Below are 115,343 nucleotides of genomic sequence, written 5' to 3' on the forward strand. Positions count from 1 at the left end.
GGGCGCCGACGGAGCCTCGAACGGCTTCGGGTTCGAGTCACGGGGCAGCTCTGCGCCGCATCCGAGGCAGAACTTGTAGTGGTCTTGATTGTCCTTCGTGCACTTGGGACAGGTGATCAAGAGACACGTCCTTTTGCGGCGGTGGAGCCCGGTTCGGCGATCATGTCCGAGCGGGGAGTATCTTGCACCCGGTCAACGTGGGTCAAGCTCGTCAAATTCGCAGCAGTTCCAAGCGGGTCCAGCTCACGGAGATACTTGGCCACACGCTTGGTCCGGAGCGCACGGAGGGAGGAGAGGGCCTCCTCGCGGGCAGCGAGGGAGAGCCCCCGCGCCTTCGTGACGACCTCGGTCGCGACGTCGACGTCGTGGAGCTCGCCGAGGCGCTTCTGGAACACGGTCGCGGGCTGGAGTTGCGCGCGCATGTCGATCGGGAGCGCCTCGGAGAGGAGCTCGATCGAGTAGCGGAGCTCCTTGTACGCGATGCGGAGGTCGTGCATTCCCGTCACGTCCGTCACCTCGACGTCGCGCTTGTCCTCGACCTTGCGCCGCGCGCGCTCGACCGTGCGCCGCGCGAAGCGTGAGAGCTCGACGTTCCGCTTCGGCTCCACCGGGAACACGAGGAGCGCCTTCAGCATGAGGCGCGCGCGCTCGAGGTCGCCGCGCTCGATGCGGGCGATCACGCTCCGCCGCAGCTTCTCCGCGCGGGGCTTGCGCCCCGTGAGCCAGGTGTCGAAGCCGTCCGCCTTCGCCGCGCCGGCGAGCGTCTCCTCGAGGACCTCTTCGTCGCGGAGCTCGCCCGTCGCGTCCATCACCTGCTTGAACGCGAGCCGGACGACGTCGGTGTGCCATCGCCCGAAGAGCTCGCGCGACATCTTCAAGAGCGTGCGGAGGCGCCGGATCGCGACGCGGAGGTCGTGCACCGCCTCGTCGTCGTCGAGCTCCGTGACGACGCGCGGCGCCGCTTCGCTCAGCGCGGCGTCGAGGTCGCGGAGCTTCATCACGACGTAGGGGGCGGCGAGCGGGGCGCCGTTCTCCGTGCGCGCCGTCATCGCCGCACCACCTTCACGATCGTCATCGGCTTGATCCCGCGGCGCTGCTTGAGCACGCGGCGCACGGCCTGCCGGACGACCTCGGCGCGCTCGTCGTCGGTGGCGTGCTCGAACGCGTTCGCGAGCGACGTCTTCACCTCCTCGAGCGCGGCGGCGTGGTCGGCCGGCGCGGCCTCGTCGTCCATCACGCCGCGCATCTCGAGGAGCACGTCGACCGCGCCGTCGCGATCGAAGGTGACGACGCAGAACGCGACCCCGGCCTCCGCGAGCCAGCCGCGGATCTTCAGCACCGAGGGCGCGACCTCGCGGCCCGCCCACTCGTAGACGCGCCCCGCCCCGATCGTCTCCCCGAGCATCACGCGCTCGGCGGTGACCTCGACGACGCGGCCGTTCTCCGCGACCGCGACGCTCGGCACGCCCATCTCGCGTGCGAGCTCGGCGTGGCGGGAGAGGTGATGGATCGTGCCGTGGACCGGGACGAAGCACCGCGGGCGCACGAGCTCGATCATCTTCCGCTGATCGGGCCGGTGCGCGTGCCCGCTCACGTGCACGCCGCGATCGAGCCGCGGCGTGATCACCTCGACGCCGCGCCGAATGAGCTGCCCGAGGATCGCGTAGACCTCGGGCTCGTTGCCTGGGATCGTCCGCGCCGACATGATCACGCGGTCGCCGGGCGCGACCTCGAACACGGGGTGATCGCCGCGCGCGAGCCGCGCGAGGGCGGCGCGCTCCTCTCCCTGCGTGCCGGTCGCGATCGCGAGGATCTCGCGCCGCGGCCGCTCGCGCACGAGCTCTTCGCGGAGGACGATGTCGTCGGGCCAGGGGAGGTACCCGGTCGATCGCGCGACGCGGGCGTGGGTGCCGACGCCGCGACCGAGGAGCGCGATCTTGCGCCCGGTGCTCGCCGCGATCTCGCCGAGCAGGCGGAGGCGGTGCACGTTCGACGCGAACATCGCGACGACGACGGCGCCGGGCGCGCTCCGGGCGAGGCGCTCGAGCGCGTGCCCGACGTCGGTCTCGCTCCCGGTGTCGCCCTCGACGTCCACGTTGGTGGAGTCGGACATGAGGAGCGTCACGCCCTCGTCCCCGAGCGCGGCGAAGCGCGCGGCGTCGAAGTGCTCTCCGTCGGGCGGCGTCGGATCGAGCTTGAAGTCTCCGGTGTGGATGACGGTCCCGACGTCGGTCCGGATCGCGAGCGCGGTCGCGTCCGCGATCGAGTGCGTGACGCGGATCGGCTCGACGTTGAACGATCCGACGTCGAACGCGCGCCCGGGTGCGGTCTCGATGAGCCGCGCGTGCTCCAGCACCTCGTGCTCGGCGAGCCGCTCCCGCACGAGGCCGAGCGCGTAGGGGGGGCCGTAGACCGGCACGTCGTGGCGTTTGAGGAGGTAGGGGAGGGCGCCGATATGGTCCTCGTGGCCGTGCGTGACGACGACGCCGGTGAGCGCGGCGCCGAGTCGATCGAGCGGCGCGAAGTCGGGGTGCACGACGTCGACCCCGAGCCCGCGGTCGTCGAACGTGACGCCGCAGTCGACGACGAGCGCCTGCCCGCGCTGCTCGAGCGCCATGCAGTTCATCCCGACCTCACCGAGGCCGCCGAGCGGGAGCACGCGCAGCACGCCCGCGATCCTACGCCGAAAACACGAAGCCCCGCGGCTCATGTGGCCGCGGGGCTCCGGGGATCCCTACGCGAGGGCGTTCAGGTCACTTCGGGCCGTCGTCGATGCACGTGTTGTTCTGGCCGCAGACAGAGCCTGGCGGGCACTGGCCGCAGTCGAGCGCGCCGCCGCAGCCGTCGCCGACGAAGCCGCACTGCGCGGCCGCCTCGGTGCACGTGCGCGGGGTGCAGGTCTGGACGCACGCGCCGTTCACGCACGACGACGTGCCGGGGCACGAGCCGCAGTTGGTGGTGAGCCCGCCGCAGCCGTTCGCGACCTGCCCGCAGACCGCGCCGAGCGAGGTGCAGGTGGAGGGCGCGCACGGGATCGTCCCGCACTTACCCGGCTGACCGCCAGCGCCGCACGCGGTGCCGGGCGGGCAGTCGCCGCAGTCGAGCAGCGCGCCGCAGGTGTTCGACGCCGGACCGCACTCGACGCCGAGCTGCTGGCACGTCCTCGGCGAGCACGTGTTGCCGACGCAGAGGTTCTCGCCGTTGCAGAAGTCGGTGCCGACGCAGTTCGGGCAGTCCGTGAAGCCGCCGCAGCCGTCGCCGACGCGACCGCACTGGGCGCCCATCTCGGCGCAGCCACGCGCCACGCAGCTGCCGCTGCCGCAGACGTTGGCCTGACCGCCGCCGCCGCAGTTCTGGCCGGTGGTGCAGTCGCCGCAGTGCCAGAAGCCGCTGCAGCCGTCGGGGACATCGCCGCAGTTCATGCCTGCGCAAGCGGTGGCCTGCGGGATGCGCGTGCAGACGCCGCACTGGTTCGGCTGGCCTGCGCCGCCGCAGAGCTGACCCGCGGGGCAGTCGCAGTCGAGGATACCGCCGCAGCCGTCACCCGTCTGGCCGCAGAAGCCGGCCGGACAGACGCGCGGGGTGCAGGACGGAGTACCGCAGACGTTGGCCTGGCCGCCACCACCGCAGGTGCCGGTGCCCGCCGGACAGGTGCAGTTGAGCGTGCCGCCACAGCCGTTCGGGATGCTGCCGCACTGGCCGGGCTGGCACGTGTTGGGCGTGCAGTTGATGGTCTGGCAGTAGCCGTTCACGCAGGACTGGCCGGTCGGGCAGGTACCGCAGCTCTGCGGCTGGCCAGCGCCGTTCTTGATGACGTCGCTGCAGCCGTCGGAGTACTGACCGCAGATCGCGCCGTTGTTCGGGCCGCCGTTCTGCGGGTAGCTCGCGCACGTGCGCGGGGTGCAGGTCTCCGGGGGCGGCGTGGTGTCGACGCACGACGTGAGGTCGAACAGCATGTACGCGAGGAGCTTCTCCTGGTCGGAGAGGGTCATCGTGTCGCTGCAATTGTTCGGGAAGCCGCTGTTGCCACCACCACTTCCGTTGCCGACCGAGTCGTCGCTGCCGCCCGTCACGTGGAGGTCGGACATGACGAAGCGACCACACTTCGCGTTGGCGGCGGCGTTGGTCGGCATGAGGAAGTCGGCGTATTGGACCGAGCCGGTGTTGTTCGGATTCCTCGTGACCAGGGAGGTGCCTGATACGAGGGGGAAGCCGATCGTGCTCGCGATGCCCGTGATGCTGAACTGACCCAAGGTGCCCGTGTTGTTACGTGCGGACTGGAGCCAGGCCGCGAGGTCGACACCCTTCGGGATCGTGGTGTTGACGTACACGGTGGCGGTGCCACTGGCGCCTACGTCGGTGAAGCTCGCGACCGTGGGCCACGGAGCCGGCCCGCTATGGAGCCAGCCGTGGTGCCAGTGCGACGCGAACACCTTTCCGCCGTGATCGACGTAGTCCTGCATGTCATCGGCATAGCCGGGGTACCGATGGCCGCTCTGGTCACCTTGTCCCGTGCAGGTCAGGATGACGCCGTCGTAGCCAGCCATGATCGCGGGGTTGGAGACCGTCGTGCTGCTGTTGCCGTAGAGGGTGGTCTCGTTGGCGAAGTTGCGCGTCGCGTCGTTGTTCGCGGTTCCGGTCACGTTGACGAAGCCATTTCGGAATCGGGACGTGCCGCCGTTCGCGCCGGCGAAGAGATGGATGCGGCCCGCCCCCGAGCTGAGCGTGAACTGGGTGTCGGAGATGCCGAGACGGCGGAGGAGGCACTGCATCGCGTCGGCGCCGCCGGTCGTGACCGCGAGCCTCGGGATGTTGTTGGACGGAACCCACGGGGCGCTGCCCGACTGCGTCGAGTTGAAGCTGGCTTGCGCCAGGCTGAGCGTGAGGTCGCCGCAGCGGTTCGGCGTTACGGTCTGGACCTTACGCCAGCGGCCCTTCTGGATGACGATGGTGATCGGCTGAGCAACGCCTGCGCCGTTCGTCGGGACGGGGACGTTGTTGAGGACGAAGTTGCCGGTCGTGCTCGTGTTCGTACGAATGAACGGATTGCCCGACGGGGGAGCGCACGTGTCGCACGAGCTGGTGCCGACGGGCACCGCAGCGAGTGTCCCGTTCGGGACGTAGACGAGCGCGTCGTGGATGGGGAGCGTCTGGTTCGGAGCGAACACACGGCCGAGGATGCGCGTCGTGTTCGGCGTGTTCGGGCCGCTGCAGTTCGTCGGTTGCGTACCGCAGTAGGTGCCGGTGCAGGGGATGCCGCCGCCGCACACGTTCGCGGTGCCGCCGCCGCCGCAGCTATCGCCGATGCGTCCGTCGTACGGGCAGGTGCCGCTGCCGACACCGCACTGGTGGCTGCCGCCGCAGCCGTCCGGAACGAAGCCGCACGTCTTGCCCGTGCATGCCGCTGCCTGAGTCAGCGGCGTGCACTGCGGCGTGCCGCACTTGCTGGGGGTGATCGCGCCGCAGCTCTCGCCCGCACCGCAGCCGAAGGTCGGCGCGGTGCCGCACGTGTACGTGCCGCCGCAGCCGTTCGCGAACACACCGCAGTCGCGGTTGCCCGCCGTGGTGACGCACGAGGACGCAGTGCGAGGAACGCACGGGCCGCCGCCGGGGCCGCCGTCGGCCGTCGGCACGCCGCCGCCGCAGACGTTCGGGACGCCGCCGCCGCCGCAGATCGCATCTCCGTCGCAGGCCGTGGCCGCGTCGTTCGGGTTGCAGTTGTACGTGCCGCCGCAACCGTCGCTGACCGGGCCGCAGTTCTTGTTCAAGCAGGCCTGCGCGCGCGACTGGCGCGTGCACGCCGGCGTCCCGCAGATGTTCGGCGTACCGCCGCCGCCGCAGATGTTGCCGTCGACGCAGCGCGAGAGACCGCAGTCGAAGACGCCGCCGCAGCCGTCCGCCACCTGTCCGCACTCGAGCGGGCCGCACGTCGACTTCGGGGTGCAGGCGTTGCCCGCATCATCGGTGAGGACGCCGCCGCCGCACTCGTTCGGGACGCCGCCGCCGCCGCAGACCTGCGGTGCGGTGCAGCTCCCGCAAGGTCCGATCACGCCACCGCAACCGTCCGGTTGCATACCGCAGGCGGTCGGCGGGTAGAACGCGCACGTCCGCGGGGTGCACTCGCCGCCACCCGGCGGTCCGCAGCGGCTCGGACCGCGGCCGCCGCAGAAGTGCGTCGGATCGGCGCACGTGCTCGGGAACGAAACGACGCCGCCGCAGCCGTCCGACTGATCGCCGCACCACGGATACCGCGCGTCGTCGAGGGGGAAGTCCGCCGCCGTCTTCCGAATGCACGTGCCGCCGTCGGGGCTCGTCGCGGTGATCGTCACGCACTGCGAGGGACGACCGGGGCCACCACACTGCTCGTCGGGCCCGCAGCCACCGCAGTTGAGCAGACCACCGCAACCATCGCCCGCCTGACCGCACGTGATGTTCTGGTCGGCGCACGACTGTGGCGTGCACGTGTTCGGGATGTTCACGATCGCGACGCACTTCGACGGCAGACCGTCGGCGCCGCAGCGCTTCGTCGGATCGTCGGAGCAGCCACCTTGCGCCGTCGTCTTGTTGCAGTCGATCTGACGCCCGCATCCGTCGCCGGCGAGACCGCACTCGAGGCCCTGCGCTTCACACGTGAGCGGCACGCACGACGGATCGACGTTGCCCGAGCTCGTCGTTGTTCCGCCATCGCCGCTGCTGGTTGTGCTGCTGCCGATACCGCCGCTGGCGATGCCGTTGCTGCCGCCGCTGGTACCATCCGAGGAGGTCCCGCCGCCGTCGCCGTCGGGGAAAGAAGAGCCGCTCTCCGAGCCGCATGCTGCGACGACAGCTACGACCGTGAGCGAGACAGCGAGCGCTCGTGCAATACGTGAAGAGAGCTGACTCATGCTCTCAGGGGAGCCGTGCGACGAGGCGAAGTCAACATTGCCGCTGCAGTCCGGGAATATTTTTTCGTGAGTGCTGGAGCGCACTTACGCGCCGTCGTCGGTCTGTATCGTGATAAGGTCGACAGCCGCGCATGTCTCCGCCGACTGCCTCGTCGCCGCCTCCGCGCGCGCCGGGCCTAGAAAATAAGCGTTTTCTCATTGTAACGGGGAAAGGGGGGGTCGGTAAGACGACGGTGTGCGCAGCGGAGGCGCTCGCGCTCGCAGCGAAGGGCAAACGGGTCCTCGTCTGCATGTGCAACGCGAAGGAACGGCTCTCGACGATGCTCGGATCCGAGCTCATCGGCTCGGACGTGGTGCCCGCAGCACAAAACGTCTGGGCTGTCAATATGGATCCGACGAAGGCGCTCGAGGAGTACGGCGCGATGATGTTGAAATCGCGTGCGCTCTACAAGCTTCTCTTCGACAACAAGTACGTTCGCACGTTTTTCAGGGCCGTTCCGGGGATGCAGGAGTGGACCATGCTCGGCAAGGCGTGGTGGCACACGACCGAGGTGCGTGAGGACGGGTCGCCTCGCTTCGACGTCGTGATCCTCGATGCGCCGGCGACGGGACACGGCCTCGACATGCTGCGCGTGCCGAAGGTGATCCTCGACGTCGTGCCGCCGGGGCTCCTTCGTCGCGACGCGGAGCGCGCGTGGCAGCTCTTTCAAGACCCCGCGAACTGCGCGGTCGTCCTCGTGACGTTGCCCGAAGAGATGCCGACGACGGAGACGATCGAGCTCGCGCGCGCGCTCGATCGCGAGCTCAATCTCCCGATCGGAAAGATCGTCGTGAACTGCGTGCTGCCGCCGCTCTTCTCGAAGGAGGAGCGAAGGGCGCTCGAAGCCGCCGACGCGAGCAGCAACGTCGCGATCGCCGCGGGCCGCAGCCGCGCGCTCCGCGAGGCGGTGCAGGCTCAAGCTCTCGCGCGCCTCGCGAAGGAGCTCCCGGTCTCACCGTCGTTCCTCCCGCAGCTCTTCACCGACGCCGCCCAACCCACCGCCATCCGCGACCTCGCCAAGCGCGTGGGCTAGGAGCAATGCCGTTCGTTGCGAGCGATCGGCGCGCGCCAAGCGGAGCACGCCCAAGCTCGTCGAACTGCGCGCCAAGCGATCCATCGGACGGCTAAGAGCTGCGCGGATGAACCGAGCGAGGAGCCGCGGCGCGATCACGCGAGGACTCGGAGAGCGTCTCGGAGCACAGACTCGATCGGCTGCGACCACACCGCGAACGGAAGCGCGGCGAGAGCGCGGTCGACGTCACGCGCGCGAAAGCCCAGCCCGACGAGCGCAGCATGCACGATCTGCCGCGGCGCGCGCGGCTCATCCACCGCGCCGTCTTGCGATCGCGGGTCTCGTACCTGCGCTCCCGCCTGCATCTGCGTCAGCGCTCCCGCCTGCATCTGCGTCAGCGCTCCCGCCTGCGTCTGCGTCTGCGCTTCCGTCTGCGTCTGCGTCTGCTCCTGCGCCGCCTGCTCCGCGGGGCAAGCGGTGATGCTCTGCGCCTGCGATGCGGCGTTCTCCGGCGCGGCGTACCCGCGCTGGTGCGGGTGAATCTTGTCTTCGATGTGCGCGCGGCCGAAGGTCTCTTCCGCCAAGAGGCGATTGTGGAGGCGGCACATGAGGCGCACGTTCTCCGCGTCGCCCCTCCCGCCGAGCGCGCGAGGGCGGCGATGATCGAGCTCGAGCCACTCGTGCGCCGGACACCGTTCGCCGTCGTCGCTCACGTAGGTGCACTGCCCGCCGTCGCGCTCGTGGACCTCGCGCAGCGTCTCACGGGTGACGTCGGCTGGATCGGCCGTGCCCTTGCTCGCGCGTGGACGCGCCACCTTTCCGAGCTTCTGCTTCTCGAGGTCCTCGAGCAGCGCGTCGAGCCCGCGCTCGATCACGACGGCGAGGTCGCCGTTCGGGTTCACGGGCCGCAGGAGGCCGCGGGCGCGTTCGAGCTTCGCGTGCTGCTCTGCGCTCACCGTGAGCATCACCTTGAACCGCGCCGGCGACAGCGGCGTGAGCTGCGCGCCGATCGGTGTCGATGGGCTCGAGCACGCGACGTTCGGAGCGCGCGTCGCGTCGCTCGCGCTCTGGAGCGACGTCTGCGCGGGGACCAGCGCGATGGAGTCCGGGACGTCGGGCTTCGGGGCCAGCGTCGCGATCAGGTGGTCGATCTGCGCGCGGGTCTTGCCGCTCGCGAAGGCGATGAGCTCGTCGACGTTCTGCGCGGTGAAGCATCCGCGGAGCTGATGCACGTTCGAGAGGTGCATGCGTCCTTCGGCGATCGCGTCGAGGAGCTGCGGGAACCTCCGCCCGAGCCGCGCGACGACGATGCGACGGCAAGCTTGATCGTCGCTCAGCCCGAGCTTCCGGATGCAGAAGTCGTGCAAGGAAGAGCACGCCATCCGCAAGTCGAGCCGGCGCTCCTCGACCTCGGCGAGGTACGCGAGCATCCGCGCGACGCACCGCCGCTCGTCGCCAAGGACGTTCTGCAGGAGGGAGAGGAGCTCTTCATCCGAGACGTTCGTCGTTCGCATGACGTGGTGTAGCACGCGGTTTTTCGGCCTCGTCAGCGCCTCACCAGCGAGCGATCGCGGAGCAAGCCACGATCGAAGTCGTCCGCGCGCCGTGAGCCTCATCACGCGCGCCCAGCACGCGGCGATCGACGAGAACGAGGGTGGATCGCTCGATCGACATCGCGTCCATCCGAAAACCGTCCAGGAGAATCCGCACGGCCTCCGCTCTTTTCTCCCACACCACACGTTGCTCAACGGTTCTGCACATCGCCTCGCCGTCGCCATCCCAACCCACCTCCTCGCCAAGGGTTCGCCTCGACCGAGCGAAGCCGACACTCAACCGCGGAATACGAGACAACGGCAGATTGACCGAATGGCCCCGGAGCGTCCCCACTGCCCGAGCATCGCGGGAGTCGCCAGCACGAGGAGGAGCGGGACCACCTCGATCGTCTCGCTCCGCTCGTGATCGCACGTGTTCGAGACGACGAGCCAGTGGTCATACTCGTCCTCGTACGCGACGGCTTCGCCGTGCTCGTCGAGCATCGGCAGCGGAGCGTGATGACATCACCTTGGCAGACGAGAGGATCCTCGTGCTTGCCGTGGAGGTAGGTTCCAAGCCACGGTGCCAGCACGGACCGCGCGCCGCCCACCAGCTCGATTCTGCGCACGAGCCGCCCCCTCATCCGTTGATGCATCGGTCGTGAGGATGCCTCCTCGATAGCTCGTCAGGACTTCATGCTGCGTCGGCCTGGAGCTGCTTGCGGTTCTTGATCAGGCGCAGTAGCTCGCGCACGTCGCTGGGGCGGACCACGCGGGTGGCGAGCGCGAGGGTGGCGTAGAGGACGGCGTCGATCGCGAGGCGGGCGGGGCCGAGGGGCGCGAGCGCGACGTGGGCGGCGACGACCGCGCAGCAGATGCCCAGGGACTTCGCGATCGCCGCGAGCGCGCGGCCGTCGACGGCGCGCTTGCCCATGATGGCCAGGAAGACCACCGCGTTCACGAGCTCGCGCGCCGAGAGCGCCATCGCGACGCCCATGCCTGTCTTGCCGTCGCCGAGGTCTCGGGTCAGCGGCACCGCGACGAGGATGAAGATCGGGAGGAGCGCGGTGCCGACGATCGAGACGATCGTGATCGTCCAGGAGCGCTTCATGATCATGAGCGCGAGCCAGAGCAAGCTGTTCACGTACGAGAGGACGAAGGTCGGCGCGAGCCACTCGAGGCTGTCGCTCGCGGGCAGGAAGCGCTCGCGGAGCACGAGGCCGATCGCGAAGCGCGCGCCGAGCGCGAGCAGCAGCGTGAACGGGATCGACACGACGCAGACGCCCTCCATCCCGCGCCGCACGAGGTCGTAGAAGCGTCGCTCGTCGTGGTGCATCGCGCGGCTCATCATCGGGACGAGCACGCCGGTGAGCACCGGCATCATCAGCGCCGAGAGCCGCGCGATCTCGCGCGCGGCGCTGTACCAGCCGACCTCCTCCGACGTGTCCGGGACCAGCTCGCGCAGCAGCACCACGTCGAAGCTCGCCCCGATGTACACCGCCGCGATCGCGAGGAAGAACGGGAGCGAGGCGCGCAGCACCTTCTTCGTCTCCCCGAGATCGACGCGGAGCTCGAGGCCGATCGCCGCGCGCGTCGCGGCGTAGAGGAAGGCCGCCTTCAGCGCCTCCGCGAGGAGCATCGGCACCGGCAGCACCCAGAACGGCGCGCCGAGGAGCACCGCGCCGAGGATGCCGCCGCCCCAGACGAGCTTCGCGACGACGTTCGCGACCGCGAGGCGGCCCACCGTCGAGGCCGCCTGCAGCATCTGCTGGAACGTCAGGTTCATCACGATGAAGACCTGCGTGAAGCCGAACAGGACCGCCGCCACCTTCTCCTCGTGGAGGCGGTGCCCGAGGTGCCACCAGCCGAACGCGAAGAGCGGCACCATCAGGAGCACGCGCGCGAGGGCGACGCCGCCGAAGAAGTCGCTCGCGTGCTTCGGCCGCACCGGGATCTCGCGCGAGATGTAGGTGTCGACGCCGAAATGCAGGAACACCGCGAGCGTCGCGGCGTATTCGAAGCCGTAGCGGTACCAGCCGAGCGCGAGCGGGCCGAGGTAGCGGGGCAGCTTGAACGTGATGACCAGCGCGATGCCCCACGTCAGCGCGAGCGAAGTCGCGAGCTTCAGCGCGTTCCGGAAGGCCGTCGCGCCTTCCTTGCGGAGAGAGAATCCCGCCGGCGCCGAATCAGCCATGGCCGATCCTAACCCGAGTCGCGTACCATTCCGTCGCGCGAGAGCTCGCGCGAGAGCACGCGAGAGCGCGGGAGATGGAAATGAAGGAGAAGATTCGCGAGATCCTCCGCCAGCACGGCAAGCTGAGCGCCGACGTCGCGTCGCTGCCGGACACGGGCGATCTCTACGAAGCGGGCATGACCTCGCACGCGAGCGTCAACGTGATGCTCGCCCTCGAAGGCGAGTTCGACATCGAGTTCCCGGACCGCATGCTCAAGCGCTCCGTCTTCCAGAGCATCGCGAACATCAGCGCCGCGCTCGAGGAGCTCACGGCGGGCTGACTCACGTGGGGAGGGCAGCGCTCGAGGAGTGGGCCCTGGCGTCGGGGGAGACGCCGGGCGCTTATCAGCCGATCCCTGGTCCGATGACCGTCGCCGCCGCGCTCCGCGCGAGCGGCGAGTGGACCCTCGAGCACCGGCGCTCGTTCGACGACGAGACCTGGTGGTACCGCGCCCGGCTGCCCGACGTCGCGGAGGGCGATCGCCTCCACCTCGAGGGCCTCGCCACCCTCGCCGAGGTCTTCGTCGACGGGCGGTCGGTGCTGCTCTCCGACAACATGTATCATGCACACGTCGTCGATCTCCCCGCCGGCGCGCGCGTCCTCACGATCCGGTTCGCCCCGCTCGCGGCCGCGCTCGCGCAGAAGCGCCCGCGCCCGCGCTGGAAGACGCGGCTCACGTCGCACCAGCAGCTCCGCTGGATCCGCACGTCGCTCGTCGGTCGCATGCCGGGGTGGTCGCCGCCGGTGGCGCCGGTCGGCCCGTGGCGCGACGTCTGGGTCGAGCGCCGCTCGCGCCGCGCCCCCGAGCCGCTCCGGCTCGATCGCGACACCGAGCACGACTTCGCGGAGGCGTCCCTCACCGAGCCGGACCTCTCCTCGGGGAGCATCTCGCTCACCACCGGCGAGCTCCCCGCCGTGCGCGAGGCCGCGAGCGACGCGCTCACGCGGCGCCTCGCGCCCGGCGAGCTCACGAGCGCGCTCGCGCAGCCGGCGAGCCCGCACCGCGTCCAGCTCCGCGTGCGCCTCGCGAGCACCTCGGAGCTCGAGCTCGCGAACGCGGCGGTGCAGACCGGCTTCGTCGACGTCGACGCCGACCTCTCCGCGCGCTTGCCCTTCGAGCGCGCGACGCTCGTCGTCGGCGACGTGCGCGCGCGGCTCCAGGTGGAAGACGGGCACGTGCGCGGCCGCGTCGAGCTGCCCGACGTCGACTGCTGGTGGCCCCACACCCACGGCCGCCCCGCGCGCTACGCGGCGCGCCTCGAGATCGACGACGAGGTCATCGACCTCGGCAAGGTCGCGTTCCGCACCGTCGCGCTCGACGTCGCCGACAAGCGCTTCACGCTCTCCGTGAACGGCGTCCCCGTCTTCTGCCGCGGCGCGTGCTGGACCACGCTCGACGTCGCGACGCTCCGGAGCGCGCCGGAGGAGTACCGCCGCGTCCTCGCCACCGTGCGCGACGCGGGGATGAACATGCTCCGCGTCTGTGGCCCGCTCTTCTACGAAGACGACGCGTTCTACGAGACCTGCGACGAGCTCGGCATCCTCGTGTGGCAGGACTTCATGTTCGCGAACATGGACTACCCCGACGACGAGGCGTTTCGCGCGAGCGTGGAGCGGGAGGCGCGGCAGCTCGTGCAGCGCCTCCGCGCGCGGGCGTGCGTCGCGCTCTTCTGCGGCGGGAGCGAGGTCGAGCAGCAGGCGGCGATGTTCGGCGCGCCGCGCGAGATCTGGCGGAGCACGCTGTTCTCCGAGCTCCTCCCGCGCGTCGTGAGCGAGGAGCGCCCCGACGTCCCGTACTGGCCGTCGTCGCCCGCCGGCGGCGCGCTCCCGTTCCACGTCGACGAAGGCGCGGCGCACTACTACGGCGTCGGCGCGTACCTCCGTCCCTTCGACGACGCGCGGCGCTCCGGCGTGAAGTTCGCGTCGGAGTGCCTCGCGTTCGCGAACGTCCCCGAGGACGACCTCCTCGCGTCGCTCCTGCGCGACGGCGAGGCGCCGATCGTGAGCCAGCGCTGGCGCGAGCGCACGTGCAAGGACAACGGCGCGGGCTGGGACTTCGACGACGTCCGCGATCACTACGTCGCGCGGCTCTTCGGCGTCGACCCCGCGCGCGTCCGCTACGAGGACATGGAGCGCTACCTCGCCCTCTCGCGCGTCGCGAGCGGCGAGTCGATGGCGCGCGCGCTCGCCGAGTGGCGCCGCCCGGGATCGACGTGCATGGGCGCGCTCGTCTGGTTCCTCCAGGACCTCTGGCCCGGCGCGGGGTGGGGCGTGCTCGACGCGCGCGGCGAGCCGAAGTCGGTCTACTGGTACCTGAAGCGCGCCTTCGCTCCGCGCGCGCTGTTCGTCACCGACGAAGGGCTGAACGGGCTCCACCTCCACGTCGTCAACGACGGAGAGGCGGAGCTCCGCGCGCGCCTCTCCCTCGCGCTCTACCGCGACGGCGAGACGCGCACCGCCGACGGCGCGCAGGAGATCGTCGTCGCGCCGCGATCGAGCGTCACCGTCCTCGGCGACGCGCTCCTCCCGACCTTCCACGACACGACCCATGCATACCGCTTCGGTCCGCCGGGGCACGACGTCGCGATCGCGACGCTCGCGGACGACACGGCCGTGCTCGCGGAGGTCGCCTCGCTCGTCGACTTCGCAAAGCCTCCGCCGTGCGCCGGCCTCGAAGGTACGCTGAGCGAGACGCACGTGACGGTGACGACCCGCCGCTTCGCCCAGGCCGTGAAGATCGCCGTGCCCGGGCACGTCGCGGAGGACAGCTACTTCGATCTCGCGCCCGGCCGCACGCGCACGATCGCGCTCCGTCCGATCCCCGGCGCGAAGAAGCGCGCTACCCTCACCGGCGAGCTCTCCGCCCTGAACCTGCGCGGGACCGTCAGCCTCAAATGAGCCGGTTCGAGAAGCGCACGAGCGGGCCGATCATCTTCGGGGACCCGGACGCGCAGCTCTTCGGCTGGTACCACGCCCCCGCGAAGCCGGCGAAGGTCGCGGGCGTCGTCCTCTGCAACCCGTTCGGCTACGAGGCGATGTGCCTCCACCGCGTGTACCGCACGCTCGCGGAGCGCCTCGCCGCGTCGGGCATCGCCGCGCTCCGCTTCGACTACCACGGCACCGGCGACTCGGCGGGGAGCGATCACGATCCCGATCGCGTCGCCTCGTGGCGTCGCAGCGCGGGCGCCGCGATCGACGAGCTCCGCCGCCGCGCGGGCGTCCGCGACGTCAGTCTCTTCGGCATCCGCTGGGGCGCGACGATGGCGTACCTCACCGCGCTCGATCGCGGCGACGTCGCGAGCCTCGTCTTGTGGAGCCCGTACCTCACCGGGCGCGCCTTCTTGCGCGAGATGCGGATGATGCAGACGGCGGGCGCGGAGCAAGCGTTCGCGTCGGGCGAGGACCGCGGGGTGTCGCCGCTCGTGAAGGAGTCGCCGCGGAACCTGCGCGCGCTGCCCGACGAGCCGCCGGACGAAGAGGCGGTCGGTTACCTCCTCTCGACCGGCACGGTGACCGAGCTCGGCAAAATAGACCTCCGCGCGAAGAAGGAGTCGCCCGCGGCGCGCGTGCTCCTCCTCGGCCGCGACGACTTCCCCGACGACGGGCGTCTCACGAAGCACCTCCACGCGATGGGCAGCGACGTGACCGATCTCACCTCCGTCCCCGGCTACGCCGCGATGATGCAGGACGCCTACCTCTCGAAGGTGCCGCGCGAGGCCTTCGATCAGGTCGTCGCGTGGCTCGGCCGCGTCGTCCACACCGAATACGAGGAAGAAGAAGAGGAGGAGCGCGCGACGCTCCTCGACCTCACGCGCGAAGGCCCGCACCTCGTCGCCGACAGCGTCGCGCGCGAGGAGGCGATCATGTTCGGCCCGACCGGCAAGCTGATCGGCGTCCTCTGCGAGCCCGCCGCGCGCGGGCCGGCGCGCACGCGCGACGCGGTGCTCTTCCTCAACGTCGGGTCGAACCACCGCGTCGGCTCGAACCGGATGTACGTGAAGATGGCGCGCACCTTCGCCGCGCGCGGCGTGACGACGTTCCGCTTCGACGTCTCCGGCATCGGCGACAGCGCCGCGAGCGCCGACTTCGAGAACCGCCTCTACGCGCCGGAGGCGGTCGCCGACACGCAGGAGGCGATGACGAAGCTCACCTCCCTCCGCGAGGTCGAGCGCTTCTACCTCGTCGGCCTCTGCTCCGGCTCGTACCTCGCGTACAAGACCGCGGTCGTCGATCCGCGCGTCGCGGGGCAGATCCTCGTCAACACGCAGACCTTCGACTGGAAGCCGGGCGACACGCTCGAGGTCTCGATCCGCAAGAACTACCGCTCGACGCGCTTCTACACGCAGGAGATGTGGAACCCCCAGACGTGGAAGCGCGTCATCCGCGGCGAGGTCAACGCGCGCGGCATCGCGAGCACGCTCGCGGAGCGCGCGGTCGCGCGGGCGGTGAAGGGCGCGAAGGGGACGATCGCGCGCGTGCGGACCGGGCGGCTCGAGGTCGACGACGTCGTCGCCGACTTCAAGACGATCCTGAAGCGCGGGACCGAGACGTTGATGATCTTCGGCGCGAACGACGGCGGGCTCGATCTCATGGAGTCCCACTTCGGATCGGGCGCGAAGAAGCTCGCGAGCTACCGCGGCTTCCACCTCGAGATCATCGAGGGCTCCGATCACACCTTCACGCCGCTCTGGTCGCAGACGTGGCTCGAGAAGCTCGTCGTCTCGTCGATCGAGCGCTGGCGCGGACAGCCGTCGTGAAGCGTCGCGCCGTCGTCGTCGCCGCCGCGCTCCTCGGCGCGTGCTCCGTGCTCACGGACCTCGACGGCTTCACCGGCGGCGGGAGCGCGTCGCCGGACGGCGCACCTCCTTCGACCGACGTCGACGCCGGCGCGCCGGTCGGCGACGCGGGCGCGCCGCTCGAGGCGAGCGTGATCCCGGGCGTCGACGCCGGCTTCGACGCGGCGACGTTCACGTGCCCCACCGCCGCGATCGCGATCTGCGAGACGTTCGATCGCGACGCGGAGGAAGGCGGCTGGTCCGTCACCGCGCAAGGCGGCGCGGCGATCGGGCGCAAGGACTTCCTCGGTCAACCCGCGCTCGTCACGAGCGTCCCCGCCAAGGAGTCAGGCAACCCACCGGTTGCCTTTTGGCACCGGAGCTTCGAGCGCACCGTCTCCAAGCTCTCGTTCGACGCCGACATGGCCTACGACAACCGAACGGCGGCCTCGCCCGAGTACCACGTTTTGTTTCAGGTGCGTCTCCAGCACGGCGAGAGCTTCAACCTGCTCTACGTCACCGTCCCGAGCGATGGGAATGGATTTGCGCTTCAAGAGTTCAAACCGACGCCAGGCCAGCTCGACTACCGCGTGATCGACATCCCGCCCGGAGGCGTTCGTCACGTCCACTGGGACGTCGAGATCGGGGGTCGAACGCACTTCGACATCGACGGCAAGCAGGTCGTCGACATCGCGACGCCGCCCTACGTTTCTGCGGGTCAGCCGACGGTCCTCCTCGGCGTCGTCCTCTCCGAGGTGCCCACGACGCCGATCGAGCTCGCGCTCGACAACGTCGTCTTCCTCGCGGACTGAGCTCCCGAGTGGGGCGGGATCCAGTAGGTAAACATGCTACTTGTATTCGGGATCCACCCTTGTCGGAGAGTCTCCTCATGCCACGCTAGCGGCATGCGCTCCTTCGTGGCTTCGCTCGGATTGGTCCTTCTTTCCGTGGCTTGCCTGCCCACTCGGGACGGCACCGTCATCGACGACTCGGACCTGAACGAAGACCCCACGACCGACGCGCCGCCCGGCACCGGCCCCGCCGCTCCGTCGTCGATCGAGCCCACCGGCGCCGTCACGCTGACGCTCACCGCCGACCAAGGCGCCGCGAACGGCGACGTCGTGTCGTTCGGGCTCCCGTTCCCGCAAGGCGTCTTCACGAACGAGAAGAACGTCACGGTCCTCGACGAGAACGGCGCCCCGGTCGCGATCGCGACGAAGACGCTCGCGAAGTGGCCGGGCGACGGATCGATCCGGAGCGTGCTCGTCGCGTTCAAGGCGACGCTCGCGCGAGGCAAGACCAAAAAATGGAAGGTCGAGTACGGCGCGGCGCCGAGGGGCGGCGACGCGGGCGCGCTCGCGGCGAACCCGGACGGCCCCGTCATCGCGACGCTCACCGCCGATCACTACGCCGCGTCGCACGTCGGCGGCGTCCTCGGCACCGCGGCGAAGAACGAGCGCTTCGCGCAGTACGAGACCGACCTCAATCGCGGCTGGGACTCCTTCGACATCGGCGACTACGGCGTCGACTGCGGCTCGACCTCGAAGCACCGCACCTACTACGACGGGCCGCACGCGCAGTACCAACGCGCGCTCCGCACCGGCGACCCGACCCAGCTCCGCGGCGCGCACGCCGAGTCGATCTGGTTCCGCGAGAACGAGCTCGAGCTCTCGAACAACCGGAAGCTCGCGATCAGCAAGTGCCAGCGCGAGTACGCGCCCGGCAGCTGGACGCCGGCGAAGGCGCTCGACTGGGGGACGCTCCGGATGATGCTCTCGCAGGGAAGCCTCGAGGACTACCTCGTCACGGGCGATCCCGCCGCGCGCGAGGCCGTCCTCGCGATGGGCGAGGCGTACCGCCAGAACCTCGGCGCGCTCACCGCGGGCAGCCCGCCCGTTCTCGAGATCACGGAGCGGAACCTCGGCTGGACGCTGATGGGCCTCACGAGCTACTACGCGCTCGATCCGCGGAACGAGGTCCGCGACGCGATGAGGTCGCTCGTCGATCGCGCGATCGCGTGGCAGGGCCGCGGCGGCTCCGGCGCGCTCGAGCACGACATCAACCGTCCCGATCCCGACGAGTGCGGAGACGGACCCGCGGGCGCGTCGCCGTTCATGACCTCGCTCGTGGTCGACGGGATGATGGACTACTGGCTCTTGACCGCGGACAAGGAAAAGCTCTCGCCCTTCATGACCAAGCTCGCGCGCTGGTACGAGGACGACGCGCGCACGTCGGACGGCGCCGCCTTCAGGTACCTCTGGAACTGCAGCACGAACGACTACGACACCGGCGATCCCGACGGCTACACCTCCGCCGAGCTCAACCTCCTCATCGCCCACGTCTTCGGTGCGACCTACGCCCTCACGAAAGACGCCCACTGGCTCGAATTCGGCGACGAGATGGTCGACCACGGCATCGAGGAGATGTTCGCGAAGCGCCCGAAGCAGTGGAACCAGGCGTCGCGGGCGTTCGGGAAGTACCTCGGCTACCGCGAGCTCGCGCGCTGACGGTGGTGATCATCCTACCTTTTCTCACTTACATTTCGGATCCACCGTTCTTGACCACTGGTGGCAGCTTTTATGGATGACAGCATAAGGGCATGCTGCGTGGTGCTCTCCTCTCGGCGCTTGCCACTGTCATCTTCGTTGCTGCTTGTGCTCCCCCCGAGGCCACCGGGAAAAAGAAGCGTGGCAGAGGCGGAGACGACGACGACGACAACGATCCGACCGAGCAGCGGGGCGACGACGACGACGACGGGCCCATCCTCGGCACCAAGCCGCCGATCCCCACCAGCATTCCGGAGACCGGCTCGCTCAAGGTGACGCTCACCGCCGACAAGGGCGCCGCGAACGACGCGGTCGTCTCTCTCGGCGTCCCGTTCCCGCAGGGCGTCTTCAAGGACGTCAAGAACATCACGGTCAAGGATCCGGGCGGCGAGGCGGTCCCGGTCCACACCGCGTCGCTCGCGACGTGGCCGGGCGACGGCTCCATTCGCAGCGTGCTCGTCGCGTTCAAGGCGACGGTGGGCCAGGGCCAGTCGCAAGAGTGGACGATCGACTACGGCAAGGCCGGCACCGGCGGTGACGCGGGCAAGCTCGCGGCGAACCCGGACGGTCCCGTCATCGCGACGCTGACGCCCGATCACTACGCCGCCTCGCTCGTGAGCGGCGTCATCCTCCCGGCCGCGAAGAACACCGACTTCAAGTCGTACGAAGACCGGATGAAGACGGCGTTCGCGTCGGTCAACTACACGTCCGTCACGAGCGACTGCGGGAACGGCAACCAGGACCGCACCTACTACGACGGACCGCACTCGCTCTATCAGTGGGCGCTCCGCCTCGGTGAGCCGGCGCGCCACCGCTTCGCCCACGACACGGCCGCCTGGTACCGCGCGAACCAGCTGAAGTGGATCGAGGGCTCGCCGCGGATGGCGATCAACAAGTGCTGGGACAACACCGGCGCCGGTTATCCCGGCGGGCCGTGGACGCCGGACGAGCTCCTCGACCAGGGCATCCTCCGCCGCATGCTCGGGCAGGGCATGCTCGACGACTACCTCCTCACCGGCGACCCGAAGGCGAAGGAGGCGCTCGCCGCGCTCGGCGAAGCGTACATCGCGTCCCTCCCGACGATCGCCCCCGAGGGTGAGAACGCGTACATCGAGCGCACGGAGCGTAACCTCGGCTGGACGCTGATGGGCGTGGTGTCGTACTACGCGGTCGACCACCGTGAGGAGGTCAAGGCCGCGGTCGACGCGCTCGTCGAGCGGACGTACGCCTGGCAGGCGCGTGGAACGAGTGGCGGGTTCGAGCATGACATCTCCCGCTCCGACCCCGACGAGTGCTCGGAGGGGCAAGGTCCGAGGGGCGGCTCGCCCTTCATGAGCTCGCTCATCGTCGACGGGATGATGGATTGGTGGATCCTCTCGGGCGATCCGAAGATGAAGCCGTTCATGGAGAAGATCGGCGCTTACTTCGAGAGCGCCCTCACCTCGAGCAAGCTCGCGTTCCGCTACCTGACGGGTTGCAACGAGAAGGCGTACGACGACGACGACCCGGACGAGATGACGACGAAGGGGTTGAGCCTCCTGACGGTGCAGTCCTTCGGCGCGGCCTACGCCGTGACGAAGAACAAGAAGTGGCTCACGCTCGGCGACGCGATGATCGAGCCGGCGGTGGACGACGTCTACATCGGCGCGCCCAAGCAGTTCAACCAGTCCGTGCGCGGAATGGGCCGCTACCTCGGCTACCGCGCCATGCCCTGACGTCGACGAGACTCGCCGGCACCTGAGCCGTGCGGGAGGTCGAGCTCGAGATCGCGGGTCTCCGCGTCGTCGGCGTGGGCGATCCGGAGTCGGCGGCGATGGTCGTCGTCCTGCTCCACGGCTTCGCGATGAAGCCGGCGGACCTCTCGCCGTTCGCTCATTCGCTCCGCTTGCCGGCGTGGTTCCTCTTCCCGGAGGGACCGCTCGAAGGCGGCGGCGCGCGGGCGTGGTGGCACATTGACGAGGTCGCGCGCGAGGCGGCGATCGCGCGTGGCCCGCGCGACTTCGCGGAGCAGCACCCGCCCGATCTGCCGGCGGCGCGCGCGCGGCTCGAGGCGCTCGTGGGTGAGCTCACGCCGCGCGTCGCCGGTCGCCCGTTCTACCTCGGCGGGTTCTCGCAGGGCGCGATGCTCTCGTTCGACGCCGTGCTCCGCTCGTCCTTCGAGCTCGCGGGCTTGCTCCTCTTCTCCGGCTCGCGCATCGCGTGGGACGAGCAAGAGCCGCTCCTCGCGCGCGCGCGGCTCCGCGGTCGTCCTGCGCTCGTCGCGCATGGCCGCACCGACGCGGACCTCGCCTTCGCGGCGGGTGTGGCGCTCCGCGACGCTGCGACGGCGGCGGGCGCGGACGTCACGTGGCTCCCGTTCGAGCAGGGGCACGAGATCCCGCTCGTCGTTTGGCGTACGCTGCGGAAGATGCTGAGCGAGAGGGCCTGAGCATGTGGAGCGTCCGGCGCATCGTGAGGACGGTGGATCGCTCGGTGAAGCGGCACGGCGTCGTCGGCTCCCTCGTGCACGTCGCGACGTCGGTGGCGGAGCGCGTGCGGAGCCGCGGTCATCATCGCGACGACGGTCACGACGGCGCGGCGAACACGGACGCGGTCGAGGACGAGGACTTCGACACGAAGTACGGCGTCTCCACCGGCGGCGAGATCCCGCAGACCGAGCTCGACGTGAAGGACGAGAACTGGATCCACGGCTCGGCCTACGTGCCGACGTCGCCGGTCGACTTCGCGGAGGTGCTCGGCGACCTCGGCCTCGACTACGAAGAGACCTCCTTCGTCGACCTCGGCTCCGGCAAGGGCCGCGTGCTCCTCATGGCGGCCGGGCTCCCCTGGAAGCGCGTCGTCGGCGTGGAGTTCTCTCCGCAGCTCTCCGAGATCTGTCGCGACAACCTGCGGCGCTTCACCGGCCCGAAGAGGTGCGCCGACCTCAGCGTCGAGACGACGGACGCGACGAAGTACCCGCTGCCGGCGGGGCCGCTCGTCGTGTTCATGTACCACCCGTTCGACGAGAAGGTGATGGCGCCCGTCGCGGACAACGTCGTCGCGTCGCTCCGCGCCGATCCGCGCCGCGTGCTCGTCGTCTACTTCAAGCCGGTGCACCGCGACGTCTGGGACGAGAACCCGGCGTTCTCGCTCCGCAAGGAGACGCCGCTCTACGCGATCTACGAGTCGAAGGCTCGCTAGTCGCTGACGCCGCCGTAGGCCCCGAGCTCCTTGCCGTCGTCGCCCTTGCCGCGGGCGGGGCTGTTCGGCTTGAGGTGGAAGTCGCCCTGCGCCGGGTCGACGAAGAGCGGGTCGGCGGGGGCGACGTTGCCGGAGCCGAAGTTCGCGCGGAGGCCGGCCTGCACGTAGTTGGTGTCGACCATCGAGTACGAGATGTTGAGCTTCACCGAGCCGCAGCTCGAGCTGCAGCCCGCGACGATGTCCTGACCGTCCGCGTTGCCGAAGAAGATCGAGTTCTTGATCTCGTAGGCGTCGGGCGAGGTGTTGTCGCGATCGCTCTTCCAGCCGTAGCCTTCGCCGCTGCAGCCGACCTCGAGCCCGTTCACGTTGGTCATGTGATCGAACTTGCCGATCGTCGCGGTGCCGCCGTTGTACGCGGAGTCGACGTACACGTTGCCGCCGCAGTTCTTGTCGAAGATCTCGTGGTCGCTGTTGCAGGTGGCGCCGTCGTCGCAGAAGAGGCCGCCGCCGTTGGTGCCCGCTTTGTTCGAGCGGTACACGTTCCAGGTCAGGGTCGCGACCGTCTTCTGCCCGATCGTGGGATCGGAGCCGACGAAGAGGCCGCCGCCCCAACCCGTCACGCTGTTGTTGGTGAAGAGGTTGTTGGTGACGGTCACCGCGCTGCCGAAGAGGTAAATCGCGCCGCCGTGCGAGCTCTCCGGCTCGTCGCCCGTGTTCTTGTCGATGAGGTTGTTGGCGAGCGTGAAGTCGCTCTGCTTCGACGAGTCGGTGAGGGCGCCGGCGCCGCCGCGGCCGCAGGTGTTGTTGCGGAACACGTTGCCCTTGACGGTGGCCTTCACGTTGGCGAGAGAGAACCCGGCCCCGACGAGGACGCGGCCTCCGCCGGACGGGCACTCGTTGTCGTGGATGACGTTGTTGGTGATCTCGACCTGTCCGACGCTGTTGACCTGGCGGACGATCGCCTGCCCGTAGCCGCTGACGTCGAAGCCGTCGATCGCGACGAGCCCGGTTCCCTCGATGTTGACGAAGGTGCCGGATCCGCCGCCTTCCGCTTTCGACACGTACTGCGCCGAGTCGCGGACCTTGAAGTCTTTGCCCGACTCGAAGCCGCCGGCGAGCGTGAACGCCTTCGCGCCGGCGTTGATCTTCTCGCTGTAGGTGCCTTCGGCGACGCAGATGATCTCGCCGTTCGACGACGCGGCGACGGCCTCGGCGATGCTGCCGTACGGCGACTCGGCGCTCCCGTTGCCGCTCTTCGCGGCGTCGACGTACGAGCTGCAATCGGGGATCTCGGTGGTCCCGGGCCCGTCGGGGCCGGGGCCGGGGGTGTCCGGGACGTCGCCGGAGCTCGAGCCGGAGCTGGAGCCGGGCTTCGCGGTGGCGTCTTCTTCGTCGCGGTTGGTGCGGCTCCGGCCGTTGGTCGCGGTCACTTCGGTGCAGGCGAGGAGGCTGCCGGCGAGCATGACGGAGAGGAGCGCGACGTTCACGAGCGATGCATGCTTCATCAAAAAGAGGCCTTTCCGGCGGAGTGAAGAGAGACGACCACGGCGGTGGCGTATTCGGCTTCGTGGCTGAGGCTAACAGAGAGGGTCGGAGTCCCGCGTTCCTGCAAGGCAGCAGCAGCGTTCCCATGCAAGGCAAGCGCCGGCGCTCCGGTAGGTGTGCGTACGACCTCGATGTCGCGCCAACCGACCCCGCGCTCGCCCAGGTCGAGCGCCTTCATGGCCGCCTCCTTCGCCGCGAACCGCGCCGCGAGCCGCGCGCTCGCGACGGCGGGCGCGGGCGCGCTCATCGCGTAGGCGACCTCGGCGTCCGTAAACACGCGCCGGAGATACCGATCTCCGAACTCTGCGATCGCCTCCTCGACGCTGCGCGTCCGCACGAGGTCGATCCCGACCGAGAGCCCCGCCATCCCGAAATTATGCCGCCCCCGACCACCCGCCTGAAGCTTTTCATCCATACCCGACAACGAGGCCTACATCTCGCCTTTGCGCAACGGATGTGCGCCGATCCACCCACGCGCGTCCGCGTCGACGTACCATCGCGCTGTGGCGCTGCCTGCTCGTTCGGCCGTCGATTGGTTCTCGACCGGGACCGAGCACCTCGTCGCGGGCCGCCTTCGCGAGGCGATCCGCTGCCTCGAACGCGCGGTGGACGAAGCGCCGTCGCCCGGCGCGCATCACAACCTCGCCGTCGCGTTGCGCGCGCACGGGGATCTCGATCGCGCGCGGCAGCACGCGACCGCCGCTGCTCGGCTCGGCGGGAGCGCACCGAGCCTCGCGCTCGTCGGATCGTTGCACAGCCTCGCGGGCGATCATGACGCGGCGCTCGAGACGTTTCGTCGTGCGGTCGCGGTCGCGCCCGCGCATCAGGTGTCGCGCTACTACCTCGGCATCGCGCTGGCCGCGTCGGGCGATCGGGACGGCGCGATCGAGGAGCTCTCCTCGTTGCTCGAGGGCTCGCAGCTGCCCGTCCTCGTGCGCGAGCGCATTCGCGCCCAGCTCGTCGAGCTCGCCGACGGCAGCGGTCCGATCGCGCGCGATCTGTGCTCGACGCCGCTCGTCACCGAGATCGTGGACGCACGGCGCCGCGCGATCGCGCCACCTCCGGCGTCGCGTCCAACCGCCGGCGGCGCCACGATCGACGTCGCCGAGGCGGCGTCGCTCGTCGATGGAGCGCGCCGCATCGTCGCGCTCACCGGCGCCGGCGTCTCGTCGGCGAGCGGTCTCGCGACGCGCAAGGAGCTGTGGCAGCGTCACGATCGCGACGACGCCGTCTCGATCTGGCGCTTTCGTCGCGACCCGTCGCCGTTGTGGACCGTCGTTCGCGAGCTCCTCGATGGCGTCGATCCCGCGCCGAACGCCGCGCATCGCGCGCTCGCGGCGATGCCGCGGCTCGGCGCGGTCGTCACGCAGAACGTCGAGGGGTTGCATCAGGCCGCCGGGACGCCGTGCCCCGTCCTCGAGCTGCACGGCACGTTGCTCGCGACGCGATGCGACTCGTGTGGCGCGCGGCCGGGGCGCACGTGCGCCGAGCTCCTCGGCGGGCCGCTGCCGCCCGCGTGCGCGTGCGGTGGCGTGTTGCGTCCCGACGTCGTCCTGTTCGGCGAGTGGGTCGATCGCGAGCTGCTCGCGCGCGCGGCGGAGCTGTGCGCCGCGTGCGATCTGCTGCTCGTAGTCGGGACCGCGGCCGACGTCGCGCCGGCGGCGGACCTCCCGCTCTTGGCGGCGGCGCGCGGGACGACCGTCGTCGAGATCAAGCGCAACCCCTCGCGGCTGCAGCGCACGATCGGCGCGAAGCACCTCCCCGGACGGGCCGAGGACGTCTTGCCGGCGCTGGTCGAGGCCATGCGATGAGCGGCGGCGACGACGGCAGCGACGACGACGGCGTCGCGATCGTCATCCCCGAGCTCGGAGAGTCGGTCGCCGAGGGCACGCTGGAGCGCTGGATCGCGCGCAGCGGCGATCGGGTCGCGCGCGATCAGCCGGTCGTCAGCCTGTCGCTCGACAAGGTCGACGTCGAGCTCGAAGCCCCCGCCGACGGCGTGCTCGTCGTTCGCGCGCTCGAGCGGGAGGTCGTCAAGCCGGGCGACGTCATCGCGCGCATCGTGCCACCGGCGCCGCGCGATGATGCGCGGGAGCGCCGGCACGACGCGCTGCTCGCCGCGATCGCGGCGGCGCCCGACGACGACGGGCCGCGCCAGGTCTACGCCGACTTCCTCCTCGAGACGGCGGCGCCGCTTCGCGCCTGGGGCGCCGAGACCACCGCGTCGCGCGGCGAGTACCTCCGCCTCGTGGCGCGGTTGAAGGCCGGTCCCGGCGACGCCGCCCTGATCGCGCGGCGGGACGCGCTCGAGCCGCTCGCGCGCGCGACGGCGAGCTCGCTCGTGCCGGTCCGCGGGACCCCGACCGTCGAGGACGGCTTCGTCGTCGGGTTCGAGGCGGAGCTGGAGACGCTCGTCGAGGCGGGCGAGCGCCTGTTCGCGAGCGCGCCGATCCGCGCGCTCGGCGTGCGCGGGATCGATCGCAGCGGAGCGGCGGCGGCGCTCCTCGGTCTGCCACGGCTCGAGCAGCTCCGCGCGCTCACGCTCGCCGGAGCGCCCGGCGGCGTCGTCGATGACCTCGCGCGTATCGTGACCTCGCCGCGGCTCGCGAACGTTCGGCGCATGACGCTGCGCGGGCTCACGCTCGATGCGGGCGTGGGCGACGCGCTCGCGCGCGCGCGGCTCGTTCATCTCGAGCTCACGCGCTGCGCGGTCCCTGGAGCGCCGGAGCTGATCGCGGCGGTCGCGGCGCTGCCGCCGTCGCTCGAGACCCTCGTCTTGCGCGGCGTGCGCGCCGGCGCCGCGGACGCGAAGACCGTCGCCGACGAGCTACGCGCCGCGACGCGCGCGAAGGTGCTCTTCTGAGGCGCATCGCATCGCGTCGGTCAGCGCTACGGTTCGCGCGACTCGTCAGTGAGACGACCGCGACGTAGCAGGCGGAGGTCAGCCCGCCGCGAGGCGTTGCATCGCGCGGTCGTAGGCGGCGCTCATGTCGGTGAAGAGCGCGGTGGCGTCGAGGGGCTTCTTCGAGTTTACCGCGCGGGCGCCCTTGAGGATGAGGGTCTTCGCGCCCGCGCTCACGGCGTGGAGGTCCTCCGCCGCCGCGACCGCGACGTCGTCGCCGCGCCAGCGGAGGTGCTGGGCGAGGAGCTCCGTCGCCGCGCCGAGCTGGCGGAGCGTCGCGAAGGCCCATGCATGATACACGGGTAGGCCCTCCGCCTGGAGGCGCGCGAGATCGCCCGCGAGCGCCTCGCCGAAGCGCGTGACCGGGTTCGTCGCGGGGCGGCGCGCGAGGTGCTTCGCGAGGTGCACCTTCGCGAGCGCGACGAGCTCCTCCTTCGGCCGCTTCACCAGGCGGTCCATGCGCGCGACCTCGGCGTAGAACGGCATGAAGGCCGGATCCGTCGGCACGCCGACGCGGAACGTCTTGTCGAAGTCCTCGCCCTCGAGCGCGTGGTAGCTCGCGTTGTGGAAGTAGCCGAGCCGTTTGTCCTCGAGATCGAAGTCGTTGATGATGATCGTCGTCTTCGTGTGCTGCGCGCGGTAGTCCGTGCCCGCGGTGTCGGGCAGCCACCACGCGTCCGCCTCGACCGCGACCAGCTTCCCCGCGCCGACGTGGACCGCGACGTGATCGGCGAGCGGCCGCCACAGGTTCAGCTCCTGCACGTCGATGCCGTACAGCTCGAACAGCTCCTCGTGCTTCGGCTTGAAGAACGTCCACTGATCGACCTCGAAGTCGATCGCCGCGCAGAAGGGGAGCATCGCGTACGGGTCGCAGCCGGCCGCGTGCACGAGCTCGATCCAGACGTCGATGTAACAGTTCTTCTCGACCCACACGACGTCGTCGGCGTGCAGCGCATGGCGCTGGTACGTCTTCGCGTCGATCGGGAGCGAGCGGACGCGCGGCATCTCGGGTCCTAGGGCCAGAGTCGCTTGCGAACGGCGGCGGGCCACTTCGAGGGCTCGAAGCCGTGCGTGCGGAAGAGCGCCATCACGCAGCGCTCGAGGCCGAAGCCGAGGCAGGCCGTGTGCGCGACGGAGCCGTCCGGGTTCGTGATCCCGAACACGCTGCCGAACTTGTCCTGGTGGTAGTTGAAGGAGCAGCACGCGGTCGGCTTCTCCTGCGAGACGACCGGGATCAGGACCTCGAACTTGAGCTTCTGATCGATCTGCGCGTGCGCCAGCATCTTGCCGGTGCGCCCGAAGAAGGGGTCCGCCGCGACGTCCGGCTTCGCGGGGAGCTCGAGCGACTCGAGGAGCGCGGTCCCGCGCTTCAGCCACATGTCGCGCCACTCCACCACCGCGTCGGGATCGCCCGCCTTCACGAACTCGCGCACGCGGAACGACTGCATGCGCGTCGGCTCGAGCGAGGGCTCGTGGCGGTACACCCACTGGAACATCGTGATGAGGCGGCCCTTGTCCGGGAGCGCGCCGGTCATCGTCGGGTAGATCGGGTAGCACGCGGCGGGGTTCAAGCAGACCTCGGTCATCCCTTGCGTGTCCGCCCAGGGCTGGCCCTCCGTCACCTTCGCCGAGAGCGCCTTCGCCTCGCGCTCGTTGCCGAAGAAGCTGAAGACCGTGCCGGCGAGGTTGGGGAACGAGTCGAGGTAGGAGGTCTTCTCGATGATCGTGCGATCGATCGTCGGCGGGAAGACGAACAGCTCCGCTCCGTCGTCCTTGGCGAGCGCGCCGATGAGGCCGTCGAAGCGCGCGAGGACGTCCTCGAAGACCGCGTTGCGCCCGAACGTGCCGGGCACGCGCGTCGGCACGATGAGCCCGTGCTCGACCAGACCCTTGTAGAAAGACTCGGCGCTGTATTCCACGGGAGTCCCTACTCGTCCTTGTAAACGAGCAGCATCGACGCGGTCTTCTGGAAGATGCGGTCGTTCGAGATCATCAGCGCGGCCGAGAGCGCGTCGCGGTAGTGGCGCGCGACCGAGACCTTCGAGTCGTTCTTGTAGGCGTTGATGCCGATGATCTGGAGCGCCTCGTGCACGATGTCCTGCACCGCCTCGGAGGCCCCGACCTTCAGGTTGTTCATCTTGAGCGCCCACCCCACCGTCAGGAGCTCCTCCATGCCGTTCGGCATCGCCGTGATGCGGTCGAACTCCGTCGCGAGCGCCTGCACGTCGTTGCGCATCGTCTGCAGCTTCACCGAGAGGCGCGCGAGGTGGTTCGCCTTCATCGGGACCTGCCCCGGCGTCTTGCGCGCCTCCGCCCGCACGTGCGCCGAGGCGCGCGCCACCGCGTCGAACGCGATGCCGAGCCAGAGCGCCGCCCAGAGGATGTGCGAGTACGAGACCATCGTCTGCGCCGACGCGTCGGCGAAGGAGCCGGGGAGCACCTGCTCCTCCGGTCCCGACGACTCGAGCTTGAAGCCCGGGCTGCACGTGCCGCGCATGCCCATCGTGTCCCAGGTCGTCGTCTGGGTGAGGTTCCGGTCCTTCTTGCGGACGAGGACGAGCACCTGATCGCTCGGCGGCGCGTCGGGATCGCGGCGCGCGGTGACGAGCAGGTCGTCGGCCTGCGCCGCGTACGACGCCGTCGACGCGTCCTTGTCGAGCTTGAACTTGCCGTCCTTGCGCGCGACGGCGCAGATCGAGGAGCGCGTGTCGCCCCAGACGCCGACCTCGGAGGTGACCGAGCCCATGAGGAGCTGCTTCTCGACGAGCTCCTTCATGTAGCCCTTGAAGTACTCGGACTCGTGGCCGTGGCGCGCGACGCACGCGACCTGGATGATGTGCATCGCGAAGACCATCCCGCTCGAGGCGCAGCCCTGCGAGAGGTGGAAGCACATCGCGGCGAGCTCCTCCATGTTGGAGCCGGCGCCGCCGAGGTCCTTCGGCACCGCGGCGGAGAGGAGCTTCGCCTGCTTCATCGCGTTGACGGCCTCCTCTGGGAAGCGCGCCTTCTGGTCGACGTCGGCGGCGTGTTTCGCCGCCACCTCCACCGCGACGTTGTGGGCCTTCGCGACGAGCTCGCTGGTCTTGGTTGTCGGCGTGTACATGCTCTACAGGCTCCAGTAGCGAACGCTATCGCCGAGCTTCGCAGGCTCGAACGCGCTCTTCACGTCCATGAAGATCCCACCCTCGCGCAAGCAGGCGCGGAGCTTGTCCGCGCCCATCTCGAGGTACGCCTTGTGGCTCACCGCGAACACGATCCCGTCGAGCGCGCGGAACTCCTCGAGCTGGTTCAGATCGAGGCCGTACTCGTGCTTCGTCTCCGCCGCGTTCGCGTACGGGTCGTGGAGGAGGACCTGGACCCCGAACTCGCGCAGCTCCTCCACGATCGTGGGGACCTTGCTGTTGCGGATGTCGTTCACGTCCTCCTTGAACGTGAGGCCGAGCACGCCGACGCGCGCGCCCTTCACCGGGATGTTCGCGTTGACGAGCATCTTCACGGTGCGCTGCGCGACGTAGCGGCCCATGTTGTCGTTGATGCGCCGGCCCGCGAGGATGACCTCGGAGTGGTAGCCGGCGCGCTGCGCCATCGTCGTCAGGTAGTAGGGGTCGACGCCGATGCAGTGGCCGCCGACGAGGCCCGGCTTGAACTTGAGGAAGTTCCACTTCGTGCCCGCCGCGGCGAGGACGTCGGCGGTGCGGATGCCGATCCGATCGAAGATGAGCGCGAGCTCGTTCATCAGCGCGATGTTGATGTCGCGCTGCGTGTTCTCGATCACCTTCGCCGCCTCCGCGACCTTGATCGTCGGCGCGCGGTGCACGCCCGCGTCGATGATCGCGCCGTAGGTGGAGGCGACGCGCTCGAGCGTCGCCGCGTCTTCGCCCGACACGACCTTCGTGATGCGCTCGAGGGTGTGCTCCTTGTCGCCGGGGTTGATGCGCTCCGGCGAGTAACCGAGCTTGAAGTCGGAGCGCGCGAGCCCCGACACCTTGCAGAGCACCGGCCCGCACACGTCCTCCGTGACGCCGGGGTAGACGGTGGACTCGTAGACGACGACGTCGCCCTTCTTCAGGTGCTTGCCGACCGTCTCGGAGGCCTTCACCACCGGCGTGAGGTCGGGCACGTTGTTCACGTCGACGGGGGTCGGCACCGCGACGACCCAGAACGTGACGCTCTTCAGGTCGGCGGGGTCGGCCGTCATCTTGAGCTTGGTACCCTTGAGGACGGCCTCTGGCACCTCGTGGTTGCGGTCGTAGCCGCTCACGAGCTCCTTCACCTTGGGCGCGTCGACGTCGAAGCCGACCGTGTCGAATTTCTTCGCGAAGGCGAGCGCGACCGGAAGGCCGACATACCCGAGGCCGATGACGGCGATGGTTTCGCTCATGCCCATCGGAATATCAGAAGGGGCTCTCTTGTTCGAGAGGGCTCTCTTGCTTGTTCGAGAGGGCTCTGCCCTCTCGAGCTCTCCCGCCGGGGGCCGTCGCGCGGGGACGCGCTCCGCGCCCCCGGGCCCCCCGAGAGGGGGCCGAGGGGGCGCCGTTGGGTAGTGCTCAGGTGGGTTTGGTGTCGATGAGGGCGACGCCGAGGGCTTTGCCGTGCGGGAGCTGATCGTGGGCGCGGCGGAGGGCGCGGCCGGTCGTGACGCCGGCGCGTACGCAGAGGAGCGTGCCGTCGGCGGTGGAGACGAGCTGCATCACGGTCGGGTCGGCGGTGACGGCCGCGGAGTCGATCACGATGTAGTCCCAGTGCGAGCGGCGGAGCGAGCCGAGGAGCTGCTCGAACCAGCGGCGATCGAAGAGCGGGCGCGTGCCCGGCGCGAGGACGAGCGCCGCGATCGCGAACGTGTTCGAGTAGTCCGCGACGGTGTACGGCGCCGCCCAGGGGCCGTGCGCGGTGGAGGGCCGGGTGTTCTCGTTGATGCCGAACACGGTGTGGAGGTGCGGCTCGATGAGGTTGCCGTCGAGGAGGAGGACGCGCGCCTCCTCCGACAGCGCGAGCGCGAGGTTCAGCGCGCACGTCGTCTTGCCGTCTCCCTTGAGCGGGCTCGACACCGCGATGATGCGGGGCAGGTTCTTCGCGATCAGGTTGTCGCGCAGCGTGCGGAACGCGGTCGAGCGCGAGGAGTTCGGCTCGATGAGGAGCGTGAGGCGCGGGTCGACGCTGCCGCGGAGGACGATGCCCGGCGGTCCCGGCGGAGGCGGCGCCGCGCGGAAGCTCGGGTCCGAGCCGTGGCGCGGCATCGGCGGCGCGCTCATCGGCGGGAGCGACTGCGTCCCGCCGAACGACGGCGTCCCGTACGACTGCGTCCCGTACGACATCGGCGGGGGCGGCCCCGTCATCTGCGCCTCGCGCGGGACGCGATGGTTGTGCCCCGTGTAGGCCCCCGAGTACGACATCGGCGGGGGCGGCCCCGTCATGTGGTGCGCGCGCGGCGCGGTCGAGGGCATCGGCGGGGGCGGGCCCGTCAGCGAAGACGTGCGCGGGACGAGGTGCCCCTGGAGGTACGGCTGCTGATCGACGTCCTGGTACTGGATGGAGAGGCCGGTGCTCGTGTGCCCGCCCCGCCGCTGCGGCTGCCCCGCCATGGACGCACCCCGAGCCTGCTGAGGGTGCTCGCCCGGGTGCCCGCGATGGTTCGGGGGGGGCTTGGGGTGACGGTTCGACATCGACTCGGCTCGGACGGCCTATCATAGGCACGGCGAGCCCCCCGCGGCTAGCTACGCGCGGGGCTTCGGGATGACCCCGACGACGGCGCAGATCCTCAACGCGTCGAGGTCGTTCCGCGCGTAGATGCGATCGTCGAGCCGTGCCGACACCATCGCGACGAAGAGCGCGGCCATGAGCGCGCCCGCGAGGTACATCGCGAGCATCGTCGAGCGCGGCTTCGAGCTCGGGTGCACCGGGAGGTACGCCGGGTCGAGGATCTTGACCTGGATGTTGCGGTTCGAGGTGCTCGCGCCCTCGGTCAGGCCGGCCTTGAAGAGCTTGTCGTCGAGCTGCTTCTGCGCGTCCTTCAGGTACTCGCTCTCGCGCTGGAGGCGGCGGAACTCGACGTCGAGCGCGACCGAGGTCGTCCCCGCCGACGAGATCGGCGTCGGCGCCGATTTGTCGCCCGCCTTGCGCGCCGCGATGCTGCGCCGGAGCTGGCTGAGGCGGCTCTGGAGCGCCTCGCGCTCGCCGGCGGAGAGGCCGCCCGCGCCCGTCGACGAGCGCTTCGCGTCCGCTTCCTGCGCCGCCTGGAGCCGGCGCTTCGCCGCGATGAGGTCGGGGTGCTGCTCGGTGAGCTGGCCCTTCTTCTCCTGGTAGTCCTTGCGCGCGGCCTTCGTCTCCTCGCTCTCCTCGGCGTGCGCTCTCGGCGCGCCGGCGTTGAGCTGAGCCTGGATCTGACGGGCCTCCGCCTCCATCTGGTAGAGCACCGGATCTTTCGTGCCGGGAGGCGCGGTCGGGATCGGGGCGACGACGGCGCTGGGGCCGCCGACGCCGGGGGCGCCGGGGAGCGTGAACTTCACGTACTCGGGGTGGAGCGTGAGGAAGCTCGCCAGCGCGGCGTTGGCCTCGTCGAGCTTGACCTTGTTCGCCTTGCTCTGCGCGTCGAGGTACTCCTTCGTCGCCTTGCTCTGCTCGTTGCGCGCGACCTGCGCCTCCTTGACGATGTGCTCGCCGAGGCGGCGCGTGACCTCCTGCGCCTCCTCCGGGACCGGCGCTTCGTAGCCGATCTCGAAGGTGTCGCCCTCCTTCGCCTTGAAGCTGATCGTCTTGCGCAGCTCCTCGACCGCGTCGGGCAGGCCGCGCTTGTCGGCGATCACCGCGTAGCGCGGGGTGTCGTTGACGATCGGCTCGAGGCTCGCGCGCGAGTACAGCATCTCCTTCAGGCGCGCGCCGACGCGACGCGAGTCCGAGCCGCTGCCTTCGCCCGCGCCGATCGCGTCCGCGCGGATGTTCTCCTGATAGAGGATGACGGTCTCGGACTTGTAGATGCGCGCCTTCATGAACACGCCGGGGATCGACGCGAGCGAGGCGATCATGAAGACGAGGAACGCGCGCTTCCAGTACAGCAGGCCGCGTTTCGCGAAGACCATCGCATTTTCGACGGCTTCAGCGGCTGTTTGCGGCGGCGGCTCTTCGGTGCTCATCGACCGCAGATGTTAGCACTCGCAGGAGCGCCGCCGCGCTTTCCTCCCAGGAACCGCCGCTAGATGCGCGGATTTCCGCGGGATCGAAGGTGCGGCTGGCGACGGCGAGGAGCGCCTCTCCGAGCGCGCGCGGGTCCTTCGCCGGCACGAGCGCGCCGTTGGCGGGCGTGACGAGCTCGGGGATCCCGCCGACGTTCGTGCCCACCACCGGCCGCCCGCACGCGAGCGCCTCGCGGACGACGTTGGGCGATCCCTCCGCGTGGGAGGGGAGCGTCACGAGCGTGCTCGCCGACATCCACTGCGTGACCTCCGCGAGCGGGCGCGCGCCGAGGAACCGGACGCGATCGCCGAGCGGCGCCGCCGCCGCGCGCGCCTCCGCCATCGCGCCGCCGTCGCCGAGGAGCGCGAGCGAGAGGCCGCGATCGCGATCGGCGATCGTCGCGAACGCGGCGAGGAGATCGAGCACGCCCTTCGCGCGCTCGATGCGCCCGACGTACAAGACGAGCCGCTCCGGCCAGCCGCCCGGCCACGTGAGCGCGCGGCGGACCTCGTCGCGATCGCGCAGGAGGAAGAGCTTCGCGTCGGTCCCGTTCGCGACGACCTCGACGCTCTCGGGGCGCGCGCCGAGGCGCACCGCCTGCTCGCCGAGCGCCTTGCTCACCGGCACGACGCGGTGCGCGCGCGGGAGGGCGAACGCGAGGTTCGTGCGCGGGCCGAGCATGTCGCCTTGCACGTTGAGGTCGGAGCCGTGGGCCTTCACGACCGCGGGGACGCGCGCGAGACGCGCGAGCGCGATCGACGCCGCGCCCTCCGGGTACGCCCACGATCCGAGCACGACGTCGACCCCGCGCTTCACCTCCGCCATGAACGAAGGCAGGAGCGAGGCGACCTCGAGCGCGCCCGACAGGCCGGCGAGCCCGGGCACGTAGACGACGCGGGGATGGCGGACGTCGAGCCCGGCGATGACGTCCCGCGCCGGGACCTCGCGCAGGCTCGAGGTCTTCGAGCTCTTCACGAGGCCGGAGGCGGGGAACCACGGGATCGTGGCCATCACGCGGAGATCGCAGAGCTGTCCGAGCGCGGCGAACTGCTGCCGGTTGAACGCCGCCGCGAGCGGCTCGACCGCGTTCGGGAAGATCCGGGTGATCGCGAGGACGCGAAGTGGTGAGCCCACGCGCCGAGGTTACTTGATGGTATGTTCACGGCGCCATGGGTCGCCTTCGTTCGTTGCTCCTCGCCCTCGCCGTCTTCTCGTCGGTCGCGTGCGGCGCCACCGTTCCGCCGTACGACTACGCGAAGGAGCCGGACCCGAGGAAGTCCGAGTACGAGATCGGCGCGCTCGATCAGATCCGCGTGACGGTCTGGAAGAACCCCGATCTCTCCGCCGAGACGACGGTGCGCCCCGACGGCATCATCACCCTCCCGCTCATCGGCGACGTGAAGGCCGCCGGTCGCACGCCGACCGCGCTCCAGAAGGAGATCACGAAGCGCTACGGCGAGTTCGTCCGCCTCGAGGGCACGACCGTCAACGTCGGCGTCGCGCAGGTCAACAGCTACTCCTTCACCGTGAGCGGCAACGTCGAGAAGGCCGGCGTCTACAAGGAGCGCAACTACGTCACCGTGCTCGAGGCGATCGCGCTCGCGGGCGGGGCGAACAAGTACGCCGGCAACACGGCGTTCATCGTGCGGAGCCACCCGTCGCGGAAGGTCCCGATCGACCTGAAGCGCGCGGCGGCGGGCGAGATCCCGGAGGAGAACGTCGTCGTCATCAAGGGCGACATCATCGTCGTGCAGTGACCATCCGCGGCGTGACCGGCGGCGGATCCGAGATCCGGCGGAAGCGCTCGGTCGGGAACCCGGTCGTGCGGTGGCACACGAAGATCGTCATGTCGTCGTTCGCGGGCGCGGTGCGCGTGAAGAGCCCGACGTCGCGCACGATCCCGTCCGAGATGTCCTGCGGCATCGAGCCGGTCGTGCGCAGGCACTGCGCGAGCCGGTCGTCGCCGTAGAGCGAGCCGTCGGTCGCGGCCGCCTCGACGACGCCGTCGGTGTAGAGCACGAGCGAGTCGCCCTCGCGCAGGTAGAAGCGCGTCGCGCTGAACTGCGTGTCCTCGAGCATGCCGACCGCGGGCGACGCGCCGTCGGTGATGACCTCCACCGTGCCGTCGGCGTGACAGATGTACGGCGGCGGCTGCCCCGCGGCGGCGAGGCGGACCTCGCCCGTGCGCACGTCGAGCGTGAAGTAGATCGCGGTGAAGAAGACCTCGGGCTGACCGCGGTCGATGACGGAGCGGTTCATGACCGTGAACACCGGCACCGGCTCCACGTGCGCGAGCGCGGCGACGCGGAGCTCGCCGGTGATGCGCGCCATGAGGAGCGCGGCGGCGATGCCCTTGCCCGCGATGTCGCCGATGAACACGGCGAGGTGATGCGGCCCGACCCAGAACACGTCGTAGAAGTCGCCGCCGACGGTGTAGGCCGCCTTGTACGTCGCGAGGAACTCGATGCCCTGGACGGAGGGGACCTCGCGCGGGAGGAAGCTCTTCTGCATCTGCGCCGCGAGCTCGAGGTCGCGGTTGAGGCGCTCTCGCTGCAGCGACTCCTCGTGCATGCGCGAGTTCTGGAGCGTGATGCCGACCGGGACCGCGATGCCGTCGAGCATCTCGAGATCGCCGAGCGTGAACTGCGCGCGCGAGCCGGCGCCGGTGCCGACGAAGATGATGCCGAACACGTCGTCGCGGTCGAACATCGGCGCGAACATCGTCGAGCCGGCGGTGGTGCCGTCCTGGTGGTGCGCGTCGAAGAGCGCGCGGCCGGCGTGGAGGATCGCGCGCGTGGTGTCGTTCGTGAGGGCGGCGGCGGCGCGCGTGCCGGTCGCGCTCGCGAAGTGGAGCAGCGCGAAGCGGCCGGAGGGGTCCTTGACGTAGAGGCCGACGTCCTTCGCCGCGGGATAAAGATCGAGGATCTGGCGCGCGATGAGGTCGACGAGCTCGCTCCGGTTGATCGTGCGGCTGATCGACTGCATGAAGCCGTACAGCGTGGTGAGCTTGTTGTACGCGTCCTCGAGCTGGAAGAGGTCGACCTTGACCTCCTCCGCGCGGTAGCGGGACGACTCGCGCATCGAGCCGTCGTCCTCGACCGAGATCGCCTCGACCGCGTTCGACGACGACGGCGGGCGCTGCGCGCGGAGCGAGGCGACCTCGCCGGTGCGGAGGAGCTCGGCCTCGCCCGGCGGCATGATGGTCTCCATCTGCGGGTTCGGCTGCGGCCGCGTGTTGACCTGGTAGAAGCTCGTCATGCTCTCGGCGATCTGCCAGTCTTGCTTGCGGGGCAGCTCGGCCGAAGGACCGGCGACGTCGCCGACGTACTCGACGCGGAAGGCGTGCGGACCGAACGAGATCTCGTCGTTCGGGTGGATCTCCTGGCGCCGCACCGCGACGCCGTTCACGAAGGTGCCGTTCGAGCTGTTCAGGTCGTAGACGACGAACCCGTCACGTTCTCGTGTCACGCGCGAGTGCTGGCGCGAGATCCGGTAGTCGTTGAGGATGAGGTGGTTGTGCGCTCCGCGACCGACGAGGAGCGGGCTATCGGCGGAAAGGCGCACTCGACGGGTGTTCCCGTTGATGCCCACGAGCCAGTAGCCAGCGTCGGGTCTGATCGGGTCCACGTTTGGAGCGGGATTCTATCTCCATCCGCCCGCGCTGGCGTAGTCTTCCGAAGGCATGACCCCCGGCGTTCGCTTCATGAAGCGCCTCCTCGACGTCGCCGGCGCGACGGCCGGCATCGCCATGACCTGGCCGCTCGCGATCCCGATCGCGATCGCGATCCGACTCGATTCCCCGGGTCCGATCATCTTCAAGCAGGTCCGCTCGGGCCCGCTCCTCGACGACGAGCCGACCCCCGCCGGCCACAAATGGACGAGCTTTCACATCTACAAGTTCCGCACGATGCGGGTCGACGCGGAGAAGGGGACCGGCGCCGTCCTCGCGACGAAGGGGGACCCGCGCGTCACGCGCGTCGGCGGTTTCCTCCGCAAGACGCGCCTCGACGAGCTGCCCCAGTTCCTCAACGTGCTGAAGGGGGACATGTCGCTCGTCGGCCCGCGCCCCGAGCGCCCCGAGCTCCTCGAGGCGCTCGCGCAGGCGATCCCGTATTTCGAGGAGCGCACGCGCGGCGTGAAGCCGGGGCTCACCGGGCTCGCGCAGGTGTCGCTCGGCTACAGCGGCAACGCGGACCCGGACAGCGAGGCGGGCAAGGTGTTCGCGTCGCTCGCGAACCCGTTCGGGATCGAGGAGGCGGAGGGCGCGGTCGCGGACGACATGCGCAACAAGCTGATGTTCGATCTCGCGTACGCGGCGTCGCTCGAGGACTTCTGGTCGTACGTGCGGATGGAGCTTCACATCCTCGTGAAGACGCCGCTCATCATGGTGCTCTCGCGTGGGCACTAGCGTCCGCTTCCGGGTCGAGGCGCGCCTCGAGCAGCGGCTGCTCGCGATTGACCTGATCGCGGCCCTCGTGAAGCATGTGAAGACGGCGGACGATGACTTCCGGGATGCGATCACGACGGCGTTCGGGGAAGCGTTTAACAACGTCGTCATTCACGGCTACAAGGACCGAACGGATGGGATGCTCGACGTGGAAGCCGACCTCGGCGCTTCGCACATGACGTTGCGCCTGCTCGATACCGGTCGCTCCGCGGACCTCACGCGGGTGCCGACGTTGGATCTCGACGAGATGGTCGAGGGGGGAATGGGCGTCTTCATGATTCATAGGCTCGTGGACGAAGTCAGGTACAGTCCTGGCTCACCCAACGTGCTCTCCCTCACCAAGCGGACGGGTCGATGAACTGCACGCGTACGGATCGAGAAGGCGAATCGCGCATCCAGCTCGAGGGATCCCTCGACGCTCTCACGGCGCCGGAGATCCGCCCCATCTTCGACAAGCTGGTGGCGGAGAAGCGCCCCCGCGTCGTCCTCGACCTCCAGAACGTCACGATGATCGACAGCTCCGGCGTCGGCGCGATGGTCTCGCTCTTCAAGCGCATCAAGGCGGAGGGCGGCGTGGTCACCGTCGCCAACGCGCACAGCCAGCCGCTGAGCGTCCTGAAGCTCCTGAAGCTCGACAAAGTCTTCGGCTTGTAACTTCACCGAGACATTTTTTAGGCGTGCACGACACGCCAGTCCACTGCAACGCCTTCGGTATGCGGCGTCGCGAGGATCAGCCTTTCCGCTACGCCTCGCGCCTGCATCCCCGCCACGGTCCCATCCCCGAGCCCACAACCCAGCCCCCAGCGCAGCTGAGCGCCGCGCCGCGCCGACGCCCGTTCACTACGCGCCGCCGTCGCGAGCCCACCAAGCGATCCGCACCGTCGCGGATCAACCTCACGGCCGCCCGGCTCGCGAGCGCGTCGTTCCTCACGGCCGCCCGCGAGCCGACCTGGTTCGGTTGGGCGCGCGGCTGGTCGATGGCAAGTCGCCGCGGAGCGCGCTCGACGACGACGCGAAGGTAGCGACGGCTGGTGTCTGGTCACGAGCTCGTGCTGGGTGGCGGTTGTTGCTCCTTCTGCTTTGCGGAAGGCTCGTTCTGGGCTCACGATGAGCGGCTGCTTTCCTCTTCCTCTGCTGTGCGTTGGTCGGTTTTCTTTGCGGCGATCTGTCTGACGCTCTCGGGGGATGGGCGGAGGGGGATGGCGCGCGGGGCGACGCGGCTCGATGGGATGGCGGTGCGGGAGGAGCGGCCGCGGATTTGGGTCGAGCCGGGGCGGCTCGGGTGGCTCCGGGAGAAGGTGAAGGACAAGCACGCGATCGAGATCGCGGCGATGGCGGGGGAGAGCGGGCCGGGGCTCGCGCTCGCCGGGCTCATCACCGGCGATCCGGTGCTGTGCCGGCGGGCGGCGGCGGTGAGCATGCCGGTCGCTTACCACCCGGCGCTCGTCTACGACTGGTGTCACGAGCACCTCGGGCGGGAGGACAAGGCGCGGCTGCGAGGGCGTATCGCGGCGCACATGCGGGAGGCGATGGGGAACGGGCGCATCTGGCGGTCGTTCCACAACGACGGGCACGCGCACGCGCTGTCGGTGACGCTCGGGATGCTGGCGCTCTGGGGCGACGACCCGATCGCCGAGCGCGCGTTCGACTTCCTCCGCCCCGAGCTCGAGGACATGCTCCTCACCCTCGACGAGCTGTTCCCCGACGGCGAGTGGGCCGAGGGCGCGGACTACGCGCGGCACGCGTCGCACGAGTCGTTCCGGACGTTCCTCGCGCTGAAGAGCGCGACCGGCGTCGATCTGCTCGCGACGTCGCCGCACTTCCAGCACGTCGCGCAGTTCATCTTCTACGCGGTCAAGCCGGACGGCCGCATGTTCCCCGGCGACGACAACGACTACCCGTTCCTCAGCGGGTGGGAGCACCAAGCCCTCCTCATGAGCGCGCACGAATATCGCGATCCGTACGCGCAGTGGTTCTTGAGCCACAACGCGGTCCCGCAGTTCGAGCTCGCGGCGAGGGACCGCTACATGGACCTCCTCTGGGCGGACGCGACGATCCCGGAGCGCCCGCTCGAAGAGCTGCCGCTCGCGCGCATCTTCCGCGGCAAGGGGATCGTCTTCGCGCGCACCGGCTGGGACAAACGCGACTCCAGCCGCACGTGGCTCGCGTTCACGAACGGGGACTACTTCGGCGATCACAATCACCTCGACGTGAACGCGTTCCAGATCTGGAGCGGCGGCAACCTCGCGATCGACTCCGGCCGCTACGACGACGACTGGGAGTGGTCGCGCTCCCCGGCGAAGGTCGCGCGCTCGCAGTTCTTCAACTACTACCAGCGGACGATCGCGCACAACACGATGCTCGTCCGCGATCCCGACGAGGACTTCGGGCGCGGCCTCTACAACGACGGCGGGCAGCGCTCGATGCTGCACACGGGGCCGATCCGCACCGTGCCGGAGGACTACGCGCAGGGCGTCTACCCCTCCGACGACGGCGCCGGCCGCTACGACTGGACCACGAACCCGGGGCGCTGGGAGCGCGGCGACATCACCGCCTACGTGGCGACGCCGGACCTCGTGTTCGTCCGCGGCGACGGCACGCGCGCCTACGCGGCGAAGAAGCTCTCCTCCTTCGTCCGCGAGCTCCTCTTCGTCCGCCCCAACCTCGTGTTCGTCTTCGACCACGTCGTCGCGACGAGGCCGGACTACGCGAAGACGTGGCTCCTCCACACCGTCGACGAGCCGGAGATCGCGCCCGACGGCTCGTGGTTCGAGGTGAAGGAAGGCGACGGGCGGCTCTTCGGCGTCGCGCTCCTGCCCGCCGATCGCCGCCTCCGCAAGGTCGGCGGGCCCGGCGACGAGTTCGTCGTCGACGGCGTGAAGCTCTCGGCAGGCCCCCACTCCGAGCTCAACCCGAGCGCGCTCCACTTCGGCGAGCAGCCGGGCGCCTGGCGCATCGAGGAGCAGCCCGGCGCCGCGCGGAGCGAAGACTGGTTCGCGCACGCGCTGCTCCTGACCGATCGCGCCTCGGCCGCGCGCCCCCACGTCGAGATCCTCCGCAACGACGCGACCGCCCTCGCGGTGCGCGTGCGCGTGGAGTCCGCCAAATATGATGATCACGCCAAACGTGAAAAATTCGCCAAACACGAAGAGGACATGGACGTCGCGCTCCGCTTCGCGAAGGACGGATCGAAGCCGGGCACCTCGATGACGGCGACCGTGCGCGGCCGCGTCGTGTTCGACGGCGCGCTCCCGGATCGCGTCGTCCTCGAGGAGGGCCGGCGCTGACGTCTCCGCGCGTATAGTGCGTCCGTGTTCTACGCGCTCTCGAAGGTGCTCGACGTCTTCTTGTGTCCGTACACCTGGGGCGTGCTGTTGCTCGCCGCCGCGACGCCGTGGACCGTGCGCGGCGCGAAGCGCTTCCGCCGCCGCCGCGCGTACGGCGTCGCGGGGCTCCTCGTGCTCGTCGTCTCCGGCATGGCGCCGGTGCCGAACGCGATCATGTGGCGCCTCGAGCGCTCCGCGCCTTCGACTTACCGCGCCTACGCGACGTACGACGCGGTCATCCTGCTCGGCGGCCTCGTCGACGAGGTGTCGACCGCCGAGAACGGCGTGCCCGCGTACAACGACAGCGTCGAGCGCCTCACCACGACATATCGCCTGCTGCGCGAGGACAAGGCGCGGTTCGTCGTCGTCTCCGCCGGTACCAACCCGGAGCTCCCCGCCTACGGCGAGGCCGCCGTCGTCGCGCGCCAGCTCGCGGAGTGGGGGATCGCGAAGGAGCGCATCATCGTCGAGGACAAGGCGCGCAACACGCGCGAGAACGCGCTGAACACGCAGGCGATCGCGAAGGAGCGCGGCTTCGCGGACGTGCTCGTGGTGACGAGCGCCTTCCACATGGCGCGCGCGGCGGAGTGCTTCGCCGCGATCGGCATGGCCGTCGACACGCTCGCGGTCGACTACCGCGCCCACGCCCGCTCCGGCCGCGACGCCCGCGACTGGATCCCGCGCGTCGACGGCCTCTCCGACACCTCGGGCACGCTCCACGAAGTGTTCGGCCGCTTGGTTTATCGGCTTCGTGGTTATGGCAAGGTCTAGAGTACTGACTCAACGTCGGGGGCTTCGCCCCCGACACCCCCACCCCAGACACGGCCCTCGCGCTTTGCGCTCGGGGCGCTTCGCGCCCGCTTTCGCGGCCGCTTCTGGGGCCCCGTGACCGCGCGCTTCTGCGCTGCGCTGCGGGCATGCGGGCATGCGGCGCGGTTCTGTGGGTTACTCCGGCCATGCGCGGGCGTGTTTTAGTGTGATGCGGAGGGTCTCGAGGTCGGCGGCGCTCATGGCGTCGATGCGATGAGCGCGGGGGGCATCGAGCGGGATGCCGTAGGCCTCGCAGAGGTCGCGGACGGCGATGCGGAGACCGCGCGCGAGGCCTGCTTCGCGGCCCTCTTCGCGGACCTCGTCGAGGACGGGGTGGCCCTTGGCTCGGAGCGCGCGCAGCACCGCCTCGTCGGCGTCGATCGCCGAGATGACGGCCTTCATCGAGAGCGGGCGCACGAAGCAAGGGTCGTCGATCGTGTCGAGCGGCGTCGCCGACCACGCGTCGGTGTCGCGTGACCACTCCAGCGCCTTGCTGCGCTTGACCTGGACGACGAAGATCCGGCGCACGCCGCGGCCGGCGAGCTCGCGCGCCTTCGTCGTCTGCGTCGCGAGCGCTTGCTCGTTCACGATCTCGAACGCGAGCTCCTCGAGCTGGCGGCCCCCCGTCACCTCGTCGCGCGCGGCGGGGTACACGCTCGCGTCGGGCGCGAAGTCCTGCTCCAGGCCGGCGCGCGTGAGCATGTCCACCGCGACGAGGTAGCCGGGCTTCACGTGCGCGCGAAGGAGGTAGGTGAGGTCCGCGTGCGGGACCGCGTGCGGCTCGTCCGAGGGCGGCGCGAAGACGAGCCTCCCTTCGACGATCTCGGCGCGCGACTCGGGCTTGACGATGCGCTCGTCGACGGGGATCCCTCCCTTGCCCGGGAAGCGCTGCATCCGTGGAGCGTAGCACCGGCTATGGGAGCTTGCCGATCACGAGGACGCCGCCACGGTCGGCCTTCGTCGCGCCGCCGGTCGCTACCGTGGTCGTCACCACGTCGCCGCTCTTCCTTTGCGTCACGGTGTAGCCGCCGTTCGGCGTCAGGCCCGTGACGAGGTGCGCCTTCGTCCGCGCCGGCGCGTCGTACGTCGTCGACTTGAACGCGACGAGATCGACCGGGAACATCACGACCGTGTCGTTGAAGCTCGCGCCCTGGTAGCTCGTGCCGCTGGTCGAGTCGATGAGCGCCGCGTCGTCGGGCTTCTGCTTGCCGTCGGCGCCCTGGAGCACCTGGAGCCAGCGGACCGACTGCGGCTGCTTCTTGTCCTCGACCCGGAGGCGATACTTGATCGGATCGAGGAGCGCCGGCTGCTTGCCGTTGTCGTCGTCGAGCTTCTCCGCCGCCTCGACCGTGATCGACGCCTTCGCCGGGAGGAGCGTGCGGACGTAGAAGCTCTGGCCGCCGTCGGTCCGCATCGTCATGAGGTCGCCGCTCACGGTGCCGCGGTTCGGGAGCTGCACCCAGAGGCGCTTCGCGCGCCGCGCCTTCTTCGAGGCCGCGCGGTCGTAGGTGACGATGCGATCCGGCACGAGGTAGACGAGCGAGCGGCTCGCGTGGGCGACGTCCTCGGCGTTCTCGTCCTTCGAGTTGTACTGCTGCGTCATGTCGCCGAGGAAATAGGTGAAGTCCTGGCCCGCGCGCGCGGCGAGGATCTTCGGGTCGCCGTTGTTCACGTACGTCCACTGCGAGCCGCGCTTCCACTCCGCGAGGCGATAGCCCTCCTCGCCCTCCGCGACGTGGCGCGGCTTGTCGTTCTGGATCGTGAACATGTTCTTGTAGTCGGTGCACGCCATGTCGTCGCCGTAGCCGGTGCGCTCCTTCGTGAGCCACTCGCCCTTGCGCCACAGCTCGAACATGCCGGCGTCGGCCGACTGGTGATCGACCGTGATCCAGCCGTTCTTGTACGTGAACCACGTCGCGTTCTCGTTCCAGCTCGTGCGCTGCATGTGGCGCCCGATGCCCTCCGCGAAGTGGATCAGCGGGTAGCTCGGCCGCGGATCCGGGGCCTTCGGCGCCTTCGGATCGAACAGCATGAAGTAGAAGATCGACGCGAGGAGGTCGTTGTTGTCGGCCGCGCGCTCGGTGAGCTTCTCCTCGACGCCGGGGGCGTGGTGGGTCTGGATCCAGCGGATCGCGGAGAGGCGCTTCGCGTTCTGGGTGAGGTGGTCGTAGACGCCCATCGGCCCGAACACGCCCATGAAGTCCGGCCCCCAGTACTTCTCGCCGTCGCCGTACCACGCGACGTCGTAGACCTTGCCCATGTACGCGACGTCCTGGTCCTTCGGGACCTTCGCGACGGGGCTGAGCGAGTGCGCGAAGCCGACGAGCACGTCGTCCCAGAACGGGTTCTTGTCGAACGTGACCTGCTTGCCGAAGGTCGCGACGTCGCTCCGGCCGGCGGTGTAGAGGCCGAGGAGGAGCTGCGCGATGTAGCCGAGCGAGAGCGGGCTGTACTCGAAGCCCTCCGCCGCCATTCCGCCCCGCATCTCGCCGCGCATCAGCGCGTCGGACATGTAGAGCCACGCGCCGGTGACGGGCGTGAGGTACGAGCGCAGCTTCTCGTCGGGATCGTCGGCGACGTCGAGGGACATCGCCATGAAGCCGAGGTTGCGCGCGTGCGCGCAGAAGTAGTTGTTGCTGGCCCACCGCACGCGCTTCACGTCGGAGAGGAGCTTGGGATCGTTGACGAGGCCGACCGGCTCGGGGTGGTTGTAGGTCGTCTTCTCCGCGTGCTGGAGCTCGTTCGCCCAGCGGAGGAACACGGTCCGGATCGTCTTCTTCTCCGCCGCGGAGAGCGTCGGGTAGATCCAGTCGACCGTGAGCGGGAACGCGTGCCCGAACCAGCGCGAGCGGTCGCCGATGCTGAACCACGGATCGCGGTACGGCTGCCCCTCCGCCGCGCCCTTCGCCGCCTTGTCGATCACGTGCATGAGGAGCTTCTTCGCGCGCTGGGCGAACGCGGCGCGCTCCTTCTCCGGGCCGACGAGCGAGTAGAACGCGAAGAGCATCGCGAACGCCTCCGGCGGCGACGCGGTGTAGCCGTCGTTCGAGCCTGGGTCGTCCTTGAAGACGGAGCCGTCGTCCATCGCCGTGACGCACTGGTCCACCAGCGCCTTGAGCCCGCTCTCGAAGATCGGGTTGTCGCTGTTCGCCCACGATCGGAGGCGCGGCAGATCGACGTCGCGCACGAGGAGGCGAGGATGCCCCGTCGCGGCGCCGGGCGGCGGCTTGGCGACCGGCACCTCGGGCTGGCGCGAGATCTCCGACGGGTTGTCGCCGCCGCCGCCGCGCGAGCGGAACGGGCACGCGGGCAGGACCGCCGACGCGAAGACCAGGAGCCCGGCATAGCGACGCATCATCGATCGACGATGGTATCGCGATTCAGCTCGAATCGCGCCGCCGCCGCATCGCCTCGCGCATCACGTCGGCGAAGCGACCGGCCGTGTTCTTGCGATCGAAGGTCTCGATGTCGACCGGGCTCGAGGCAGGCACGCCGCGATCGCCGTCGCGCCACGCGCGGAGCTTCTGCGCGAGGTACGCGCAGATCGCCTCCTCGTCGCGCGGCGGGAGGAGGTCGCCGACCTCGTGCTTGCGAACGAGGTGCGCGAGCGCGCTGTCCGCCGGCGCGAGGACGAGGGTGGGGCGGCCGATCGCCATCGCCTCGAACGTCTTCGCCGGGTACATGCGCTCGACGCCGTCGGTGTCGTCGAGGACGACGAGGACGAGGTGGCTCGTCGCGAGGCTCCGCACCGCCTCCTCGTGCGCGACGTAGCCGACGCGCTCGACGCCGTACCGCTCCATCCCTTCGAAGAGCGCGGCCTCGCTGTCGACGATGCGGCCGATGAAGCGGACGTGGAGGAGCTTCGCGAGCTCGGGCTCGCGCTCGTGGAGCTTCTGCACCGCGGCGAGGAGCCCCTTCGGGCTCATCAGCTTGAACACGGTGCCGACGTACGAGATGACGAACTCGTCGCGCGGCGGCGCGGGGAGGTCGGCGGGGAAGTCGTCCCGGTCGTAGCCGTTCGGGATCGCGACGACGGACGACGGATCGAGGAACGGGAAGCGCTCGAGCATGTCGCGCCGGAACTCCTCCGTCGCGGTCGTCACCATCTCGGCGCGCTTCAAGAGGAGCGCCTCGAGCGGGTCGCCGATGAGGTTGCCGATCGCCGCGCCGGTCATCTCGTAGTTCTTGCGGATGACGCTCCACTCGTCGCGGTAGTCGAGGATGACGGCGGAGCGCGCGTGCGCGAGCGGCGCGAGGAGGAAGGGCGAGAACGGAGGGCCGCTGATGAGGACGACGTCGGGCGGGCTCGTCACGAGCGTCTTCGCGAGCGCGGCGGTGGCGCCCGGCAGCCAGAGCAGCTGCACGTCGGGGTACATGAGCTGCCGCACGAAGCCGCTCGCCGTCTTCACCGCCTGCTTGCGCAGCGACGGCGACGCGTCGGCGGCCGCCTCCCACGCCGCCTTCTTCGCGCCGTAGCCCGGCTCGAACGTGCGCGCGCGGATGACGTCGAGGTCCGGCGGGAGGTCACGCGTGAGCGACGCGTCGGTGACGGGCACGGAGGGGTTCGAGACCGTGAGGACCGACGGCGTGACGCCGTGCGCCGGCAGGTACTTCACCATCTTCGAGATGCGCTGGACGCCGGCGCCGCCGGTGGGCGGAAATGCGTACGCGACGATGAGCGCTCGCGACATGGGGTGCCGAGCTTACAACGAGCGCACGCGCGCGTGATACGTTGACGGAATGGCGCAGGTCCCCTTCGTCACCCTCGCGGTCCCGTGCTTCAACGAGGAGCGGCACATCGAGGCCTTCCTCGCCGACGTGTTCGCGCAGGACTACCCGTCGTCGTCGATCGAGGTCCTCATCGGCGACGGCATGAGCACCGATCGCACGCGGGAGATCCTCGCGCGCATCGCCGAGACGAACCCGAAGCTACGCGTCATCGACAACCCGAAGCGCCTCCAGGCCGCGGCGATGAACCAGATGATCGCGGCGGCGAAGGGCGACGTCATCGTGCGGCTCGACGTGCACGCGCGCTACGCGAAGGACTTCGTGAGCAAGTGCGTCGAGGTCCTGCGCGAGACGGGCGCGCAGAACGTCGGCGGCCCCGCGCGTCCGGCGGCGGAGGCGAGCTGGTTCCAGCGCGCGCTGTGCGCGGCGCTCGAGAGCAAGCTCGCGGTCGGCAACTCGTCGTACCGCGACCTCGGCGCGGAGGGCTGGGTCGAGAGCGTCTTCCCGGGCGCGTTCCCGCGCGGCGTCTTCGACGTCGTCGGCGGCTTCGATCCCAACGCGATCACGAACGAGGACGCGGAGCTCAACCAGCGCATCCACGCCGCGGGCGGGCGCGTGTACCTCTCGCAGAAGATCGTCGTCCACTACTACCCGCGCGACTCGTACAAGGGCCTCGCGAAGCAGTACTTCAAGTACGGCCAGGGCCGCGCGCGCACGATGCTCAAGCACGGCGGCCTGCCCTCCATCCGTCCGATGCTGCCGTTCTTCCTCGTCGTCGGCGGGACGACGCTCGCGGTCACGTCGCCGTTCCACCCGCTGCTGTTGCCCGCGCTCGGTCTCTACGCGGCGGGCTCCGCGGTCGAGGCCGTCCGCGTCGCGAAGAAGACGGGCCAGCTCCACCTCGCGCCGGTGGTCGCGACGATCTTCCCCGTCATCCACGTGTCGCACGGCCTCGGCTTCGGCGCGGGCCTCCTCAAGTACCTGCTGAGCCCGGACTGGCAGAAAGACGACGCCGCCGCCCCGGCGAAGACGTTCGCCGACGCGCGCGAGGTCCGGGCCGTGATGCGGCAAGCCCTCGCGACGCCGGGCGCGCCCGAGCCTGCGATGGCGTGATCGTCAGGGCGCCGCGGGCGCGAGCTTGGCGATTGCCCAGCCCATGCGCTCGTGGCCGTGGCGGTTCCACTCCGGGTTCTTGCCGCCGACGATCTGCGCGGCGGTGAAGTCGGGGACGCTGCGGCCGGTGCCGGGGGAGATCGTGTTGCCGTAGTAGGTCGGGTGCGTGTCGTCGCTGAAGAGGTAGTCCGCGGTCGTGGTCGGCGTGAGGCCGTGGCGGTTCGAGTCCTTCACCGTGGAGCGGAGGGTGACGGTGATGCGCTGCACGTACGCCGCCTCCGACTCGTTCGGATCGAAGCGGAGCGCCTCGGAGTCGACCTTGCCGTCGCCGTTCGAGTCGTAGTCGGCGCCCATGTACTCGGCGAACGCGTCGACGCAGTCGAAGCCGTGGCGCTTCGCGAGCGAGCACGCGCGCCAGTTCGAGCGCGCCATGTAGGGGAGCAGCGTGGCGAGGACGTTCGCGCGCTGGCCGCTCGCGTTCGTGCAGCGCGCGAGGACGTCGTCGGCGTCGAAGCCCGGGTAGTAGAGGTTCACGATCGCCTTGTGCTTCGCGGTCGGGGCGTTCGCGACGATCTTCGTCATCGCGCTCTCCATGTTGCGCGTGCAGCCGGCGAGGGCGTTGTCGAGGTCGGTCGTCGAGCACGCGCCGCTCGCGCTCGCGAACCGCTTCCGCGCCTGGAGGTAGTCGTTCCCGCACATCTCGAAGTAGACCGCGCGTGTCGACGGGTCGGCCATGTAGCTCCGGTCCGTCTGGATGTCGTCGACGATCTCGCCGGAGAGCGCCCCGCTCACGGTGCGCCGCACGACCTCGACGTTCGCGCCCCAGCGATGCGCGAGGTACTCGCCGGCCGCGTACGGCGCCGCCCGCCGCGCGACCTTGAAGATCGAGCGCTGGTAGCCGGCGAAGATCGAGTCGCCGTACGCGACGACGCGGTACGTGCGCGCGGCGCCGAGGTCGATCTTCCACGACGAGTGCTGCGCGAGCGAGATCTCCTGCCCGCTCCCGAGCGGATCCGAGTCGGGGACCTCGGGCTCCGTGGTCTCCGGCTGGGTCTCCGTCTCCGTCTCCGTCTCCGCCGCGAGCGTCGCGCCCGCGGGGACCTCCTCTTGCGCGACCGCGCAGCCGGCCACGAGCGAGACCGCGAGCGCACCACCGAGAGCCACGAGCCGCGTCGATTCGAAGGTCATGACGGCGCACTCTAGGAAAGGCACCGCCGGCGACGCGATAGCTGGCAGAACGGAGACGCAGTCCGGACGCTACGGCTGCATGTACGTCCGGAAGACGAAGAGACCCAGAAGACGCCGTGCGGTGCGGCGGGGGCGCGGTAGGCGAGCGTCGTGGAGGTGCGGTTTCGCAGCGTGGACGATGAGGTCGCCGTAGCGGTCGAGCACCGCGCCCGTCTCCGCGATGAGCCTGCGATCCGAGCGCGAGTACGGGTTGTGCGCGCCGAAGACGTTGTCCCAGAGCAAGAGCCCCGCGCCGCCCCAGAAGCTCGCGCCGACGTCGCGGCGGCGCGATCGGTCCCAGCGGCGGATCGTGAGCTGGCGATGCCGCGGCTCGAGCCAGGTCTGCCGCAGGATCGCGGGGCGGGAGTCGTCGCCGGTCTCGAACCACTGCGCCCACGACTGGCGGTAGCGCCCGAGATCGGCGTCGTCGATCCGGAGCTCCGGCGCGAAGACGACGCCGCGGCGCCGTGCGTTCACCGCCGCGATCAGCGCGTCGGGCGCGGCGGCCATCGTGTCGAGCATCACGCCGTCGGCGTCGATCGCGGCGACGTGCCAGGGGCCGAGCGAGCGCTGCGTCACCGCGGCGGCAGCTTATCGTCTACGCTCGAGGTGTGTCCGCGCGTCGATGGTTTGCCGTCGCGTCGTCGTCGGCGCTCGTGGGGTGCACGCTCCTCGTGGCGATCGATGAAGACGCGCTGACCGGCGGCGGCCCGCGCAGCGACGGCGGCGCGGAGCGCGACGTCGTCGGACCGACGAGCCCGCCGAGCGACGCGACGGACACGAGCGCGCCCCCGCCGGAGGTGCATCCGTACGTCCGCGCGGTGCTCGAGGACGCTCCGGTCTTCTACCTCCGGTTCGGAGAGCCGCCGCCCGCCGACGCGACCGCGCCGCAGGTGAAGGAAGAGATCAGCGGCGAGACGATCGGCACGCGCTCCGACACGATCCGCTCCGCGGCGGGCCCCCTCCCCGACGACCCCGCGATCGAGCTCGCCGGAGGACGGCTCGTGCTCGGCGACCGGCTCGGCTTCTCCGCGCGCGCGGCGCTCTCGATCGAGATGTGGCTCCGCGCGACCGAGGCCGCCACCTTCGGTCACGTCGTGACGAAGCAGCGACGGCCCCAGGCGAACAAGACGGGCTACGCGGTCTACTTCGACGACGACGTCGTCGCGTTCGAGCGGTACGCGGCCGGCGACGGCATCGGCGTCGTCGGTCCGTTCTCGGTCGGCGCGCCGTTCCGTCACGTCGTCGCGACGTACGACGGCTCGCGCATGCGCCTCTACCTCGACGGCGTCGTCACCGAGGACAAGCTCGACACGCGGCCGATGGAGGTCGTGCCCGAGCCGTTCGTCATCGGCGCCGCGAGCCCGACCGCCAACGGGAACGTCTTCCGCGGCGTCCTCGACGAGCTCGCGCTCTACGACAAGGCGCTGACGGCCGAGCGCATCAGCGCGCACGTCACCGCCGCGAAGTAGCTACCGCCGCGCTTCGCCGGCTTCGCCCGAACCACGATACCGAGGCGCGTTCGATGCGAGCAACAACGTGGTGTGTCGAGAGGCCGAACGTCGCCGCCGTGAAGCAGCGAGCCAGACGAGGCCCACCAGCAGCGCCGATCCTCCGCCTTGATGGCAGCCGCGGCAGCCGCAGCGCGGCGGCGGCTCGCTCGTCGCGGGCTTCGCCGGCTCGGCGCCGCGACCGGGGCCGCCGTCGGTGCCGGGCGGGATCAACGCCCTGAGCTTCGCGCGCGCGTCGAACCACGGCTTGCTCGCGTCGGGCCACGCGGCGGGCTTCCCCTCCTTCGCCGTCTCGAACGCGGCCGGCACGAGCTCCCGCGCGATCCGCTCCGCGCGCGCCGGATCGGCCGCGTGCGCGAGGTGGTAGTAGCCCGCGTCCTCGATCCCGCGGCGCCAGTTCTTCAGGCGGATCGATGCGACGACGCCGGCGAAGCCGAGCGAATGCGAGAACGGCGCGACCTGCGTGCCGGGGTACACGAGGACGCCGTCGCCCATCGACCAGTCGCCGGACGCGTTGTGGAACGTCTCCGCCTTCACGAACGGATCGAAGGGCCCGTGGCCACCTTTGTTCTCGTCGAACCACGCGGTGGTCTCCCAGAGGAACCAGCGCTCGACGTCCCAGAGCGCGGCGATCCATCCGTCGGCGCGCAAGCTCGTCGCCGGCGCGTCCGTCACGACCGTGCCGGTCCACGGCAGCCGCCCGTTGTACGTCCACACCGCCTTGCCGCGCGCGCGACCGAGGCGCGCCTCCTGCATCACGATGTCGACCGGCTGCTTCGCGGGATCCTCGTTGCACGTCCACCCGACGCGGATCCCCTGCACACCCGCTTCGCCGAGGCGCTTCTTCCACGCCGCCGCGCGCGGGCTCGCGCAGTCCTCGTCCTCGGCGTACACGAACGCGTCCGTCGTCGCGAGCGTCTGCGTCGCCGCGAGCAACGCCGCCGCCTCCGCGACGAAGCGGACCTGCTCGGGACCCGGATCGCCGAGCTCGCCGAACGCGCCGAGCGCGAGGACCCCGACGCCGCGCGCGGGCGCGGGTCCTTCGTAGCCCTGCGCCGCGGTGTAGAGCGAGCCGTCGAGGGCAGGGAGCTGCCGCTTCACCTCGGGGAGCTCGGTCGCGCGGAGCATCGGCGCGACGCGATGACGATGGAAGAGCTGGAGGAGGTGCTTCTCCGCCGCGTCGCCGTTCTCCTTCCCGAGGCGTCGATCGAGCTCGCTGCGATCCCAGCCGAGCATCGTGCGGAGCGGACGATCGGGGAGCGTCGCGTCGGCGACGTCGAGCTCGATCGGCAACGTCCCGAGCGCCTCGCCCTGCGCCCGCACGACGACGTCGCCGCGGTAGACGCCGGCGGGCTGGCGCGCGCCGATCGTCACGTCGATCCAGACGATGCCGTTCTTCCGCGGCGCGATCGCGAGCGGGTAGGGGCGCCACGCCGGCGCGATCTCCACCGGGATCAACGCGTCGGGGATCCGTCCGGTCCAGCGCCCCGGCGGCGGGCCGGAGCCCGGCGCCCAGCCGAGCGACTCGCCCGCGTACGCGCCGCCCGACGCGCGCGGCACGTCGAGGAAGTGCTCGACGAACCGCTCGATCGGGCGGCCGACGAAGCGCGCGGGATCCGTCGCGCCGGGCGCGTTCGCGATCGCGCCGGCGCCGGCGCGGAGCGCCTCGAGATCGACCGTGACGCCCGAGAGCGCCTCGTCGCCCGCCGCGACGACGACCTGGAAGCTCACCGTCTCGTTCTTGAGCGCGATGAGCCGGATCGGCTTGCCCGGCGCCCAGACCGGGTTCTCCTCGCCGCGCGCGAGCGCGCCCGGCGCCTCGTCTTCCTTGATCTTGTCGCCGTCGTCGACCGCGTAGAGCGCGGCGGCGACGGCGAGGCTACGCGCCAGGCTCGCGGACGCGAACATACGAAGGAATGACGAGCGACGTGCGCGCGAGGTCGTAGCGGTAACGCGTGAGGTCGCCGTCGACGCGGTCCTTCTCGAAGCCGAGGCGCGGGTAGAGCTCGATGACGGGCGTGTTCTTCTTCGTGGGGATGAATTCGCCGACGAGGTGCTTGCACCCCGCCGCGCGCGCCTTGCCGGCGAGGTAGGCGACCATCGTCTGCTCGACGCCGCGGTTCGCGACGCGGCACGAGAGCACGAGGCTGTGCACGATCGCGTCGTCGCCCTCCTTCGTCAGGATGAAGACGCCGACGAGCCCGAGGTCGCCGTAGCGATCGGTGAGGCGCAGCCAGTAGACGCCGAGGCCTTCCTCGTGGAGCTTGGCGAGCTCGGGCTCGGTGAGGCGCCGCGTCGTCGTGTTGAACTGGTTCGTCTTGCCGACGAGCTGCGTGATGCGCTGCGCCTGCACCGCGTTCCAGGCGCCGATCTCGGCTTCCATGTTCAGCGTCGGCAGGAACTCGTCGAGCGAGCCCGCGGTCGCCTCCGCCTCGCGCCGCTCGATCTGCGCCTGGTAGCTCTGCGCGCGGAGGCGGTCCTCCTTCGTGAGGCGCGGCACGTCGAACACGTCGAGCTCGGTCAGCGCGCGGACGTAGTGCGCGGGGTCGACCGGCACGTCGACGACGATCACCTCGGGGAGGTTCTCCTTCACCTCCGCGCGCTCGACCGGGTTGTCGTCGAAGAAGACGAGGCTGTCGGCGCCGATGTTGAGGTCGCTCGCGATCGCCTTCAGGTTCTTGCTCTTCCGCTCCCAGTTGATCTCGACCGCGGCGAAGTCGGTCATCTTGATCAGCATCTCGGGGTGCGACGTGAGCGCCTCCTGCACCGTGGCGAGGTCGTTCTTGCTCGCGAGCGCGAGGACGATGCCGCGATCGCGCAGCCCCAGCACCGCGCGCTGCAGCTCCTTGAACGCGCGGCCGGGGTGCTCGTCGCCGAGGTGGATGCCGGCGACGCCGTCGTCGCCGATGACGCCGCCCCACAGCGTGTTGTCGAGATCGAGCACGAGGCACTTCGCGGCCGGCTTCAGCGTCCCGCGCAGCGTGCGCGTGAGGTGCTGCGCGAACGCAGGCTGGTTCGCGGCGGCGATCGGGTTCCGCGCGAGCGCCCACAAACGCGGATCGGTCCAGCGCGACGTGCCGACCGACGACACGAGCCCCGCGTAGTCCCAGACGTGGCAGCCGGCGCGCGCGGAGACCTTCTCGAGCAGCGCGCGGTTCAGGTCCATCACCTTGTACGTGAGCGAGCCGGTCTGGTTCGCGTCGAACAGCTTCGCGAGGCGCGCCTCGGGGGCGAGGAAGTTGGCGACGAGCGCGGGGCCGCGCGCGCCCTTGTCGCGGAACAGCCCGAGCGTCGCCTCGATCCGGCCGAGCACGTTGGCGGAGAGCGCGTCGAACGCGTCGCCCTCCTCGTTCGAGTACACGCGGAACCCGACGTCGGGCTGGAGGTCCTCGAGCCGCATCATCACGACGAGCGCCTCGACCTCGCCGTTCTTCGCGCGCCACGCGTCGCCGAGGAGCTCCTGCTCGAACTGGTTGAAGCCGCCGTGATGGATGTCGGCGTAAAAGCCCTGCTTCGCGGCCTCGACCTTCAAGTACGCGTCGAGCAGCGCCGTCGTGAAGCTCGAGAGCACGACGAGCCGCAGCGGCGTGAGGCGCTCTTTCGCGGTCGCGTCGTCCTTCAAAGCACGCGCCGCCTTCATGTACTCTGCGGGCGAGAGCTCAGCTGCCATCGAGCTTTTCCAGAGAGGCGCGGATCTTCTTGAGGGACTTTAGCTCGGGTATCTCCGCGGTCGGGAACGCGACGCCGAACTCGGCCTCGATCGCCATGATGAGGTTCAGGTGCGCGACGGAGTCCCACAGCGGGGTCGTCCCCGGCCCGTCGTCGTCCTTCAGCGAGAGCCCCTCCGATCCGAACACGGACTCGAGCGCGGAGCGCAGTCTCTCTTCTCGATTCACGATGAACCCTCCAGCGACGCACGGGTACCTGGATGGCCCGCGGCCCGTCTTCGCAAGCTATCACGCCCCGCGCGGCATCGTCCGCGACATCCGCTGGATCCTCTGCGCGCCGCACGGCTGGGAGGGCATCCAGTCGTACGAGACGGTGAAGCTCCTCGCGGACGAGCTCGCCGCCTCCGGCTTCCACGCCGTGCGCGTGCACTACGACGGGACCGGCGAGTCGTTCGGCACGGACGAGGATCCCGATCGCGTCGCGGCGTGGACGGAGAGCATCCGCCGCGCCGTCGCCGCGCTCGGAGCCGGGCCGGTCGGGCTCGTCGGGCTCCGCATCGGCGCGACGCTCGCGGGCGCGGTCGCGGCGACGCACGCGCTCGAGGCGCTCGTGCTGTGGGAGCCGTGCGTGAGCGGCGCGCACTACACGCGCGAGATGGAGATCCTCGCCTCGGCATCTCCGCGCGCGGTGAAGGACGGCCAGGCCGCGCAGGCGCTCGGGATCGAAGCCGGCGGCTACCTCCTCACGCCGGAGACCGTCGCGAGCCTGAACGCGATCGACCTCATGAAGACGGCGTTCGCCGGCGCGCCGAAGGTGCTCGTCCTCGGTCGCGACGATCGGCCGCCGCTCTTCGCCAAGAAGCTCGCCGATCGCCTCGAGGGCGCGGCGTTCGCGCAGGTGCCCGGCTACAAGGAGCTCATGACGTACCCGGAGAAGGCGAAGCCGGGCGTCGCGATGGTCGAGCGCATCCGCGACTGGGCGCTCGGCGTGTCGTCGACGGGCGACTACGGCGGCCTCACCCTCGCCGCGGAGGCGACCTGGAACGAGACGCGCCGTCGACCGATCCGCTTCGGCCCCGAGTCGCGCCTCCTCGGCGTGCTCACCGAGCCGGCGCTGCCCGCGACGAAGACGAAGCGGCCGGTCTTGCTCCTCACCGGCGGCGTCGTCCCGCGCACCTCCGTGAACCGGATGTACGTCGTCCTCGCGACGCGCCTCGCGGAGATGGGCCACCGCGTGCTGCGGATGGACGTCTCCGGCATCTGCGAGAGCCCGCCCGCGCCGGGCGCGGCGCCGAACGATCCGCACGCCGCGAGCCTCCTCGATGACGCGCGCGCGGCGGTCTCGCTCCTGCTCGAGGACGGCGGCGGCGAGATCGCGATGCTCGGCCTGTGCTCCGGCGCGTACGCGTCGTTCCAGACCGCGCTCGCGGACGAGCGCGTGCGCAGCATCACGCTCCTCAACCCGGAGGTCTTCCACCTCGCCGACGGCTCGCCGAAGTTCTCGCAGACGGAGCAGAGCCACGCCGCGAGCCACTACAAGAAATCGCTCCTCAGCCCCGCGGCGTGGAAGAAGCTCCTCACCGGGAAGGCCAACGTCGGCTACATCGCGGGCTTCGCCCTCGCGAAGGCGAAGACCACGATCGAGACCGCGCGCGAGCGGATCGAGGCGCGCGTGAAGAAGACGCCGCAAGGGCTCGCCGGCGATCTCCACCGCCTGCTCGCGCGCGGCGTCGCGGTCGCGATCGTCATGGCCGAGAACGACAGCGGCTACGATGCGCTCATGGCGCAGCTCTCCGCCGACCTCGAGCGCCTGAAGAGCGAGGGGCTCCGCTTCAAGCTGACGCCGGGGCCCGATCACACCTTCAACGATTTCTCGACGCGCCTCCCGCTCGTCGAGTGGCTGGTGGAGGTGCTCGCGTCGTGAACCGCCGTGCGTTCTTGTCGGCAGGGGCCGCGCTCGCGCTCGGCGCGTGCAAGAAGAAGGAGCCCGCCGTGAAGCGCACGGTGGAGCACTCGAGCCACGCCACGGTGGACTTCCTCGAGCTCGTGCACCCCGAGCCCGATCCGAGCCTCCCGCTCGTCGTCGCGATCCACGCGAACGGCGGCGCGCCCGAGCACTGGGTGGAGGGGTTCTCGAAGTTCCCGGGCCGCGCGCGCATCCTCTTGCCGCGCGGCTATCGCCGGAAGAACGAGGGCTACGAGTGGTTCGAGTGGCCGCTCACGAACGACCTCGCGAGCACGAAGCTCGCGATGGACGTCTCCCTCGCGGAGGAGCGCCTCGCGAAGGCGATCGCCGCGCGCGTGGGCCAGGGCGGTCGCGTCGCGGTGACGGGCTACACCGAGGGCGCGATCCTCGCGTTCGTCCTCGCGAAGCGGAAGGAGCTCGTCCTCGGCGCCTTCGGCATCGCCGGCGCCTGCCCGGTCCCGCTCTACCCGAAGTCGAACGCCGCTCCGATCGTCGCGTACCACGGGACGAAGGACGACGTGTTCGCGATCAACGCGGCGCGCGCGACGGTCGCCGCGTACAAGACGGCCGGCGGCGAGGCGACGCTCCGCGAATACGCGGAGGGCCACAGCCCGTCGGACAAGATGCACGAGGACCTCGACGCCGACATCGTGAAGGCGCTCGAGGCGGCGCGCTCGCCGAGCCGATAGAGGCGCGGTAGCATTGCCGTCGTTCGCATGCGCTTCGTGAACCTCCTCGCCATCGTCTGCATGCTCTTCTGGGTCGGGTGCCCGTACACCGAAGGTTGCGAGACCGGCAGCGCGCCGGAGGAGCTCGAGGGCGGCGTGGGCGGCGACGACGACGACAACGGCGGACCGCCGCCGGAGGGCCCGCGCGAGCCGAACTGCAGGGACCTCGACGCCAGGTGCAACGGGGAGAGCTGCTGCACCGCATCGAACCTCCCCGCCGGGACCTTCGATCGCCTGAACGATCCGAAGTACCCCGCGACCGTGAGCGCCTTCCGCCTCGACGTCTACGAGGTCACGCTCGGCCGCTTCCGCGCGTTCGTGCACGCGGGCTTCGGGACGCAGGAGAAGCCGCCCGCTCCCGGTTCGGGCAAGACGAACGATCCCGACGACAAGGGCTGGCAGGAGTCCTGGAACAAGGACCTCGTCGAGACCATGGCCGACCTCGAATCGGCGCTCGGCTGCAGCCCCGACCTCTACAACGTGTGGGACCGGAACCCGGGCAAGAACGACTCCCTCCCGATGAACTGCGAGACGTGGCTCGAGGCGCAGGCCTTCTGCATCTGGGACGGCGGGCGCCTGCCGACCGAGGCCGAGTGGATGTACGCCGCGAGCGGCGGGAGCGAGCAGCGCCTCTATCCGTACGGCGGCAACGTCGCGGACACGGAGCGCATCCGCTTCGGCTGCCAGTCCGGCAGCTCCGAGGCCGACGATCCGGGGCCCGATGGCAAGCCGATGCGCGAGTGCACCTTCGAGGACTGGAAGCCGGCCGGCTCGGTCCCGAAGGGCCGCGGCCGCTGGGGCCAGCAGGACATGGCCGGCAGCGCGTGGGAGCGCGTCTTCGACTGGTTCCAGATCGAGCTCCCCACCCCGTGCGACGACTGCGCGCGGCCGCAGCGGCCCGCCGACAACGACGGCAACCCCGTCGGCCGCGCGTTCCGCGGCGGCGCGGTGAACTGGGGCAAGGCGTTTCACCAGACCACGAACCGCACCGTCATCAACTCCGAGACCATGACCGAGCGCACGGACTCGGTCGGCTTCCGCTGCGCGCGCCCCGTCAAGAACAACTAGATGCAGGTCGCACACGGCTACCTCGCGGGCGATCTCTTCGCGAGCTACCACGCGCCGGCGGGCCCGCCGCGCAACGTCGGCTGGGTCGTCTGCCTCCCGCTCCACCTCGACCTGATCCAGTCGCATCGCAGCATGCGGCTCGTCGCGGAGGTGCTCGCCGCGGCGGGCCTGCACGTGCTTCGCGTGCACTATGCAGGGACGACGGAGTCGGTGGGATCGACCGACCACGATCCCGATCGCGTCGAGCGCTGGCTCGCGAGCGTCCGCGCGGCGATCGGCGCGCTCGCCGCGGTCCCCGGCGTCGAGAGCGTCGGCCTCCTCGGCGTCCGCATCGGCGGCGCGTTCGCGCTCGAGACCGCCACGCGCCTCGACGTCTCGCACCTCGTCTTGTGGGAGCCCTCCGCCGGCAACATGTACGGCCGCGAGATGGAGATCCTCGCCTCGTCCGCGCCGCAGCCGGACCCGCCGGTCGGCGAGGGCGTCGTCGCGGGCGGCTACTGGCTCTCGAAGGGCACGCTCGCCGATCTCGCGCGCCTCGAGCTCGAGAAGATGACGCCGCGCGGGAAGCCCGACGTCCTCCTCGTCTATCGCGACGACCGCAAGGCGCCGCCGCGCCTCGCGCAGCACCTCGAGCGCCACGGCTCCGCGGTCACGGTCCTCCAGCCGCCGGGGCACAAAGAGATGATGGTGATGCCGCAGAAGTCGGCGGTGCCTCACGCGCTCATCGACGCGATCCGCGACTGGGCGGTGGCGCGTTCACGCACGATCGAATCGACCGGCGCGCTCGCGCTCGCGCCCGAGATCGTGGTCGACGGCCTCCGCTGGAGGACGCTCCGCTTCGGCACGAACGGCCACCTCTTCGGCGTGCGCACGGAGCCGGCGGGCGGCGCGACGAGGCCCGGCGTCCTGCTCCTCACCGGCGGCGTGACCCCGCGCACGGCGGGCAACAACAGCTACGTCACGCTCGCGGAGCGCCTCGCGAAGCGCGGGCACGCGGTGGTGCGGATGGACGTGTCGTTCATCGGCGAGAGCGGGACGCCCGACGGCGAGGACGGGCGCGAGAACGATCCGTTCCCGCCGAGCATCCTCGACGACGCGCGCGCGGGTCGCGCCGAGCTCCCACCCGGACCGTTCTGGGTCTACGGCCTCTGCTCCGGCGCGTTCGCCGCGTTCCAGGTCGCGCTCGGCGACGATCGCGCGCGCGGCGCGTTCATCGTGAACCCCGAGCGCTTCACGCCGCCCGCGCCCGAGGCGGCGGAGCCGGCGTTGAGCACGGCCGATCAGCTCGAGCAGATGAACCGCTACCTCCAGGTCATCCGCGATCCGGCGGCGTGGAAGAAGCTCCTCTCCGGCAAGGCGGACGTCCGCTACCTCGCGAAGGTGCTCTCCGCCCGCGCGGCGTCGAAGGTCGGTGCGCTCCGCGAACGGGTGGAGACGCGCCTCGGCCGCGCGCCGGCGAAGGGCCTCGCCGCCGACGTCGATCGCATGCTCGCGCGCGGCACCGACGTGCACTTCGTCTTCTCCGAAGGCGATCCCGGCCACGCCGCCACCCTCGCCGAGCTCGGCGCGCGCGCCTCCGAGCTCGAGGCGAAGGGCATGCGCATCACGACGTTCGCGCGCGCGGACCACAACTTCCACGAGCTGTCCTCGCGCGCGAAGATGCTCGACTGGGTCGTCTCGACTATTTGCACGGCGCGGGGATGACGCGCGCGAGCTCGGTCGCCCACTCTTCGTAGGCGTCGTCGGTCGGGTGGATGCCGTCCTCGACCCAGGCGTTCGCGTCGGCCTGGCGCTTGTAGACGGCGCGCATGTCGACGAACTCGGCGTCCCTCGCCTCGACCTCTTCGATCAGCGCGGCGTCGAACGTCGCGCGCTGCTCGCCGAGGCCGCTGCCGTAGGTCTTGCCCTCCGGTGAGCGGAACCACTCGTTCTGCGCGAGGACGATCACGCGCGCGCCGGTCGCCTTCGTGTCGGTGAGCACCTTCTTCACCGCGGTCCGGTACGCGCTCAGCGTGACGCTGTGCGCGATGTCGTTGGCGCCCGCCTGGAAGGTCACGATCGTCGGCTTGAAGTCCGCCATCTGCGGGAGCTGATCGTCGACGACCTGCTGCGCGGTGTAGCCGCTCACGCCGACGTTCAGCAGCTCGACCTCGCAGCCCTCGTCGCGCCACTTCTTCGCGAGCCGCGCCGGGAACGAGCCGGTCGACTCGTCGGAGGCGCCGACGCCCTGCGTGAGCGAGTCGCCCAGCGCGAGGTAGCGGATCTCCCCCGTCTCGGGATCCGTCCCGCCCTTGATCGGAGAGACGGGCGGCCCGTTGTCGTCGTCGTCGTCGTCGCCGGACGATCCGGACGAGCCGGACGACGACCCTCGCTTGTTGGCGGTCGGCGAGCTGCAAGCGACCGCCATGGCGAGGAACAAGAAGAAGGCTCGCATCACCCCGTCGAGGATAGCGCTTGGTCTTCCAAGCGCGTCCAGAATCAGGCTGACTCGTGATACGCCGGAAGTCGTGTCATCCGTCGCTGAAGGCGCCGTCCGCGGCGCGCTGTGGAATGTTGCAACGACGGTCGTGACGCGGTTCGCCGGTCTCGCCGGCACGCTGCTCCTCACGCACTTCATCGCGCCGCACGATCTCGGCGAGGTCGCGGCCGCGTCGGTCACCGTGCTGACCGCGAACATGATGACGCAGGTCCGGTACGGGAACTACCTCATCGCGAAGAAGGGCACCCCGGAGGAGGCGTTCAACGCGACCGTCGTCCACATGGGCCTCGGCGTGTTGACCGCGGCGGTGGTCATCGCGCTGCGGGAGCCGATCGCGCAGTACGTGAACTCGCCGAACATGGGCAAGTACGTCCCCGGCTTCGCGATCGCGGGGTTCATCGAGCGCCTCGGCTACATCCCGGAGCGCACGCTCACGCGCGATCTCAAGTTCCGTCCGATGGCGCTCGCGCGCTCGGCCGGCGAGATCACCTACACCGTGTCGTCGGTCGGCCTCGCGCCCTTCATCGGCGCGATGGCGGTCGTCGTCGCGAACATCGTCCGCGCGGTGATCCTCGTCGGCATGACGCTGCGCGCCGCAAACTTCAGCGATTGGGCCAAGCGCTCGCCGCTCAAGTGGTCGACGATCCGCGCGATGACGAGCTACACCGCGCCGGGCTGGCTCGCCGGCGTCGCCGAGCTCGCGGCCGCGAAGTGGGACAACATGCTCGTGTCGAAGTACTTCGGCCCGCACCAGCACGGCCTCTACAACCTCGCCTACAACCTGGCCGACACGCCGACCGGCGCGGTCGGCGAGCAGGTCGCGGACGTCCTCTTCCCGTCGTTCGCGAAGCTCGATCCCGAGCGCCGCGAGCCCGCGCTGCGGCGCGCGATGGCGCTCCTCGGCCTCGTGATCTTCCCGCTCTCGGTCGGCCTCGGCGCGGTCGCGCCCACCGTCACCGCCACCTTCTTCGACGAGCGATGGCAGGAGGTCGCGCCGATGCTCGCGATCCTGAGCGTCCTGTCGATCGCGAAGACGATGGCCTCGCCGCTCGTCGGCTTCCTCCAGGCGCAGCACCGGCAGCGCGGGATCATGGTCCTCTCGGTGTTGAAGGTCATCGTCCTCCTCGTCGCGATCCGCATCTTCGCGCCGCACGGCCCGCTCTGGACCTGCGTCGGCGTCGGCGCGACGTTCGTGCTCGACACGTACCTGTGCCTCCTCTTCGTCCGCGTGCTCGACGGCGTGAAGATCCTCCCGATCCTCGTCGGGCTGATCCCGGTCGTGATCACGTCCGTGATCATGTTCGCCGGCGTCTACGGCGCGCAGCTCGGCCTCCGCCAGCTCGGCCTCCGCCCCGGCTTGCTGTCGCTCCTGCTCGAGGTGGTCGCCGGCGGCGCGGTCTACGTCGGCGCCGCGTTCGTGGTCGCGCGGCCGCTCGCGATGGACATCGTGGAGCAGCTGATGAAGATCATCCGGCGGCGACGCGCTTCACCATCGTGAGCGTGCGCCCGCCGTCGCTGTGCTCGACGTCGTCCATGAACGTGCGGATGAGGAAGAGCCCGCGCCCCGACGCGCGCTCGAGGTTCGCGGGATCCATCGGGTCGGGGAGCGACGCGACGTCGAAGCCCGGCCCCTCGTCCGACACGACGTAGGTCACCTCGCCGGGGACCTCCGTCGCCGTGACGCGGACCTTGCGCTCGCGGTACGGCGAGATCTTCCGCCGCTCCTCGACGAGGCGATCGTGCGCGGCGGGATCGGTCTCCTTCTCGGCGGAGGAGACCTCGAGGTTGCCGTGCAGCATCGCGTTCACGATCGCCTCGCGGAGCGCGACGGAGATCTGGAGGAGCGCGGTCTCGTCCGAGAGGCCGAGCCGCTGGAGGCGCCCTTCGAGCACCGCGATGACGGGCGTGATCTCGGCGAGGTCGCTCGGGAGCTCCCAGTGCATCGCCGGCTGCCGCACCGACGGCGGCGCCGCGTCGAGGACGTCGGTGAGGGAGAGCACGGACGCGACCGTCTCCACGAGCGAGCGGCCGAGATCGCGCTTCGGCACGTACGACGCCGCGCCGCGCTGGAGCGCGCGCACGGCGAGGTCCTCGCTCCCGTGCGCGGTCATGAGGATGATCGGGATGTCGGTGTACTGCGAGCAGATCGCGTCGACGAGGGTGAGCCCGTCCATCCCCGGCATCTGGAGGTCGGTGAGGATGAGGTCGGCGCGCTCCTTCTCGAGCGACTTCAGCGCGAGCTCGCCGTTCTCGGCGAGGCGGGTCTCGTACCCCGCGCGCGTGAGGAGCCCCGCCGCGAGCCGCCGATCGATCGGAGAGTCGTCGACGACGAGCACGACCGTCATGACGGGGCTCCGAGGGCGCGCATCGCGGGGAGCGCGGCGTCGATCGCCTCGCGGAGCGCGGCGACGCTCTCGTCGACGCGGGCGGGGTCGAGCGTCGTGTCCTTGCCGAGCTTCTCGAGCGCGGCGGCGGCGGCGAAGCCTCCGCGCACGCCGCACGTGTCGGCGGCGCTCTTCACCTTGTGCGCCACGTTGCTGAGCGCCGCACCGTCCTTCGCCTTCGCCGCGGCCGCGAGCTCGGCGAGCCACCCCGGCGCCTCGGCCACGAACACGGAGACGAGCTCGCGCACGAGCTCCGCGTCGCCGCCCACGCGCGCGAGCGCGGCGCGCTCGTCGAACCCGGTGTCTTCGCCTCGTTCACGCACGGTGCGAGGCGGCGGCGCCACCGTCTTGACCGGCGGCGCCGCGGGCTTCTCGAGCAGGCGCATGGAGTCGGGGAGCACTGCGGCCAACGTACCAAGGAGCTCGGTGAACGACACCGGCTTCGTGATGTAGCCATCGTAGCCCGCCGCGAGGCAGCGGTCGCGATCGCCCTTCATCGCGTGCGCGGTGACGGCGATGAGGGGAGTCCGCGTCCCCGTCTTCTTCTCCCGCTCGCGGATCGCCGTCGCCGCCGCAAAGCCATCCATCTCGGGCATTTGGATGTCCATGAGGACGGCGTCGAAGCTCCGCGTCTCGAGCGCGTCCAGCGCTTGCCGGCCGTTGCCGACGAGGACGGTGCGGTGCCCTTCGCCTTCGAGGAAGCGCGTCATCAGCGTGCGGTTGACCGGGTTGTCCTCCGCGACGAGGAGCTCGAGCGGACGGAGCGTCGCGGCGGGGAGCGGCAGCGGCGTGACCGCGAACGTCTCCGTGCTCACCATCTTGCGGAAGCGCGCGGTGAACGAGAACGTCGCGCCGCGCCCGGTCTCGCTCTCGACCCCGAGCGATCCATCCATCATCTCGACGAGGCGCTTCGAGATCGCGAGGCCGAGCCCGGTGCCGCCGAACTTCCGCGTCGTCGATCCGTCGGCCTGCGAGAACGCGTCGAAGATGAGGTCTTGCTTGTCCTTCGGGATCCCCATCCCGGTGTCGCGCACGGAGACGCGGAGGACGATCGTCTCGCCGTCGTCGCTCGCGACCGTCACCTTCAGGTCGACGCTGCCCTCCTTCGTGAACTTGATCGCGTTCCCGAGCAGGTTGACGAGCACCTGCCGGATCCGCAGCCGATCGCCGACGATGCGGACCGGCACGTCGTCGGCGACGTCCCACGTGATCGCGAGGCCCGCCTCCTCCGCGCGGTGCTCGAACGACCGCACGCACGTCTCCACCACCTCGCGCACGTCGAAGGGGAGCGGCTCGAAGTCGAGCCGGCCCGCCTCGATCTTCGAGAAGTCGAGGAGGTCGTTGATGAGCGCGAGGAGCGCCTCGGCCGAGGTCCGCACCGTCTCGAGGTACTCGCGCTGCCCCGGCGTGAGGTCGGTCCGGAGCGCGAGGGCGGTCATGCCGATGACGCCGTTCATCGGGGTGCGGATCTCGTGGCTCACGTTCGCGAGGAACTCGCTCTTCGCGCGGCTCGCCGCCTCGGCCGCGTCCTTGGCGCGCGAGAGGTCGGCCTCGACGCGGCGCTGCTCCTCGAGCATCTGCCGCAGCGACGCCGAGTGCTCGCGCTCCTTCTCGAGCGAGCGCGCGGTGATGCGGTCCGCGCGCCGCTTCGCGAGCCCCGCCATCGCCGCCATCGCCGGCGTCGTGATCGCGAACACGATCCCGCGCGTCAGGTTGTCGTCGAGGATGTTCAGCGGCCACGTCGGCGGGGCGAGGATGAACGTGAACCACGCGCACGCGATCGCGGCGCTCACGAGGCCGGGGCGGAGCCCGCCCATGAAGGCGGCGGCGACGACGAGGGTGAGGACGATCGCGGGCGGGTTCGGCACGCGCACGCCGAGCTGGGTGACGATCTCGATGAGGACACAGAGGCCGAGGACGGACGCCGGACCGGCGACGGTGAAGAACGGAAGCGGCGCCTTCCGTTCCGCCATCACGGTCCCGGCGATTGCGACGGCGGCGGCGTCACGATCGGGGCGGGGACGCGCTCGCCGCTGCTGAACGCGCCGGTCGCGGGCTGGGTGGGATCGTTGCCGTCGGCGCGCTGCGAGAAGCGCGACGGCACGCGGCGCGGCCGTCCGCCGGGGCGCGACGCGAACAGCTCGATCCCGAAGATGAGCCCGTGCCGGACGATCGCGGGGGTCGGGATCGGCCCGCGGCCCGAGGTCTGACCGATGAACTGGTAGCGGAGCGACAGCGTGAGGAAGTCGACCGGCTCCCACGTCAGCTCGGCGTCGTGGAGGACCGCGTCGAACGAGCTGTCGAGGTCGCCGCTCTCGGCGAGGTCGAGCGTCTCCGCGTGGAGGTACCCGCCGGAGGCGCCGATGATGACCTTGTTCTTCTCCGAGAGCGGCGTGAACGCGCGGAGCGTGGCCTGCTGGGACTGGAGGAGCGTCCCGATGAGGAGGTTCGGCTCGATGCCGCCGGCGTACTCGAGCCCGATCCCGGTCACCGCGGTGCCGTAGAACAGCGTGGCGCGCGCGGCGGGGCCGAACCGCGCGCCGAGGTTCGCGTCGGTGCTGGCGGCGACCTGGCCCGAGGCCGCGAGCGACATGTTGAAGTTCGTCGAGAAGTCGTGGTCCCACGTCGGGCCCGCCGCGACGGTGTAGACCGTCGAGTTGATCGGCGGGAACTTCGTGCGCGCGTACTGCAGATCGAGCTGCGCGCCGATCGCGTTGAAGTCGAAGGCGCGCTCGAGCCCGAGCGACGCGGTCGCGAGGGTGTTGTCGAGCTCGAGGTCGTCGTCGAGGGAGGTGATGTGGCTCGCGCCGGCGAGCTGGGTGAGGCGGAGCCGCGGCGAGAGCTCGTGCTGCAACCCCTCGTTGGCGGAGATCGTGAGGAGGTTCGAGTTGAGGCTGTTGATGTTCCCGAGCGTCGTGTTGGTGGCGCGCCGCACGAGGATGTAGTTGCCGAGCAGCGCCTGGAGGCCCTCGACGCCGAACAAGAGCCGCGTCGTCGGCGTGACCTCCGCCGCGGTCGTGATCGCGAGGCGGTTCGAGACGCCGTTGGGGAGCACGGTGTCGATCGAGCCCGTGAACGCGTAGGTGAGCTGAATGAGCTTCCGGTCGCCCTCGATGAAGTAGCTGAGCTGCGGCGTCGCGGCGGCGAAGTAGCCGTCGGTGTTGATCCCCGGACCGCGCGTGACGGTGGCGCCCGTCTGCAGCGTCACCGACGGCACGAAGTCGTTCGCGGCCGCAGGGGTCGCCCAGGCGATACACGCGAGGAGCACGAGCCACGCCGGCCTCAACGCAGCTTGATCCTCACGTAGACGAGGATGAGGAACAGGAGCGTGAGGTTGGCGAACACGATCCCGAACATCTCGTTTTGCCGGAACCTCACCTTGAAGTCCGGGAAATCTCGCTTCACGCACCCACACAACGCACCCGAGAACCCAACGTAGATCCAGAGGATGGGGTGGAACGAGAACGAAAGGAAGAACGACCCGACGACGAGGCCGGCGACCGACGCGAGCATCGCCGACGACCACGCGCGCGCGCGCTCGGCGGCGGCCCCCTTCTGCGTCTTCAGGTACTTGAGCGCGGAGAGCGGGATCTTCACCGCGAGGTAGAGCACGAAGCTCCAGATCGCGAACCCGACGAGCCCCGTCTCCGCCGCCGCGAGCACGTACGAGTTGTGCGCGGTGAGGAAGTGATACTCCCCGAACTGGCCCTTCCCGACGCCGATGATCGGCGAGCCCTTGATCAGATCGATGCCGACCTGAAGGCACTCGACGCGCTCGAGCGCGGACTCGTCGGCTTCTTGTCCGGAGCGCCCGCCGAGCGCGGCGAGCGCGGCCATGCCTGGGACGCCGACGACACCTCCGGCGATGGCGCCTGCTTTCCAGCCGAATTTCAGACAGAAGAAGACGCCGAGCACGACGACGAGCACGAGCTGACCGCCGCGCGACTGACTGTAGAGGACACACGACGTGACGAGGGCGAACGACGCCAGCATCAACAAGAGCCGCACGACCGACCGCTTCCGCATGAAGAAGCCGGCCATGAAGGGGAACCCGATGCCCACCGTGAGAGACAGCTCGTTGGGGTCCTCGAGGTTGCCGCGGAAGCGAATACGCCCCGACACCGACGCGGTGTTCATGAGGCCGGCGTGCTCGCAGACGTAGTTGCGGCCGTGGTCGTTCTCCTCGTCGCCGTCGTAGCACTCGATCTCGCCCTCGGGCCCGCTGCACGGCTTGCCGTCGTAGTGCAGGATCGTGCGGTCGATCGGATCGATCCAGTGGCATTTGAAGGGCGCGCTCGCCTGGTGCGTGCCGACGAAGCTGAGGAACAGCGAGAGCGCCAACATGAACGCGCCGAGCATCTCGAAGGCGCGCCACGTCTTGATGCTGTGCGCGATCGCGAACGACATGATCATCGGCGTGCTGAACATCACCGCCTGGGTGACGACGTCGCTCGGCTGCTTGATGAGGATCGTCAGCATCGACCACGCGAAGAAGAAGCCCGCGAACTTCGCGAAGGGCGCCGCGCCCATCCTCCCGACGCGGCGGCTGGTGTCCTGCATCAGCGCGTCGAACATGAAGCCGACGCCGATCAGCGCGGGGAGCGTGTAGAGGGGCTTGAAGGCCAGCAGCTCCTCGTAGAGCTCCTGAGGCTTCAGGAGCACGAAAAGCACCTCCAGCAGGATCGGCGCGAACGAGAACATCGACGCGGGGGTAGTATCGCACGTGATGGCTGGCCCGCTGCAAAAGCTCCTCGACTACAACCTCGACCGGTGGCTCCCAGGCTACGCGCGCGAGATCGCCCGGCGCACGGTGCGCCGCGAGCGCGTCGCGGGCCCGCGTCACCTGCTCGTCGCGGTGTGCGATCACTACGAGCCGCTCTGGCCCGGCACGACCGACGAGGCGAAGGGCAACGAGCGCGTGAAGGCGTGGCACGAGGGCTACCCGAAGCTCGCCGACGAGTACCGCGACGCCGACGGCAAGCGGCCGCGTCACAGCTTCTTCTTCCCGGGCGAGGAGTACCGCCCCTACTTCCTCGACGCCCTCGCCGACCTCGCGAAGCGCGGCTACGGCGAGGTGGAGGTGCACCTCCATCACGACGGCGACACCGCCGCGACGCTCACCGAGAAGCTGGAGAAGACGCTCGCCGACTTCAAGCAGCACGGCCACTTCTCGCGCGACGCGAACGACGCCCCGCGCTGGGCCTTCATCCACGGCAACTGGGCGCTCGCGAACCCGCGCCGCGACGGCAAGTGGTGCGGCGTCGACGAGGAGCTCCCGCTCCTCCATCGCCTCGGCTGCTACGCGGACTTCACGTTCCCCTCCGCGCCGGACGAGTGCCAGCCGAACAAGGTGAACCAGATCTACTGGCCGACCGGCGACCTCACGAAGAAGCGCTGCTACGAGCACGGTACGCGCGCGCGCGTCGGCGAGGTGATGACCGATCGCCTCTTGATGGTGACGGGCCCGGTCGCGCTCGCGAAGCGACCGGGTCGTTTGTCGGGGCGGATCGAGGGCTCGGCGCTCACCGCGACGGACCCCGCGTCGGAGGCGCGCGCGCGCACGTGGACGCGCCAGAACATCCACATCGAGGGGCGTCCGGAGTGGGTCTTCGCGAAGCTCCACACCCACGGCGCCCCGGACCGCGAAGCGAAGTCCCTCCTCGGCGACGGCGGCCACGCGCTCCACCGCGTCCTCACCACGCGCTACAACGATGGCCGGAAGTGGATCCTCCACTACGTGACCGCGCGCGAGATGTTCAACGTCGCGATCGCGGCGATGGAGGGCAAGACGGGCGACCCGAACGACTACCGCGACCACGTGCTCTCGCCGCCGCCGATCGCCTCCTGAGCGGCGCGCCGGTCGCGCCGGCTCAGTCGAGCTCCATGATGAAGTCGTTCGGGTTCTGCGGGTGCACCCGCACCGCGATCGACGCGCCGATGTCGGCGCGGCGGCCGAGGGCGGTCGTCGAGGCATTGTAGGGCGCGCGCGTCGGGATGCGGATCTCGAGCGTGTAGCGGAGCTGCGGGACGTGGTTGATCGACACGCCCGTCGGCGAGACGTCGCGCACGACGCCGGTGCCCGCGACGCCGTGCATGCGAAGCCACGCCGCCTTCTCCGCGCTCTTCTTCATCGCGTAGCCGATGCCGCCGAAGATGAGCCCCATGAAGAGGAAGGTGCCGCCGGTGATGCCGAAGCCCATGAAGCCTTCGATGCCCATGTCGAGGGCGAGGAAGCCGAGCGGCACGGCGGCGAGGCACAGCGCGCCGACGACGGCCATGAGGACGCCGAGCGGGAAGAACACCTTGTGGATGCCGCCGCTCACGTGCTGCGCCGCCTTCTCGCTCGCGATGTGGGCGTAGCCCGCCGCCGCCTGCGGGTAGCTCATCGCGCAGAGGTGCCACTGCGCGTAGCGGTGCACGACGCGCTCGATCGTCTGCCGGCCGGAGCCGCCGCCGGCGCCCATGCGCTCGCGGAGGAGGTGGACCGCGAGATCGGCGCGCCCCATCTTCTCCCACGCGTTCGCGCGAAAGACGGCGCAGACGTCGTCGGAGGCGTCTTCGATCGGGACCTCCTGCGCGTTCTGGCCGAGGACCTGCAAGACGCGCTGGAAGTTGCCGGTGGCGGTGTCGATGAAGGCGCGCGTGAAGCGGTACGCGCTGTCGGACTGGAGGTCGTCGGAGGCGGGGTCGCACGGCGCGAGCCAGGCCTCGGCGGCTTGGATGTCGTTCTCCCGCACCGCGGCGCGCGCGAGGAAGCCGCGAACGATCTGGCGATGGCGCGGCAGCTTCACGACGTCGAGCGCGCCTTCGAGGAGCGCGCGCTGGCGAAGCTTGTCCTCCTTCCCTTCGGAGAAGTGCTGCACGAGGACCATCGACAGGAAGACGATGCGCTCGGCGGCGTCGTAGCTCCCAGGCTGCGCGCGGAGCTCCTGGCGCGCGCTGTTCCAGACCGCGATCGCCTCTTCGACCTTCCACTCCTCGAGCCGCCCCGCCGGCATGAGGTGCGTGATGCTCGGCGGGGGGAGGAGCGGCCGTCCGTCCTGCATCCGGAGGCGCGCGACGCGCTCGTGCTCGGGGACGGGCTGGCGCGGCGGCGCGAGGAGCCCTTCGTCGCGCAGCGCGATCTGGTTCTGCGCGTGGCAGTACCGGCACTCGAAGCTCCCGCCCGCGACGTTGACCTCGAGCGGCGCCCCGCACCGATCGCAGGCGGCGACCCGCAGCTGATAGCTAAACGACGTATTCACGCACTCAGCTACAGCTCGTCGCCGCCGGTGCGGGCGCCGGTGGCGTGGTCCCAGATGTTCTTCTTCGTGATCTTGCCGCTCGGGGTCTTCGGGACCGAGGACACGAACGTCACGTACTTCGGGACCATGAAGGCCTCGAGGCGCGCGGCGCAGTGCGTGACGACGTCGCGCGCCTCGTACTTCGTGCCCTCCGTCAGGACGACGAAGGCGCGGATGGACTGGCCGAGGACGTCGTCCTTCTGCCCGACGACGGCGGCGTCTTGCACGCCGGGGAGCGCGTAGATCGCGTTCTCCACTTCCTTCGGCGCCACCTTCTCGCCGCGCGTCTTGATGATGTCGTCCTTGCGGCCGACGAAATACAGGTGACCGTCGGCGTCGCGCTTGAACTGGTCGCCGGTGTGGAGCCACATCTCGTTGGGAATGTGCGGGCTCGGCTTCAGCCAGTCGGCGGTGATTTCGGGCTTCTCCCAATAACCCTTCATCACGTGCGGGCCGCGGACGACGAGCTCGCCGACCTCGTCCGGGTCGCAGACCGTGCCGTCGGGGCGGAGCACGAAGACCTCCATGTTCGGCATCGGGACGCCGACGCTGAGGGGCTTCTTGTCGAGGAGCGAAGGATGCAGATAACAGACGCGCTTGCACTCCGTCAGGCCGTACATCGAATAAAGGCGCGCGTTGGGGCAGAGCTTCTTGAGCGTCTCGATGTGCGTGAGGGACAGCGCCGCCGCCGTGTTCGTGACGTAGCGGATGTTCTCCAGCTTCGCGCCCTTCTCCTGCCACTGGCGGAGGATGCTCGCGATGGTGGGGACGACGGGGAGGCCGGTGACCTTCTCCGTCTCGATGACCTTCAGGATCGCGGCGGGATAATTGAATGACTGCTCGAGGACGAGGGTGCCGCCGAACTGATTGACCATCAGCCATTGATAAAGGCCATAGTCGAAGGAGAGCGGGAGGACGCAGAGGACGATGTCGTCCGGCTGGTTCTCGAGGTACGTCGTGATCGACTCCGCCGCCGACACCATGTTGTGGTGGGTCAGCATCACGCCCTTCGGATCGCCGGTGGAGCCCGACGTGTAGATGATGGCGGCGAGGTCGGTGGGGATCCGCTTGGCCGCGGGCCACTCCGCGGAGGCGGGGCCGACCGTCTTCACGAAGTCGTGGCACGTGACGCCGCCGAGCTTCGTGGGGCCGTCGGCGAGGTCGACGATGAGGGCGTGCTCGAGGTGCTTCGCCTGCTCGAGCGCGGGCTTGTAGAACGACTCGAGGACCTTGTCCGTGATGATGACGCGCGCGCGGCAGTCGTTGAGGACGTACGCGAGCTTGTCGGACTTCGTCTGCGCGTTCACGACGACGAAGATCCCGTCGGCCGCGAGGGCGCCGAAGATGCCGAGCGCGAGCTCCGGGGAGTTGTCGAGATAGAGGACGACGCGATCGCCGCGCTGGAGGCCGAGCTGCTTGAGAGAGCTCGCGATGCGGCCCACCTGCGCGTGCACCTCACGCCACGACAAGCGCTGCTTCTTGAAGACGAGGGCGGTCTTGTCGGGAGACGCCGCCGCGCTCCGCTCCATGTACTCGTGGAGGAGGGTGACGTGAGAGACGCGCATGGCTCAGCTTCCCTTCTTGCGTTCGACGTAGGCGACGATGGCGTTCACCGTGTCGAAGTTCTCCGGGACCGCGTCGTCGTTCTCGACCGTGAAGCCGAAGGTCTCCTCGATGAACATGATGAGCTCGAGCGTGCGAACCGAGTCCACGATGTGCGCGCGCTCGAGGGACACGTCGTCCTTGAGCGTCTCCGGCGCGGCGCCCTTCAGGAAGTTCTCGAGGAGCATCGTGCGGATCTTCTCGCGGGTCTCGGCTTCACTCATGGCGCCGAGCCTACCAGAAGCGCGTGGCCGGCATCCGGGTCCGTGCGACGGACACCTCCCCCCCGTGCTTCACCAGCTCGAGCGGGGTGTCGTGGCTCAGGAAGAGGAGGGGGCTCGCGGCGAAGGAGTACGCCCCCGACGCGAAGAAGCCGACGAGGTCCCCCGGCTCCGCGCGCGCGATGCGGACGCCCCGCGCGAGCGAGTCCATCGGCGTGCAGAGCGGGCCGCAGACCTCCTGCGGGGCGTTCGCGTCGGACTCGGGCTCGGCGCCGCCGCGGGTGAGGTTCGCGACGGGGTAGTTCTTCTTCACGAGCTGGCCGAAGTTGCCGGTCGCGGGGAAGACGTGGTGCATCCCGCCGTCGAGGATGACGTACCGCTTGCCGCGCGTCTCCTTGATCTCGGTGACGCGTGAGACGTAGGCGCCGAAGCGGCCGATGAGGAAGCGGCCGAGCTCGAAGACGAAGCGCGTCTTCGCGAAGCGCGGGTGCGCGGCGCGCCACTCCTCGAGCTTCGCCCCGATCGCGCGGCCGAGGGAGGCGGTGTCGACCTCCTTCTGCCCCGCGAAGTAGGGGATGCCGAAGCCGCCGCCGAGGTTCACGACGTCGGGGTGGAGATCGTGCGAGTCGGCGAGGCGCGCGACGATGGAGAGCGAGCCCGCCATGTTGTCGACGAGGGCGCGCTCCTCGAGGCACTGCGTGCCGGCGTAGATGTGGAGGCCGGCGAGGCGCACGCCCGCCTCCGCCTTCACCGCGTCGAGCGCGGCCGGGGCCTCTTCCTCCGCGACGCCGAACTGGGAGGCGCCGCCGCCCATGCGCATCGCGAACTCCTTCGGCGTCTCGGCGGGGTTGATGCGCAGGGTGACGTCTTGCCGCTTGCCGCGCGCGCGCGCGACGGCGCCGAGGCGGCCGAGCTCGGCGACCGACTCGAGCGAGACGATGCCGCACCCGCGATCGACGCAGCGCTCGAGGTCGGAGGTCGTCTTGCCGGGGCCGGCGATCGACATGTGCTTCGGGTCGTAGCCCGCCGCGATCGCCATATCGAGCTCGCCGGCGGAGGAGAGATCGAGGCCGGCGACGTGCGGGCGGAAGGCCTCGAGCACCTTCTTGTTGCCGTTCGCCTTCACGCAATAAAAGACGTCGACGACGTCGGGCAGGTTCGCGCGCAAGACGGCGAGGTGCGCCAGCGCGGCGTCGAGATCGTAGAGGTAGTAGGGCGTGCCGTGTTCCTGGGCGAGCGCCTCGGCCTCGGCGCCCGCGAGTCGAATCGCGCTCATGCCGTCATCTTCTTCACGACGCGGGCGGGATTGCCCATCACGATGGAGTCGGGGGGGATGTCGCTGCGGACGACGGAGCCCGCGCCGATGACCGAGCGCGCGCCGATCGTGACGCCTTTCAGGATCATCACGTTGCGCGAGATCTGGACGCCGTCCTCGATCGTCACCGGCGCCACGTCGCTGTCGCCGGCGGGGACCTCCCAGATCGGGCGCTGCGGGTTGTAGTGGCTGTGGCCCTCGGTGTCGGCGATGTACGAGCCGCCGCCGACGGAGGCGAACTTGCCGATCGTGATGCGCTCCGCGATCGCGAAGTTGGTGCCGTGGCCGATGAAGACGCCGTCGCCGATGATGAGCGTGGGGGTGCCCTTCGACGCCGCGCCGATCCCGATGAGGCCCGAGATGCGGATGTTCGAGCCGAGCTCGATGTGAGGATTGCCGTTGATGTACGGGACGCGATCGACGGCGATGTTGTCGCCGTACTTCGCACACTGGGAGAGGAAGAGCGGCGTCGCGACCATCGAGCGGCGGCCCCACTCGAAGGCTTCGCGCGCGTAGAAGCCCGCGTGCGCGAGGCCGCTCAAGAGCGGCTTGGCCGGGCCGACGGGCTGGATGCTGCTGTAGATGACCCGCTTCGCGATGGGCTTGATGAAGCGTCGGAAGGCTGAGGGTCCGGGCACGACGTTTCATCTAGCATCACTTGTGCGAGGGGGGAATGTCCGGGCTATCCTCCGAAGCTGGGCATGTGGCACCTTCGCGTTCGCGTGATTTCGCTCCTCGACGCGGTGGGCGCGCTCGAGGCAGCCATGATCGCGCGCAAGTACGTGCGGCTGCCGTTCTTGCCGATCGTGACCTATCACCGGCTCGGCGATCCCGACCGCGACGCGAGGTACCTCGACGAGAGCGTCGTCGACGCCACGAAGGAGGGGTTCGAGCGGCAGGTCGAGCTGATGATGCGGCGGTTCACGCTGCTCAGCGTCGAGGACCTTCGCCAGTTCTTCTTCGAGAAGAAGCCGCTGCCGAAGAACCCCGCCCTCATCACGTTCGACGACGGTTACAAGGCGTGTCACGACATTGCGCTCCCGGTGTTGAAGCGCGCCGGCGCGCGGGCGGTCTTCTTCATCTCGACCGGCCACATGAGCGACCGGAAGACGTTCTGGTGGGATCGCGCGAACTACCTGATCAAGAAGTCGAAGAAGAACCGGATCGAGATCGACTACCCGAAGCACAAGGTCTACGACCTCGCGAAGAACCGAAACGACGCCATCACCGACATCCTCGACACGATCAAGCTGACCTTCGGCCTCGACGTCGAGCGGTACCTCGAGGTCCTCGGGAAGGCCCTCGACGTTCCTTGGGGGCCCGAGCAGGAGAAAGAGATCACCGACGAGGTGCTGATGACGTGGGACCAGGTCCGCACCCTGAGCAAAGAGGGGATGGACGTCGAGTCCCACACCCACACGCATCGCGTGCTCACCACGCTCGCGGAGAGCGAGCTCAAGGACGAGCTCGTCGGATCGAAGAACCTGCTCGAGGAGCAGCTCGATCAGCCGATTCGCGCGCTCGCGTACCCGGTGAGCCTCAGCATCGCGAAGCACAACCACATCCTCGACGCGGTGAAGGAGGCCGGCTACGACCTCGGCTTCTCGACGTCGTGCGGCCTCGGCCCGCTCGGCCCGAAGACCCACCCGCTCGACATCCAGCGCTTCTGGGTCGACCCGACGCTGCCGCACTCGTACTTCCGCGCCGCCCTCGCGATGCCACAGCTCACCTACCGCCGAAGGTAGGCCTACGACCTCGGGCGATCGGTTTGAAATGACTATGGTTGCGCGTCCGGCGGCGTGTGTACGCTCCCGAGCGAGGTGGGCGCTGTCATGAAGGTTCGTCGGATCATCGCGGGTGTGTCTTCGGTCGTCGTCGCGGCGACGGTGGTGGTGCTCTCGAGCGCCTGCGATGGCTCGAGCACGGACAACGTGTCCTCGGCCGCCGAGGATCCGACGGGGAGAGCGCGCGCGCCGAGCGCGGGATGCGTCGTGGTCGCGAGCGGCTGCGTGTGTGCGCCGGGAACGTCGACGATCGTATGCGGTCGCAACCAGATCCCGACGGACCCGGTCGACTTCCGCAAGGACGTCTACTTCGTCACTCCGTGCTGCAAGAGCGGCGACTGGCCGACGGAGGGCACGTGCACCTGCGAGAACCGCGTCGGCGTGCGCTGCACGACGACGGAATCGCAGTGCCAATGCGGCGTGCCGTTCGGGGGCTTTCAATCCGCGCCCTCCGGAGCAACGGAGCCGAGCGGCGGAACGGAGGGTTGCTCGAAGCCGAGCGACGGGAAGTGTTGCGCGCTCCCGGGGCCGAACGGCGGCGCCCCCTACCTCGGGTGTTTCTGCGGCACCGGCTCGTCCTGCACGGACATCCTCCGCGGCGAGGCGATCGAAGTGGACCGTTGCGACGGCTCCAACGTGTTCAGCCCCTACTGCCCCTCCGGCACCACCGAGCTCGGCTACTGCAGCGCATCGCCTGGCGGCGGCGGCGGCGGTGGCGGTGGCGGCGGCAGCGGTGGATGCACCGCGGACTCCGACTGCGGACGATGCCAGCGCTGCGTGCGTTCGAGCGGTAGTTGCGTCGCGCGTCTCACCTGTTGAGCGCATCGACCGCGGCGGCGTGCTCGTGATCGCAAGCTCCGTAGCCGGTGCTACGCTCCAACGATGCAGCGCTTCCCCGGCAAAGGTGGGATCCCCGTCGACGAGCGCATCGTCAAGCCGGAGTCGCGCGCCGAGATCATCGAGGGCCGGCTCGTCTTCGCGCCGCCGTCGGAGGAGCCGCACGCGGTCCCGCACGCCGACCTCACCTACGTCCTTCGCGCGCACGTGAAGCCCGGCTACCTCGTCGCGGTGGACATGCTCACGCGCGCCGGCCTCGAGCAAGACTTCGCGCCCGACGCGAGCGTGTACCCCGCCGCGCGCGACGAGGAGACGGGCGGCCGGAAGCTCGAGGAGCTCGCGTTCGAGATCGTGAACGAGCAAGCGCTCTCGACGCAGACGACGAAGGCGCGCGAGCTCGCCCGCCGCGGCGTGCGCCGGATCTTCGTCGTCCAGGTCAAGCGCAGCAAGGCGCTGGAGTGGTCGCGCGACACCGACGCATGGTCGGCGACCCCGATCGACACGATCGACGATCCCTGCTTCGTCCGCCCGCTCTCGATGAAGGCCGTCATCTCCGCGATCGACGCCGACGAGGCGGTGCTGCGCGCGCTCCGCGCCAAGGGCCACCCCGTCCTCGACGAGATCCGCGACGAAGGCCGCGAAGAGGGCCGCAAAGAAGGCCGCGAGACCGGCCTCGCGCGCGGACTTCGCGTCGCGGTGCGCGATCTCTGCGAGGCCTACGACGTCGCGCTCGACGACGATCGCGTCCGTCGCATCGACACCATGAGCGCCGAAGAGCTCGAGGCCCTACGCGTCGCCCTCAAGCGCACCCACACATGGCCTGTTTCAACGTAGGGGGCTTCGCCGGCAAGCGACTCTAGAGAAGCGCTCGCACGTCGTCGCCGGGCTTCATCGTGCGCTCGACGAAGATGCGGTCCCAGAGCTCGAGCCACAAGAGCGCCCAGAGACGATGCGTGTGCTCCGCCGTCGCGTTGGTGTGCTCGCGGATGAGCCGCTCCACCTCCGCGCGCTGGAACCAGCCCTTGCCGACCAGGTTGCCGTTCGGCAGCGTGCGGCGGAGGAGCGGCGCCATCTCCTTGCGGAGCCAGTGCTTGAGCGGGAGCGAGAAGCCCTTCTTCGGGCGGTAGATGACCTCCCACGGCAGGTAGCGCTCGGCGAGCTTCTTCGGCAGGTACTTCTGCACGCCGCCTTTGACCTTGAGGCGCGGATCGAGCGCGCTCGCGAGGGCGCAGAGATCGGTGTCGAGGAACGGCGAGCGGAGCTCGAGCGCGACCTTCATCGACGCGACGTCCACCTTCACGAGGTAGTCGTTCGGGAGGCGGTTCATCAGCACGTGGTAGAGGTTCTGGTCGAGCACGTTGAGGCCCGCCATGTCGTCGGCGTGCCGCTCGTAGACGTGCCACGGGCGATGAGCGCCGAGCGACGCGCGGAAGCTGTCGGTGTAGAGCGCGTCGCGCTGGCGCTGGTTGAACGCCATCGAGTAGCCGTGGCGTCGCGAAGGACCCGGCGACGCGTGGGTCGCGAGCGTCTTCGCCTTCTGGAGGACGCCGCGGCGCTCCTTCTCGAAGAGCCAGTCCTCGAAGAGCCGTCGCGGGAGGCGCGGCGCGAAGCGGTCGTACGTCATCGCGTGGTAGGAGGCGCGCGCGATGTCGTAGCCGCCGAACTGCTCGTCGCCGCCGTCGCCGGTGAGGGCGACCGTCACGAACTGCCGCGCCGCCTTCGACACGTAGTAGGTCGGCACCGCTGACGAGTCGGCGAAGGGCTCGCCGTACTCCCACACCAGCGGCGCGAGCACCTCGAGGACGTCGGGCTTGAGGCGGATCTGCTCGTGCTCCGTGCGGTAGCGCTTCGCGACCGCGTTCGCGTACTCGAGCTCGGAGAAGTCCTGCTCCTCGAAGCCGATCGTGAAGGTCTTCACCGGCTTCGACGAGAGCTCGCTCATCATCGCGACGACGAGGCTCGAGTCGACGCCGCCGCTGAGGAACGCGCCGAGCGGCACGTCCGCGACCATGCGCTTCCGCACCGCCTCCTTCAGCGTCGCGTCGATGCGCTCGATCGCCTCCGCCTCGCTGATCCGGATCTTGTCGCGGAAGTCCGGCTTCCAGTAGCGCTCGGTGCGGGTGCGCTCCCGCGTGACGACCATGAAGCTCGCGGGCTGGACCTTCTGGACCTCGTTCCAGATCGTGTGCTCGGTCGTGACCGCGAGGTGGTGGAGGTAGCAGTCGATCGCGGCGTGGCTCACGGTGAGGCGCGCGTCCGGGAGCGACCAGATCGCCTTCGCGTCGGAGGCGAAGCGGAGCGTGTCGCCCTCGCGCTGGTAGTAGAGGGGCTTCTTGCCGAAGCGATCGACGGCGAGGAGGAGGGACTCCTTCTTCGTGTCCCAGATCCCGATCGCGAACATGCCGTCGAGGCGCGCGATCACGCCTTCGCCCCAGACCGCGTAGCCGTGGGCGATGACCTCGGTGTCGGAGTGAGAGCGGAAGGCGCAGCCCCTCGCCTCGAGCTCCTTGCGGAGCGTCGCGAAGTTGTAGATCTCGCCGTTGAACGTGACCCAGACCGTCTCGTCGTCGTTCGGCATCGGCTGATGCCCGAGCGGGGAGAGATCGATGATCGAGAGGCGGCGATGACCGAGCGCGACGTGCCCGGAGATCCACTCGCCCCCGTGATCGGGGCCGCGGTTCGTCATCACGTCGCGCATCGTGACGAGCTCAGATGCAGAGACGGGGCGTCGGTCGAAGTGTACGATACCGCAGATAGCGCACATGAACGGGGACGCGATTAGAGGAGCCGGAGAGGCGCAGGTCAACGTTGCACCTTCCACCTCGACGGGGACGTCGCCGTCGACGCGGCCGACGCCGCGCGGGACGAGCGCGTCGGTGCGGCCGACCGCGTTCAACGCGCCGTCCGAGGCGCGCCTCACCTTCGCGCTGATCGAGGACGTCGCGCAGCTCCACGCGATGGCGGACGACTGGGCCGCGCTGCTCGAGCGCAGCCTCACGAACGAGCTCACGCTGCACCCCGACTGGATGCTCACGTGGTGGGACGTGTTCGGCACGACGGGGGGGCGCGCGCTGCGCAGCGTCGCGTTCTATGACGGCTCGAGCCTCGTCGGCCTCGCGCCGCTCCTCGCGCGGAAGCACAAATACAAGTTCGGCCTGCCGTTCCGGCGCCTCGAGCTCCTCGCGTCGGGCGAGGACGAGATGGACGAGATCGCGTCCGACTACATCGGCCTCGTCGTCGAGCGGGGCTACGAGGCCGCGGTGGCGGCCGCGTTCGCGAGCGCCCTCGAGGCGGGCGAGCTCGGGCCGTGGGACGAGCTCGTCCTCCCGGTGATGAACGGCGACTCGCCGCTGCCGGGCCTCATCCGCGACGAGCTGAACGCGCTCGACGTGCCGACCACGCTCGAGGAGCGAACGGTGTCGCCGTACATCCCGCTCCCGCCGACGTGGGAGGAGTACCTCGCGCTGCTGAAGCCGAGCAAGCGCTCGCAGCTCCGGAAGTCGCTCCGTCTCCTCGAGTCGTGGTCGGGCGGCACGCTCGCGATGGAGCGCGTGCGCAGCGCCGACGAGCTCGAGGACGGCAAGCGCATCCTCGAGCGCCTCCACCGCGAGCGCTGGGGCGGCGACGGCGTCTACCGCTCCGATCGCTACCGCGCGTTCCACGACCGCATGATGCCCAAGCTCCTCGAGCTCGGCGCGCTCGACCTCGGGTGGATGAACGTCCGCGGCGAGCCGGTCGCTGCATATTACAACCTTCGCTGGAAGCGGCGCGTCGGCTTCTACCAGGCGGGGCGCAAGCTGAACGTGCCGGAGGACGTGCGCGTCGGCGTCACGATGCACGCGCTCCTCATCCGCAGCGCGATCGAGCGCGGGATGACCGAGTACGATTTCCTCGCCGGCACCTCGCAGTACAAGATGGCGCTCTCGCTCAAGCAGCACCCGCTCGTGACCCTGCGCGCGGCGCGTCCGTCGATGGTCGAGACCGCGCGCCGCGCGACGGAGGAGGCGAAGCGCATCCGCGACGTCGCGGCGGCGCTCACCGGCGAGCCGATCCCGGAGGCGGAGGAGAGCGATCCCGTCCTCGAGACGACGGAGATCTCGATCGTCACCCTCGGCGCGCACGGCCTCGACGACAGCGTGCGCCCGTTCTTCTTCGGGAAGGAGCCACGCAGCCTCTTCGGCTGGTACCACCCGTCGCGCGCGACGATCTCGCAGCGGCGCGCGGTCGTGATCGCCCCGCCGCTCGGCTACGAGAACATCTGCGCGTACCCCGCGATGCGCGCGATGGCGGAGCGCCTCTCCGACGCGGGCTACCCGGTGCTGCGCTTCGACTACGACGGCACCGGCGACTCCGGCGGCGCCGACGCCGATCCCGGCCGCGTCCGCGCGTGGATCGACAGCGTCGGCGACGCGATCGATCAGGCGCGCGCGCTCTCCGGCCTCGACGAGGTGTGCCTCTTCGGGATCCGCATGGGCGCGACGATCGCCGCCGCGGCGGCGGCGGAGCGCGGCGACGTCGAGCGCCTCGTCTTGTGGAACCCGTGCGCGACGGGACGCGCCTACGCGCGCGAGATGAAGATGTTCCGCCAGTACGCGGAGTCGACCGGCGAGCTCCAGACGCGCCCCAACGCACTCGCCGACGGCGACGAGGAGTCGGGCGGCTTCCTCCTCACGAAGGAGACGCTCGCGGACCTCAAGAAGCTCGACCTCGCGAAGATCGACAAGCGTCCCGCGGGGCGCGTGCTCGTGCTCGGCCGCGACGACGTGCCCGACGACGACAAGGTCGCGCGCGCGTTCGAGGCGCTCGGCGCGGTGACGACGTACGAGAAGCCGGCGGGCTACGCCGAGATGATGGTCGCGCCGCACAAGTCGGTGTTCCCGGAGCAGGTGTGGAATCGCTTCCGCGACTGGCTCGGCGAGGCGAAGCCCGCGCTGCTCGAGTCGCCGCGCGCGCGCCCGGCCACGACCGCGCGCAAGGAGGGCATCGTCGCGCCCGGCGTCCGCGAGGAGTCGATCCGCTTCGGCGTCGCGGACGCGCTGTTCGGCATCCTCTGCGAGCCGATCGACCAGGAGCTCTCGCGCGGCAAGCCGCTCATCATCTTCACGAACACGGCCGGCAACTACCGCATCGGCCCCAACCGCATGTACGTCGAGATGGCGCGGAAGCTCGCCGGCCTCGGCATCGCGTCCGTGAGGATGGACGTCTCCGGCATCGGCGACAGCACGATCTACGAGCAGGAGGAGCTGAACCATCCGTACGGCGATCAGCTCGCGAAGGACGTCCGCTCCTGCGTCGCGTACTTCACGCAGCGGGGGCGCGCGAAGAGGTTCGGCGTCGCCGGGCTCTGCTCGGGCGCCTTCGTCGCCTACCACGCCGCGCTGCAGGAGCCGCTCATCGAGAGCATCACCCTCATCAACCCGCAGACGTTCGTGTGGGAAGCAGGGATGTCGCTCGAGGTCAACGCCCTCTCGCGGCGCGACGCGGCCGAATACTACAAGCGCCGGATGTTCTCGAAGGAGGCGTGGGCGAAGCTGCTCAAGGGCGGCGTCGACCCGCGGCACGCGTTCGGCGCGGTGAAGGGACGCGTCGCCGACGCCGCGCGCTCCGGCATCGCGAAGGCGAAGGCGGCGATGCCGGGCGCCGCGTCGCGCGGGAGCGAGCTCGCGCGCGCGTTCGACGCGCTGTGCGAGCGCGGCGTCGACGTGCACATCGTCTTCGCCGCGAACGACCCCGGCATCGTGAACCTGCACGAGAAGCTCGGCGCGAGCCTCCGCGCCCTCGAAAAGCGCCCAAACTTCAAGGTCGACACGATCGAAGGCCCGGACCACTCCTTCACCCCACTCTGGGCGCAAGAGGAGCTCGACAAGGTCCTCGTCGGTCATCTCACGAGCCGCTACCGCTGAGCGACGAGCTTCTTCACCGCCGACGCGAGGCGCCGGATACGACTCCGCTTCCGCGCGCGCATCACGAACATTTTCTTCACGTAGGTCTCGACCGTCCACACCGTCTCGAGGCCCTCGGGGAAGAAACAATTCGTTCCGGGGACGAGGTGGTGCGTGCGCGTGCCGTCGTCGACGCGGACCTCGCCTTCGAGGATGTGGACGATCTCGTCGAGCGGGTAGATCCACTGGAACACGCCGGCGGTGCAGTCCCAGAGCCCCGTCGTGCAGAGCCCGTCCGCCGACTCCGCGAGCGTGATCGCACGTGCGACCGGGGTCCCCTCCTTGATCCACGAGGGCTCGATGGGATGAGAGACGAGGTCGCCTCGCGTGGACTCGAACGCGCTCGCTTTGAACATGGGGCGAGGGTACTGGTACGCTGAGCGCGGCGTGCAATGAACCGACCGCCTGGAGGCTCCACCCGTCCTCCGCAGCTCTCGCGGCCGCCGCCCGACCGCAACCAGCTGCAGGCCCGCGTGCGCGCGCAGTTCGGATCGATCGTCGGATCGATGCCGTCGCTCGGCCGCCCGACCCAGGAGCTCGGGCCGCAGTTCGACGAGCGCGAGCTCCTCCAGGACGACTACCTGAAGACGACCGTTCGCCTCATCGCGTTCGTGTTCGGCCTCTCGCTCTTCGCGTGGATCGCGACGAGCACCACCTTCGACGCGCCCGGCATCTGGGCGAACTCGTTCCGCTTCGACACCGCGCTCGTGGTGGTGTGGGGCCCGCTCCTCATTTGGGCCCTGCGCCGGCTCCGGGTGAAGAACGCGGTCCGCATCTACCTCGTGCTCGCGCTCTTCATCGAGCCCTTCAGCGAGACGATGATGAAGGGCCAGGGCGACGGCTACTGGGACTCGTACATGTGGCCCGCCGCGGTCGCGTATTACGGCACGATCAAGGAATGGAGCGGGATGCCGGGCGCGTCGCTGCCCGTCTTCTTCTTCGTCACGGTCGGGCTCCTCTACCGCGCGGTCTGGGGGAAGAAGTCCGGCGACTACATCGCGCCGCCGAAGTGGTCGCGCACGATCTACTTCGTCTTCATGGGCGGCGTGCTCGCGCTGTGCGTCTGGGGCCTCATCCACGGCGGCTCGTTCCAGTCGGAGGTGCGGCAGGTCCTCCACCTCTTCCAGCTCCCGATCATCGGCCTCCTCTTCCTCTACGCGCTCCGCGTCCCCGAGGACGTCCCCGCGATCGGGACGATCTTCGTCGCGACCGCGATGCTGCGCGGCGTGCTCGTCTTGTGGATCTACTTCGGCGTGTTCGTGCCGGCGGGGATCACCCAGCGGCCGGGGCATCCGGAGTGGTGCACCACCCACTCGGACTCCGTCCTCTTCGTCATGGGGATCCTCATCGTCGTGCTCCACGCCTTCGAGCAGCGAACGAAGCGCACGATTTACCGCGCGATCGGCATCTCGGCCTTCCTCCTCCTCGCGATGGCGTTCAACAACCGCCGCCTCGCGTTCGTCAGCCTCGCGATCGCGCCGGCCGCGATCTACATCGCGCTCAAGCCGAGCAAGCGAAAGCGCCGCGTCACGACCGCCCTCGCGATCGGCATTCCGCTCCTCCTCGGTTACGTCCTCGTCGGGTCGGAGATCAACTCGCCGAGCCCGCTCCTGAAGCCGGCGAAGCTCGTGATGTCGGTCCTCGAGCAGAAGGACACCTCGAGCCAGTCGCGCGACATCGAGAACGAGAACCTGATCTACACGTTGCGCGAGAACGTCCTCGTCCCGACCGGCTTCGGCTCCGAGTACCAGTATTCGCCGAACAACCCGCCCGTCGACCTCACCGACGTGTTCGTGAACTACCGCCTCATCGCGCACAACGGCGTGCTCTGGCTCTGGTCCCTCGGCGGCGTGGTCGGCTTCACGGTGCTCTGGCTCATCTTCCCGATCACGGGCACGCTCGCCTTACGCGCCTACCGCAGCGCCCCCACCGCGCTCGAACGAAGCGCGGCCCTGACCTCCTTCGGCAGCGTCGCCGTCTGCATCGTCCAGATCTGGGGCGACCAGGGCGCCAACGGCTACATGACCCCGGTCACGATCGCCGTCTCCTACGCCATCGCGACCCGCCTCGCGATGCGCACGGCGTAGCGTCAGCGCGTGGGTTTCTTGGCCCTCTTCGGGCGGGCCCTTCGCAGCTTTCCCGAGGCCGCCGCTTTGCGTCGCGCCTCGACCGCGGCGGCGATCTTCTCGATCTCCGCGTTGGTGGCGCCGAGCCGCGCGGCCGCTGCCTGCGGGCTCTTCTTCCACTCGGCGTAGAACGCGCGAAGGCAGGCGCGGAAGGGACCTGCCGATACGGCGGCCTCTCGGTCCATCTCGGGAAGCAGGGTGATGAGACCGATGAGGGCGCCGAGCTGCCTGAATCGCGCCTCGAGGAGACGCGGCCGGCCGACGCCGTCGAGGCGGAAGAAGACGATCGTGACCTTCGCTCGGAGCTGCGTCGCCGCGGTCGCGGTGGGGTTGGGTATCGGTATGACGCCATTCCAACCAATCGCGTGCTCGGGGTCGACGTCGAGCGCTCCGAGCGGAAAGAGCAGGAGAGGTCGTTCGGTCTTGTTGAGCGCCGCGATGTGCTGGCGATCGGCGCCGGACGCGACGCCCGCTGCGAGCGCGATGGGGAAGCGATTGCCCTTCAGCGTCGAATTGCACGTGTAGCAGGAGACGACGTAGTTCCACGGCGAGAAGCGGAGCTCGTCGTATCCGTTCGCGTGGCCGTTGAAGACGACCTTCGGGTCGATCCCATAATGGGCAAATCGCTCGAGCGAGAAGCGGTCGGGCCAACGGGCAGTGATGCCCTTGGGCCGAAAGTGCTCGACCGCAAACTCGCCGTCGTTCTCGGCGGGCGCGGTGTCGGCGTCGGTGATCTCGGAGCGGATGAAATCGCGAGCGCCCTCGCAATAGGCGCATAGCTCCGACTGGAGCGCGAGGTACGCCGCCTTGATATCGGACCAGCTCTTCTTCTTTTTCGCGTGCCAGTCAGGCGCGATGTTCTCGATCGTCTTCCGGAGAGCGGCTTCCGTGACTCCGATGCGGATCACACGAGCTCTCCGGCGAGAGCTCGCATCAAGTCGTGGGCCGCTTTCTTGTTGCCCTTCGAGGCTTCGAAGGCGAGGTCTTCGACTTTGTTGGTCGTCTCGGCGTTCCGTACGCTCGGGAGCTCGAAGATCGGAGAGAGCAGGATCTGGTCGGCGCTCTTCCCGAACAGATCGACGTCGGGAACGCTCACCGTCATCCCGCTCCTGCTTCGTTCCATCGTCCGGATTTGCTCGCGCCCGAGGCCACCGGCGACGAGAGGACTGTGGGTCGTAAATACGAATTGCAGCCGCGGGAAGGTCTTTGCGAGCTTGTCGATGATGACGCGCTGCCAGCGCGGATGGAGGAGGAGGTCGACCTCGTCGACGAGCACGAGGCCCTCCGTCTCTACCAACTTGTGACCTGTTTTGACGCCTTTGACGACGTGGTAGAGGAGATCGGTGAGCCAGCCGAAATAGCCACGATAGCCGTCGGAGAGCGCGTGAAAGGGCACCTCTGCTCCGTGCTGGTGGAAGACGAGCTCGCCGCCTTGGGCGAGGATGTCCTCTCGCACGCTGAGCTCCTCGTCCGGTGGGCCAAGACGGCGAATCAGGGTCGAGACCTGCTTGAAGCGACCCGGGTTGCGGGCGCACAGCTCCGGAAGCCACGCGTCGGGCGGTACCAGCGTGAACGCGGCTTCGTCCTCGAGCAGGGAAGCGACGCGCTGATGACGCGGTAGTCGTTCGGCGTCGCGACCGGAGCGGTCCATGCGTTTCGAGAGCTCGCTCCACCGGCGCGAGCCGTACGCGACGATGAAGATGCTCGACGAGTCGTGAGCGTCGAGGACCTGCCGATAGGTGGAGACGGGCACCCCGCGCAGCTTCACGCCACCGAGCTTGTCGCGGCGTGTACCGCCGAGCGGCATGATGGTCTGGTGGATCTTGGCGGACTTGGCGCCCTCCCTCGGCCCGAGCTCACCGCGCGTGAAATGAGCGACGGCCGACACCGAGGCTGGCTCTGTCCTCTTGCCGACGCGACGCACGAGCGAGTAAGGCGAATAGCTCGAGTCCTTGAGCGTCTCGCTCAACATCGCGAGCGCGATCGCCTTGAGGACGGTGGTCTTTCCGGCGCCGTTCTCGCCGAGCAGCAGGGTGACGTTGTCCGGTCCGTTCTTCGGTTTGACCGTCGCGCCCGGATGCATGAAGTCCACGGCCGCCTTCGAGAAACATCGCAGGTTGCGGATCTCGAGCCGTGAGACGTACATGTGCCAGTTCTACTACGTTTCCTAGCGCGTCAGAGGTCGGGGACGATGACCTCGGCCTTCTCGATGCGGTCGAGGCGGAACTGGCGCTCTTCGTTCTTCGCGAGGTCGATCGCGTTGAGGCGGGTCTCGGTGCGTTCCATGAAGACGGAGGTGATCTTGATGTCGCGCGTCGTGCGCTCGTAGTTGGCGCTGCGGTACGTGATGCGGAGCGGCTGCTGCTCGAACCACGCGCGCTCGACCGCCGCGCGCACCGCGCGGGCGACCGGGAGCTGGGGCACGCCGGCGAACTGCAGCTCCTTCAAGCGCCCCGCGAGCTCGCGCTGCGCCGAGGTCGAGAGCGCGCCGCGAACCTTGTCGAGGGCGCGGTCGAGCGTCTCGGTGAAGGGGAGGAGGCGCATCTCCGTCGCGAAGCGGCCGAGCGCGACGAGGAGCGCGGCCTCGCGCGCGGTGAAGTTCACCGGCGGCAGCGTGTAGCGCGTGTCGAGCGCGTAGCCGCCGCCGCGACCGCGCTCGGCCGAGAGCGGGAGCGCCGCCGCGCGGAGCGAGTCGAGGTCGCGGTAGATGGTGCGCACCGTGACGCCGAACTTCTCCGCGAGCTGCTCGGCGGTGATGCCGGTCCGCCGCGCGCGCAGGTGCTCGGCGAGCGCGAAGAGCCGTTCGGTGCGGGTCACCGCCGAATCATGACATCCACCTGACATCGAGTCGAGCCGGTTGACGTCGTGGGGCGGGCGGGAGATCGTCCGCTCGGTGCCCTTCTCGTATCCTTATCCGCGGCCCGCGGTCACGTGCGACACCGTCGTGTTCACGATGCGCGGCGACGATCTCGCCGTCCTCCTCATCCAGCGGGGCGACGAGCCCTTCAAGGGACACTGGGCGCTGCCCGGTGGGTTCGTGAACGAGAACGAGGCGCTCGACCGCGCGGCGGCGCGCGAGCTCGCGGAGGAGACCGGCCTCACCGGCGCGCGGCTCGAGCAGATCGGCGCGTTCGGCGATCCCGGCCGCGACCCGCGCGGGCACACCGTGACGATCGCGTGGGCGACCTTCCTCGTCGCGGAGGCGAAGGTGACGCCCGCGGACGACGCGGCGCTCGCCGAGTTCGTGCCGCTCCGCACGATCGTCATCGAAGGGGCCGCGACGCGGCGGCGGCCGATCCGGCTCGCGTTCGATCACGCGAAGATCCTCGCGAAGGCCTACCGCCGCCTCTGCCGCCACCTCGACGATCCGGTCCGCGACCGCTCGTTCGATCTGTTCCCGAGCCGCTTCACGATCGCCGAGCTCCAGCACCTCTACGAGCGCATCCTCGGCAAGACGGCGCCGCTGCGGGCGTTCAAGAAGCAGCTGCTCGACCGCGGCCTGGTCATCCCTGCGACGACCAAGCCGACGAAGAAACCGGCCGAGCAGCTCTATCGCTGGAACCGGCGCTGACTACTTCTTGAGGTTCTCGAGCGCGAAGTCCCAGTTCGCGAGGCTCGCGAGGAACACGTCGATGTACTTCGGACGCGCGTTCCGGTAATCGATGTAATATGCATGCTCCCAGACGTCCATCGTCAGGAGCGCCTTCTGGCCGTGCTTCAGGGGGAGGTCGGCGTTCGGCGTCTTCGTGACCTTGAGCTTGCCGCCGTCGTCGACGAGCCACGCCCAGCCGGAGCCGAACTGGGTGACGCCCGCGTTCGTGAACTCCTCCTTGAACTTGTCGAAGGAGCCGAAGTCGCGGTTGATCGCGGCGAGGAGATCGCCCGCCGGCTGACCGCCGCCGCCCGGCTTCATCGATGACCAGTAGAAGGTGTGGTTCCAGACCTGCGCCGCGTTGTTGAAGACCGGCGTGCCGACGTCGCTGCCCTTGATGATGTCCTCGAGGCTCTTGCCCTCTTCCGGCTTGCCCGCGATGAGCTCGTTGAGCTTCGTGACGTACGCGTTGTGATGCTTGCCGTGATGGAAGTCGAGCGTCTCGGGCGTGATGTGGGGCGCGAGCGCGTCCTTCGCGTAAGGCAGGGGCGGGAGGGTGAAAGCCATGGCGCGGTCTCCTCTTTCTCTCTCTGAACGGAGTGTGGACCGGCCACGTTAGAGCCCTCGGCAACCCTTGAGAAGAGGCGCAAGGCCACACAGCCAACGCGTTGGCCGAATGTCCATATGTTGTCGCGCCCTCACTGGCCCTTGGCGTTCTTGTACTTCTGCCAGCAGTCGGGGCAGCGCCAGATCGGTTTGTTGCTGCCGTCGGGCTGGCGATCGAAGACGAGGCGCCACCCGAGCGTGCTGCGCAGCGTCTGCTCCTGATCGAGGTCCGGCGCCGCGCAGCCGCAGTCGAAGCACTTCGGGTCCGTCGCGCTCGAAGCGGAGGCCGGCGGTGGAATGCTCGGGCTGCTGCGGCGGATGTGGCTCATGTCTCGGATCGATCAGCCTCTCATCGCTTCGACCGGGCTCACCCGGGCGGCGCGTACGGCGGGTAAGAACCCGCCCACGAGTCCCATGAAAGCAGAGAGCGCGATCGAGGACACGATGATTTGCGGGCTGGGCTCGAAACCGAACACGACCTCCGAGAATGTGCCCATGTTCAGCATCGTGATCTTCACCGCCTTCATCGCGAGGGAGGCGACCGCGCCGATGGCCCCGCCGACGACGGCGAGGAAGACGGACTCGAGCAGGAAGGAGAAGAGGATCGACCCCTTCGAGAACCCGAGCGCACGGAGCGTGCCGATCTCCCGCGTCCGTCCCGCCACCTGCGCGTTCATCGTGATCGTCGCGCCGATCATCGCGCCGACGCCGAAGAAGAAGGCGATCATGCCGCCGAGGAGCTTGAGGATGAAGGAGGTCCCCTCGCTCTGCTTCTCGAAGAAGTCCGCCTCCCGCATCGCGACGAGGCCCATCGTACGGTCCTGCTCGACGAGCGCCTTGAACGCGTCGAACTTGCTCGCGCTGTCGAGCCGGACGTGCACGCTCGAGACGTAGCCCTCGCGGCCGAAGGCCTGGCGCGCGATGTGGAGGTCGACCCACACCTCCGACTCGTAGGCCGAGCCTTGGTCCTCGAAGACGCCGACCACCTTCACCGAGCGGTTCTTCTTGAGCTCGAAGCTCTGCCCGATCTCGAGGCCCTTGAAGCGCCCGCGGATGGCCTTGCCGACGATGACCTCGTCCGAGCCGGGCGACGGCATCTTGCCCTCGACGAGCTTCGCGGTGCTGCGGAACGCGAGCGCGTCCTCGGGCACGCCGCGCACGGTCACGTTCGAGACGCCGTCGACGCCGACCTTGTCGAGGAGGATGACGATGAGCACCTCGCCGACGCCGGGCGGCTTGCTGTTCGCGCCGATCTGCTGCGCTTGCGCGAGGACGAGGTTCAGCTGCTTGTCCTCGATCGCGCTCGTCATCTCGTTGTCCGAGCCCTTCCGCAGGACGATCGCGCTCTCGGGCGCGGCCGAGCGGCCGAACGTCTTCTCGATCCCGTTCGCGAGCATGATCGCGCACGCGAACACGTAGACGACGAGGGCGAGGCCGAACATCGCCGCGGCGGTCGTGCGCTTGCGGACGACGAGGTTCCGGACGTTGTACTTGATCGGGACCATCAGCCGACCCTCCGCAGCGCGTCGGTGACGGAGACCTTGCCCGCCTGGATGCTGGGGAGGAGCGAGGCGACGGCGGAGAGCAGGATCGCGATCACGAACGCGATCGCGGCCGTCTTCGGCTCGACCCGGAAGTAGGGGAACCAGGCGCCCATGTTCTCTTCGATCGCGGCGCCCATCACGTTGTTCACGAACGGGTAGGCGATGCCGACGCCGACGACGCCGGACACGACGCCGAGCGTCGCCGCCTCCGCGATGACGAAGAAGCGGATGTGCCACGGCTCGAAGCCGATCGCGCGGAGCACCGCGTACTCCTTCGTCCGCTCGCGCACGCCCATCGCGATCGTGTTGCCGAGGATGAGGAGCATGATGCCGAGGATGACGACCGAGACGATGTTGAGCGCGGAGAGGATCGCGGAGAACCCCGCCATGAACGAGACGTTCATGTTGCGCTCGCTCATCGTGATGGTCTGCACGTCGCGCTCGTCGAAGAGGCGGTCGATCTGCTGCGAGATCTCGCCCGACCGGCTCGAGTCGGTGATGCGCGTCATGATCCAGCCGATCTGGTCCTGTCGCGCCGGCGGGAGCGAGTCGTTCATGTAGTCCCAGTGGAAGAGGAGCTCGGACTCGTCGAGCGACTTGCGGCTCGCGGTGTAGATGCCGGAGATGTTGAACTCCCAGTCGCCGGGGTAAATCGTGCCTTCGAGGACGACCTTGTCGCCGACCTTCCACCCCATCTTCTTCGCGAGGACCTGGCCGACGACGGCGCCCTTCTTGTCCTCGAGCCAGCGCTGCTTGTCCGCCGGCGAGAGCACCATCTCGTCGAGGACCTCGACGTAGCTCGGCGCGTCGACGGCGAGGTTGGCGAAGAACTCGTCCGGCTTGGTCGGGATGCGCGCGCCGAACCAGTTCGCGTAGGTCGCCGCCTTCACGCCCGGCACCGCCTTGATGTCGTCGTGGTAGCGCTTCGGCAGCTGCATGATGAACGTCACCTTGTGACGCGTGCCGAGGCGGTCCTGCGCCGCGTACTCCTCGCCGATGTTCCAGGCCCAGAGCACGGTGCGCAGCATCACGAACGCGATCAGCGCGACCGCGGCGCCGGCGACGGTGAACGCCGTGCGGAACCAGCTGCGCTTCAGGTTGCGCGCCGCGATGAAGAAGAGGGCGAGCATGGCTACTCGAGCTTCCCCTTGTTCAAGTGACGCGTGATGGTGGCGACCTCCGCCGCGGCGGGGTCGTGCGTGACCATCAGGATCGTCTTCTTGAACTCGGTGTTGAGCTTGGTGAGGAGCTTCAAGATGTCGTCCGCGCTCTTGCGATCGAGGTCGCCGGTGGGCTCGTCGCAGACGAGGATCGTGGGGTCGTGCACGATCGCGCGCGCGATCGCGACGCGCTGCTCCTGACCGCCGGAGAGCTGGCGCGGGTAGTGGTCCATCCGGTCCTCGAGGCCGGTGACGCGGAGCGCGGTCTGCGCGCGCTTCTTCCGCTCGCTGCCGGACACGCTCGTGAGGAGGAGCGGGAGCTCGACGTTCTCGAGCGCGGTGAGGACCGGCATCAAGTTGTACGACTGGAAGATGAAGCCGATGTGGCGCGCGCGGAACTTCGCGAGCTCGCCGTCGCTCATCTTGCCGATGTCGTTGCCGGCGACGTTGGCCTTGCCGCTCGTCGGGCGATCGAGGCCGGCGATGAGGTTCAGGAGCGTCGACTTGCCGGAGCCGGACGGTCCCATCAGCGCCTCGAACGCGCCCTCCGGGATCGTGAGGTTCAAGCCGTCGAGGACGGTGAGGGGCTCCTTGCCGCGCACGAACGTCTTCGTGACGTCGTTCATCTCGATGATGGGCTTCGCTTCCGCGCTCACTTGTCCGTCTCCTTGATCCGCTGTCCGTCGGCCGTCTCGCCGGTCGGCTTCGAGACGACCTTCGTCCCTTGCGGCGGCCCGTCGAGCAGCTCGACCGAGCTCCCGACCGCGCCGCCGACCTTCACCGGGATGGCGTGGAGCTTCCCCTCCGCCACCGCGAAGACGACCTTCTGTCCGTTTCGCTCCACGATCGCGTCGCTCGCGACCACCTTCTTCGGCTTCTCGTCCTTCGCCGCGTCGGTGATCTTCTGGGAGAGGAACGACACGCGCGCGCTCATCTCCGGCAGCACTCCTTCGATGTCGTCGTTCGGGTCGAACTTGACCTTCACCATCACCGTCGCCTTCGAGCGGTTCACGCGCTGTCCGAGCGACGCCGCCTCGCAGCGGTATCGCTTGTTCGGATAGGCATCGAGGATGATCTCGCACGGGCTGCCCATCTTCACGAGGTGGAGGCGCGGCTCCGGCACGTCGGCCTCGACCATCAGGCTCGTGAAGTCGACGAGCTCCGCGATCGGCTCCGGGTTGCCGATGCCGCCGACGAACGAGCCCGGCGTCGCGGGCTTCGTCACGACGCGGCCCGAGATCGGCGCGACGATGATGCGGTCCTTGAGGCCGACGCCGACCGTGCCGACGTCGGCCTGCGCCGCCGTCGTCTCCGCCTCCGCCGCGCTCACCGCTTCGCGGAGCGAGGCCTGCCGCGCCTTCATGTCGTCGAGGTTCGCCTTGCCGACCGCGCCGCTCTTCACGAGCGCCTCTTCGCGCTCGATCTGGAGGTTCAGCTCGTTCAGCTGCGCGCGCGCGGTCGAGCTGCGCGCCTTCGCGACGCCGACGCGCGAGCTCGTCGCCGCGAGCGCGCTCCTCTGATCGGTGTCCTCGAGCTGCGCGATGACGTCCCCTTCTTTGACGGTGTCCCCTTCTTTGACGAGGACCTTCGCGAGGCGGCCGGGCAGCTTCGACCCGACCTTCGAGGTGACTTGCGGGATGACGTAGCCGGTCGCGGTGACCTGGACGTCGGCCTGCGACGGCGAGATCATCGCGACCTCGGTGGTGCGGACCTCGGTCTTGAAGAGCTGGCCCTGCACGCGCTGCCACCCGAAGAACCCGACCGTGCCGACGGCGGCGACGACGACGAGCGGCAGGACGAGCTTGCGCACGGCGGACGGCGGCGACGGCGCGTCGCGGTTGATGCGCAGCGAAGCGAGATCGGAGCTGAGTTGGTCGGCCACGGCGGCAGCATCGTTAGCACGGAGACCGCGCCGCGAAAGCCCACACTCGATCGTGGCGCGATCCGTCAATCCTTTCGGTGCGAAGGCGAGCGTTGGTACGCTCCCGGGAATGACCTCGCGCGCGCCCTCGACGATTGGCCTCGTGCTCCTCGTCGCGTGCAGCGGCGAGGTGCCGCCGGCGGCCGCCCCCGCGACGAAGGCGGCGAGCGGCTCGGCGGTGGAGCAGCTCTTCCCGCTCGAGGACGGCAACCTCTACCACTACGTCACGAAGGACGGCGACGAGACGGGGATGCTGGTCGCGAAGGTGAAGCGCACCGACGACAAACACGGCGAGCTCCAGCTCTCGAACAAGACGAACCGCTTCGTCTACGCCGCCGACGGCGTCACGTACGATCATGGCGTCTACATCCTCAAGGCGCCGCTCGACGTCGGGGCGTCGTGGTCGGGGGAGCACGGCGGCGTCGTGAAGATCGCCGCGGTCGACGCGACGGCCGAGGTGCCCGCCGGCAGGTACATGGGCTGCGTCCGCACGGTCGAGGACGGCGGCGCGCTCCCGCCGGGCAAGCGCTACGAGACGACGTATTGCCCCGGCGTCGGGATGGTCCTCCTCGTCGTGAGCGCCCCGGTCGGCCAGGCGCGCGCGGAGCTCAAGTCGTATGGCAAGCCGGTGGTGATCGCGCCATGAAGCGCCCGAAGCTCACTTCTGCGCGTCGGCCTCCGCGATGACCTGACCCATGAAGTGGACGAGCGCCCACTGGTCGGCGGCGCTCGGGTTCTTGAGGTCGACGTGCTCGAGCGCGGGGGTGATGAGCGACGACTTGAGCCGCGCCGGCGGCACGTCCTCCGCGAGCCACGCGGTCTCGCTCGCCGGGATGACGGTGTCGCCCTCGCCGTGGAGGAGGTACACGTTCGCGCGGATCGAGCCGAGGCGGCCGTGCGGCGACACCGCGGCCATGTCCGCGCCGTGGCGGTCGATGAGCGCGAGCATCTCCGGGCGCAGCACCTCCGCGCCGTCGCCGACGAGGCGCTCGAACTTGTCCTTCGACGCGGGCGAGAGCGCCTCCGCCGTCTTCCGCGCGTCGTCGCGCTTCTCCCAGATCCAGAGCCGGAGCGCCTCGCGCGCCGCGGCGACGTCGTCGGCGGGGAAGAAGTCCTCCACGTGTGTGTAGACGAGGATCATCATCCCGTAGCCGTGCGCCTCGAGTTTGCTCTGCTCGCCGTTCGGCTTCGTGATCTCGTCGGTGACGAAGAAGCGCGAGACGCGGCCCAGGTCGTCGTGCGCGCCGACCGCGACGACGAACGAGACGCGATGCGAGAACCGCTCGTCGGCGGCGGCGAGGAGCGAGATGCCGCCGCCGAAGCTCATGCCCATGAGGCCGACCTCTGCGCCGGGACCGCCGACGCGCTGCTGCAGGTCCATCACCGCGGCGCCGACGGTGTCGATCGAGCGGGGCGCGACGTGGTAGTCGGAGAGCTCGCTCACGGCCGGCGTCATCACGAGCACCCCCGCCGACGCGACCGCGCGGGCGAAGCGCTCGAGGCGCACGTCGTCGATCCCGAAGTGGTTCACGCCGTGCACGAGCACGACGCCGGGCGGGTTCGTGACGCCGGCGGGACGATAGAGACGCGCGTCGATGCGATCGCCGTCGCGATCGAACGTGGTGCGCTCGTCGGTGACGGCCGGCTTCGCGTCCTTGTCGGAGAACGTCATGAGGAGCGACGCGGCGCGCGCGTGTTGCGACGCGGGGCGGAACCCGAGCACGCCGAGGACGGCGAGCACGAACACGACGACGCGCGCACGGCGCCACCGCGCCTCCACCTTCATCGACCGCGCGCCCTTCTCGGTCCCCCCCATCGTGTCCACGTCCGGCATCGCGCTCGTCATCGTAGGCCTCCGCGCCGATCGACGCCCGTCGCCCGGAAAACCCCGTCTCCGGCGCGTGAAAGGTTGTAATTCTTTGTCACGCGATGCGAGGGTCCTGCGCAGTCGTCGTGCTCCTCGGCTGCGCTCGGCCGTTCGACACGGAGGTGTCCCCGGCCGACGCCGGCACACCCGAGGTGGCCACACCCGACGCTGCCACACCGGCCGACACCGGCGCTCCGCCGGTCGCCTGCGGGGGCGACCTCGGGACGAGCCTCGTCCAGAAGATCGCGAAGCCGCGCTGACGTGTCATGCTCGACGCGCGGCGGCAGATCCTCCACGTCGACATGGACGCGTTCTTCGCGTCGGTGGAGGTGCTCGACGATCCGACGCTGCGGGGCAAGGCCGTCGTCGTCGGCGGTCCGGCGCGGCGCGGGGTCGTCGCGGCCGCTTCGTACGAGGCGCGCGTCTTCGGCGTGCGCTCGGCGATGCCGATGGCGGAGGCGCTGCGGCGCTGCCCGAAGCTCCTCGTCGTGCCGCCGCGCGGCGATCGCTACGCCGAGGTCTCGAACCAGGTCTTCGACGTGTTCCACCGCTACACCCCGCTCGTCGAGGGCCTCTCGATCGACGAAGCGTTCCTCGACGTGACCGCGAGCCGGAGCTTGTTCGGCGACGGCGAGGCGATCGCGAAGCGCATCCGCGCCGACGTGCGCGACGTCACCGGAGGCCTCACCTGCTCGGCCGGCGTCGCGGAGTCGAAGTTCGTCGCGAAGATCGCGAGCGACATGAAGAAGCCGGACGGCCTCACGGTGGTGCCCGCCGACGTCGCCGCGTTCCTCGCGCCGCTGCCGATCGAGCGGATGTGGGGCGTCGGGCCGAAGACCGCGCCCACGCTGCGCGCGCTCGGCTACGAGACGCTCGGCGACATCGCGAAGGCCGATCCGATCGCGCTCGAGCGCGCGATCGGTCAATGGGGGATCGAGATCCGCCAGCTCGCCCGCGGCCACGACCTCCGCGCGGTCGTCCCCGATCGCGACGCGAAGTCGATCGGCGCCGAGTGCACGTACGAGCACGACCTCACGACGCGGGAGGAGATCGCGCGGACGCTCCTCGCCCACGCGTCGCGCTGCGCGGAGCGCCTCACCGAGAACGCCCTCGCCGCCGGCGCCGTCGTCGTGAAGCTCAAGCACCACGACTTCACGCTCGTCACGCGGCGGAAGACGCTCGACTCGCCCGCGAACGACGCGACCTCGATCCACGAGGCCTGCCTCGAGCTCCTCGCCCGGTTCCCGCTGGACGGCGCGCGCATCCGGCTCACCGGCGTCCAGGCGCAGGACCTCCGCTCCGCCGAGCCCGAACAGAAGGCGCTCTTCCGCGACGAACGCGAGCACAGACGTCGCGAGCTCCAGAGCGTGCTCCTCCGCGCGAAAGAGCGGTTCGGGAGCGTCGAGGCCCCGTTGACGTTCGCCACGCTCCTCGAGGACACGACGCCGCGGACGGCGCCGGAGGGCGATCTGGAGAAGAAAGGAAGCTGGTCGCGGCGCGGTCGGCGCGACTAGTATGAGGTCGGACGATGAAGCGGCAGGTGCTCCTCATTGCGGTGCTCGTCTCGACGAGCGTCTTCGCCTGCAAGCCGAAGGTGGGCGGGAGCTGCAAGGTCGAGACGAAGGAGACCTGCGTCGACGACAAGAAGGCGCTCGCCTGCCACGACGGCAAGTGGGAGGAGCTCGCGTGCAAGGGGCCGGACGGCTGCTCGAAGGCGACCGGCGAGCACATCTGCGATCAGTCCGTCGCGGAGGACAAGGACGTCTGCAACCTGAACGACGACCACGTCTGCACTGGCGACAAGAGGGGCATGCTCCAGTGCACGAAGAACCACTGGACGCTGGTGCAGAGCTGCCTCGGCGATCGCGCGTGCTCGATGGAGAACAAGAAGGTCATCTGCGACAACAGCATCGCGAAGGAAGGGGACTCCTGCGGAGAGGAGGAGGACTACGCGTGCTCGATCGACAAGAAGACCGCGCTCGCGTGCCGGAAGGGCGTCTTCGTCCCGGCGAGCCAGTGCAAGGGCGCGAAGGGCTGCAAGGTCAGCGGGACGAAAGAGGCGGGCTTCAAGGTCGAGTGCGACGACTCGATCGCGGCGCAGGGGGACGTCTGCGAGAAGGAAGACCACTACTCCTGCGCGGTCGACGAGAAGGCGATCCTCCGCTGCAAGAACAAGAAGTTCGAGATCGAGGACAAGTGCAAGAGCCGGGAGAAGTGCGCCATCCGCGGCGGTCAGGTCGGCTGCTACTGACATGGAGCTCGTCTCGCTCGAAGGGAACACGCAGCGCCTCGACGGCGGCGCGATGTTCGGCAACTGCCCGCGCCCGGTCTGGGAGAAGTGGGCGCCGCCCGACGATCGTCACCGCATCACGCTCGCGTGCCGCGCGCTGCTGGTGAAGGAGCCTCGACGCAACGTCCTCCTCGAGGCGGGGATCGGCGCGTTCTTCGAGCCGAAGATGCGGGAGCGCTTCGGGGTGCAGGAGGACCGCCACGTCCTCGTCGAGTCGCTCGCGAAGGCGGGCCTGCGTCCGGACGACGTGGACGTCATCGTCCTCTCGCATCTCCATTTCGATCACGCGGGCGGCCTCCTCACCGCGTGGGAAGAAGGCAAGGCGCCCGCGCTCGTGTTCCCGAAGGCGTCGTACGTCGTGAGCAAGCGGGGTTGGGAGCGCGCGCGGTCGCCGCACTCGCGCGACCGCGCGTCGTTCATTCCGGAGCTGCAAGGCCTCCTCGAAGGCACCGGCCGCCTCGAGATCGTGGAGGGCGAGCGCAGCGCGACGCTCGGCGACGCGTACTCGTTCACGATCTCGGAGGGCCACACGCCGGGCCTGATGCTGACGCGGGTGGAGGGCTGGAGCGAGGGCCCGGTCACGTTCCTCGGCGACCTCGTCCCCGGCGCCCCGTGGGTCCACCTCCCGATCACGATGGGCTATGACCGCTATCCGGAGCTGCTCATCGACGAGAAGAAGGCGCTCCTCGACCGCATCGTCGCCGACGACGGCTGGGCGTTCTTCACGCACGATCCGACCGTCGCCGCGGCGCGCATCGAGAAGGACGCGAAGGGGAAGTACGGCATCGCCGAGCCCCGCGCCCGCCTCGCGCCCACCTGAGCCACGAGCCCACCTGACCCAAGACCTTGGCGTCGACTTGCGCCTTCTTGCCGCAATCGTTTAGCCTCTTCACACGCCGGTTCTCCCGCGAGGAGGTCCGGTTTTTCTTGCGGAGGCGCCTTATGAATCGTGGCCACCATCGTCGGCTCGTCCCGTGCCTTCAGGCACTCGTCACCCTCGCGACGGTCGCGGCGCTCGTCCACTGCGGCGGCGGCGAGCTCCCGCCCGCGGCGGGTGAAGACCCGGTCGACTCGGGCCCGCCGGACGTCGTCGGCGGCGGCGGCGCGGTCACCATCCTCGACGTCGACCTACAGGCCGGCCTCACCTTCGGCGAGAACGGCTTCACGGACTGCGGCGGTCAAGCGAGCTCGAAGTCGATCATCCTCCAGAACACGCTCAACGACGTCGTGAACTACCAGGCCGAGATCGTGGTCGGAAAGACCGCGTACACCGTAACCCCAGACAAGGGCGGCATCCCCGCGCGCGGCCAGGCGACGCTCCAGATCGTTCCGGCCGCGATCCCGCAGGAGGCTGAAGTGACGACGGACCTCTTCGCCGGCACGCTCGAGATCCGCTACCCCGGCCGCGGGACGCCGACGCAGATCCGCCTCCACCAGACCGCGCGCGGCGCGATCGTCTCGATGGCGGCGAACAGCTACGCGCTCGGCTCGGTCAAGGTCGGCGAGAAGAAGTCGCTCCCGATCAACCTCACGAACGCCGGCAACATGGAGGTGACGGCGACGCTCGCGGTCGGCACGCCGGTCTACACGGTCGGGAACGCGCCGAGCACGCCGGTGCCGCTCAAGCCCGGCGTGGCCGAGTCGCGCCTCATCGAGTTCGCGCCGCTCACCGCCGGCGATGCGCCGGACACGCTCGCGATCTCGTTCAACCCGTCCGCCGTGCACTGCAAGGCTCCGCCGTTCAGCGCGGCGGTCACCGGGACGGGGACGACCGGCGTCGGCCTCACGCCGGGCGCGCTCGACTTCGGCGACGTCAACTGCGGGACGACGGCGCCGCCGCAAGACCTCACGATCTCGAGCACGATCGCGATGACCTTCACGGCGTCGCTCGACAAGGGCGGCGCGTCCGCGTTCTCGCTCGCGGACGCGGCCGACACCCCGATCGTCCAGGGCGCCGAGATCGAGATCCCTCCCGCCTCGACCTACAAGCTGCGGGTCGTGCCGAAGCCGATTCCCCCTGTTTCTCCGATAACGGCGAATTTCTACGGAGACAACCTCCGCATCACGACGAACGTCCCCGGCGACACGCCGAAGACGATCCCCGTGCGGATGGGCGCGAAGGGGGCGATCCTCGCGTTCACGCCCGCCGGCGGCATCACGGTCACGGGCACCGACATCAACGCGATCGCCCAGACGAACTTCTCGCTCAGCAACACGGGCAACGTGCAGATCCCGTATCAGATCAAGCTGGTCAACCCGAACGGCCAGCCGTTCAGCGGACCCGACGGCACGTTCGGGATCGGCAACCAGACGACGGTGAACGGCAACGCCAATATCGGAGCGACGGCGCTCGTGCTCAACACGAAGGCGCCCCCGACGTACAGCACGACGATCGAAGGAGCGCTCGAGCTGAGCGTGACGACGAGCGCGACGGCCGCCCTCTGCGCCGATCTCCCCGCGCGCTACAACGTAACGTCGCGGACGAACGCAGGCACGTCGATCACGCTGACGCCTCCCGCGCTCCAGTTCGGCGAGGTCCTCTGCGGGACGACGGCTCCGCCGCAGACCGTGACGCTGAAGAGCGTGGTCGCGACGACGTTCGCCCCCGACCTGGTGAAGGGCGAGAACTCCCCGTACATCCTGAAGAACAACGGTACGCCGCTCACGCTCGGTCAGGACATCCCGATCGCGGCCGGCGCCGAGTACGTCATCACGGTGGAGCCGAAGCCGATGCCGGCGCGCCCGCTGATCGGCACGACGGACAACGGCTTCGGCGACACGATGACGATCAAGAGCCCGGTCGACGCGACGAAGAACTACGAGCTCCGGCAGACGGCGAAGGGGGCGATCCTCGTCTTCTCGCCCACCGTGATGCCCCAGCCGCTCGGTAACCCGCCGACGGTGCCGGCCGAGTCGCGCGCGTTCATCCTGCGCAACAACGGCAATCAGACCGCCCACTACACCTTGACCACGAGCGGGTCGATCTCGACCAACATCCCCACCGGCAGCGCTCCGCGCGGCGACACGAACGGCGTCGTCACGGGCGTCGGCAGCGGCCGGATCACCGTGTCGCTGACGTCGCCCCAGCCGGCGCCGCCCGCCGAGCCGACGACCCTCTGCGCCGACCTGCCGGGCGACCTCATCATCGGCGCGCCCTGAGCGCGAGGCGCGCCGAGCGCGTCAGCTCGTCTTGATGCGTTCGGCGAGCTTCTTTTCGAGATCGACGATGGCCTTGGTGAAGCCTTCGATGCCTTCGGAGAGCTTGTCCTTGGCCATCTGATCTTTGTCGTGCATCTCGCGGAAGATCTGCTCGTTCATCTCGATCTTCGGGACGGCCTTCGCCTTGGCCTTTTCGGGATCGAGCTTGCGCGGGAGGTCGCCCGTCGCGGCCTCGAGCTCGCCTAGGAGCGCAGGGGAGATCGTGAGGAGATCGCAGCCGGCGAGCTCCGTGATCTCGCCCATGTTGCGGAAGCTCGCGCCCATCACCTCGGTCTTGTAGCCGTGGTGCTTGTAGTACTCGTAGATGCCCGTGACGCTGATGACGCCGGGATCCTCCGCCGGCGCGTACTCCGTCTTGCCGGTCGACTTCTTGTACCAGTCGAGGATGCGGCCCACGAACGGTGAGATGAGCGTGACCTTCGCCTCCGCGCACGCCACCGCCTGATGCATGCCGAAGAGGAGGGTCAGGTTGCAGTGGATGCCCTCCTTCTCGAGTAGCGAAGCCGCCTGGATGCCCTCCCACGTCGACGCGAGCTTGATGAGGATGCGCTCGCGGCCCACGCCGAGCTTCTCGTACGCAGCGATGATGTGGTGCGCCTTCTCGATCGACGCCGCCTTGTCGTAGCTGAGGCGCGCGTCGACCTCGGTCGAGACTCGGCCCGGGATGATCTTCAGGATGCGCGCGCCGAACTCCACCGCGAGGCGATCGACCGCCGCCTTCGCGACGTCCTCGACCGAGCCGCGCGTCTCCTTCTTCGCCCACGTGAGGCCCTCGTCGACGATCTTCGCGTACGCCTCCATCCCCGCTGCGGCGGTGATGAGCGACGGGTTCGTCGTCGCGTCGCGCGGCTTGAACTTCTCGACGGAGTTGAAGTCGCCCGTGTCCGCGACGACCACGGTCATGCCCTTGAGCTGCTCGAGGAGGTTCATGACCTTTGGCTTACCACAGTCTTGTTCGAGCGGGGCTCCGCCCCTCTCGCGCTCGCCGCCCCCGGACCCCCGCAGACGAGAGAGAAAGCGTCACATGGTGCTTTTGGCATCGTCCCCGGCATCGTCCCCGGCGCTTGCGCGCGGAGGGCGCACGCGCGCACATCGATGGACTTCTAGCGGTGCTTACGAAAGCGCCACGTTTTCCGGCCATTACTTGGCCCGACGGCGCGCGGGTTGCTGTCTTCGTGAGCATGACGCGCCCTCTCCTCGTTGCTCTCACTGCCCTGGCCGCCACGACGACCACGAGCCTCGCGGGGGCGACGGAGTCGCCGGCGCCCATCGCCGTCGGCGAAGTCGCAGCCGACGCGGCGAGCGCGGACGTCGCGTCGCTCCGGGACACCGCCGAAGGCGAGATCCGGCAGATCGACACCTCGAAGCTCAAGCGCCGCTACGTGGTCTCCTTCTCCGTCGCGCGCGCCGCCGCCGGCGACGCCGTCGCGTGCACCGCGAACGCGATCCTGCGCGACGCGAAGACCGGCGCGATGATCGCGATCATCGAGGCCGGCGCCCACGCCGCGGGCACCACCTCCGACGAGGCCGCGAAGCGCGTCGCCCACGCCGCCGTGCGCTCCGCGATGCGCCGCATCCCCACCGCCCTCGGCGCGAAGTAGCCCCCGCGCCGCGACCCGCGCGCCCCCCACCCCCCGCGACTACGCGCGCGCCCGCAGCTGGCGGAGCAGGTCGTCCTCGATCGCGCGGAGGCCCTCCTGCAGCACGCGGAACGCCTCGTTCGCCTCGAGGCGCTCCGAGGCGAGCTCGCCGAGGGCCTTGGCCTCCGTCTCGTTCAACGCGCGCAGGAGCTCCTCGAGCTCCGTCGTCGTCGTCGCCGCGCGCGCGCTCTTCGTGAGCTCGGCGAGGTTCGCGAAGTACAGCTCGATGCGCCCCTTCTGCGAGCGCTTCCGCCACGCGTGGAGCGCGGTGACGCCCGACCAGCCGATGCCCGCGACCGCGAGGAGGAAGCTGAAATACTCCGCGTTCTGCTCGAAGACCGAGGGCTCGTTGCGCCGGAGGTAGCGATCGGCGCCGGGGTGGACCGGGTACGGCGCCTCCGCCGGATCGAACTTCTCGCTGAGCTGCGCGAGGAGCTTCTCCTTCTGCGCGAGCCGCAGCTTGTTCGCGAAGAGGCTCTGCGTGAGGTCGTAGACGAGGTCGTCGTCGAGGTCCTCGCGCACGACGAGGAGCGCGCGCACGCTGACGGTGCCGACCGGCTCGACCGGTTTGTCGCCGTAGGTCCGCTCCGGGACGACGGCGGAGAGGAGGTACGGCGCGTCGACGTGGATGCCGTCGATCGGCCCGCCGACCTTGTCCGGCGGACCGAGCGAGAGGAGGGAGAGCTCCGGCCGCGCGAGCATGCGCTCCACCACCGGCGCGCGCAGGCCGGCGACGACGAACACCGCGTCGATCTCGCCCTTCTCGAGCTGCGTCGCGGCGTCGAGCGGCGGCATGTTCAGCGCGGTGATGCGTGTCTTGTCGATCTTGAAATGTTCGAGCACCTGCCACGCGATCTGCTCGGTGCCGCTCGCGGCGGGGCCGATCGCGACGCGCTTGTTCGCGAGGTCGCCCGGCGTCGCGATGTTCGCGCCCGCGCGGACGACGACCTGGAGCGTCTCCGGGTAGAGCGGCGCGATGAGGCGCACGTGCTCCCCTTCGAGCTCCTGCCCCGTGCTGTTGTTCGACACCAGCGCGAGCTCGACCTCCTTCTTCTCGAGCATGTCGATCGAGAACGGAGAGCCCTTGCTCTCGATCACCGTCAGCCGGACGTTCGGGTGCTCGCGTTGCACGTTCCTCGCCAGCTCGACGCCGAGCGGCAGGAACGTCCCGCCCTTCTGGCCCGTCGCGATGCGGAGCTCCGTCGTTCGTCCGCGGCGGATGAAGAGGAAGACCGCCACGAGGGCGACCGCGAGCAGGACCCCGATCGCGACGACGCGACCGCGCCTCCGCGGCGGGGGCGCGGCCGGGACCGGCGGCGGCGGCACGGTGGGGACCTTGGCCGGCATCAGCTCCCTCCTTCGATCTCGCGCAGCTCGATCTCGATCTCGATCGTCTTCGCCTTCTGATCCGTCTTCGTGAGCGGGTTCACCTCGACCTTCTTCCCCCGCTTCGCGAAGAGCTCGCGGATGCGCGCGATGTCCGCCTGCAACATGCTCCGGTCGAAGACCGCCTTCGTCCGCGTCTTCATCGCCGCGCGGAGCTCACCCTCGAGCTTGTCCGCCGGCGCGCCGCTGAAGCTCACCTTGCCGACGCTGAACCGCTCGCCCTCTTGCACCGGCCACGTCACCGTGACCGCGCCGTCCGCCGCCACGTCGCGCTGGAGCTCCTCCATCCGCACGTTCACGTAGCCGCGATCGTAGTAGGCGTTCACGATCCGCTGCGCCGCCTGCGCCAGCGCGGTGGGATTCCACGCGCTCCCCGGCGTGAGCCCGCTCAGCGCGCGGAGCTCCGCCTCGGAGAGCTTCGTCGTCCCCGGGAACGAGATCTTCGCGAGCTTCCACGGCGTGCCCTCCACGACCTTGAAGCGCACGCGCACGAAGCCCGGCTTCGTCGGCTCCGTCACGAAGGTGACCTTCGCCGCGCCGTACCCGTGGAGGTGGTACTCGCTCTCGATCTTGTCGGCCGCGGCGGCGAGGACGAAGCGGTCAATCGGCTTGTCGTACTCGACCGGGCTCGTCATCTGCGCGGCGGACGCGCCGTCGTAGACGACCTCCTCGACGCGCGGGCGCTCGGTGAGGACCACGTGCACGAGCGCGCCGTTGCCCCGCTTCTCCGCGCCGATCGCGACGTCGTCGAAGAGCCTCGTCGCGACGAGCGCCTCGATCGAGGCGCGCACCTCCTCCGTCGCGAGCGGCGCGCCGATCCGGAACGTGAGCGCGCGCTCGACCTCGGCGCGGTTCGCGTCGCTCGCGCCGTACGTGCACACGCGCTCGATCGCGAGCGACAGCGGCGCGGCGGGCTCGAGGTCCTCGGCGGCGAGCTTCGGGGCGGCGGAGGGGCAGCTCGTCACGACGGTAGTGCCTTCACGCGTCTTTGGCGATGCTGGCGATTTGGGCGGATTGGACGAGCAGGCGACGAGCAGCGCCGCGCCGGCGACGAGCGCGCGCTTCACCACCGCACCTCGATGAACGACTCGCCGCGGAGCTCCTGGAGCAGCTTCTTCTTCTCCTCCGTGAGCAGCGCCTCCACCGCCGCCTTCTTCTCCTCCTCCGTCCCCGTCACCGGCGCCTGCACGCGCGGACGCACGACGAAGCTCGTCCACTTGGCCTCCATCAGCTGCCGCCGCAGCTCCGCGCGGTAGGTCTCCTCGCTGAACCCCTGCGCGCGGACCGACGCGAAGAGCGTGGCCCGATCCGTCTTCGCGCTCCTGGCGATCTCGTCGATCGCGGCCTCGATCTCGTGCTTCTCGACCCCGATGTGGACGCGCGCGCAGTCCTTCTCGACGAGCTTGTCGTCGATCATCTCGTCGAGGACCTGGCGCGCCAGCTCGAGGTGGCGCTTCGGATTGCTCATGTTCCGCTTCGCGAGGAGGGCGACGTGCGGCCGCGTCCGCGCGACGACGTCGGAGCGGTAGATCGTGTACGCGTCGATCTGCGCGACGATGCGATCGAGGAGCACCGGCGTCTCGGCCTGCGCGAGCGACGGTGCGAGGAGGACGGCGGCGAGGACGGCGATGCGGCGGAGCACGGTGCCGCATCTTCTTCGAGACCACCTGCGCTGTCACGCGAGAGTGGTAGGAACGGAAGGATGACGGCGACGCGGACGGAGCACGACACGATGGGGGAGATCGAGGTGCCGGCGGATCGGTACTGGGGGGCGCAGACCGAGCGCTCGCGGCGCAACTTCGCGATCGGAGGGCAACGGTTCGCCCCCGCCGTCGTCCACGCGTTCGGGATCGTCAAGAAGGCGGCCGCGCTCGTGAACGAGGACCTCGGCAAGCTCGACGCCGAGCGCGCCGGCGCGATCGCGCGCGCCGCCGACGAGGTCATCTCCGGCGCGCTCGACGATCACTTCCCGCTCGTCGTCTGGCAGACCGGGAGCGGGACGCAGACGAACATGAACGCGAACGAGGTCATCGCGCACCGCGCCGCGATGCTGCTCGACGACGCGGCGACCAAGATCGAGATCCACCCGAACGACCACGTGAACATGTCGCAGTCGTCGAACGACGCGTTCCCCACCGTGATGCACGTCGCGGTCGCGACGCGGATCCGGACGCGCCTCCTCCCCGCGCTCGACGGCCTCCGCGCCGCGATCGAGGAGCGCGCCGCCCGCTTCGCCGGCGTCGTGAAGATCGGGCGCACGCACATGATGGACGCGACGCCGCTCACGGTGGGGCAGGAGATGAGCGGATGGGCGGCGCAGCTCGCGGCGGCGGAGCAGGCGATCGGCCTCGCGCTGAACGGCCTCTACGACCTCGCGCTCGGCGGCACCGCGGTCGGCACCGGCCTCAACGCGCACCCCGACTTCGCGCCGCGCGTCGCGGCGAAGATCGCCGAGCTCACGAGCGCGCCCTACCGCAGCGCGCCGAACAAGTTCGCGGCGCTCGCCGGCCACGACGCGCTCGTCGCGACGAGCTCCGCGCTGCGCCTCCTCGCCACCGCCGGCATGAAGCTCGGCAACGACGTGCGCCTCCTCGCGAGCGGTCCGCGCGCCGGCCTCGCCGAGCTCCTCCTCCCCGAGAACGAGCCGGGCAGCTCGATCATGCCGGGGAAGGTGAACCCGACCCAGGCCGAGGCGCTCACGATGGTGTGCGCGCAGGTCATGGGCAACGACGTCACGGTCGGCATCGCCGGCGCGAGCGGGCACCTCCAGCTCAACGTGTTCAAGCCCGTCATCGTCCACAACGTCCTCGAGAGCGTGGAGCTCCTCGCCGACGCGTGCGAGAGCTTCCGCGATCACTGCGTCGTGGGGATGGAGCCCAACCTCCCCGCGATCCGGCGCCACCTCGAGAGCTCGCTCATGCTCGTGACCGCGCTCGCCCCCCTCGTCGGCTACGCCGCCGCCGCGAAGATCGCGAAGAAGGCGCACGCCGACGGCACCACCCTGAAGGAGGCCGCCCTCTCCCTCGGCCTCGTCACCGCAGACCAGTTCGACGACCTCGTTCGCCCCGAGACGATGACGCATCCGTAGCGGCGCTTGCCGACGGCATGGCATGCGCATACCATGCGCATACCATGCGCCTCACCGGAGCCAAGCGTTCGGTCAACCTCTCGCTGAACGCAGCCCTCGTCGCGCGTGCACGACGAATCACCGACAACCTCTCCGCCGAGGTCGAGACCCTGCTCGCCGATTTCGTGGCCAAGAACGAGGCGTTGCACAACGCCGAGGGGGAGCAGCTACGCCGCACGGCGACCGCATGGGACGACTTCACCGCACGGCACGGCTCCCTCGCCGACGAGTTCTCTCCGCTCTGATCTGATGGCGCAGTTCGACGTCCACCGTAACCCAGGCAAGCAAGCGGCCGTTCCGTACGTCGTCGTCGTGCAGTCGAAGATCTTCGACACCTATCGGCGCCGCGTCGTCGTGCCGCTCGTCAAACGAGCCGTCTTCGGCGCGCCGCTGAGCGCTCGGCTCAACCCCGCGTTTACAGTTCGAAAGGATGTCGTCGTGTTGCATCCTCTCGACATCGTCTCGGTCCCTCGGGAAGCTCTCGGGAAGCCCATCTCTTCGCTCGAGCAGCATGGTTCCAGCATTCTCGATGCGTTGGATACGCTGCTCACTCGCGCCTATGGTTAGTCGACAATCGCTGAGGATTGCCGCGCGGCGTCATGCAGCCCTATAGTCCCGCGGCGATGTCCAAGAATTCCTTCGGTAGTCAGGCGATCCTCAAGGTCGGCGCGGAGCAGTATTCGATCTACCGCCTCGACGCGGTCTACAAGAAGCACCCCGCGGCCGCGAAGCTGCCGTTCTCGATGAAGATCCTCCTCGAGAACCTCCTCCGCACCGAGGACGGCGCGTCGGTCACCGAAGGCCACATCGAAGCGGTCGCGAACTGGAAGGCGACGGCGGAGCCGACGCAGGAGATCGCGTTCACGCCGAGCCGCGTGCTCCTCCAGGACTTCACCGGCGTCCCCTGCGTCGTCGACCTCGCCGCGATGCGCGACGCGATGAAGCGGCTCGGCGGCGACCCGCGCAAGATCAACCCGCTCCAGCCGGTCGAGCTCGTCATCGATCACTCGGTGCAGGTCGACGATTTCGGGAGCGCCGACTCCTTCCGCAAGAACGCGGAGCTCGAGTTCGAGCGCAACCAGGAGCGCTACCGCTTCCTCAAGTGGGGCCAGCACGCGTTCGTGAACTTCAAGGCGGTGCCGCCCGACACCGGCATCGTCCACCAGGTCAACCTCGAGTTCCTCGCGCGCGTCGTCATGGCGTCGCCGGCGCAGCTCGGCGCGATGCCGCTCGCGTACCCCGACACCGTCGTCGGCACCGACTCGCACACGACGATGATCAACGGCGTCGGCGTGCTCGGCTGGGGCGTCGGCGGCATCGAGGCCGAGGCCGCGATGCTGGGGCAGCCGGTGAGCATGCTCCTCCCGCACTGCATCGGCGTCCGCCTCAAGGGCAAGCTGAACGAGGGCACGACCGCGACGGACCTCGTCCTCACGATCACGCAGATGCTCCGCAAGTACGGCGTCGTCGGGAAGTTCGTCGAGTTCTTCGGCCCCGGCCTCGCCGACCTCCCGCTCGCCGACCGCGCGACGATCGCGAACATGGCGCCCGAGTACGGCGCGACGTGCGGCATCTTCCCGATCGACGCGGAGACGATCCGCTACCTCAAGTTCAGCGGCCGCTCCGAGCACCAGGTCGCCCTCGTCGAGTCGTACGCGAAGGAGCAGGGCCTCTGGCAGGACGCGAGCACCGCGGAGGCGACGTACACGCACGTCCTCGAGCTCGACCTCGCGACGGTGGAGCCCTCGCTCGCCGGCCCCGCGCGCCCGCAGGACCGCGTGAACCTCTCCGGCGTGAAGGCCTCGATGACGGCGGCGGTCGAGAAGTACCGCGCGAACCCGCCGCCGAAGAAGAAGAGCCTCCTCGCCGCCGGCGACGACGTGGCAGCCGACAAAAACGTCAAAGACAGCAGCGTCGTCATCGCCGCGATCACGTCTTGCACGAACACCTCGAACCCGTCGGTGCTGATGGCGGCCGGCCTCCTCGCGAAGAAGGCGGCGGCGAAGGGCCTCAAATCGAAGCCGTGGGTCAAGCCAAGCATCGGCCCCGGCTCGAAGGTCGTCACCGAGTACCTGAAGGACGCGGGGCTCCTCCCCGAGCTCGAGAAGGTCGGCTTCTACGTCGTCGGCTACGGCTGCACGACGTGCATCGGCAACTCGGGCCCGCTCCCCGCGCCGATCTCGAAGGCGATCGACGAGGGCGATCTCTTCGTCGCGTCGGTCCTCTCCGGCAACCGCAACTTCGAGGGCCGCGTCCACGCCGAGGTGCGCGCGAACTACCTCGCGTCGCCGCCGCTCGTCGTCGCGTACGCGCTCGCGGGCCGCGCCGACATCGATCTAACGACCGAGCCGCTCGGCGAGGGGAAGGGCGGCGAGCCGGTCTTCCTCAAGGACATCTGGCCGACGCAGCGCGAGGTCTCCGACGTGGTGGAGAAGCACGTCACGGAGAAGATGTTCCGCGAGGTCTACGCCGACGTGTACGCGGGCGACAAGGAGTGGCAGTCGCTCGTGGTGCCGGAGGGCGACCTCTATCAGTGGGAGAACGACAGCACCTACGTGAAGAACCCGCCCTACTTCGACGGCATGTCCTCGAAGCCGGGCGAGGTCCAGCCGATCGCGGGCGCGCGCGTCCTCGCGGTGCTCGGCGACAGCATCACGACCGATCACATCTCCCCCGCGGGCTCGATCAAGGCCGACGGCCCTGCGGGCAAGTACCTCATCGAGCACGGCGTGAAGAAGTCCGACTTCAACTCGTACGGCTCCCGCCGCGGCAACCACGAGGTGATGGTGCGCGGCACGTTCGCGAACGTGCGCCTCCGGAACCAGCTCGCGCCCGGCACGGAGGGCGGCGTCACGCGTCACCTCCCGAGCGGCGAGCAGATGAGCATCTTCGACGCGTCGGTGAAGTACATCGCCGACGGCGTCCCGCTCTTCGTCATCGCGGGCAAGGAGTACGGCTCCGGCAGCTCGCGCGACTGGGCGGCGAAGGGCCCGAAGCTCCTCGGCGTACGCGCGGTCCTCGCCGAGAGCTACGAGCGCATCCACCGCTCGAACCTCGTCGGCATGGGCATCCTCCCCCTCCAGTTCACGCTCGGCGAAAACGCCTCGAGCCTCGGCCTCACGGGCGAGGAGGTCTACGACGTCGTCGGCCTCCCCGACCTCCTCGAGACCGGCATGAAGTCCGGCCGCACGATCACGGTAAAGGCCACCGCCAAAGACGGCACGGTAAAGGAAATCAAAGCCACCGTCCGCATCGATACCCCGCAGGAAATCCTCTACTACAAGCACGGCGGCATCCTCCCCTACGTCCTCCGCCAACTCCTCGCCCAGACCTAACGCCCCGCCCCGCCCCAAGCACGCGGCGGCTCCGTCGAGCGCCGCAGCTGCGTCGAGCGCCGCGGCCACATCGAGCGCCGCAGCCGCGGCCGCGATCACGTCGGTCCACCGCGCCGAGCGCTGCAATCACGTCGGACCGTGTGCTTTGCCGTCTACGTGTCTTCTTTACTTAGGCGCGCACGACGCTCCAGTCCGCTGCAACGCCTTCGGTATGCGGCGTCGCGAGGATCTGCCTTTCTGCTTCGCATCGCGCCCGCACCCCAGCCAACGCTCCATCCCCGCGTCCACAACCCCGCCCCCCGCCACGCCAGTAGCCGCCCGCATCGCAACAACGCCTGCGCGCAGTCCCGCATGCGTTCGCCGTTCGCGTTCCGCGCGCGCTCCGCCCTCTTCGGCTTCCGCCGTCCGCGTTCGCTCGCGCCGCGCTCGGCCCTTCCGGCTTCCCGGCATCGCGTTCGCTCGCGCCCGTCCGCATGCGTTCGGCTTCTGCGCTCGCTCGAGCAGGCGAGCGTCTCGTCGCGGAGCGCCCGGAAACCCGAGGTGCGGACGAGCGCGCCGCGACGTGGACCTAGCGCGGTGTCCGCCGTCGCGCGGCCCGACGCGAGCACACCAAGCGATCCGCCCCGACACGAGCACCAGCGATCGCCCCGACACGAGCACCAGCGATCCGCCCGGCCGTGAGCACGCCAAGCGATCCGCGCCGGCGCGGATCCATGCCCGTTGTCGTCCGAACCGCGCGGCTTCGTCGTCACGCTTCGCGCCCGCTCGAGCTCCGGCGAACGCGCGCCACGACCGACCGACGGCGTTCGGACGAGGGCGGAGTTGAGCGCTACTCGCTCGAGTAGCTGCCGAAGGTCCAGAGTTGGTTGTGCTCGTCGAGGAGCGCGAAGCCCTCCTCGCCCCAGGAGTCGCTGCCGCAGGACCAGTACCAGCGCTTCGCGAAGCCGGGGCCCTTGAGCGCGGCGGCGTGGCGGGTGAGGGAGTCGGGGCGGTGCTGGAGGAACGCGTCGACCGCTTCGCTGCCCCAGCCGCGCTGGCGGCAGAAATCGGACACGCCCGCGAGGCGCTTCACCTCGGCGACCGAAGGCTCGCCTGCGAGGACGACCGGGTTCGTCATGCGCGCCCCGTCGCGTCCCTCCGCGTTCCAGTCCGCGACGAACGACGCCATGTCGATGCCGCGCGGCTTCTTCGCGGAGGCGATCGACTTCGCGCGCTCGGCGCGGGCGCAGGCGCTGCCGACGACGCGATCGCGCGCGGCGTCGCAGGCGACCTTGCCCGACGCGAGCGTCGCGGCCGGGATCTGCGTGGGCAGCCACGCCGCGAACTTCGCGGCGAGCTCGCTCACCGCGAGCTCGGTCGCCTCGTTGTAGCGAAGGAGCGCGCGGAACGTGTCGGCGAACGCGTGATCGACGTCGTTCGTCGACCAGCCGTCGTGCTGGATCCTGCGCTCGACGAAGTCGCCGATGTTCGACGTCGTGAGCGCGCGCACGTCGGGATGCGCCGCGGTCAGGAGCGCGAGGCGGTCGGCGAAGTCCTTCTTCGCGGCGGTCTCGAGCTCGCTCGGCGTGAGCTCACCGAGCGGCTTGACCGTCACGAGGTCTTGCGTCGAGGACTCGGTCTCGTCGGTGGGCGCGGCGCACGCGACGGCGAAGACGGCGAAGGCAAGGCTGACGAAGGAAAGCTTCATGTCGGTGGCTGTAGCATCCGGGCCGACATGTGCACTCTGAAGCCGGCTCGTCCATCGAATCGTCACGCGCGTTCCAGTTCCACTAGAGTGCTTCGCCATGGCTGAACTGCAGAGCGAAGATCTGAAGGTTGGGACCGGCGCCGAGGCGAAGAACGGCGACAAGGTGACGGTGCACTACGTGGGCACGCTCACCGACGGAAAGAAGTTCGACAGCTCGCGCGATCGCGGCGAGGGCTTCGTGTTCACCCTCGGAAAAGGCATGGTCATCAAGGGCTGGGACGTCGGCGTCGCCGGCATGAAGGTCGGCGGCATGCGCAAGCTCACCATCCCATCCGACATGGCCTACGGCGCCCGCGGCTTCCCCCCGGTCATCCCCCCGAACTCCACCCTAGTCTTCGAAGTCGAGCTCCTCCAAGTAGGCTGATTCCGGCCCGGGGCCCCAGAAGCGGCCGCGCAAGCGCGAGGGCCCTGTCTGGGGCTCGGGGGCGAAGCCCAAAAGGCCCGGGGCCCCAGAAGCGGCCGCGCAAGCGGTTGCGAAGCAACCCTCGCGCTCCGCGCGAGGGCCGTGTCTGGGGTGGGGGTGTCGGGGGCGAAGCCCCCGACGTTGAGTTGAAAGCCCATGCTTTCGGCGTACGCTGGAAGGAGCCATGGAACGCTTTCGCTTCTTGCTTTCGTTGGGGATCGTGGCGTCGGTCGGGGTGTTGGCGGTGATCGCGTGCGATCCGCCGCAGGCCAAGAAGGGACCGCTCAAGACGACGCCGGCGCCCGACGACGACGACGACGACACGGTGCGCCCCGACGACGATGATGACATCACGGTGACACCGAAGCCGCCGGAGAGCGATCCGGAGCTGCCGGACGGCGGCAAGCCGCCGGGCCGCGTCTACGCGCACAGCGCGAGCGCGCTCTTCCTCTTCAATCCGCTCAACAAGAAGCTCGAGAAGATCGCCGACTTCCAGGGGCTCCACCAGACGACGATCGGCACGACCGATCGCGTCCTCGACATCGCGCTCGACAGGGACAGCGCGATGTACGGCACGACCGACAACGGGTTCGTGAAGATCGATCCGATCGACGCGAAGGTCACCTACATAAAAGAGGAGGGGAACTTCCTCTATCCAAACGGGCTCGGCTTCGTGCCGATGGGCACCGTCGATCCGACGAAGGAGGCGCTCGTCGGCTACAAGGTCGCCCCGGACGCCGGCGTCGGCGAGCAGTTCGCGACCGACTACTACCGGATCGATCTCCAGACCGGCAACATGACGCGCATCGGCCAGCTGAACCCGCCGGGCGCGGCGATGAAGTACAAGTCCTCGGGCGACATCATCTCGATGCTCCGCAACGACAAGGCCTACGTCGCGGTGCGTCCCTTCGATCCCAGCACCGACGCCGGCGTCCCCGACTCGATCGCGGAGATCGATCCGAAGACGGGGCAGATCAAGACCGTCCTCGACGACACCGGCTTCGCGGAGTTCTGGGGGCTCGGACAGTGGGCCGGCGCCGCCTACGGCTTCAGCAACCGCGGCGCCATCGTCGAGATCGACCTCGTCACCGGCAAGGGCAAGCTCGTCACGACCGAGCCGAGCGACGCGGGCGTCGCCCAGTGGTTCGGCGCCGGCGTGACGACGAACGCGCCGACGAAGCCCTAGCGGAGAAAATATTCAGCGCGCCAGATCGAACGCGCATGGGCCGCGTCTAGGCGTGGCATGTCGCTCTCGGTCCTGACTCGCTCGCCCAAGGTTCGCCGCGCCTTCGCCCTCGCCTCCGTCGTCCTCGCGACCGGCGGCCTCGTCCTCTACAAGGCGCCGTCCTCGTCGGCGCATCCGATGGATCCGTTTGGGCACTCCCAGACTCTGCCCCTCACCGCGAACGGCAAGAGCTCGGTCGCGTTCTCGGGCCCGGGCGCCCACGGCGTCTTCGCCCTGAGCCACACGAAGGTCCTCTCCGGCACGAGCACCCCCGTCTACGCCGAGGTGCGGCTCGTCGCCGATCAGACCGGTGAGGCGAAGGTCCGCGCCCCGATCTCGCTCGCGGTCGTGCTCGACACGTCGGGCTCGATGTCGGGCGAAAAGATCGAGGACGCGAAGCGCTCCGTCCTCCGCCTCCTCGCCGACATGCGCGACGAGGACGAGATCGCGATGGTTCGCTACTCCTCGAACGCCGAGGTCGTGCAGCCCCTCGCGCGCGTGGGCAGCGTGCGCTCGTCGCTCACGAGCAAGATCCGCGAGCTCCGCGCCGACGGTGGCACGAACATCCCGGAGGGACTCCGGAGCGGCCTCCGCACCCTCGACGAGGCGAGCCGGAGCCGCGTGAAGCGCATCGTCCTCGTCAGCGACGGCCTCGACAGCACGCGCGCGCAGGCCGAGTCGCTCGCGCGCGGGAGCTTCTCGAGCGGCATCACCGTGTCGTCGCTCGGCATCGGCAACGACTTCGACGAGTCGTACATGGGCGCGGTCGCACAGAGCGGCCACGGCAACTTCGCGTTCATCAAGGAAGGCGCGAGCCTCGCCGGCTTCCTCAAGCGCGAGCTCGAAGAGAGCGCGACGACCACGATCGAGAACGCGCGCGTGCAGGTGAACCTCCCGCGCGGCATGCGCTTCGTCTCCGCGACGGGCGCCGACGCGACGGTGAGCGGCGACAGCGTGGATCTCCGCCTCGGCGCGCTCTTCGCCGGCGACGAGCAGCGCGTGATCCTCGAGCTCGAGTCCGACGGCTCGAGCGGCGAGGTCACCGCGAGCGCGACGTGGAACAAGGTCGGCGGCGGCGACACCGCGCGCGCGTCGATCCCGCAGCTCTCCCTCGTCGCGACGAACGATCGGGACGAGGTCGAACGCGGTCGCGACGGCGCCGTGTTCGCGAGCGCGACGAGCGTGACCGCGTCGAAGCGCCAGCTCGAGGCCGCGAGCGCGTACGCGCGCGGCGACGTGACGACCGCGACCGCGCTCGTCGCCGAGAACGAGCGCGCGCTCAAGGTCGCCGCGGCCGCGGCTCCGCCCGCCGCCGCGCCCGCGATCCAGGCGCAGCTCGGCGCGTACGAGGAGCAAAAGAAGGGCTTCGCGAACGTGCGTCCGTCGAGCGAGGCGGGCAAGTCGATGGCGAAGTCCGCCGCCGCGAAGGACATGGGCAACCTCCGCCGCGCGGCGAAGTACTGAGGACCACCATGAAGAAGATCGCCTTCATCGTCGCGGCCGCCACGCTCTTCGCCTTCGCTCCGCTCGCCGGGCGCTTCGGCGCGATCCCCTCCGCCGTCGCGCTCGTGTGGATGGGCGTGCTCCTCGCCGTCCTCGCGAGCGCGACCTCCGGCATGTACGGATGGTCGCTCTCGATCGGAGCCGGCGCGCTCGGCGCCCTCGCGAACGGCGTGCTCGCGACCGCGTCGCCCGCGGCCGCGGGCGCGATCCTCGTCGGCGCCGCGTTCGCGGAGCGCACGACGCGCATTCGGAGCAAGAACGGCCGCGCGGTCCACATCCTCCTCGCGCTCGTCGGCGGCGCCCTCGCCGGCTCGCTCTCGCACGCGTACACCGCCGCTGCGCTGCCGGTGCTCGTCGTCGCGGCCGTCGTCGCGGCCGTGCTCGCGGCGCTGC

General features: G+C 69.7%; 97 protein-coding genes (1 of these 97 running past the window's edge). 46 read left to right on the forward strand and 51 right to left on the reverse strand.

The window, feature by feature from the left end; translation table 11 throughout:
* Positions 1-116: 116 nt before the first annotated feature.
* From KF837_27805 to KF837_27815, 3 genes are read right to left on the reverse strand one after another with little or no spacing between them, the layout of a single operon-like run.
* Entirely contained in the window at positions 117-1,049 is a 933-nt protein-coding gene (locus KF837_27805) for a CHAD domain-containing protein (protein MBX3231159.1), read from the reverse strand.
* On the reverse strand, positions 1,046-2,710 hold the full coding sequence (locus tag KF837_27810; protein ID MBX3231160.1) for a ribonuclease J: 1,665 nt from the start codon (positions 2,708-2,710) through the stop codon (positions 1,046-1,048). The genes KF837_27805 and KF837_27810 overlap by 4 nt, the downstream gene beginning before the upstream one ends.
* A 43-nt stretch (positions 2,711-2,753) precedes the next feature.
* Complete coding sequence (locus KF837_27815) at positions 2,754-6,884, reverse strand: hypothetical protein (GenBank protein MBX3231161.1); 4,131 nt, start codon at positions 6,882-6,884, stop codon at positions 2,754-2,756.
* A gap of 131 nt (positions 6,885-7,015) precedes the next feature.
* Here KF837_27815 and KF837_27820 point away from each other — a divergent pair, with 131 nt between their 5' ends.
* On the forward strand, positions 7,016-7,957 hold the full coding sequence (locus tag KF837_27820) for an ArsA family ATPase (GenBank protein MBX3231162.1): 942 nt from the start codon (positions 7,016-7,018) through the stop codon (positions 7,955-7,957).
* Positions 7,958-8,091: 134 nt separating this feature from the next.
* On the opposite strand, the gene KF837_27825 is transcribed toward KF837_27820, so the two are convergent.
* The 3 genes from KF837_27825 to KF837_27835 form a co-directional block, all read right to left on the reverse strand.
* Positions 8,092-9,450 carry a hypothetical protein gene (locus KF837_27825; protein MBX3231163.1) on the reverse strand — a complete coding sequence of 453 codons (1,359 nt, stop codon included), beginning with the start codon at positions 9,448-9,450 and terminating at the stop codon, positions 8,092-8,094.
* A 315-nt stretch (positions 9,451-9,765) separates the two neighbouring features.
* Positions 9,766-9,972: a hypothetical protein gene (locus KF837_27830; GenBank protein MBX3231164.1), complete on the reverse strand. Its 207-nt coding sequence runs from the start codon at positions 9,970-9,972 to the stop codon at positions 9,766-9,768.
* 190 nt (positions 9,973-10,162) lie between these two features.
* Complete coding sequence (locus KF837_27835; protein MBX3231165.1) at positions 10,163-11,662, reverse strand: oligosaccharide flippase family protein; 1,500 nt, start codon at positions 11,660-11,662, stop codon at positions 10,163-10,165.
* Positions 11,663-11,742: 80 nt separating this feature from the next.
* On the opposite strand from KF837_27835, the gene KF837_27840 reads away from it, so the two are divergent.
* From KF837_27840 to KF837_27875, 8 genes are all read left to right on the forward strand, one after another.
* Positions 11,743-11,982 carry an acyl carrier protein gene (locus KF837_27840; protein ID MBX3231166.1) on the forward strand — a complete coding sequence of 80 codons (240 nt, stop codon included), beginning with the start codon at positions 11,743-11,745 and terminating at the stop codon, positions 11,980-11,982.
* An 83-nt stretch (positions 11,983-12,065) separates the two neighbouring features.
* Positions 12,066-14,600 (forward strand): glycoside hydrolase family 2 protein, encoded by a 2,535-nt coding sequence (locus tag KF837_27845; GenBank protein MBX3231167.1) that lies wholly within the window; start codon positions 12,066-12,068, stop codon positions 14,598-14,600.
* Positions 14,597-16,459 (forward strand): alpha/beta hydrolase, encoded by a 1,863-nt coding sequence (locus KF837_27850; GenBank protein MBX3231168.1) that lies wholly within the window; start codon positions 14,597-14,599, stop codon positions 16,457-16,459. The genes KF837_27845 and KF837_27850 overlap by 4 nt, the downstream gene beginning before the upstream one ends.
* Positions 16,456-17,289, forward strand: a complete 834-nt coding sequence (locus KF837_27855; GenBank protein MBX3231169.1) for a hypothetical protein — start codon at positions 16,456-16,458, stop codon at positions 17,287-17,289. Before KF837_27850 ends, KF837_27855 begins: the two co-directional genes overlap by 4 nt.
* A gap of 135 nt (positions 17,290-17,424) precedes the next feature.
* A complete protein-coding gene (locus KF837_27860) occupies positions 17,425-18,984 on the forward strand; it encodes a hypothetical protein (protein MBX3231170.1) in 1,560 nt (519 codons plus the stop codon).
* Between the two features lie 92 nt (positions 18,985-19,076).
* Positions 19,077-20,738 carry a hypothetical protein gene (locus KF837_27865; GenBank protein ID MBX3231171.1) on the forward strand — a complete coding sequence of 554 codons (1,662 nt, stop codon included), beginning with the start codon at positions 19,077-19,079 and terminating at the stop codon, positions 20,736-20,738.
* 29 nt (positions 20,739-20,767) lie between these two features.
* Complete coding sequence (locus KF837_27870) at positions 20,768-21,451, forward strand: phospholipase (protein ID MBX3231172.1); 684 nt, start codon at positions 20,768-20,770, stop codon at positions 21,449-21,451.
* A gap of 2 nt (positions 21,452-21,453) precedes the next feature.
* Positions 21,454-22,203, forward strand: coding sequence for a class I SAM-dependent methyltransferase (locus tag KF837_27875; GenBank protein ID MBX3231173.1), 750 nt, complete (start codon positions 21,454-21,456; stop codon positions 22,201-22,203).
* Here the strand turns inward: KF837_27875 and KF837_27880 are convergent.
* Positions 22,200-23,708: a hypothetical protein gene (locus KF837_27880; GenBank protein MBX3231174.1), complete on the reverse strand. Its 1,509-nt coding sequence runs from the start codon at positions 23,706-23,708 to the stop codon at positions 22,200-22,202. The two genes, KF837_27875 and KF837_27880, sit on opposite strands and share 4 nt — an antisense overlap.
* The gene (acpS, locus tag KF837_27885) at positions 23,708-24,163 is read right to left on the reverse strand and encodes a holo-ACP synthase (GenBank protein MBX3231175.1); all 456 of its coding nucleotides are present in this window, start codon (positions 24,161-24,163) and stop codon (positions 23,708-23,710) included. The genes KF837_27880 and acpS overlap by 1 nt, the downstream gene beginning before the upstream one ends.
* A gap of 88 nt (positions 24,164-24,251) precedes the next feature.
* Here acpS and KF837_27890 point away from each other — a divergent pair, with 88 nt between their 5' ends.
* A complete protein-coding gene (locus KF837_27890) occupies positions 24,252-25,559 on the forward strand; it encodes a tetratricopeptide repeat protein (GenBank protein ID MBX3231176.1) in 1,308 nt (435 codons plus the stop codon).
* Positions 25,556-26,611: a lipoyl domain-containing protein gene (locus KF837_27895; GenBank protein ID MBX3231177.1), complete on the forward strand. Its 1,056-nt coding sequence runs from the start codon at positions 25,556-25,558 to the stop codon at positions 26,609-26,611. The genes KF837_27890 and KF837_27895 overlap by 4 nt, the downstream gene beginning before the upstream one ends.
* Positions 26,612-26,689: 78 nt before the next feature.
* On the opposite strand, the gene KF837_27900 is transcribed toward KF837_27895, so the two are convergent.
* The 7 genes from KF837_27900 to KF837_27930 form a co-directional block, all read right to left on the reverse strand.
* Positions 26,690-27,655, reverse strand: a complete 966-nt coding sequence (locus tag KF837_27900) for a DUF1839 family protein (protein ID MBX3231178.1) — start codon at positions 27,653-27,655, stop codon at positions 26,690-26,692.
* Positions 27,656-27,663: 8 nt separating this feature from the next.
* Positions 27,664-28,569, reverse strand: a complete 906-nt coding sequence (locus KF837_27905; GenBank protein MBX3231179.1) for an amino acid--[acyl-carrier-protein] ligase — start codon at positions 28,567-28,569, stop codon at positions 27,664-27,666.
* Between the two features lie 8 nt (positions 28,570-28,577).
* Entirely contained in the window at positions 28,578-29,753 is a 1,176-nt protein-coding gene (locus KF837_27910; protein ID MBX3231180.1) for an acyl-CoA/acyl-ACP dehydrogenase, read from the reverse strand.
* A 3-nt stretch (positions 29,754-29,756) separates the two neighbouring features.
* A complete protein-coding gene (locus tag KF837_27915; GenBank protein ID MBX3231181.1) occupies positions 29,757-31,037 on the reverse strand; it encodes a nucleotide sugar dehydrogenase in 1,281 nt (426 codons plus the stop codon).
* A 160-nt stretch (positions 31,038-31,197) separates the two neighbouring features.
* On the reverse strand, positions 31,198-32,232 hold the full coding sequence (locus KF837_27920; GenBank protein ID MBX3231182.1) for a CpsD/CapB family tyrosine-protein kinase: 1,035 nt from the start codon (positions 32,230-32,232) through the stop codon (positions 31,198-31,200).
* Positions 32,233-32,364: 132 nt separating this feature from the next.
* Positions 32,365-33,726 carry a hypothetical protein gene (locus tag KF837_27925; GenBank protein MBX3231183.1) on the reverse strand — a complete coding sequence of 454 codons (1,362 nt, stop codon included), beginning with the start codon at positions 33,724-33,726 and terminating at the stop codon, positions 32,365-32,367.
* A 16-nt stretch (positions 33,727-33,742) separates the two neighbouring features.
* Positions 33,743-34,954, reverse strand: coding sequence for a glycosyltransferase (locus KF837_27930; protein ID MBX3231184.1), 1,212 nt, complete (start codon positions 34,952-34,954; stop codon positions 33,743-33,745).
* 35 nt (positions 34,955-34,989) lie between these two features.
* Between KF837_27930 and KF837_27935 the strand changes: the two genes are divergently transcribed.
* Positions 34,990-35,577: a polysaccharide biosynthesis/export family protein gene (locus tag KF837_27935; GenBank protein MBX3231185.1), complete on the forward strand. Its 588-nt coding sequence runs from the start codon at positions 34,990-34,992 to the stop codon at positions 35,575-35,577.
* On the opposite strand, the gene KF837_27940 is transcribed toward KF837_27935, so the two are convergent.
* A complete protein-coding gene (locus KF837_27940; protein MBX3231186.1) occupies positions 35,561-37,384 on the reverse strand; it encodes a SpoIIE family protein phosphatase in 1,824 nt (607 codons plus the stop codon). The genes KF837_27935 and KF837_27940 overlap by 17 nt on opposite strands.
* Positions 37,385-37,502: 118 nt before the next feature.
* On the opposite strand from KF837_27940, the gene KF837_27945 reads away from it, so the two are divergent.
* The 5 genes from KF837_27945 (at position 37,503) to KF837_27965 (ending at position 42,364) form a co-directional block, all read left to right on the forward strand.
* Positions 37,503-38,228, forward strand: coding sequence for a sugar transferase (locus KF837_27945; GenBank protein ID MBX3231187.1), 726 nt, complete (start codon positions 37,503-37,505; stop codon positions 38,226-38,228).
* Complete coding sequence (locus tag KF837_27950) at positions 38,218-38,625, forward strand: ATP-binding protein (GenBank protein MBX3231188.1); 408 nt, start codon at positions 38,218-38,220, stop codon at positions 38,623-38,625. Before KF837_27945 ends, KF837_27950 begins: the two co-directional genes overlap by 11 nt.
* Complete coding sequence (locus KF837_27955) at positions 38,622-38,921, forward strand: STAS domain-containing protein (protein ID MBX3231189.1); 300 nt, start codon at positions 38,622-38,624, stop codon at positions 38,919-38,921. The genes KF837_27950 and KF837_27955 overlap by 4 nt, the downstream gene beginning before the upstream one ends.
* 545 nt (positions 38,922-39,466) lie before the next feature.
* Positions 39,467-41,554 carry a heparinase II/III family protein gene (locus KF837_27960; GenBank protein ID MBX3231190.1) on the forward strand — a complete coding sequence of 696 codons (2,088 nt, stop codon included), beginning with the start codon at positions 39,467-39,469 and terminating at the stop codon, positions 41,552-41,554.
* A 24-nt stretch (positions 41,555-41,578) separates the two neighbouring features.
* A complete protein-coding gene (locus KF837_27965; GenBank protein MBX3231191.1) occupies positions 41,579-42,364 on the forward strand; it encodes a YdcF family protein in 786 nt (261 codons plus the stop codon).
* Between the two features lie 174 nt (positions 42,365-42,538).
* Here the strand turns inward: KF837_27965 and KF837_27970 are convergent, their stop codons facing one another.
* The 3 genes from KF837_27970 to KF837_27980 are packed head-to-tail and all read right to left on the reverse strand — an operon-like array spanning position 42,539 to position 47,094.
* On the reverse strand, positions 42,539-43,297 hold the full coding sequence (locus tag KF837_27970; protein ID MBX3231192.1) for a Uma2 family endonuclease: 759 nt from the start codon (positions 43,295-43,297) through the stop codon (positions 42,539-42,541).
* A gap of 19 nt (positions 43,298-43,316) precedes the next feature.
* Positions 43,317-45,761, reverse strand: a complete 2,445-nt coding sequence (locus KF837_27975) for a hypothetical protein (protein ID MBX3231193.1) — start codon at positions 45,759-45,761, stop codon at positions 43,317-43,319.
* A gap of 22 nt (positions 45,762-45,783) precedes the next feature.
* A complete protein-coding gene (locus tag KF837_27980; GenBank protein ID MBX3231194.1) occupies positions 45,784-47,094 on the reverse strand; it encodes a glycosyltransferase in 1,311 nt (436 codons plus the stop codon).
* A 49-nt stretch (positions 47,095-47,143) separates the two neighbouring features.
* On the opposite strand from KF837_27980, the gene KF837_27985 reads away from it, so the two are divergent.
* Positions 47,144-48,244 (forward strand): glycosyltransferase family 2 protein, encoded by a 1,101-nt coding sequence (locus tag KF837_27985; protein MBX3231195.1) that lies wholly within the window; start codon positions 47,144-47,146, stop codon positions 48,242-48,244.
* Positions 48,245-48,247: 3 nt separating this feature from the next.
* Here the strand turns inward: KF837_27985 and KF837_27990 are convergent, their stop codons facing one another.
* Positions 48,248-49,234, reverse strand: coding sequence for an SGNH/GDSL hydrolase family protein (locus KF837_27990; GenBank protein ID MBX3231196.1), 987 nt, complete (start codon positions 49,232-49,234; stop codon positions 48,248-48,250).
* A 267-nt stretch (positions 49,235-49,501) separates the two neighbouring features.
* On the reverse strand, positions 49,502-50,050 hold the full coding sequence (locus KF837_27995; protein MBX3231197.1) for a hypothetical protein: 549 nt from the start codon (positions 50,048-50,050) through the stop codon (positions 49,502-49,504).
* Between the two features lie 32 nt (positions 50,051-50,082).
* On the opposite strand from KF837_27995, the gene KF837_28000 reads away from it, so the two are divergent.
* The gene (locus KF837_28000; protein MBX3231198.1) at positions 50,083-50,943 is read left to right on the forward strand and encodes a LamG domain-containing protein; all 861 of its coding nucleotides are present in this window, start codon (positions 50,083-50,085) and stop codon (positions 50,941-50,943) included.
* On the opposite strand, the gene KF837_28005 is transcribed toward KF837_28000, so the two are convergent.
* From KF837_28005 to KF837_28015, 3 genes are read right to left on the reverse strand one after another with little or no spacing between them, the layout of a single operon-like run.
* Positions 50,944-52,890 (reverse strand): DUF4091 domain-containing protein, encoded by a 1,947-nt coding sequence (locus KF837_28005; GenBank protein ID MBX3231199.1) that lies wholly within the window; start codon positions 52,888-52,890, stop codon positions 50,944-50,946.
* Entirely contained in the window at positions 52,862-54,652 is a 1,791-nt protein-coding gene (locus tag KF837_28010; GenBank protein ID MBX3231200.1) for an HAD-IIIC family phosphatase, read from the reverse strand. The genes KF837_28005 and KF837_28010 overlap by 29 nt, the downstream gene beginning before the upstream one ends.
* Positions 54,642-54,878 carry an acyl carrier protein gene (locus tag KF837_28015; protein ID MBX3231201.1) on the reverse strand — a complete coding sequence of 79 codons (237 nt, stop codon included), beginning with the start codon at positions 54,876-54,878 and terminating at the stop codon, positions 54,642-54,644. The genes KF837_28010 and KF837_28015 overlap by 11 nt, the downstream gene beginning before the upstream one ends.
* Before the next feature lies 1 nt (position 54,879).
* Here KF837_28015 and KF837_28020 point away from each other — a divergent pair, with 1 nt between their 5' ends.
* The 4 genes from KF837_28020 to KF837_28035 are packed head-to-tail and all read left to right on the forward strand — an operon-like array spanning position 54,880 to position 60,116.
* Positions 54,880-56,574, forward strand: coding sequence for an alpha/beta fold hydrolase (locus tag KF837_28020; GenBank protein ID MBX3231202.1), 1,695 nt, complete (start codon positions 54,880-54,882; stop codon positions 56,572-56,574).
* Entirely contained in the window at positions 56,571-57,305 is a 735-nt protein-coding gene (locus tag KF837_28025) for a dienelactone hydrolase family protein (protein ID MBX3231203.1), read from the forward strand. Before KF837_28020 ends, KF837_28025 begins: the two co-directional genes overlap by 4 nt.
* 27 nt (positions 57,306-57,332) lie before the next feature.
* Complete coding sequence (locus tag KF837_28030; GenBank protein ID MBX3231204.1) at positions 57,333-58,412, forward strand: SUMF1/EgtB/PvdO family nonheme iron enzyme; 1,080 nt, start codon at positions 57,333-57,335, stop codon at positions 58,410-58,412.
* Entirely contained in the window at positions 58,413-60,116 is a 1,704-nt protein-coding gene (locus KF837_28035) for a hypothetical protein (protein MBX3231205.1), read from the forward strand.
* Here KF837_28035 and KF837_28040 read toward each other — a convergent pair.
* Positions 60,094-60,849 carry an SGNH/GDSL hydrolase family protein gene (locus tag KF837_28040; protein ID MBX3231206.1) on the reverse strand — a complete coding sequence of 252 codons (756 nt, stop codon included), beginning with the start codon at positions 60,847-60,849 and terminating at the stop codon, positions 60,094-60,096. The two genes, KF837_28035 and KF837_28040, sit on opposite strands and share 23 nt — an antisense overlap.
* A gap of 70 nt (positions 60,850-60,919) precedes the next feature.
* Here KF837_28040 and KF837_28045 point away from each other — a divergent pair, with 70 nt between their 5' ends.
* Positions 60,920-62,389 (forward strand): oligosaccharide flippase family protein, encoded by a 1,470-nt coding sequence (locus KF837_28045; GenBank protein MBX3231207.1) that lies wholly within the window; start codon positions 60,920-60,922, stop codon positions 62,387-62,389.
* On the opposite strand, the gene KF837_28050 is transcribed toward KF837_28045, so the two are convergent.
* The 4 genes from KF837_28050 to KF837_28065 are packed head-to-tail and all read right to left on the reverse strand — an operon-like array spanning position 62,358 to position 67,976.
* Entirely contained in the window at positions 62,358-63,236 is an 879-nt protein-coding gene (locus tag KF837_28050) for a response regulator (protein MBX3231208.1), read from the reverse strand. The genes KF837_28045 and KF837_28050 overlap by 32 nt on opposite strands.
* The gene (locus KF837_28055) at positions 63,233-65,248 is read right to left on the reverse strand and encodes a response regulator (GenBank protein ID MBX3231209.1); all 2,016 of its coding nucleotides are present in this window, start codon (positions 65,246-65,248) and stop codon (positions 63,233-63,235) included. Before KF837_28055 ends, KF837_28050 begins: the two co-directional genes overlap by 4 nt.
* Positions 65,248-66,561: a hypothetical protein gene (locus tag KF837_28060; protein MBX3231210.1), complete on the reverse strand. Its 1,314-nt coding sequence runs from the start codon at positions 66,559-66,561 to the stop codon at positions 65,248-65,250. Before KF837_28060 ends, KF837_28055 begins: the two co-directional genes overlap by 1 nt.
* Positions 66,558-67,976: an O-antigen ligase family protein gene (locus KF837_28065; protein ID MBX3231211.1), complete on the reverse strand. Its 1,419-nt coding sequence runs from the start codon at positions 67,974-67,976 to the stop codon at positions 66,558-66,560. The genes KF837_28060 and KF837_28065 overlap by 4 nt, the downstream gene beginning before the upstream one ends.
* Positions 67,977-68,001: 25 nt before the next feature.
* Between KF837_28065 and KF837_28070 the strand changes: the two genes are divergently transcribed.
* Positions 68,002-69,123: a hypothetical protein gene (locus KF837_28070; GenBank protein MBX3231212.1), complete on the forward strand. Its 1,122-nt coding sequence runs from the start codon at positions 68,002-68,004 to the stop codon at positions 69,121-69,123.
* A gap of 22 nt (positions 69,124-69,145) precedes the next feature.
* On the opposite strand, the gene KF837_28075 is transcribed toward KF837_28070, so the two are convergent.
* Genes KF837_28075 through KF837_28095 form a run of 5 tightly spaced genes read right to left on the reverse strand, consistent with a single transcriptional unit; the run spans position 69,146 to position 74,175 of the window.
* A complete protein-coding gene (locus KF837_28075; GenBank protein MBX3231213.1) occupies positions 69,146-70,519 on the reverse strand; it encodes a hypothetical protein in 1,374 nt (457 codons plus the stop codon).
* 8 nt (positions 70,520-70,527) lie between these two features.
* Positions 70,528-72,123, reverse strand: coding sequence for an AMP-binding protein (locus KF837_28080; GenBank protein ID MBX3231214.1), 1,596 nt, complete (start codon positions 72,121-72,123; stop codon positions 70,528-70,530).
* 3 nt (positions 72,124-72,126) lie between these two features.
* The gene (locus tag KF837_28085; protein MBX3231215.1) at positions 72,127-72,384 is read right to left on the reverse strand and encodes an acyl carrier protein; all 258 of its coding nucleotides are present in this window, start codon (positions 72,382-72,384) and stop codon (positions 72,127-72,129) included.
* A 10-nt stretch (positions 72,385-72,394) separates the two neighbouring features.
* The gene (locus KF837_28090) at positions 72,395-73,657 is read right to left on the reverse strand and encodes an alanine racemase (protein MBX3231216.1); all 1,263 of its coding nucleotides are present in this window, start codon (positions 73,655-73,657) and stop codon (positions 72,395-72,397) included.
* Positions 73,654-74,175, reverse strand: a complete 522-nt coding sequence (locus KF837_28095; protein ID MBX3231217.1) for an acyltransferase — start codon at positions 74,173-74,175, stop codon at positions 73,654-73,656. Before KF837_28095 ends, KF837_28090 begins: the two co-directional genes overlap by 4 nt.
* Positions 74,176-74,418: 243 nt before the next feature.
* On the opposite strand from KF837_28095, the gene KF837_28100 reads away from it, so the two are divergent.
* From KF837_28100 to KF837_28110, 3 genes are all read left to right on the forward strand, one after another.
* Positions 74,419-75,441, forward strand: a complete 1,023-nt coding sequence (locus KF837_28100) for a polysaccharide deacetylase family protein (protein ID MBX3231218.1) — start codon at positions 74,419-74,421, stop codon at positions 75,439-75,441.
* Between the two features lie 87 nt (positions 75,442-75,528).
* On the forward strand, positions 75,529-76,299 hold the full coding sequence (locus KF837_28105) for a hypothetical protein (GenBank protein MBX3231219.1): 771 nt from the start codon (positions 75,529-75,531) through the stop codon (positions 76,297-76,299).
* Positions 76,300-76,362: 63 nt separating this feature from the next.
* Positions 76,363-77,151 (forward strand): Uma2 family endonuclease, encoded by a 789-nt coding sequence (locus tag KF837_28110; protein MBX3231220.1) that lies wholly within the window; start codon positions 76,363-76,365, stop codon positions 77,149-77,151.
* 22 nt (positions 77,152-77,173) lie between these two features.
* Here KF837_28110 and asnB read toward each other — a convergent pair whose 3' ends face one another.
* Positions 77,174-79,237 carry an asparagine synthase (glutamine-hydrolyzing) gene (gene asnB / locus KF837_28115; GenBank protein MBX3231221.1) on the reverse strand — a complete coding sequence of 688 codons (2,064 nt, stop codon included), beginning with the start codon at positions 79,235-79,237 and terminating at the stop codon, positions 77,174-77,176.
* On the opposite strand from asnB, the gene KF837_28120 reads away from it, so the two are divergent.
* Positions 79,194-82,220 (forward strand): GNAT family N-acetyltransferase, encoded by a 3,027-nt coding sequence (locus KF837_28120; GenBank protein MBX3231222.1) that lies wholly within the window; start codon positions 79,194-79,196, stop codon positions 82,218-82,220. The two genes, asnB and KF837_28120, sit on opposite strands and share 44 nt — an antisense overlap.
* Here KF837_28120 and KF837_28125 read toward each other — a convergent pair.
* Positions 82,211-82,615, reverse strand: coding sequence for a DUF861 domain-containing protein (locus tag KF837_28125; protein ID MBX3231223.1), 405 nt, complete (start codon positions 82,613-82,615; stop codon positions 82,211-82,213). The genes KF837_28120 and KF837_28125 overlap by 10 nt on opposite strands.
* 36 nt (positions 82,616-82,651) lie before the next feature.
* On the opposite strand from KF837_28125, the gene KF837_28130 reads away from it, so the two are divergent.
* Positions 82,652-84,346 carry a hypothetical protein gene (locus KF837_28130; protein MBX3231224.1) on the forward strand — a complete coding sequence of 565 codons (1,695 nt, stop codon included), beginning with the start codon at positions 82,652-82,654 and terminating at the stop codon, positions 84,344-84,346.
* Between the two features lie 2 nt (positions 84,347-84,348).
* Here KF837_28130 and KF837_28135 read toward each other — a convergent pair whose 3' ends face one another.
* The 3 genes from KF837_28135 to KF837_28145 are packed head-to-tail and all read right to left on the reverse strand — an operon-like array spanning position 84,349 to position 87,202.
* Complete coding sequence (locus KF837_28135; GenBank protein MBX3231225.1) at positions 84,349-85,293, reverse strand: hypothetical protein; 945 nt, start codon at positions 85,291-85,293, stop codon at positions 84,349-84,351.
* Positions 85,290-86,531 carry an AAA family ATPase gene (locus KF837_28140; protein MBX3231226.1) on the reverse strand — a complete coding sequence of 414 codons (1,242 nt, stop codon included), beginning with the start codon at positions 86,529-86,531 and terminating at the stop codon, positions 85,290-85,292. Before KF837_28140 ends, KF837_28135 begins: the two co-directional genes overlap by 4 nt.
* A 29-nt stretch (positions 86,532-86,560) precedes the next feature.
* Entirely contained in the window at positions 86,561-87,202 is a 642-nt protein-coding gene (locus tag KF837_28145) for an HTH domain-containing protein (GenBank protein MBX3231227.1), read from the reverse strand.
* A gap of 76 nt (positions 87,203-87,278) precedes the next feature.
* Between KF837_28145 and KF837_28150 the strand changes: the two genes are divergently transcribed.
* Positions 87,279-87,956 (forward strand): NUDIX hydrolase, encoded by a 678-nt coding sequence (locus KF837_28150; protein MBX3231228.1) that lies wholly within the window; start codon positions 87,279-87,281, stop codon positions 87,954-87,956.
* On the opposite strand, the gene KF837_28155 is transcribed toward KF837_28150, so the two are convergent.
* From KF837_28155 to KF837_28180, 6 genes are all read right to left on the reverse strand, one after another.
* Complete coding sequence (locus KF837_28155; protein ID MBX3231229.1) at positions 87,957-88,544, reverse strand: superoxide dismutase; 588 nt, start codon at positions 88,542-88,544, stop codon at positions 87,957-87,959.
* A gap of 131 nt (positions 88,545-88,675) precedes the next feature.
* A complete protein-coding gene (locus KF837_28160; protein ID MBX3231230.1) occupies positions 88,676-88,912 on the reverse strand; it encodes a hypothetical protein in 237 nt (78 codons plus the stop codon).
* 12 nt (positions 88,913-88,924) lie between these two features.
* Positions 88,925-90,088 (reverse strand): ABC transporter permease, encoded by a 1,164-nt coding sequence (locus KF837_28165; protein ID MBX3231231.1) that lies wholly within the window; start codon positions 90,086-90,088, stop codon positions 88,925-88,927.
* Positions 90,088-91,257 (reverse strand): FtsX-like permease family protein, encoded by a 1,170-nt coding sequence (locus KF837_28170; GenBank protein MBX3231232.1) that lies wholly within the window; start codon positions 91,255-91,257, stop codon positions 90,088-90,090. The genes KF837_28165 and KF837_28170 overlap by 1 nt, the downstream gene beginning before the upstream one ends.
* A gap of 2 nt (positions 91,258-91,259) precedes the next feature.
* Entirely contained in the window at positions 91,260-91,913 is a 654-nt protein-coding gene (locus KF837_28175; GenBank protein ID MBX3231233.1) for an ABC transporter ATP-binding protein, read from the reverse strand.
* Between the two features lie 26 nt (positions 91,914-91,939).
* A complete protein-coding gene (locus KF837_28180; protein MBX3231234.1) occupies positions 91,940-93,169 on the reverse strand; it encodes an efflux RND transporter periplasmic adaptor subunit in 1,230 nt (409 codons plus the stop codon).
* Between the two features lie 109 nt (positions 93,170-93,278).
* Here KF837_28180 and KF837_28185 point away from each other — a divergent pair, with 109 nt between their 5' ends.
* Positions 93,279-93,854 (forward strand): hypothetical protein, encoded by a 576-nt coding sequence (locus KF837_28185; protein ID MBX3231235.1) that lies wholly within the window; start codon positions 93,279-93,281, stop codon positions 93,852-93,854.
* Positions 93,855-93,866: 12 nt separating this feature from the next.
* On the opposite strand, the gene KF837_28190 is transcribed toward KF837_28185, so the two are convergent.
* The gene (locus KF837_28190; protein MBX3231236.1) at positions 93,867-95,042 is read right to left on the reverse strand and encodes an alpha/beta hydrolase; all 1,176 of its coding nucleotides are present in this window, start codon (positions 95,040-95,042) and stop codon (positions 93,867-93,869) included.
* Positions 95,043-95,137: 95 nt separating this feature from the next.
* Here KF837_28190 and KF837_28195 point away from each other — a divergent pair, with 95 nt between their 5' ends.
* The 5 genes from KF837_28195 (at position 95,138) to KF837_28215 (ending at position 100,524) form a co-directional block, all read left to right on the forward strand.
* Complete coding sequence (locus KF837_28195) at positions 95,138-95,335, forward strand: hypothetical protein (GenBank protein ID MBX3231237.1); 198 nt, start codon at positions 95,138-95,140, stop codon at positions 95,333-95,335.
* Positions 95,336-95,341: 6 nt separating this feature from the next.
* Positions 95,342-96,589, forward strand: a complete 1,248-nt coding sequence (dinB, locus tag KF837_28200) for a DNA polymerase IV (GenBank protein ID MBX3231238.1) — start codon at positions 95,342-95,344, stop codon at positions 96,587-96,589.
* 14 nt (positions 96,590-96,603) lie between these two features.
* Positions 96,604-97,326: a hypothetical protein gene (locus KF837_28205; protein MBX3231239.1), complete on the forward strand. Its 723-nt coding sequence runs from the start codon at positions 96,604-96,606 to the stop codon at positions 97,324-97,326.
* 1 nt (position 97,327) lies between these two features.
* A complete protein-coding gene (locus tag KF837_28210; protein ID MBX3231240.1) occupies positions 97,328-98,185 on the forward strand; it encodes an MBL fold metallo-hydrolase in 858 nt (285 codons plus the stop codon).
* Between the two features lie 122 nt (positions 98,186-98,307).
* Positions 98,308-100,524, forward strand: coding sequence for a hypothetical protein (locus KF837_28215; protein ID MBX3231241.1), 2,217 nt, complete (start codon positions 98,308-98,310; stop codon positions 100,522-100,524).
* 21 nt (positions 100,525-100,545) lie between these two features.
* Here KF837_28215 and tal read toward each other — a convergent pair whose 3' ends face one another.
* Complete coding sequence (gene tal / locus KF837_28220) at positions 100,546-101,514, reverse strand: transaldolase (protein ID MBX3231242.1); 969 nt, start codon at positions 101,512-101,514, stop codon at positions 100,546-100,548.
* A gap of 251 nt (positions 101,515-101,765) precedes the next feature.
* Between tal and KF837_28225 the strand changes: the two genes are divergently transcribed.
* Positions 101,766-102,185 carry a hypothetical protein gene (locus tag KF837_28225; GenBank protein ID MBX3231243.1) on the forward strand — a complete coding sequence of 140 codons (420 nt, stop codon included), beginning with the start codon at positions 101,766-101,768 and terminating at the stop codon, positions 102,183-102,185.
* A gap of 39 nt (positions 102,186-102,224) precedes the next feature.
* On the opposite strand, the gene KF837_28230 is transcribed toward KF837_28225, so the two are convergent.
* From KF837_28230 to KF837_28240, 3 genes are read right to left on the reverse strand one after another with little or no spacing between them, the layout of a single operon-like run.
* Entirely contained in the window at positions 102,225-103,571 is a 1,347-nt protein-coding gene (locus tag KF837_28230; protein ID MBX3231244.1) for a TAXI family TRAP transporter solute-binding subunit, read from the reverse strand.
* A complete protein-coding gene (locus KF837_28235) occupies positions 103,571-104,677 on the reverse strand; it encodes a hypothetical protein (protein MBX3231245.1) in 1,107 nt (368 codons plus the stop codon). The genes KF837_28230 and KF837_28235 overlap by 1 nt, the downstream gene beginning before the upstream one ends.
* The gene (locus KF837_28240) at positions 104,674-105,252 is read right to left on the reverse strand and encodes a SurA N-terminal domain-containing protein (GenBank protein ID MBX3231246.1); all 579 of its coding nucleotides are present in this window, start codon (positions 105,250-105,252) and stop codon (positions 104,674-104,676) included. Before KF837_28240 ends, KF837_28235 begins: the two co-directional genes overlap by 4 nt.
* A 60-nt stretch (positions 105,253-105,312) precedes the next feature.
* Between KF837_28240 and fumC the strand changes: the two genes are divergently transcribed.
* Genes fumC through acnA form a run of 4 tightly spaced genes read left to right on the forward strand, consistent with a single transcriptional unit; the run spans position 105,313 to position 110,072 of the window.
* A complete protein-coding gene (fumC, locus tag KF837_28245) occupies positions 105,313-106,698 on the forward strand; it encodes a class II fumarate hydratase (GenBank protein MBX3231247.1) in 1,386 nt (461 codons plus the stop codon).
* Positions 106,699-106,742: 44 nt separating this feature from the next.
* Positions 106,743-106,982 (forward strand): type II toxin-antitoxin system CcdA family antitoxin, encoded by a 240-nt coding sequence (locus KF837_28250; protein ID MBX3231248.1) that lies wholly within the window; start codon positions 106,743-106,745, stop codon positions 106,980-106,982.
* 4 nt (positions 106,983-106,986) lie between these two features.
* The gene (locus KF837_28255; GenBank protein MBX3231249.1) at positions 106,987-107,304 is read left to right on the forward strand and encodes a CcdB family protein; all 318 of its coding nucleotides are present in this window, start codon (positions 106,987-106,989) and stop codon (positions 107,302-107,304) included.
* A 32-nt stretch (positions 107,305-107,336) separates the two neighbouring features.
* Positions 107,337-110,072, forward strand: coding sequence for an aconitate hydratase AcnA (gene acnA / locus KF837_28260; GenBank protein ID MBX3231250.1), 2,736 nt, complete (start codon positions 107,337-107,339; stop codon positions 110,070-110,072).
* Between the two features lie 829 nt (positions 110,073-110,901).
* On the opposite strand, the gene KF837_28265 is transcribed toward acnA, so the two are convergent.
* Complete coding sequence (locus KF837_28265; GenBank protein ID MBX3231251.1) at positions 110,902-111,759, reverse strand: hypothetical protein; 858 nt, start codon at positions 111,757-111,759, stop codon at positions 110,902-110,904.
* 97 nt (positions 111,760-111,856) lie between these two features.
* Between KF837_28265 and KF837_28270 the strand changes: the two genes are divergently transcribed.
* The 4 genes from KF837_28270 to KF837_28285 form a co-directional block, all read left to right on the forward strand.
* Positions 111,857-112,183 (forward strand): FKBP-type peptidyl-prolyl cis-trans isomerase, encoded by a 327-nt coding sequence (locus KF837_28270; protein MBX3231252.1) that lies wholly within the window; start codon positions 111,857-111,859, stop codon positions 112,181-112,183.
* A 223-nt stretch (positions 112,184-112,406) separates the two neighbouring features.
* Positions 112,407-113,408, forward strand: a complete 1,002-nt coding sequence (locus KF837_28275) for a hypothetical protein (protein ID MBX3231253.1) — start codon at positions 112,407-112,409, stop codon at positions 113,406-113,408.
* A 57-nt stretch (positions 113,409-113,465) separates the two neighbouring features.
* Entirely contained in the window at positions 113,466-114,911 is a 1,446-nt protein-coding gene (locus KF837_28280) for a VWA domain-containing protein (protein MBX3231254.1), read from the forward strand.
* A gap of 8 nt (positions 114,912-114,919) precedes the next feature.
* Positions 114,920-115,343, forward strand: the 5' portion of a protein-coding gene (locus KF837_28285; GenBank protein ID MBX3231255.1) for a hypothetical protein. 476 nt of this gene lie beyond the right edge of the window; only the first 424 of its 900 coding nucleotides appear in the window; the start codon lies at positions 114,920-114,922; its stop codon lies off the right edge, out of view.

The organism is Labilithrix sp., assembly GCA_019637155.1.
Lineage (GTDB): Bacteria > Myxococcota_A > Polyangia > Polyangiales > Polyangiaceae > Labilithrix.

Coding starts and splice junctions, on each gene's coding strand:
- KF837_28280 (MBX3231254.1), top strand. CDS start 113,466: ATGTCGCTCTCGGTCCTGACTCGCTCGCCCAAGGTTCGCCGCGCCTTC.
- KF837_28165 (MBX3231231.1), bottom strand. CDS start 90,088: ATGGTCCCGATCAAGTACAACGTCCGGAACCTCGTCGTCCGCAAGCGC.
- KF837_27975 (MBX3231193.1), bottom strand. CDS start 45,761: ATGATGCGTCGCTATGCCGGGCTCCTGGTCTTCGCGTCGGCGGTCCTG.
- KF837_27985 (MBX3231195.1), top strand. CDS start 47,144: ATGGCGCAGGTCCCCTTCGTCACCCTCGCGGTCCCGTGCTTCAACGAG.
- KF837_28035 (MBX3231205.1), top strand. CDS start 58,413: ATGCAGGTCGCACACGGCTACCTCGCGGGCGATCTCTTCGCGAGCTAC.
- KF837_27920 (MBX3231182.1), bottom strand. CDS start 32,232: ATGGCGGGGCAGCCGCAGCGGCGGGGCGGGCACACGAGCACCGGCCTC.
- KF837_28250 (MBX3231248.1), top strand. CDS start 106,743: ATGCGCCTCACCGGAGCCAAGCGTTCGGTCAACCTCTCGCTGAACGCA.
- KF837_27935 (MBX3231185.1), top strand. CDS start 34,990: ATGGGTCGCCTTCGTTCGTTGCTCCTCGCCCTCGCCGTCTTCTCGTCG.
- KF837_28215 (MBX3231241.1), top strand. CDS start 98,308: ATGAATCGTGGCCACCATCGTCGGCTCGTCCCGTGCCTTCAGGCACTC.
- KF837_28005 (MBX3231199.1), bottom strand. CDS start 52,890: ATGTTCGCGTCCGCGAGCCTGGCGCGTAGCCTCGCCGTCGCCGCCGCG.
- KF837_27945 (MBX3231187.1), top strand. CDS start 37,503: ATGACCCCCGGCGTTCGCTTCATGAAGCGCCTCCTCGACGTCGCCGGC.
- KF837_28030 (MBX3231204.1), top strand. CDS start 57,333: ATGCGCTTCGTGAACCTCCTCGCCATCGTCTGCATGCTCTTCTGGGTC.
- dinB (MBX3231238.1), top strand. CDS start 95,342: ATGCTCGACGCGCGGCGGCAGATCCTCCACGTCGACATGGACGCGTTC.
- KF837_27830 (MBX3231164.1), bottom strand. CDS start 9,972: ATGCTCGACGAGCACGGCGAAGCCGTCGCGTACGAGGACGAGTATGAC.
- KF837_28175 (MBX3231233.1), bottom strand. CDS start 91,913: ATGAACGACGTCACGAAGACGTTCGTGCGCGGCAAGGAGCCCCTCACC.
- KF837_27910 (MBX3231180.1), bottom strand. CDS start 29,753: ATGTACACGCCGACAACCAAGACCAGCGAGCTCGTCGCGAAGGCCCAC.
- KF837_28140 (MBX3231226.1), bottom strand. CDS start 86,531: ATGTACGTCTCACGGCTCGAGATCCGCAACCTGCGATGTTTCTCGAAG.
- KF837_28230 (MBX3231244.1), bottom strand. CDS start 103,571: ATGCCGGCCAAGGTCCCCACCGTGCCGCCGCCGCCGGTCCCGGCCGCG.
- KF837_28070 (MBX3231212.1), top strand. CDS start 68,002: ATGGCTGGCCCGCTGCAAAAGCTCCTCGACTACAACCTCGACCGGTGG.
- KF837_28080 (MBX3231214.1), bottom strand. CDS start 72,123: ATGCGCGTCTCTCACGTCACCCTCCTCCACGAGTACATGGAGCGGAGC.
- KF837_27825 (MBX3231163.1), bottom strand. CDS start 9,450: ATGCGAACGACGAACGTCTCGGATGAAGAGCTCCTCTCCCTCCTGCAG.
- KF837_28210 (MBX3231240.1), top strand. CDS start 97,328: ATGGAGCTCGTCTCGCTCGAAGGGAACACGCAGCGCCTCGACGGCGGC.
- KF837_27835 (MBX3231165.1), bottom strand. CDS start 11,662: ATGGCTGATTCGGCGCCGGCGGGATTCTCTCTCCGCAAGGAAGGCGCG.
- KF837_28010 (MBX3231200.1), bottom strand. CDS start 54,652: ATGGCAGCTGAGCTCTCGCCCGCAGAGTACATGAAGGCGGCGCGTGCT.
- KF837_27865 (MBX3231171.1), top strand. CDS start 19,077: ATGCTGCGTGGTGCTCTCCTCTCGGCGCTTGCCACTGTCATCTTCGTT.
- KF837_28275 (MBX3231253.1), top strand. CDS start 112,407: ATGGAACGCTTTCGCTTCTTGCTTTCGTTGGGGATCGTGGCGTCGGTC.
- KF837_27925 (MBX3231183.1), bottom strand. CDS start 33,726: ATGGTCTTCGCGAAACGCGGCCTGCTGTACTGGAAGCGCGCGTTCCTC.
- KF837_27880 (MBX3231174.1), bottom strand. CDS start 23,708: ATGAAGCATGCATCGCTCGTGAACGTCGCGCTCCTCTCCGTCATGCTC.
- KF837_28050 (MBX3231208.1), bottom strand. CDS start 63,236: ATGACGGTCGTGCTCGTCGTCGACGACTCTCCGATCGATCGGCGGCTC.
- KF837_28095 (MBX3231217.1), bottom strand. CDS start 74,175: ATGGTCGCGACGCCGCTCTTCCTCTCCCAGTGTGCGAAGTACGGCGAC.
- KF837_27805 (MBX3231159.1), bottom strand. CDS start 1,049: ATGACGGCGCGCACGGAGAACGGCGCCCCGCTCGCCGCCCCCTACGTC.
- KF837_28090 (MBX3231216.1), bottom strand. CDS start 73,657: ATGAGCGCGATTCGACTCGCGGGCGCCGAGGCCGAGGCGCTCGCCCAG.
- KF837_27850 (MBX3231168.1), top strand. CDS start 14,597: ATGAGCCGGTTCGAGAAGCGCACGAGCGGGCCGATCATCTTCGGGGAC.
- acpS (MBX3231175.1), bottom strand. CDS start 24,163: ATGGATGAAAAGCTTCAGGCGGGTGGTCGGGGGCGGCATAATTTCGGG.
- KF837_27915 (MBX3231181.1), bottom strand. CDS start 31,037: ATGGGCATGAGCGAAACCATCGCCGTCATCGGCCTCGGGTATGTCGGC.
- KF837_28130 (MBX3231224.1), top strand. CDS start 82,652: ATGAACCGACCGCCTGGAGGCTCCACCCGTCCTCCGCAGCTCTCGCGG.
- KF837_28170 (MBX3231232.1), bottom strand. CDS start 91,257: ATGCTCGCCCTCTTCTTCATCGCGGCGCGCAACCTGAAGCGCAGCTGG.
- KF837_27900 (MBX3231178.1), bottom strand. CDS start 27,655: ATGCCGCGCGTCCGCTCGCTCCCGATCGACGCGAAGACGTACCAGCGC.
- KF837_28255 (MBX3231249.1), top strand. CDS start 106,987: ATGGCGCAGTTCGACGTCCACCGTAACCCAGGCAAGCAAGCGGCCGTT.
- KF837_28055 (MBX3231209.1), bottom strand. CDS start 65,248: ATGGCGGAACGGAAGGCGCCGCTTCCGTTCTTCACCGTCGCCGGTCCG.
- KF837_28205 (MBX3231239.1), top strand. CDS start 96,604: ATGAAGCGGCAGGTGCTCCTCATTGCGGTGCTCGTCTCGACGAGCGTC.
- KF837_28225 (MBX3231243.1), top strand. CDS start 101,766: ATGACGCGCCCTCTCCTCGTTGCTCTCACTGCCCTGGCCGCCACGACG.
- KF837_28020 (MBX3231202.1), top strand. CDS start 54,880: ATGAACCCTCCAGCGACGCACGGGTACCTGGATGGCCCGCGGCCCGTC.
- KF837_28065 (MBX3231211.1), bottom strand. CDS start 67,976: ATGTTCTCGTTCGCGCCGATCCTGCTGGAGGTGCTTTTCGTGCTCCTG.
- KF837_27840 (MBX3231166.1), top strand. CDS start 11,743: ATGAAGGAGAAGATTCGCGAGATCCTCCGCCAGCACGGCAAGCTGAGC.
- KF837_28270 (MBX3231252.1), top strand. CDS start 111,857: ATGGCTGAACTGCAGAGCGAAGATCTGAAGGTTGGGACCGGCGCCGAG.
- KF837_28105 (MBX3231219.1), top strand. CDS start 75,529: ATGAAGGTTCGTCGGATCATCGCGGGTGTGTCTTCGGTCGTCGTCGCG.
- KF837_27960 (MBX3231190.1), top strand. CDS start 39,467: ATGGCGCGCGGGGCGACGCGGCTCGATGGGATGGCGGTGCGGGAGGAG.
- KF837_27895 (MBX3231177.1), top strand. CDS start 25,556: ATGAGCGGCGGCGACGACGGCAGCGACGACGACGGCGTCGCGATCGTC.
- KF837_28185 (MBX3231235.1), top strand. CDS start 93,279: ATGACCTCGCGCGCGCCCTCGACGATTGGCCTCGTGCTCCTCGTCGCG.
- KF837_27955 (MBX3231189.1), top strand. CDS start 38,622: ATGAACTGCACGCGTACGGATCGAGAAGGCGAATCGCGCATCCAGCTC.
- KF837_27875 (MBX3231173.1), top strand. CDS start 21,454: ATGTGGAGCGTCCGGCGCATCGTGAGGACGGTGGATCGCTCGGTGAAG.
- KF837_28160 (MBX3231230.1), bottom strand. CDS start 88,912: ATGAGCCACATCCGCCGCAGCAGCCCGAGCATTCCACCGCCGGCCTCC.
- KF837_28195 (MBX3231237.1), top strand. CDS start 95,138: ATGCGAGGGTCCTGCGCAGTCGTCGTGCTCCTCGGCTGCGCTCGGCCG.
- KF837_27810 (MBX3231160.1), bottom strand. CDS start 2,710: ATGAGCCGCGGGGCTTCGTGTTTTCGGCGTAGGATCGCGGGCGTGCTG.
- KF837_27815 (MBX3231161.1), bottom strand. CDS start 6,884: ATGAGTCAGCTCTCTTCACGTATTGCACGAGCGCTCGCTGTCTCGCTC.
- acnA (MBX3231250.1), top strand. CDS start 107,337: ATGCAGCCCTATAGTCCCGCGGCGATGTCCAAGAATTCCTTCGGTAGT.
- KF837_27845 (MBX3231167.1), top strand. CDS start 12,066: ATGACCGTCGCCGCCGCGCTCCGCGCGAGCGGCGAGTGGACCCTCGAG.
- fumC (MBX3231247.1), top strand. CDS start 105,313: ATGACGGCGACGCGGACGGAGCACGACACGATGGGGGAGATCGAGGTG.
- KF837_27970 (MBX3231192.1), bottom strand. CDS start 43,297: ATGCAGCGCTTCCCGGGCAAGGGAGGGATCCCCGTCGACGAGCGCATC.
- KF837_28085 (MBX3231215.1), bottom strand. CDS start 72,384: ATGAGTGAAGCCGAGACCCGCGAGAAGATCCGCACGATGCTCCTCGAG.
- KF837_28125 (MBX3231223.1), bottom strand. CDS start 82,615: ATGTTCAAAGCGAGCGCGTTCGAGTCCACGCGAGGCGACCTCGTCTCT.
- KF837_28190 (MBX3231236.1), bottom strand. CDS start 95,042: ATGCCGGACGTGGACACGATGGGGGGGACCGAGAAGGGCGCGCGGTCG.
- KF837_28155 (MBX3231229.1), bottom strand. CDS start 88,544: ATGGCTTTCACCCTCCCGCCCCTGCCTTACGCGAAGGACGCGCTCGCG.
- KF837_28265 (MBX3231251.1), bottom strand. CDS start 111,759: ATGAAGCTTTCCTTCGTCAGCCTTGCCTTCGCCGTCTTCGCCGTCGCG.
- tal (MBX3231242.1), bottom strand. CDS start 101,514: ATGAACCTCCTCGAGCAGCTCAAGGGCATGACCGTGGTCGTCGCGGAC.
- KF837_27820 (MBX3231162.1), top strand. CDS start 7,016: ATGTCTCCGCCGACTGCCTCGTCGCCGCCTCCGCGCGCGCCGGGCCTA.
- KF837_28110 (MBX3231220.1), top strand. CDS start 76,363: ATGCAGCGCTTCCCCGGCAAAGGTGGGATCCCCGTCGACGAGCGCATC.
- KF837_27980 (MBX3231194.1), bottom strand. CDS start 47,094: ATGTCGCGAGCGCTCATCGTCGCGTACGCATTTCCGCCCACCGGCGGC.